The organism is Enterobacter sp. Li2LvB3 (genome assembly GCF_056156645.1).
Genome location: NZ_JBSICG010000004.1, coordinates 1 through 114695, shown reverse-complemented (window position 1 = coordinate 114695; position 114695 = coordinate 1). Strand labels below are relative to the sequence as shown.

At 53.6% G+C, this 114695-nt stretch carries 108 protein-coding genes, 5 tRNA genes and 1 other RNA gene (1 of these 114 running past the window's edge); 58 read left to right on the top strand and 56 right to left on the bottom strand.

The features are described from left to right. The 3 genes from ACS603_RS04840 to ACS603_RS04830 all read right to left on the bottom strand — a co-directional run. Nucleotides 1-822 carry the 5' portion of a bifunctional transcriptional activator/DNA repair enzyme AdaA gene (locus tag ACS603_RS04840; protein WP_474943850.1) on the bottom strand. The gene continues 237 nt to the left of window position 1, outside the view, so 822 of the gene's 1059 nt are visible here — the first part of the coding sequence; its start codon is at nt 820-822; its stop codon lies beyond the left edge, outside the window. Beyond that, a complete protein-coding gene (locus tag ACS603_RS04835; protein ID WP_474943849.1) occupies nt 806-1144 on the bottom strand; it encodes an isocitrate lyase/phosphoenolpyruvate mutase family protein in 339 nt (112 codons plus the stop codon). The genes ACS603_RS04840 and ACS603_RS04835 overlap by 17 nt, the downstream gene beginning before the upstream one ends. A 146-nt stretch (nt 1145-1290) precedes the next feature. After that, on the bottom strand, nt 1291-2154 hold the full coding sequence (locus ACS603_RS04830) for a YicC/YloC family endoribonuclease (protein ID WP_182063163.1): 864 nt from the start codon (nt 2152-2154) through the stop codon (nt 1291-1293). Nucleotides 2155-2279: 125 nt separating this feature from the next. Between ACS603_RS04830 and rph the strand changes: the two genes are divergently transcribed. Continuing rightward, nucleotides 2280-2996: a ribonuclease PH gene (gene rph, locus ACS603_RS04825; protein WP_014068346.1), complete on the top strand. Its 717-nt coding sequence runs from the start codon at nt 2280-2282 to the stop codon at nt 2994-2996. 72 nt (nt 2997-3068) lie between these two features. Beyond that, nucleotides 3069-3710: an orotate phosphoribosyltransferase gene (gene pyrE, locus ACS603_RS04820; RefSeq protein WP_182063164.1), complete on the top strand. Its 642-nt coding sequence runs from the start codon at nt 3069-3071 to the stop codon at nt 3708-3710. A gap of 40 nt (nt 3711-3750) precedes the next feature. Here pyrE and slmA read toward each other — a convergent pair whose 3' ends face one another. From slmA to coaBC, 3 genes are all read right to left on the bottom strand, one after another. Further along, the gene (gene slmA / locus ACS603_RS04815) at nt 3751-4347 is read right to left on the bottom strand and encodes a nucleoid occlusion factor SlmA (protein WP_166718145.1); all 597 of its coding nucleotides are present in this window, start codon (nt 4345-4347) and stop codon (nt 3751-3753) included. Between the two features lie 120 nt (nt 4348-4467). Continuing rightward, a complete protein-coding gene (gene dut / locus ACS603_RS04810) occupies nt 4468-4926 on the bottom strand; it encodes a dUTP diphosphatase (RefSeq protein ID WP_014068349.1) in 459 nt (152 codons plus the stop codon). Beyond that, on the bottom strand, nt 4904-6115 hold the full coding sequence (coaBC, locus tag ACS603_RS04805) for a bifunctional phosphopantothenoylcysteine decarboxylase/phosphopantothenate--cysteine ligase CoaBC (protein WP_474943895.1): 1212 nt from the start codon (nt 6113-6115) through the stop codon (nt 4904-4906). Before coaBC ends, dut begins: the two co-directional genes overlap by 23 nt. Before the next feature lie 175 nt (nt 6116-6290). On the opposite strand from coaBC, the gene radC reads away from it, so the two are divergent. From radC to mutM, 4 genes are all read left to right on the top strand, one after another. Next, a complete protein-coding gene (gene radC, locus ACS603_RS04800; protein ID WP_182063166.1) occupies nt 6291-6956 on the top strand; it encodes a RadC family protein in 666 nt (221 codons plus the stop codon). 216 nt (nt 6957-7172) lie between these two features. Beyond that, nucleotides 7173-7409 (top strand): 50S ribosomal protein L28, encoded by a 237-nt coding sequence (gene rpmB / locus ACS603_RS04795; RefSeq protein ID WP_002436699.1) that lies wholly within the window; start codon nt 7173-7175, stop codon nt 7407-7409. Nucleotides 7410-7431: 22 nt separating this feature from the next. Then, on the top strand, nt 7432-7599 hold the full coding sequence (gene rpmG, locus ACS603_RS04790; protein WP_003024094.1) for a 50S ribosomal protein L33: 168 nt from the start codon (nt 7432-7434) through the stop codon (nt 7597-7599). A gap of 72 nt (nt 7600-7671) precedes the next feature. Continuing rightward, a complete protein-coding gene (gene mutM / locus ACS603_RS04785) occupies nt 7672-8481 on the top strand; it encodes a bifunctional DNA-formamidopyrimidine glycosylase/DNA-(apurinic or apyrimidinic site) lyase (protein ID WP_166718143.1) in 810 nt (269 codons plus the stop codon). Nucleotides 8482-8529: 48 nt separating this feature from the next. Here the strand turns inward: mutM and coaD are convergent, their stop codons facing one another. The 4 genes from coaD to ACS603_RS04765 all read right to left on the bottom strand — a co-directional run bounded on the left by coaD (nt 8530) and on the right by ACS603_RS04765 (nt 12108). Beyond that, nucleotides 8530-9009: a pantetheine-phosphate adenylyltransferase gene (gene coaD / locus ACS603_RS04780; RefSeq protein ID WP_474943848.1), complete on the bottom strand. Its 480-nt coding sequence runs from the start codon at nt 9007-9009 to the stop codon at nt 8530-8532. A gap of 3 nt (nt 9010-9012) precedes the next feature. Beyond that, nucleotides 9013-9783, bottom strand: coding sequence for a glycosyltransferase family 2 protein (locus tag ACS603_RS04775; protein ID WP_474943847.1), 771 nt, complete (start codon nt 9781-9783; stop codon nt 9013-9015). Then, entirely contained in the window at nt 9783-11057 is a 1275-nt protein-coding gene (gene waaA / locus ACS603_RS04770) for a lipid IV(A) 3-deoxy-D-manno-octulosonic acid transferase (RefSeq protein ID WP_474943846.1), read from the bottom strand. Before waaA ends, ACS603_RS04775 begins: the two co-directional genes overlap by 1 nt. 67 nt (nt 11058-11124) lie before the next feature. Continuing rightward, on the bottom strand, nt 11125-12108 hold the full coding sequence (locus ACS603_RS04765; RefSeq protein ID WP_446491872.1) for a glycosyltransferase: 984 nt from the start codon (nt 12106-12108) through the stop codon (nt 11125-11127). Between the two features lie 157 nt (nt 12109-12265). Here ACS603_RS04765 and ACS603_RS04760 point away from each other — a divergent pair, with 157 nt between their 5' ends. Continuing rightward, nucleotides 12266-13369: a glycosyltransferase family 4 protein gene (locus tag ACS603_RS04760; protein ID WP_182063171.1), complete on the top strand. Its 1104-nt coding sequence runs from the start codon at nt 12266-12268 to the stop codon at nt 13367-13369. Here ACS603_RS04760 and ACS603_RS04755 read toward each other — a convergent pair. The 5 genes from ACS603_RS04755 to rfaD are packed head-to-tail and all read right to left on the bottom strand — an operon-like array spanning nt 13348 to nt 18528. Beyond that, entirely contained in the window at nt 13348-14457 is a 1110-nt protein-coding gene (locus ACS603_RS04755; protein WP_474943845.1) for a glycosyltransferase family 4 protein, read from the bottom strand. The genes ACS603_RS04760 and ACS603_RS04755 overlap by 22 nt on opposite strands. Beyond that, entirely contained in the window at nt 14454-15557 is a 1104-nt protein-coding gene (rfaQ, locus tag ACS603_RS04750) for a putative lipopolysaccharide heptosyltransferase III (protein WP_474943844.1), read from the bottom strand. Before rfaQ ends, ACS603_RS04755 begins: the two co-directional genes overlap by 4 nt. Next, nucleotides 15550-16536, bottom strand: coding sequence for a lipopolysaccharide heptosyltransferase RfaC (gene rfaC / locus ACS603_RS04745; RefSeq protein ID WP_474943843.1), 987 nt, complete (start codon nt 16534-16536; stop codon nt 15550-15552). Before rfaC ends, rfaQ begins: the two co-directional genes overlap by 8 nt. A 3-nt stretch (nt 16537-16539) precedes the next feature. After that, a complete protein-coding gene (gene rfaF / locus ACS603_RS04740; RefSeq protein ID WP_182063175.1) occupies nt 16540-17586 on the bottom strand; it encodes an ADP-heptose--LPS heptosyltransferase RfaF in 1047 nt (348 codons plus the stop codon). Nucleotides 17587-17595: 9 nt separating this feature from the next. Then, nucleotides 17596-18528: an ADP-glyceromanno-heptose 6-epimerase gene (rfaD, locus tag ACS603_RS04735; protein ID WP_182063176.1), complete on the bottom strand. Its 933-nt coding sequence runs from the start codon at nt 18526-18528 to the stop codon at nt 17596-17598. A 215-nt stretch (nt 18529-18743) separates the two neighbouring features. On the opposite strand from rfaD, the gene kbl reads away from it, so the two are divergent. The 6 genes from kbl (at nt 18744) to ACS603_RS04705 (ending at nt 25908) form a co-directional block, all read left to right on the top strand. Then, nucleotides 18744-19940, top strand: coding sequence for a glycine C-acetyltransferase (gene kbl / locus ACS603_RS04730; protein WP_446491876.1), 1197 nt, complete (start codon nt 18744-18746; stop codon nt 19938-19940). A gap of 9 nt (nt 19941-19949) precedes the next feature. Then, complete coding sequence (gene tdh, locus ACS603_RS04725) at nt 19950-20975, top strand: L-threonine 3-dehydrogenase (RefSeq protein ID WP_474943842.1); 1026 nt, start codon at nt 19950-19952, stop codon at nt 20973-20975. A gap of 175 nt (nt 20976-21150) precedes the next feature. Beyond that, nucleotides 21151-22731, top strand: a complete 1581-nt coding sequence (locus tag ACS603_RS04720) for a phosphoethanolamine transferase (protein WP_474943841.1) — start codon at nt 21151-21153, stop codon at nt 22729-22731. A 69-nt stretch (nt 22732-22800) separates the two neighbouring features. After that, a complete protein-coding gene (locus ACS603_RS04715) occupies nt 22801-24060 on the top strand; it encodes an O-antigen ligase family protein (RefSeq protein ID WP_474943840.1) in 1260 nt (419 codons plus the stop codon). Nucleotides 24061-24131: 71 nt separating this feature from the next. Continuing rightward, a complete protein-coding gene (locus ACS603_RS04710) occupies nt 24132-24989 on the top strand; it encodes a glycosyltransferase (RefSeq protein ID WP_474943839.1) in 858 nt (285 codons plus the stop codon). Between the two features lie 7 nt (nt 24990-24996). Then, on the top strand, nt 24997-25908 hold the full coding sequence (locus ACS603_RS04705; RefSeq protein WP_315687499.1) for a capsular polysaccharide synthesis protein: 912 nt from the start codon (nt 24997-24999) through the stop codon (nt 25906-25908). Nucleotides 25909-25945: 37 nt separating this feature from the next. On the opposite strand, the gene ACS603_RS04700 is transcribed toward ACS603_RS04705, so the two are convergent. From ACS603_RS04700 to gpmM, 3 genes are read right to left on the bottom strand one after another with little or no spacing between them, the layout of a single operon-like run. Then, the gene (locus ACS603_RS04700; protein WP_446491880.1) at nt 25946-26881 is read right to left on the bottom strand and encodes a divergent polysaccharide deacetylase family protein; all 936 of its coding nucleotides are present in this window, start codon (nt 26879-26881) and stop codon (nt 25946-25948) included. A 3-nt stretch (nt 26882-26884) separates the two neighbouring features. After that, nucleotides 26885-28144, bottom strand: a complete 1260-nt coding sequence (envC, locus tag ACS603_RS04695) for a murein hydrolase activator EnvC (protein ID WP_315688730.1) — start codon at nt 28142-28144, stop codon at nt 26885-26887. A 33-nt stretch (nt 28145-28177) separates the two neighbouring features. After that, nucleotides 28178-29722, bottom strand: coding sequence for a 2,3-bisphosphoglycerate-independent phosphoglycerate mutase (gene gpmM, locus ACS603_RS04690; protein WP_182063183.1), 1545 nt, complete (start codon nt 29720-29722; stop codon nt 28178-28180). Between the two features lie 249 nt (nt 29723-29971). Between gpmM and ACS603_RS04685 the strand changes: the two genes are divergently transcribed. The 5 genes from ACS603_RS04685 (at nt 29972) to cysE (ending at nt 33082) form a co-directional block, all read left to right on the top strand. Further along, nucleotides 29972-30403: a rhodanese-like domain-containing protein gene (locus tag ACS603_RS04685; protein ID WP_182063184.1), complete on the top strand. Its 432-nt coding sequence runs from the start codon at nt 29972-29974 to the stop codon at nt 30401-30403. A gap of 11 nt (nt 30404-30414) precedes the next feature. Beyond that, nucleotides 30415-30666: a glutaredoxin 3 gene (gene grxC, locus ACS603_RS04680; RefSeq protein WP_129324327.1), complete on the top strand. Its 252-nt coding sequence runs from the start codon at nt 30415-30417 to the stop codon at nt 30664-30666. 32 nt (nt 30667-30698) lie between these two features. Next, nucleotides 30699-31166, top strand: a complete 468-nt coding sequence (gene secB / locus ACS603_RS04675) for a protein-export chaperone SecB (RefSeq protein WP_014068374.1) — start codon at nt 30699-30701, stop codon at nt 31164-31166. Continuing rightward, nucleotides 31166-32185 carry an NAD(P)H-dependent glycerol-3-phosphate dehydrogenase gene (gene gpsA, locus ACS603_RS04670; RefSeq protein WP_182063185.1) on the top strand — a complete coding sequence of 340 codons (1020 nt, stop codon included), beginning with the start codon at nt 31166-31168 and terminating at the stop codon, nt 32183-32185. Before secB ends, gpsA begins: the two co-directional genes overlap by 1 nt. A gap of 75 nt (nt 32186-32260) precedes the next feature. Then, nucleotides 32261-33082 (top strand): serine O-acetyltransferase, encoded by an 822-nt coding sequence (cysE, locus tag ACS603_RS04665; protein WP_008502718.1) that lies wholly within the window; start codon nt 32261-32263, stop codon nt 33080-33082. Here cysE and trmL read toward each other — a convergent pair. The 8 genes from trmL to ACS603_RS04625 all read right to left on the bottom strand — a co-directional run bounded on the left by trmL (nt 33079) and on the right by ACS603_RS04625 (nt 41643). Further along, the gene (trmL, locus tag ACS603_RS04660; RefSeq protein ID WP_006808633.1) at nt 33079-33552 is read right to left on the bottom strand and encodes a tRNA (uridine(34)/cytosine(34)/5-carboxymethylaminomethyluridine(34)-2'-O)-methyltransferase TrmL; all 474 of its coding nucleotides are present in this window, start codon (nt 33550-33552) and stop codon (nt 33079-33081) included. The two genes, cysE and trmL, sit on opposite strands and share 4 nt — an antisense overlap. Before the next feature lie 38 nt (nt 33553-33590). Continuing rightward, nucleotides 33591-34778, bottom strand: coding sequence for an FMN-dependent L-lactate dehydrogenase LldD (lldD, locus tag ACS603_RS04655; RefSeq protein WP_474943838.1), 1188 nt, complete (start codon nt 34776-34778; stop codon nt 33591-33593). Then, entirely contained in the window at nt 34775-35548 is a 774-nt protein-coding gene (lldR, locus tag ACS603_RS04650; protein WP_182063188.1) for a transcriptional regulator LldR, read from the bottom strand. The genes lldD and lldR overlap by 4 nt, the downstream gene beginning before the upstream one ends. Further along, nucleotides 35545-37200, bottom strand: coding sequence for an L-lactate permease (gene lldP, locus ACS603_RS04645; protein WP_182063189.1), 1656 nt, complete (start codon nt 37198-37200; stop codon nt 35545-35547). The genes lldR and lldP overlap by 4 nt, the downstream gene beginning before the upstream one ends. Before the next feature lie 269 nt (nt 37201-37469). After that, nucleotides 37470-37832, bottom strand: a complete 363-nt coding sequence (locus tag ACS603_RS04640; RefSeq protein WP_182063190.1) for a YibL family ribosome-associated protein — start codon at nt 37830-37832, stop codon at nt 37470-37472. Nucleotides 37833-37890: 58 nt separating this feature from the next. Further along, a complete protein-coding gene (mtlR, locus tag ACS603_RS04635; RefSeq protein ID WP_182063191.1) occupies nt 37891-38481 on the bottom strand; it encodes a mannitol operon repressor MtlR in 591 nt (196 codons plus the stop codon). Beyond that, nucleotides 38478-39626, bottom strand: a complete 1149-nt coding sequence (gene mtlD / locus ACS603_RS04630; RefSeq protein WP_315687506.1) for a mannitol-1-phosphate 5-dehydrogenase — start codon at nt 39624-39626, stop codon at nt 38478-38480. Before mtlD ends, mtlR begins: the two co-directional genes overlap by 4 nt. Nucleotides 39627-39735: 109 nt before the next feature. Further along, nucleotides 39736-41643 carry a PTS mannitol transporter subunit IICBA gene (locus ACS603_RS04625; RefSeq protein WP_182063193.1) on the bottom strand — a complete coding sequence of 636 codons (1908 nt, stop codon included), beginning with the start codon at nt 41641-41643 and terminating at the stop codon, nt 39736-39738. Nucleotides 41644-42301: 658 nt separating this feature from the next. Here ACS603_RS04625 and ACS603_RS04620 point away from each other — a divergent pair. The 7 genes from ACS603_RS04620 (at nt 42302) to aldB (ending at nt 50779) form a co-directional block, all read left to right on the top strand. After that, nucleotides 42302-42658 carry a DUF3302 domain-containing protein gene (locus ACS603_RS04620; RefSeq protein WP_182063194.1) on the top strand — a complete coding sequence of 119 codons (357 nt, stop codon included), beginning with the start codon at nt 42302-42304 and terminating at the stop codon, nt 42656-42658. Nucleotides 42659-42660: 2 nt separating this feature from the next. After that, the gene (locus ACS603_RS04615; protein WP_395675766.1) at nt 42661-43797 is read left to right on the top strand and encodes an HlyD family secretion protein; all 1137 of its coding nucleotides are present in this window, start codon (nt 42661-42663) and stop codon (nt 43795-43797) included. A 90-nt stretch (nt 43798-43887) separates the two neighbouring features. Further along, entirely contained in the window at nt 43888-44496 is a 609-nt protein-coding gene (locus ACS603_RS04610; protein ID WP_182063195.1) for a glutathione S-transferase, read from the top strand. Between the two features lie 103 nt (nt 44497-44599). Continuing rightward, nucleotides 44600-45985: an L-seryl-tRNA(Sec) selenium transferase gene (selA, locus tag ACS603_RS04605; RefSeq protein ID WP_474943837.1), complete on the top strand. Its 1386-nt coding sequence runs from the start codon at nt 44600-44602 to the stop codon at nt 45983-45985. Further along, complete coding sequence (gene selB, locus ACS603_RS04600) at nt 45982-47853, top strand: selenocysteine-specific translation elongation factor (protein ID WP_474943836.1); 1872 nt, start codon at nt 45982-45984, stop codon at nt 47851-47853. The genes selA and selB overlap by 4 nt, the downstream gene beginning before the upstream one ends. Before the next feature lie 150 nt (nt 47854-48003). Continuing rightward, nucleotides 48004-49155, top strand: a complete 1152-nt coding sequence (yiaY, locus tag ACS603_RS04595) for an L-threonine dehydrogenase (protein WP_182063198.1) — start codon at nt 48004-48006, stop codon at nt 49153-49155. An 85-nt stretch (nt 49156-49240) separates the two neighbouring features. Then, on the top strand, nt 49241-50779 hold the full coding sequence (aldB, locus tag ACS603_RS04590; protein ID WP_182063199.1) for an aldehyde dehydrogenase AldB: 1539 nt from the start codon (nt 49241-49243) through the stop codon (nt 50777-50779). Here the strand turns inward: aldB and ACS603_RS04585 are convergent. Then, nucleotides 50776-51741 (bottom strand): LysR family transcriptional regulator, encoded by a 966-nt coding sequence (locus ACS603_RS04585; RefSeq protein ID WP_182063200.1) that lies wholly within the window; start codon nt 51739-51741, stop codon nt 50776-50778. The two genes, aldB and ACS603_RS04585, sit on opposite strands and share 4 nt — an antisense overlap. 117 nt (nt 51742-51858) lie before the next feature. Between ACS603_RS04585 and ACS603_RS04580 the strand changes: the two genes are divergently transcribed. The 3 genes from ACS603_RS04580 (at nt 51859) to ACS603_RS04570 (ending at nt 53541) form a co-directional block, all read left to right on the top strand. Further along, on the top strand, nt 51859-52599 hold the full coding sequence (locus ACS603_RS04580) for a MipA/OmpV family protein (RefSeq protein ID WP_474943835.1): 741 nt from the start codon (nt 51859-51861) through the stop codon (nt 52597-52599). A gap of 337 nt (nt 52600-52936) precedes the next feature. Then, a complete protein-coding gene (locus ACS603_RS04575) occupies nt 52937-53122 on the top strand; it encodes a type II toxin-antitoxin system HicA family toxin (protein ID WP_014068393.1) in 186 nt (61 codons plus the stop codon). A gap of 14 nt (nt 53123-53136) precedes the next feature. Next, complete coding sequence (locus tag ACS603_RS04570) at nt 53137-53541, top strand: type II toxin-antitoxin system HicB family antitoxin (RefSeq protein ID WP_315687514.1); 405 nt, start codon at nt 53137-53139, stop codon at nt 53539-53541. Between the two features lie 7 nt (nt 53542-53548). On the opposite strand, the gene ACS603_RS04565 is transcribed toward ACS603_RS04570, so the two are convergent. The 3 genes from ACS603_RS04565 to ACS603_RS04555 all read right to left on the bottom strand — a co-directional run bounded on the left by ACS603_RS04565 (nt 53549) and on the right by ACS603_RS04555 (nt 58190). Then, nucleotides 53549-54625 carry a type I restriction endonuclease gene (locus ACS603_RS04565; RefSeq protein ID WP_474943834.1) on the bottom strand — a complete coding sequence of 359 codons (1077 nt, stop codon included), beginning with the start codon at nt 54623-54625 and terminating at the stop codon, nt 53549-53551. A 204-nt stretch (nt 54626-54829) separates the two neighbouring features. Then, complete coding sequence (locus ACS603_RS04560) at nt 54830-56779, bottom strand: glycoside hydrolase family 127 protein (RefSeq protein ID WP_474943833.1); 1950 nt, start codon at nt 56777-56779, stop codon at nt 54830-54832. Between the two features lie 10 nt (nt 56780-56789). Beyond that, nucleotides 56790-58190 carry an MFS transporter gene (locus tag ACS603_RS04555; protein ID WP_182063203.1) on the bottom strand — a complete coding sequence of 467 codons (1401 nt, stop codon included), beginning with the start codon at nt 58188-58190 and terminating at the stop codon, nt 56790-56792. A gap of 224 nt (nt 58191-58414) precedes the next feature. Between ACS603_RS04555 and ACS603_RS04550 the strand changes: the two genes are divergently transcribed. After that, on the top strand, nt 58415-59239 hold the full coding sequence (locus ACS603_RS04550) for an AraC family transcriptional regulator (protein ID WP_182063204.1): 825 nt from the start codon (nt 58415-58417) through the stop codon (nt 59237-59239). On the opposite strand, the gene araD is transcribed toward ACS603_RS04550, so the two are convergent. From araD to yiaK, 8 genes are read right to left on the bottom strand one after another with little or no spacing between them, the layout of a single operon-like run. Next, a complete protein-coding gene (gene araD, locus ACS603_RS04545) occupies nt 59240-59935 on the bottom strand; it encodes an L-ribulose-5-phosphate 4-epimerase (protein WP_182063205.1) in 696 nt (231 codons plus the stop codon). Beyond that, on the bottom strand, nt 59929-60789 hold the full coding sequence (locus ACS603_RS04540; RefSeq protein WP_474943832.1) for an L-ribulose-5-phosphate 3-epimerase: 861 nt from the start codon (nt 60787-60789) through the stop codon (nt 59929-59931). The genes araD and ACS603_RS04540 overlap by 7 nt, the downstream gene beginning before the upstream one ends. A 2-nt stretch (nt 60790-60791) precedes the next feature. After that, the gene (ulaD, locus tag ACS603_RS04535; protein ID WP_474943831.1) at nt 60792-61445 is read right to left on the bottom strand and encodes a 3-keto-L-gulonate-6-phosphate decarboxylase UlaD; all 654 of its coding nucleotides are present in this window, start codon (nt 61443-61445) and stop codon (nt 60792-60794) included. Continuing rightward, entirely contained in the window at nt 61442-62947 is a 1506-nt protein-coding gene (locus ACS603_RS04530) for an FGGY-family carbohydrate kinase (protein WP_474943830.1), read from the bottom strand. Before ACS603_RS04530 ends, ulaD begins: the two co-directional genes overlap by 4 nt. A 55-nt stretch (nt 62948-63002) precedes the next feature. After that, nucleotides 63003-64322 carry an MFS transporter gene (locus ACS603_RS04525; RefSeq protein WP_182063209.1) on the bottom strand — a complete coding sequence of 440 codons (1320 nt, stop codon included), beginning with the start codon at nt 64320-64322 and terminating at the stop codon, nt 63003-63005. A gap of 49 nt (nt 64323-64371) precedes the next feature. Next, entirely contained in the window at nt 64372-65298 is a 927-nt protein-coding gene (locus tag ACS603_RS04520) for a DUF4862 family protein (RefSeq protein ID WP_474943829.1), read from the bottom strand. 26 nt (nt 65299-65324) lie between these two features. Further along, nucleotides 65325-65792 carry a YhcH/YjgK/YiaL family protein gene (locus ACS603_RS04515; protein ID WP_182063503.1) on the bottom strand — a complete coding sequence of 156 codons (468 nt, stop codon included), beginning with the start codon at nt 65790-65792 and terminating at the stop codon, nt 65325-65327. An 11-nt stretch (nt 65793-65803) separates the two neighbouring features. Continuing rightward, a complete protein-coding gene (gene yiaK, locus ACS603_RS04510; RefSeq protein WP_474943828.1) occupies nt 65804-66802 on the bottom strand; it encodes a 3-dehydro-L-gulonate 2-dehydrogenase in 999 nt (332 codons plus the stop codon). A 225-nt stretch (nt 66803-67027) separates the two neighbouring features. Here yiaK and yiaJ point away from each other — a divergent pair, with 225 nt between their 5' ends. Then, a complete protein-coding gene (yiaJ, locus tag ACS603_RS04505) occupies nt 67028-67843 on the top strand; it encodes an IclR family transcriptional regulator YiaJ (RefSeq protein ID WP_182063212.1) in 816 nt (271 codons plus the stop codon). A gap of 128 nt (nt 67844-67971) precedes the next feature. Then, nucleotides 67972-68442, top strand: coding sequence for a 4Fe-4S binding protein (locus ACS603_RS04500; RefSeq protein ID WP_474943827.1), 471 nt, complete (start codon nt 67972-67974; stop codon nt 68440-68442). 4 nt (nt 68443-68446) lie between these two features. On the opposite strand, the gene avtA is transcribed toward ACS603_RS04500, so the two are convergent. Both avtA and ACS603_RS04490 read right to left on the bottom strand, forming a co-directional pair. After that, nucleotides 68447-69703: a valine--pyruvate transaminase gene (gene avtA / locus ACS603_RS04495; RefSeq protein WP_474943826.1), complete on the bottom strand. Its 1257-nt coding sequence runs from the start codon at nt 69701-69703 to the stop codon at nt 68447-68449. A 177-nt stretch (nt 69704-69880) separates the two neighbouring features. Then, the gene (locus ACS603_RS04490) at nt 69881-71911 is read right to left on the bottom strand and encodes an alpha-amylase (protein ID WP_474943825.1); all 2031 of its coding nucleotides are present in this window, start codon (nt 71909-71911) and stop codon (nt 69881-69883) included. A gap of 314 nt (nt 71912-72225) precedes the next feature. Between ACS603_RS04490 and ACS603_RS04485 the strand changes: the two genes are divergently transcribed. Further along, on the top strand, nt 72226-73053 hold the full coding sequence (locus ACS603_RS04485; RefSeq protein WP_182063216.1) for a protein bax: 828 nt from the start codon (nt 72226-72228) through the stop codon (nt 73051-73053). Between the two features lie 51 nt (nt 73054-73104). Here the strand turns inward: ACS603_RS04485 and xylR are convergent, their stop codons facing one another. The 4 genes from xylR to xylF form a co-directional block, all read right to left on the bottom strand. Next, the gene (gene xylR / locus ACS603_RS04480; protein ID WP_182063217.1) at nt 73105-74283 is read right to left on the bottom strand and encodes a D-xylose utilization transcriptional activator XylR; all 1179 of its coding nucleotides are present in this window, start codon (nt 74281-74283) and stop codon (nt 73105-73107) included. 33 nt (nt 74284-74316) lie between these two features. Continuing rightward, nucleotides 74317-75498: a xylose ABC transporter permease XylH gene (gene xylH, locus ACS603_RS04475; protein ID WP_474943824.1), complete on the bottom strand. Its 1182-nt coding sequence runs from the start codon at nt 75496-75498 to the stop codon at nt 74317-74319. Beyond that, nucleotides 75476-77017: a xylose ABC transporter ATP-binding protein gene (locus tag ACS603_RS04470; RefSeq protein WP_182063219.1), complete on the bottom strand. Its 1542-nt coding sequence runs from the start codon at nt 77015-77017 to the stop codon at nt 75476-75478. Before ACS603_RS04470 ends, xylH begins: the two co-directional genes overlap by 23 nt. A gap of 72 nt (nt 77018-77089) precedes the next feature. Then, the gene (gene xylF, locus ACS603_RS04465; RefSeq protein ID WP_014068414.1) at nt 77090-78082 is read right to left on the bottom strand and encodes a D-xylose ABC transporter substrate-binding protein; all 993 of its coding nucleotides are present in this window, start codon (nt 78080-78082) and stop codon (nt 77090-77092) included. 372 nt (nt 78083-78454) lie between these two features. Between xylF and xylA the strand changes: the two genes are divergently transcribed. The 4 genes from xylA to ACS603_RS04445 all read left to right on the top strand — a co-directional run bounded on the left by xylA (nt 78455) and on the right by ACS603_RS04445 (nt 82868). Continuing rightward, entirely contained in the window at nt 78455-79777 is a 1323-nt protein-coding gene (gene xylA, locus ACS603_RS04460) for a xylose isomerase (RefSeq protein WP_182063504.1), read from the top strand. A gap of 73 nt (nt 79778-79850) precedes the next feature. Continuing rightward, complete coding sequence (xylB, locus tag ACS603_RS04455) at nt 79851-81305, top strand: xylulokinase (protein WP_474943894.1); 1455 nt, start codon at nt 79851-79853, stop codon at nt 81303-81305. Between the two features lie 103 nt (nt 81306-81408). Next, complete coding sequence (locus ACS603_RS04450; RefSeq protein ID WP_182063220.1) at nt 81409-81948, top strand: isochorismatase family protein; 540 nt, start codon at nt 81409-81411, stop codon at nt 81946-81948. Continuing rightward, on the top strand, nt 81948-82868 hold the full coding sequence (locus ACS603_RS04445) for a GlxA family transcriptional regulator (RefSeq protein WP_315687531.1): 921 nt from the start codon (nt 81948-81950) through the stop codon (nt 82866-82868). Before ACS603_RS04450 ends, ACS603_RS04445 begins: the two co-directional genes overlap by 1 nt. Here the strand turns inward: ACS603_RS04445 and ACS603_RS04440 are convergent. Next, complete coding sequence (locus ACS603_RS04440; protein ID WP_182063222.1) at nt 82861-83856, bottom strand: acyltransferase; 996 nt, start codon at nt 83854-83856, stop codon at nt 82861-82863. The genes ACS603_RS04445 and ACS603_RS04440 overlap by 8 nt on opposite strands. A 184-nt stretch (nt 83857-84040) precedes the next feature. Here ACS603_RS04440 and ACS603_RS04435 point away from each other — a divergent pair, with 184 nt between their 5' ends. The 3 genes from ACS603_RS04435 to glyS all read left to right on the top strand — a co-directional run bounded on the left by ACS603_RS04435 (nt 84041) and on the right by glyS (nt 87497). After that, nucleotides 84041-84346 (top strand): YsaB family lipoprotein, encoded by a 306-nt coding sequence (locus tag ACS603_RS04435; RefSeq protein ID WP_182063223.1) that lies wholly within the window; start codon nt 84041-84043, stop codon nt 84344-84346. 160 nt (nt 84347-84506) lie between these two features. Beyond that, nucleotides 84507-85418 carry a glycine--tRNA ligase subunit alpha gene (gene glyQ, locus ACS603_RS04430; RefSeq protein WP_003860141.1) on the top strand — a complete coding sequence of 304 codons (912 nt, stop codon included), beginning with the start codon at nt 84507-84509 and terminating at the stop codon, nt 85416-85418. Between the two features lie 9 nt (nt 85419-85427). Then, the gene (gene glyS, locus ACS603_RS04425) at nt 85428-87497 is read left to right on the top strand and encodes a glycine--tRNA ligase subunit beta (protein ID WP_474943823.1); all 2070 of its coding nucleotides are present in this window, start codon (nt 85428-85430) and stop codon (nt 87495-87497) included. 77 nt (nt 87498-87574) lie between these two features. Here glyS and ACS603_RS04420 read toward each other — a convergent pair whose 3' ends face one another. After that, nucleotides 87575-88012 carry a hypothetical protein gene (locus tag ACS603_RS04420; protein WP_182063225.1) on the bottom strand — a complete coding sequence of 146 codons (438 nt, stop codon included), beginning with the start codon at nt 88010-88012 and terminating at the stop codon, nt 87575-87577. A gap of 811 nt (nt 88013-88823) precedes the next feature. On the opposite strand from ACS603_RS04420, the gene ACS603_RS04415 reads away from it, so the two are divergent. Next, nucleotides 88824-90443, top strand: coding sequence for an ABC-F family ATP-binding cassette domain-containing protein (locus ACS603_RS04415; protein WP_474943822.1), 1620 nt, complete (start codon nt 88824-88826; stop codon nt 90441-90443). Between the two features lie 42 nt (nt 90444-90485). Here the strand turns inward: ACS603_RS04415 and ACS603_RS04410 are convergent, their stop codons facing one another. Continuing rightward, nucleotides 90486-90773 carry an HTH-type transcriptional regulator gene (locus tag ACS603_RS04410; protein WP_182063227.1) on the bottom strand — a complete coding sequence of 96 codons (288 nt, stop codon included), beginning with the start codon at nt 90771-90773 and terminating at the stop codon, nt 90486-90488. 330 nt (nt 90774-91103) lie between these two features. On the opposite strand from ACS603_RS04410, the gene ACS603_RS04405 reads away from it, so the two are divergent. Beyond that, the gene (locus ACS603_RS04405; RefSeq protein WP_474943821.1) at nt 91104-91814 is read left to right on the top strand and encodes a DUF3053 domain-containing protein; all 711 of its coding nucleotides are present in this window, start codon (nt 91104-91106) and stop codon (nt 91812-91814) included. 246 nt (nt 91815-92060) lie between these two features. Continuing rightward, on the top strand, nt 92061-92273 hold the full coding sequence (cspE, locus tag ACS603_RS04400) for a transcription antiterminator/RNA stability regulator CspE (RefSeq protein ID WP_003860775.1): 213 nt from the start codon (nt 92061-92063) through the stop codon (nt 92271-92273). Nucleotides 92274-92331: 58 nt separating this feature from the next. Here cspE and ghrB read toward each other — a convergent pair whose 3' ends face one another. From ghrB to ACS603_RS04370, 6 genes are all read right to left on the bottom strand, one after another. Continuing rightward, entirely contained in the window at nt 92332-93306 is a 975-nt protein-coding gene (ghrB, locus tag ACS603_RS04395) for a glyoxylate/hydroxypyruvate reductase GhrB (RefSeq protein ID WP_315687539.1), read from the bottom strand. A gap of 26 nt (nt 93307-93332) precedes the next feature. Then, entirely contained in the window at nt 93333-94613 is a 1281-nt protein-coding gene (locus tag ACS603_RS04390) for an MFS transporter (RefSeq protein ID WP_182063230.1), read from the bottom strand. A 105-nt stretch (nt 94614-94718) separates the two neighbouring features. Next, nucleotides 94719-95657: a sugar kinase gene (locus ACS603_RS04385; protein WP_474943820.1), complete on the bottom strand. Its 939-nt coding sequence runs from the start codon at nt 95655-95657 to the stop codon at nt 94719-94721. A gap of 3 nt (nt 95658-95660) precedes the next feature. Next, nucleotides 95661-96410 carry a sugar phosphate isomerase/epimerase family protein gene (locus ACS603_RS04380; RefSeq protein WP_474943819.1) on the bottom strand — a complete coding sequence of 250 codons (750 nt, stop codon included), beginning with the start codon at nt 96408-96410 and terminating at the stop codon, nt 95661-95663. A 106-nt stretch (nt 96411-96516) separates the two neighbouring features. Then, nucleotides 96517-97533 carry a LacI family DNA-binding transcriptional regulator gene (locus ACS603_RS04375; protein WP_182063233.1) on the bottom strand — a complete coding sequence of 339 codons (1017 nt, stop codon included), beginning with the start codon at nt 97531-97533 and terminating at the stop codon, nt 96517-96519. A 141-nt stretch (nt 97534-97674) separates the two neighbouring features. Beyond that, nucleotides 97675-98337 carry an OmpA family lipoprotein gene (locus ACS603_RS04370; RefSeq protein WP_182063234.1) on the bottom strand — a complete coding sequence of 221 codons (663 nt, stop codon included), beginning with the start codon at nt 98335-98337 and terminating at the stop codon, nt 97675-97677. Between the two features lie 212 nt (nt 98338-98549). Here ACS603_RS04370 and ACS603_RS04365 point away from each other — a divergent pair, with 212 nt between their 5' ends. Further along, the gene (locus ACS603_RS04365; RefSeq protein ID WP_315688734.1) at nt 98550-100829 is read left to right on the top strand and encodes a molybdopterin guanine dinucleotide-containing S/N-oxide reductase; all 2280 of its coding nucleotides are present in this window, start codon (nt 98550-98552) and stop codon (nt 100827-100829) included. On the opposite strand, the gene ACS603_RS04360 is transcribed toward ACS603_RS04365, so the two are convergent. Both ACS603_RS04360 and tag read right to left on the bottom strand, forming a co-directional pair. After that, the gene (locus ACS603_RS04360) at nt 100792-101238 is read right to left on the bottom strand and encodes an N-acetyltransferase (protein WP_182063236.1); all 447 of its coding nucleotides are present in this window, start codon (nt 101236-101238) and stop codon (nt 100792-100794) included. The two genes, ACS603_RS04365 and ACS603_RS04360, sit on opposite strands and share 38 nt — an antisense overlap. Next, nucleotides 101216-101797 carry a DNA-3-methyladenine glycosylase I gene (gene tag, locus ACS603_RS04355; RefSeq protein ID WP_182063237.1) on the bottom strand — a complete coding sequence of 194 codons (582 nt, stop codon included), beginning with the start codon at nt 101795-101797 and terminating at the stop codon, nt 101216-101218. Before tag ends, ACS603_RS04360 begins: the two co-directional genes overlap by 23 nt. Before the next feature lie 160 nt (nt 101798-101957). On the opposite strand from tag, the gene ACS603_RS04350 reads away from it, so the two are divergent. The 10 genes from ACS603_RS04350 (at nt 101958) to dppF (ending at nt 112730) form a co-directional block, all read left to right on the top strand. After that, nucleotides 101958-102662, top strand: a complete 705-nt coding sequence (locus ACS603_RS04350; RefSeq protein WP_182063238.1) for an autotransporter domain-containing protein — start codon at nt 101958-101960, stop codon at nt 102660-102662. A 238-nt stretch (nt 102663-102900) separates the two neighbouring features. Further along, on the top strand, nt 102901-104103 hold the full coding sequence (locus tag ACS603_RS04345; protein WP_182063239.1) for an L-lactate MFS transporter: 1203 nt from the start codon (nt 102901-102903) through the stop codon (nt 104101-104103). A gap of 261 nt (nt 104104-104364) precedes the next feature. Continuing rightward, nucleotides 104365-106056: a kdo(2)-lipid A phosphoethanolamine 7''-transferase gene (gene eptB / locus ACS603_RS04340; protein ID WP_182063240.1), complete on the top strand. Its 1692-nt coding sequence runs from the start codon at nt 104365-104367 to the stop codon at nt 106054-106056. Nucleotides 106057-106147: 91 nt separating this feature from the next. Beyond that, a tRNA-Pro gene (locus tag ACS603_RS04335) sits at nt 106148-106224 on the top strand. Nucleotides 106225-106256: 32 nt separating this feature from the next. Then, nucleotides 106257-106389: non-coding RNA, RtT sRNA (locus tag ACS603_RS04330), on the top strand. A 620-nt stretch (nt 106390-107009) separates the two neighbouring features. Next, entirely contained in the window at nt 107010-108617 is a 1608-nt protein-coding gene (gene dppA, locus ACS603_RS04325; protein ID WP_182063241.1) for a dipeptide ABC transporter periplasmic-binding protein DppA, read from the top strand. A gap of 177 nt (nt 108618-108794) precedes the next feature. After that, the gene (gene dppB, locus ACS603_RS04320; protein WP_014068443.1) at nt 108795-109814 is read left to right on the top strand and encodes a dipeptide ABC transporter permease DppB; all 1020 of its coding nucleotides are present in this window, start codon (nt 108795-108797) and stop codon (nt 109812-109814) included. Nucleotides 109815-109823: 9 nt separating this feature from the next. Next, nucleotides 109824-110726, top strand: a complete 903-nt coding sequence (gene dppC, locus ACS603_RS04315; protein WP_315687542.1) for a dipeptide ABC transporter permease DppC — start codon at nt 109824-109826, stop codon at nt 110724-110726. A 10-nt stretch (nt 110727-110736) separates the two neighbouring features. Continuing rightward, complete coding sequence (dppD, locus tag ACS603_RS04310; protein ID WP_182063244.1) at nt 110737-111720, top strand: dipeptide ABC transporter ATP-binding protein; 984 nt, start codon at nt 110737-110739, stop codon at nt 111718-111720. Beyond that, the gene (gene dppF, locus ACS603_RS04305) at nt 111717-112730 is read left to right on the top strand and encodes a dipeptide ABC transporter ATP-binding subunit DppF (protein ID WP_182063245.1); all 1014 of its coding nucleotides are present in this window, start codon (nt 111717-111719) and stop codon (nt 112728-112730) included. The genes dppD and dppF overlap by 4 nt, the downstream gene beginning before the upstream one ends. A 54-nt stretch (nt 112731-112784) precedes the next feature. Here dppF and coaA read toward each other — a convergent pair whose 3' ends face one another. Beyond that, entirely contained in the window at nt 112785-113735 is a 951-nt protein-coding gene (gene coaA, locus ACS603_RS04300; RefSeq protein WP_220458428.1) for a type I pantothenate kinase, read from the bottom strand. Between the two features lie 319 nt (nt 113736-114054). Between coaA and ACS603_RS04295 the strand changes: the two genes are divergently transcribed. The 5 genes from ACS603_RS04295 to ACS603_RS04275 form a co-directional block, all read left to right on the top strand. Beyond that, a tRNA-Thr gene (locus ACS603_RS04295) sits at nt 114055-114130 on the top strand. Between the two features lie 8 nt (nt 114131-114138). After that, nucleotides 114139-114223, top strand: a tRNA-Tyr gene (locus ACS603_RS04290). 117 nt (nt 114224-114340) lie between these two features. Next, a tRNA-Gly gene (locus ACS603_RS04285) sits at nt 114341-114415 on the top strand. A 6-nt stretch (nt 114416-114421) separates the two neighbouring features. Further along, a tRNA-Thr gene (locus ACS603_RS04280) sits at nt 114422-114497 on the top strand. Nucleotides 114498-114614: 117 nt separating this feature from the next. Further along, nucleotides 114615-114695, top strand: an 81-nt coding sequence (locus tag ACS603_RS04275; protein ID WP_003842260.1) for an elongation factor Tu, incomplete at its 3' end; no start/stop codon positions are given.

Sequence of the window (114695 nt, the reverse complement as noted above, 5' to 3'; positions counted from 1 at the left end):
TCCCTGCCAGACGCTTCGCTGGAACTCGCTGCCGGGTGTATCAAGTGCCACATCGAATGATTGTCGCAGGCCGGCAAAGTATTCCCCAATTTCTTTCTCAGCCTGGCGGGTATGGGCGTTTTCCCCTGCGATGATGTTCGCCCTGAACAGATGTTGCAGATCCCTGAATTCGGTTTCCAGCGCCCGACGGTCGACAAATTCCAGCAGACAAACCCCGCGCTCAGTGGCGCAAACAAACATTGGGCCTAATGGGGTGGTAAAGCGATGAATGAGGATTATCTCTTTGCGTGTACCGGGCGAAGAGCCCGTCAGTTTTTTGCAGGTGTAGCCAAATCCGCTCAGGGATCCGTAACCATTGTCGAACGCGACGTCGGTCGTTGAGCGGCCGGTTTTTAGCTCCTGTAGTGCCACGTTAACCCGCTGCATCCGCTGAAAGGCCTGAAACGTTATCCCGTGGTTTAGCAGGAACCAGCGCCGTACTCGCTCCGGGCTGATGCCGTTCTGACGCAGTTCAGTATCGCTGACGCGTTCTTTGGGTTGTTCGCGCAGAAGCCTTCGCGCGTGTTCAATGAAATCAGGCGCAGAACTGGCGTTCTCTGTTGGGCGACACACCTTGCACGGGCGGAACCCGGCATCCAGAGCGGATTTAAAGTCAGTATAAAATTCAACGTTCTCTCGTTTGGGTTTTCGCGCACGGCATACCGAAATGCAAAACACGCCGGTGGTTTTAACGCCCACGAAAAAAACGCCGGTAAATTCTTCTGCGCGGTTGAGCAACGCCTGGTACCAGATATCGCACTGGGTGTTATCGGTTATTTTCATGGCCAAAAATGTCCGAGAAAGAGTGGGTTGCCTGAATCTTACAGAGTAAATCTGTGAGCCGCGCTTGCAGGGTAGCATGGATAAAATTACCCATCGAAATGCGCTTTACACCCAGCGTGGCCAGAGTATTGAAATCTGGCAGGGCAGGCATACACATCACGTTTAAGGGTACAGTTATTTTGCTGGCAAGGGCGGCAATAGCGGCGCTGGACGTACCCAGTGCGTGATATCCCGACTGTTCGGCGGCGAGAGCACTGCTGGCATCCCAGACGCTGGCGATAAGCAATGGCTGGGGCTGATGGTGAAGCGCGTTGAAGTCCATGATTTTCTCCTGTTGTGATGTGCAGTATGAATGTGCCGCGTCAGGCACAACTCTCACAACCGAAAATCGGACGAGCATTTTTTCGTGGGCGCAAAATGAAAAAAGCCACTGTTTCCAGTGGCCTTTTCTCACGGTACTGCGGGAGATTATTCGATGTTCTGGATCTGCTCGCGCATCTGCTCAATAAGCACTTTCAGCTCAATGGCAGAATTAGTCACGTCGGAATTGATGGATTTAGACGCCAGGGTGTTCGACTCGCGGTTAAACTCCTGCATCATAAAATCGAGGCGACGACCTACGGCTTCTTTTTTCTTCAGAATGTTGTAGGTTTCTTTCACGTGCGCTTCCAGACGGTCCAGCTCTTCTGCAACGTCCACACGCTGCGCCATCAGCACCAGCTCTTGTTCCAGACGGTTGTTTTCTAACTGAACTTCGGCTTCTTCCAGCTTCGCTACCAGGCGTTCGCGCTGCCATTGCAGCACTTCTGGCATATGGGCACGGACTTTGGTGACTTCGGTGCTGACACCTTCAAGGCGTTGCTCAATCAGGGCTTTCAGCGCCTGGCCTTCGGTTTCACGGGCAACGATAAAGTCATCCAGAGTGCCATCGAGGGCGGCAAGGATTTCCGCAGCGATAGCATCCAGATCCTGTTCACCGGCGGCCATGACGCCAGGCCAGCGCAGAATATCAACCGGATTGATTTCGCCTTCATCGCTTTGCATTTTGACCCAGTTCGCCGCATTGACGAGCTGTTTGGCCAGTTTTTCGTTGAGGATCAGTTCACCCTGTGCGCTGGCATCAGGCTCAAAACGCAGGTTACATTCTACTTTACCGCGCGTCAGGCGAGAGCGGATACGCTCACGCACAACAGGCTCAAGGCTGCGGAACTGCTCCGGCATACGGAAATAAGTTTCCAGGTAGCGCTGGTTTACCGAGCGCATTTCCCAGGTCGCACTGCCCCAGCTGCCCTTGATTTCACGCCGGGCGTAGGCGGTCATACTGCGGATCATAGACATTCCCGTTTTTAAAGGAGAGATGGGGGGATTATAGCTTTCAGGACTTTGTCAGGATAGGAATAAGCGCGTTTAATCCGTATAATGCGCAGCCACATTCGTTTCAAGCCGGAGAATTCATCATGCGTCCAGCAGGTCGTAGCGCCAATCAGGTACGCCCCGTCACCCTGACCCGTAACTATACAAAACACGCTGAAGGCTCCGTGCTGGTTGAATTTGGTGATACCAAAGTTCTGTGCACCGCGTCCATCGAAGAAGGTGTACCGCGTTTCCTGAAAGGTCAGGGCCAGGGCTGGATCACCGCCGAATACGGCATGTTGCCGCGTTCGACCCATACCCGTAACGCGCGCGAAGCGGCGAAGGGCAAGCAGGGCGGTCGTACCATGGAAATTCAGCGTCTGATCGCACGTGCGCTGCGCGCCGCTGTTGATCTGAAAACGCTGGGCGAGTTCACCATCACCCTGGACTGCGATGTTATCCAGGCCGACGGCGGTACGCGTACGGCATCCATCACCGGCGCCTGTGTTGCTCTGGCTGATGCCCTGAATAATCTGGTTGCTGCGGGCAAACTGAAAACCAACCCACTGAAAGGGATGGTTGCCGCAGTGTCTGTGGGTATCGTGAATGGCGAAGCGCTCTGCGACCTGGAATATGTTGAAGATTCCGCCGCAGAAACCGATATGAACGTGGTAATGACCGAAGATGGTCGAATTATTGAAGTGCAGGGCACGGCAGAAGGCGAGCCGTTCACTCACGAAGAGCTTCTTACCTTGCTGGCTTTGGCCCGAGGGGGAATTGAATCCATTGTAACGACGCAGAAGGCGGCGTTAGAAAATTGATTTTAAAGGAGACTGATGAGTCGCCTTTTTTTTGTCCGTAGAAAAGCAAAAAGTCATTTGAGGAGTAAGCCCATGAAACCGTATCAGCGCCAGTTTATTGAGTTTGCGCTTAACAAGCAGGTACTTAAGTTTGGCGAATTTACGCTGAAATCCGGGCGTAAAAGCCCCTATTTCTTCAATGCCGGGCTGTTTAATACCGGGCGTGATCTGGCCCTGTTAGGCCGTTTCTACGCAGAAGCGCTGGTGGATTCAGGGATTGATTTCGACCTGCTGTTTGGCCCGGCTTACAAAGGCATTCCGATTGCGACGACTACCGCTGTTGCGCTTGCGGAACACCACGACCGCGATGTGCCGTACTGTTTTAACCGTAAAGAGGCCAAAACCCACGGTGAAGGCGGTAACCTGGTAGGCAGTACGTTGCAAGGCCGCGTGATGCTGGTGGACGATGTGATCACTGCCGGTACGGCGATCCGCGAATCAATGGAAATCATCCAGGCTAACGGCGCAACGCTTGCGGGCGTGCTGATCTCTCTGGATCGTCAGGAGCGTGGACGCGGCGAAATTTCGGCGATTCAGGAAGTGGAGCGTGATTACGGCTGCAAAGTGACGTCAATCATCACCCTGAAAGACCTGATTGCGTATCTGGAAGAGAAACCAGAGATGGCGGACCACCTGGCATCGGTGCGTGCGTACCGGGAAGCGTTCGGCGTATAAATATATAGCCCGGTGGCGCAACGCTCACCGGGCCTGGATCCTACTGTAATTGTGCTGCCACTAACGGCCAGCGGGCGTCAAAATCGTCCGTTGGACAGTATTTGAATTCGCTACGCACAAAGCGGGAGAGCATACCCTCGCAAAACGCCAGGATCTGGCTTGCCAGCAGTGTTTCGTCAGTCACATACCCTTCGCCTTCACGCATTTTCTTCTCACGCAGTACCTGGCGCAGCTGCGCTTCGATGCGTTCAAAGAGCTGGTTAATGCGACCCTGGAGTCTGTCCTGTTCAAACATCAGCGCGTGGCCGGTCAGAATGCGGGTTAAGCCTGGGTTACGTTCACCAAAACCCAGAATCAACAGCACGATCAGACGCAGGCGTGCGGTGGTGTCTTTCTCATCTTTCAGAATCAGGTTGATGCGTGTGATCAGGCTGTCTTCGATAAACTCGATCAGGCTGTCAAACATCCGGGTTTTGCTGGGAAAATGACGGTATAGCGCTGCTTCTGACACGCCAACAGAGGCGGCCAGTTTTGCAGTGGTGATGCGTTGACTGCCATCGCTGGATTCAAGCATCAGAGCCAGAGATTGAAGTATTTCTTCGCGACGATTCCTTTTCGCAGTTTGTTTTTCTGCCATGTTACAAAATACCCCTGAAAATAATCACTTGCCAGGCTGGCATCCACGCAGCGACCGCAAACTGGCGTTTGCGGTTTTTTATTGCATTATGGCGCTGTGGGACGCGTATTTATTGGGCGATTATTTCCGCCCGGAATGGCCGAAGCCGCCTTCGCCGCGGTCGGTGGCGTCAAAGTCTTCCACCAGGTTAAATTCTGCCTGCACCACCGGTACAAATACCATCTGCGCGATGCGTTCGCCCGGTTCAATGGTGAAGCTGTCCTGACCGCGGTTCCAGACGGAAACCATCAGTTGACCCTGATAGTCAGAGTCGATCAGACCGACCAGGTTACCCAGCACGATACCGTGCTTATGACCCAGGCCAGAGCGAGGCAGGATCACTGCTGCCAGCGACGGGTCAGCAATGTGAATCGCCAGCCCGGTCGGGAGCAGGGTGGTTGCACCCGGCGCCAGCTCTACGGCGTCATCGAGACAGGCACGCAGGTCAAGACCGGCAGAGCCGGAGGTGGCATAGGTTGGCAGCGGGAATTGCTGACCAACACGCGGGTCCAGAATCTTAACGTCGATTTTTTTCATCATAACGGGTAACGATCTCGTCCAGTAATTGTTGGCCCAGGAGTTCCTTGCGCTCAAGCGGTAAGACTTTATCTCCATCCTGCCAGAAAAGGTGCAGTGCGTTGCTGTCGCTGTTAAATCCTTGAGTGGCCAGCGATACGTCGTTCGCGCAAATCAAATCGAGGTTTTTGCGGGTACGTTTTTGCCGGGCATATTCTTCCACATTATTCGTTTCTGCGGCAAACCCAACAACGTAAGGGCGAGGATTTTTCAGCGCGGCAACCCCGGCAACGATATCCGGGTTTTTCACCATTTTTATCGTTAATTCATCGCCTTGCTTTTTAATCTTCGCATCAGAAATGGTCTCTGCGCGGTAATCAGCCACCGCCGCACAGCCGATAAAAATCTGCTGGTTGTGCGCGTGAGCTTGCACGACAGCTTCCATTTCCAGCGCCGTTGTTACATCAATACGCTGTACAAAAGGTGGCGTCGGCAGTGACACCGGGCCACTCACCAGCGTGACGTTTGCCCCTCGTTTTGCCGCGGCCTGAGCAATGGCAAAGCCCATCTTACCGGAGCTGTGATTGGTGATATAGCGCACCGGGTCCAGTGGCTCGCGCGTTGGGCCCGCGGTAATCATGATGTTGAGATGTTGCAGATCGTTGACAGGCGCAAAATGGGCTGCGGCCATATCCACAATCGTCAACGGGTCGAGCATTCGCCCAGGGCCGATATCGCCACAGGCCTGGCTGCCGCTGTCTGGCCCCCAAATCAGCAAACCACGCGCGGCCAGGGTCTCCAGATTATGCTGGGTGGCGGCATTACGGTACATCTGCTGGTTCATAGCGGGAACCACTGCAACAGACGCAGGCGTTGCCAGGCAAATTGTCGATACCAGGTCGTTTGCCATGCCTGCTGCAACGCGCGCAATTAAGTCGGCTGTTGCAGGGGCAAGAATAACCAGGTCTGCCCATTTGCCCAGCTCAATATGGCCCATAGCGGCTTCGGCAGCCAGGTCCAGCAGGCTGTCTGATACCGGGTATCCTGAAACGGCCTGAAGGCTCAGGGGAGTGATAAAGGCTTTACCGCCTTCAGTTATCGCGACCCGCACATCGGCCCCGCGCTCGCGCAAGCGGCGTACCAGCTCCGGCGCTTTATAGGCAGCAATACCGCCGCTCACGCCAAGAACGATTTTTTTACCGGCCAGGCTCATCATGATTCTTTCCTGTTGGGTTTCACCAGAGAGCAGGCATTTTATCACAATCCCAAAAGTGGGGTGCTTTTGTCCTTCGGTCACTTTGCGAGGCGATACGCAAGAATGAAAACTGTGCGTCGAACGCGGGACTGGCCTGTGGCAGCATTGACGGCAACCACAAGGAGACAGGGATATGGAACGTATTTCACCCATGCTACCGCGTGAAAAAATGCTGAATTACGGCATCACGTCGCTAACGGATGATGAACTGCTGGCGCTGTTTTTACGCACCGGCACACCTGGGAAAACGGTTTTTACTCTGGCGCGAGAGCTGCTGCAACATTTTGGTTCGCTGCACGGCTTGCTCACGGCTGAGCTTGCAGAGTTTAAGAATGTTGAAGGTATTGGCGTGGCGAAATATGCCCAACTGAAAGGCATTGCAGAGCTTGCCCGGCGTTTTTACAGTGTGCGGATGCTGGAAGAAGATTCGCTCTTAACCCCTGACATGACGAGAGAATTCCTGCAAAGCCAGCTGACGGATGCCGAGCGCGAGATCTTTATGGCGATCTTCCTCGACAATAAAAATCGGGTGCTGAAGCACTGCCATCTGTTTTCGGGAACGCTGAACCACGTTGAGGTTCATCCGCGAGAAATTGTGCGGGAAGCGATAAAAGTGAATGCAGCCGCCGTGATCCTCGCGCATAATCACCCCTCAGGCTGTGCGCAACCGAGCAGAGCCGACAAAGAGATCACCGCGCGCATTATCAAATGCTGTCAATTCATGGACATTCGTGTGCTGGACCATCTGATAATTGGTCGCGGAGAGTACGTTTCTTTTGCAGAACATGGTTGGATTTAGACCATTTCACGCGATCCATCGGGATCTTTGTCTGTTCGGGACTTGAGCACATCGCCGAGTCAGCGTATACTACGCCACCTTTGAGAATCTCGGGTTTGGCAATTGGGCCTGGCAATCGAGAGTTCGCTTAGAACTGCGATGACCGGGCTGTAAAGCCTGACGAGGCGCCGATACCCCATACGAAGCTCGAGCTAATTTGATTTTTGGAGAATAGACATGTCCCGAGTCTGCCAAGTTACTGGCAAGCGTCCGGTGACCGGTAACAACCGTTCCCACGCACTGAACGCGACTAAACGCCGTTTCCTGCCGAACCTGCACTCTCACCGTTTCTGGGTTGAGAGCGAGAAGCGTTTTGTCACCCTGCGTGTATCTGCTAAAGGTATGCGTGTTATTGATAAGAAAGGCATCGATACAGTTCTGTCTGAACTGCGTGCCCGTGGCGAAAAGTACTAAGTACTTAACGAGGAACTAAATCATGGCTAAAGGTATTCGCGAGAAAATCAAGCTGGTTTCTTCTGCTGGTACAGGTCACTTCTACACCACCACGAAGAACAAACGTACTAAGCCGGAAAAACTGGAACTGAAAAAATTCGATCCAGTTGTACGCCAGCACGTACTGTACAAAGAAGCTAAAATTAAATAATTTTAGTCTCCTTGTATTGAAAAACCCCGCTCCTGCGGGGTTTTTTGCATTCTGACTCTCAACGGAGGAACCATGCCTGAATTACCTGAGGTAGAGACCAGCCGCCGCGGTATTGAACCCCATCTGGTTGGCGCGACTATTCTTCATGCTGTCGTTCGCAATGGCCGTCTGCGCTGGCCGGTTTCCGATGAGATCCATGCCCTGAGTGATAAACCGATTCTGAGCGTGCAGCGCCGCGCCAAGTATCTGCTGCTGGAGCTGCCGGATGGCTGGATAATCATCCATCTGGGGATGTCCGGGAGCCTGCGGATCCTCAGTGAAGAGTTACCTGCCGAAAAACACGACCATGTTGATCTGGTGATGAGCAATGGCAAAGTACTGCGCTACACCGACCCGCGCCGCTTTGGGGCGTGGTTGTGGACCAAAGAGCTTGAAGGGCATAGCGTGCTGGCGCATCTGGGGCCTGAGCCGCTCTCTGACGCCTTTAACGCAGACTACCTGAAAGAGAAGTGTGCGAAGAAGAAAACCCCGATCAAACCCTGGCTGATGGATAACAAGCTGGTGGTGGGCGTGGGTAATATTTACGCCAGTGAATCCCTGTTTGCCGCGGGCATTCATCCCGACCGTCTGGCGTCGTCGCTGTCGGCTCAGGAGTGCGAACTGCTGGTCAGAGTGATTAAAGCGGTACTGCTACGCTCTATTGAGCAGGGTGGAACGACACTGAAGGACTTTCTGCAAAGCGACGGTAAGCCGGGCTATTTTGCGCAGGAGTTGCAGGTATATGGGCGTAAGGGTGAGCCGTGCAGAGTGTGCGGGACACCGATTATTGCCACGAAACACGCTCAGCGCGCCACGTTCTACTGCCGTCAGTGCCAGAAGTAATACAGTTTTAGGCCGGGCAAGCGCAACGCCGCCTGGCAATCAAAAGGGTTACTTCAGCTTCTCCATCAGCGCCTGATGGACATTCACCGGCAGGAAGTGGGTCACATCGCCGTGATGACGGGCGACCTCTTTCACCAGCGTGGAAGAGATAAACGACCACTCTTTTGACGGCATCAGGAATACGCTCTCCAGATCCGGCATCAGATGGCGGTTCATGTGTGCCAGCTGCATCTCATATTCGAAGTCAGCCACCGCGCGTAACCCACGGATCAGGATATTGGCCTGCTGGGTACGGGCGAAGTTAGCCATCAGGTCACTGAACCCCACCACTTCAACGTTCGACAGGTGTGAAATCGCATCGGTGGCGAGCTGTACGCGATCGGGCAGATCGAACATCGGCTTCTTACTGGGGCTGGCAGCAATCGCCAGAATCACCTTGTCGAACATGCTCGCTGCACGGGTGATGATATCAAGATGGCCGTTGGTGATCGGATCGAAGGTACCCGGATAAATCGCTTTTGTGCTCATGGCTCACGTTTTCTCTGAGTAGCCGCGGCTAAGCGCCCACAGCTCGGTGTATTTGTTAAATGTATACTGAGCATTCACGACCGCCAGTAACCAGCCCTGTTTTCCGTCCAGCACCCCGCCACGCAGCAGCAAGGTTTTCAGAAATGCTCCGATCGTATGGGTGAAAATACCGGTCAGCGTTGCCTTCTTGCCACGTTGATGGCGTTCCTGTGCCCATGCGGTAGCGTAGTTGAGCTGTTTACGCTGGAAGCTGGCGAAATCGCGGCAGGTCAGGTGCAGTAAATCACCGTTTAAGGCAACTACCGGAGCGTTATCGCAGGCCAGGGATTCATGCACCAGGTTATCGTTGTACTGGTAACGCTCGCGCTCATACAAACGCATCACACGGTCAGGGTACCAGCCGCTGTGGCGCATAAACCGGCCGAGAAAGTAGTTACGACGCGCGATGCTGTACACAGCACCTGACTGAGGCGCGGCGAGCACGCCCTGAATCGCCTGCTGGAGCTCTGGCGTAATGCGCTCGTCGGTGTCGATCATCAGCACATAATCGCCGGTCGCGTAAGATTGCGCGCGTTGACGCTGCACGCCATAACCCTGCCAGTCCGTATTGGTGTACACCTTCACGCCTGCTGCACGGGCTATCTCTGCCGTGTTGTCCTCACTGCCTGAATCGAGGAGGACAATTTCGTCAGCCCAGGCCACAGAGTCCAGGCAATCGGGAAGCAGGTCGGCGGCGTTTTTGGCGATCATGACGACCGACAGACGCTGAGACATTAATGGCTCCGCTGAGGCAGATAAGGTTGAAGAAGTTGCAGCAGACGGGTCAGTGCGCCCTGGTTCTGATGCAGCACCTCGACGGCATGGCGGCCATACCACAGACGGTAATCTTCGTCAGTCAGAAGAGTCGCTACCTCTTTGACCACCGAGTCCGCATCGGTCACGGTAATTAAGCCATCGGCTTGCTGCAATTTAGCGCAGATATCTTTGAAATTAAATGTGTGTGGGCCCATCAGCACTGGAATCGCGTGCGCCGCAGGCTCCAGCGGGTTATGACCGCCGCGCTCGACCAGGCTACCGCCCACAAAGGCGAGGTCGGCAATTCCGTACAGCAGCATCAGTTCGCCCATCGTATCGCCAATCACCACCTGGGTGCTACTGGACGGGATCTCGCCGCTGCTACGCAGGGTGAAACTGAAACCGCCTTTCTGCACCATCTCGCGGGCGTCTTTGAAACGTTCCGGGTGACGAGGGACCAGAATCAGCAGTAAGTCCGGGAATTTTTCCAGCAGCTTACGGTGCGCTTGCAGGATAATCTCTTCTTCGCCGTCGTGGGTACTGGTGGCAATCCAGACCTGGCGGCGCGGGGCCCACTGGCGACGCAATGTGACTGCGCGTGCGGCGAGCTCGGGCGTGACCGAAATATCGAATTTCAGGCTGCCGGTCACCGCCAGCTGGTTGCGCTTGAGGCCAAGAGAGACAAAGCGTGCAGCGTCTTCTTCGTTCTGCGCGGCAATCAGCGTGATTTTGCCAAGCAGGCGACGCATAAATTTACCCAGCTTGCCGTAGCCTTTTGCCGAGCGCTCAGAGAGGCGCGCGTTGGCGATAACCAGCGGGATTTTTCGGGCATGAAGAGCGGAAATCATATTCGGCCACAGTTCGGTTTCCATCACGATCACAAGCTTTGGGCGAACGGTATTCAGGAAACGATTCATGGCGCAGGGCAGATCGTAAGGCAGATAGACGTGATGCACGCCTTTGCCAAATGCGGACATAACGCGCTCTGAGCCGGTCGGGGTCATGGTGGTGACGGTTATCGGCAAAGAGGGGTAACGGTGGCGCAGGGCGCGTACCAGCGGAATAGCCGCCAGCGTTTCGCCAACAGAAACGGAATGCAGCAAAATACCGTCCGGGGCGACTTTATTGCGGCAATAGCCATAGCGTTCAGCCCAGCGTTTTCGGTACGCAGGCGCTTTACGGCTACGAAGCAACAGTCGCAGCCACACCAGTGGCTGAATGATGTAGAGCAGAGCGGTATACAACAATTCCAAGCGATTATCCGTTTTTTTTAGTTTCGGCGGGCAAATTCTAAGCATTTAAGCCAGGTAAAGCTATCTCTTATGCCAGATACCGCTTTAAACGGAAATAACGGCGGCCCAGGCGCCAGTGCTGGCGAAGCCCACGGGCGTTTTTCCAGATAAGTGCCCAGATCCCGCGATCGAACAGCTCCTGGATAATTTCACGTTTTTTGGCCGTATCGCCAATGTTGTTAATCGCGTGCAGGATCCCCAGACCCTCTTTCGCGATTTGCCACTGGCAGGCCGGCACGCGGCGCACGGCATCCGGGTAGCGCTGGTTGATAACGTCCAGCATCTCAAGGATTTTCATATAGTGGCGCGCGTTACGCATCCGCGAGTCATCCGTGCCCGGCGTGTGTGATACCGATGCGGAATGTATGAGATAGTCGTAGAAGGTTTCGTCTGTGTACTGAACGCGTTTGGCGGTCAGCAGCACTTCGGTCGTCCACGGGATATCCTGGTGGCGCAGTCCATGCTCGAACGTGAACCCCTGCGCTTTAATAAACGCGTGGCGATAAATATTAAGCCAGGTCACATGCAGGAATTTACGCGATGCCAGCGCGCGCTGAAGCCAGGTTGGGCCGTCCAGCACGTCGGTGGATTGCAGTTTGTCGGACGGGAAGATTTTTTTCGCAGGTCTGCCGTCATCGTAAATATAGGTGCCGTTACAGGTGGCGACGTCGAGATCGTTTTTCTTCGCCATCTCCAGCAGGCGTGGGTACATGCCCGGGTAAATCACATCGTCGATGTCCGGGAACGCGACATACTCGCCTGTGGCCTCAGCCAGACCGGTGTTACGAGCGGCAGAGACGCCCTGGTTGGTCTGTTCGATGACCTTGTAATACGGGAATTCACTGGCGTATTGCGCAATGATGGCCGCAGAGTTATCGCTTGACCCATCGTCCACAACGACAAGTTCCAGACTGTCCAGATGTTGAGCTTTGATGCTGTCGAAAAATGCACTCAGGAATTTTTCACCGTTATAGACGGCGACCACAAGGCTCAATAAAGGTGTGTCGGACATGCTTTCTCCGTTGTGTTCAGGGCAGGCCACCCATGTTGGTGGTACCATTCGTGCTGTATTATATCTGGTGGATACTAAAAACATATGCCTGTAGGGACAAAGATCCCGTCAGGCGGCAAATTAGCGTCACGCTGGCGAGATTCATAACAGGAAATGTATGCATATTGTTCACACTGAAGCAGACGGTGGTAAAGGCGGGCAGCCTTTGCGCATTATTAACGAATCGTTAGGCATGATTCAGCGTGGCCATCAGGTGACCATTCTTTGCCCGGAAACCGCGCCGCTGCACGCGATGGCGAAAAGCGCCGGGCTAACGGTTGTCACCATGCCGTTAAAGCGTAAGAACCTTAAAAATCTGCAATTGTTACGTCGCTGGCTGAGTGACAACCGTAAATCGATTGATGTCATCAATAGCCATAACTCAGCTGATACCTGGCTGGTGGCACTGGCAAACCTGACGCTGTCGAACCCTGTGCCGCTGGTGCGCACGCGCCATGCCTCTGGTGTGCCGCGTAATAACTGGACGACCCGCTGGCTGTTCCGTAAAGCCTGTGCCCATATCGTCACAACCGGTGAAGCGCTGCGTCATCAGGTGGCGAATATTGGCGTACCCATGTCCCAGAGCACATCCGTGCCGAGCGGTGTGGATACGCAGCGTTTTCACCCGGCGGATAAACACGACGCCCGCGTGCACTGTGGATTGTCGCAGGAGGATTTCTGGCTGGGGGTGGTGTCGCATCTGCGTCCGAACAAAGGCCACAGTGTGCTGCTGCGCGCCCTGGCGCAAATCGATAACCCACACATCAAGCTGGCGATTGTCGGGGAAGGGCCGCACAAGGCAACGCTGGAGCAGGAAATCGTCGGCCTGGAATTGCAACAGCGCGTAGTGATGGCGGGGCATCAAAGCGACCCTGAGCGCTGGTTCCCGGCGTTTGATATTGCGCTGAGTCCTTCACACGATATGGAAGGTGTTCCTCAGGGCGTTCTGCAATCGCTGGCGTCTCGTATTGCCACTATCGCGACCGATGCCGGCGGGACGGCGGATGCAGTGATTGATGGTCAGACGGGGATTCTGGTCGCCCAGCGTGATGAAAAAGCGCTGCACGATGCCATCGAGAAACTGTATAACGATGCAGCTCTTCGCGAGAAGCTGGCGCAGCAGGGTTATGATTACCTGAGCACCCACTTTACCCGCGAATGTATGCTGGACGCGATGGAGAAAGTCTTCTCTGAAGCGGCTCAGCGCAGCAGGTCGCGATAAAGCGCCTGGAGCTCTTTTGCCATTCTGTCCAGGGTGTAGGGTTCAGCGGTTGCGCGAGCAGCTGCTGAATAATCAACGCCCTGACCACGGCCTTGCAGCCAGTGGGCGATAGCCTGCTGATAGCCTTCACTGTCGAGCGCGTCGCGCACCCAGCCGTTTTGACCTTCAGTTATCCATTCTGCCGCGCCGCAGCCGTGGCTGGTGAGCAGCGGCAGACCGCAGGCCAGCGCTTCCACGCAGACATTCGGGAACGGATCGTAGAGCGTAGGCAGGATCAGCGCGTCCGCCGTGCCGTAAACTTCCCGCACATCTGCAACCGGCCCCAGGAAATGCACGCGTGACGCCACGCCGAGCGTCTGTGCCAGCTTTTCAAATTTGCGCGCGTGTTTATCGCGACCGGCAACCAGCAACCAGACGTCAGAATGCGGGACAATGGCACGTAACGCGGTGGCCACGCCTTTACGGCTAAAACCAGACCCGACATACGCCAGCACTGGCGCATCTTCGGGGATGCCGAGCGCATCACGCTGCGACAACGCGCGGACATCCGGGCTGAAATGCGCCGTATCCACACCGTTGTAGATCACGGTCAGTTTGTCATCCGACAAAGCAAAACGGCGGGCGATGTCATCACGCACCATCTTTGAGTTGCAGATAACGGTGCGCAGTTGCGGATGGGTAAACATCTGCGCTTCAGCCTGCAAAATATAGTGGTGATAACGGCTGAATGACTGCGCCCAGCGTGCCAGCGGCGATAAAATGCGACCATACTGCTCAAGCCATGTGGCGTGTACGCCATCGCCTGCGCGGAAAATGGTTGCCCCCGGAATTCGCTCATGGCTTTGCACAATATCGAACTGAGCAAAATGCGAGGCTGCTTCCACCGCAAACCCGGACTCGCGGGCAATACGGTTACGGAACGGCGGGTTTACCGTCAGTGTTTTCCAGCCTGAAGCATCTTCCCACTGGCGGGCAATCAGCGTGACATCCAGGGTTGTGTCCTGAGCCAACACGTTCAGCGCGCGGGAAACAAAACGCTCCGCGCCGCCGTTGGGGTTGTAGGTCTGTCGGACGATCGCCAGCTTCATGCAGGATATTCCAGCAGCAGGGTATCAATAGCGCTCAGCACCTGTTGCGGGGTAATGGCGGTGATGCAGTCGGAAACGCCACCGTCACCGCAGCCCGCCTTGCCGCAAGGCTGGCAGGTAAATCCGGCGGTGATCACGCGATAATTCACACCCCACGGTGCCCACTTGATTGCCCCGGTTGGGCCAAAGATAGCCACGGTCGGGGTCCCTACGGCACTGGCGAGGTGCATTGGCATGGAGTCAACGCCGAAGTAAATACGCGCGTGCTTCATCAGGGCACCCAGCTCTTTCAGGTTCAACTGACCGCTTAAATCAAACACCGGCTGGGTAAGCGCAGCACGCAGCTCATCCATATACGCGGTTTCTTCTTTTGACGGCGCGGCAGAGAGGATAATCGGCAGGCCACGAGCCGCCAGGTTATCGATTGTTGCCGCCAGCTTTTTGATATCCCAGGCTTTAAACATCCAGCGCGACGTCGGGTGCACCAGAATGTAGGATTTACTCTGTAGACCAAATCCGGCCAGTTTCTCAGCTATGGAGGTTTCCGCCGCGTCACCCGGTACAAACAGGGTATGTTTGTCTTCATCAGACTGCGGGTGAATACCGATCCGGCGCAGGGCGTCCAGATTCACTTCCACCATGTGGCGGCTGTTGTCCTGAATCGCCGGGTAGAGCGTGGTGAAGGATTTCACCCAGCGCCGACGTGCCAGCCCACCGCGTTTATCCGGCTTAAAGCCGACAGAGACACGCGGCTTCAGCCGACGCGCCAGACGCGCGCCGTGCCAGTGTTCGGTAAGGTTAATCAGCACATCGTACTGACGTCCTTTCAGCGTATTGACCAGAGCACGATACAGACGGTACTGCTCGAACCAGCCCTTTTTGCGCCAGTTGCGACCAATGGTATGCACCTGATCGATATGCGGATGGCTGGTCAGCATCGCCTGCGTGTCGTCGTAGACCAGCGCGTCGACTTCAACATTCGGCCAGTTCTTTTTCAGCACGGTAAAGACCGGCGAGGTAAGCAGTACGTCACCGTGGTGACGCAGCTTAATGATCAGCACGCGCTTTGGTGGGCGCTCCGCTGAGAAAAAATCAGACATAGGCTCTCTCTGCTGCCAGCAAAGGCTCTAATTGCTCAAATACCGCAGCGGCGCTGAGGTCGCTCAGCTGCGATGAATGTTCCGGACGGCAGATATATTGATTTTTTCCGTAGCCGCCGATAAGACCCGGGTCCGTTGGGCCGTAAAGCGTAATATTAGGTCTATCCAGTGCGGCCGTCAGGTGGCTCAGGCCAGTATCTACCGATACCACTGCCGTCGCGCCCGCCAGCTCTTGTGCCACGCCATCGAGCTTCATGCGTGGCAAGACGTCCACGTAATCAAACCCTTCTGCCAGGCGTTTGGCGCGCGCCTCTTCATGCGGGGCACCCCACGGCAGTTTGATGCGCAAACCTGCGCTACCCAGTAAACCGATCAGCTCACGCCAGTGGGTTTCCGGCCAGTGTTTGTCATCCCGGGTGGTGGCATGGAGGAAAATCAGATAAGGCGCGCTAAGTTGCTGTGAATTATGGAGGAAATGCTGCGAAATGGCGTAATCGCCCTGCATTTCAGGTTTGGCATAACCCAGGCTTTTGGCGAACAGTTCACGGGTACGTTCCACCGCGTGCTGCTGTTTCGCAATATGATGGCGACGGTTATAGAACAGGCTTGCCAGCGGTTCGCGGGCGCTTTGCCAGTCCATGCCGTGCTTTACGCCGTGCGCCAGTCGCGTCACCAGCGCGGCGCTTTTGACCAGCCCTTGCGCGTCGATGATGGCATCGTAATGCTGAGCCTGCACCGCATCGCGAAACGCTTTGCGCTCGGCTTTAATCGGTGCGGAGAACCACGCCTTACGCCAGCGGCGGATAGCCACCGGGATCACACGGTCGACCGCTTCATGCCAGGTGGGGATCTGCGCGAAACCTTCTTCCACCACCCAGTCAAAACGAATGCCGGGAATGGCTTGCATCGCGTCCGTAAGGGACGGCAGCGTATGCAGTACATCGCCCATCGAAGAGGTTTTAACGATCAATACCCGCATTCGTTATCCTTCTTCGCTCAACAGCAGTTCGTTAAGCTCTTCGAGCACGCGCTCTGGCGTAATGTCGATCAGGCTCTGATGATAGCCTTGTGCCGCATCGCCTTTACGCACTTTGTGGTAGCCGGTGATCAGGCGAATAACACGCGCCTTGTGTGACAGCGGCGGGGTGAAGTCCGGGCTGCTTGGGCCATAAAGGGCAACCAGCGGGCGGTTAAGCGCAGCAGCAACGTGCATCAGGCCAGAATCGTTGGTGACCACGGCTTTACAGGCGGCAATCAGAATAACCGCTTGCTCCAGCTGGGTTTCCCCGGCCAGGTTACGGCACCAGGCCTGCTGTTCTGTGCTCAGTGTGGCAAGGATTTCATTGCCCGCTTCGTGATCTTTCGCCGAGCCGAACAGGACAATCTGGTTGCCTTCGTCGATAAGCTGTTTTGCCAGTTCGGCGTAGTGATAGTGCGGCCAGCGTTTTGCCGGGCCGAACTCTGCGCCAGGGCAGAAACCGATCATTGGGCGTTCGTCCGAAATACCAAACGCGTTGCAGGTCTGGGATTTTTCGCCATCGTTAACCTGCAACTGCGGCCACAACAGCGGCTGCGGCAGGTCTTTCGCACTGCGCATCACGCCTTTGTCGTAGGCCAGCGCAACATAGCGCTCCACCATCAGTGGCCAGGCCGCTTTATCCAGCACTCGGGCGTCGTTCAGCAGGCCGTAACGCATTTCACCGCGCCAGCCGGTGCGATGAGGCACGCCAGCAAAGAAGGGTACTAAGGCGGATTTAAACGAGTTGGGCAGCACGTAAGCGCGATCGTAGCGCTTTTCGCGCAGGCTGTGGCCGAGCTTGCGGCGTTCACCGATTTCCAGCGCCCCGTGGCCCAGCGGCATCGGGATAGCGTCGTTTACTTCAGGCATCCGCGATAACAGCGGACGGCACCATGCAGGTGCCATCACGTCGATTATCGCCTGGGGATAGCGCGCCTTGAGCGTGCGATAGAGACTTTGCGACATCATCATGTCGCCCACCCATGACGGGCCGATCACCAGTATCTTCATGCTTACTTCTTACGCGTCGCGGTTCAGCCAGGCCATATATTCCGTTACGCCTTCGGCAACGGTCTTGAACGGCTTGTCGTAGCCCGCGGCACGCAGGTTGGTCATGTCAGCCTGAGTGAATGCCTGGTAGCGGCCTTTCAGCTTTTCCGGGAACGGAATGTATTCAATGCTGCCTTTTTTGTGATACGCCAGGGTTGCGTCCGCAACGGCCTGGAAGGATTCTGCACGGCCCGTACCCAGGTTGAAGATACCGGACACGCCGTTTTCCCAGAACCACAGGTTCACCGCGGCAACGTCGCCAACATAAACGAAGTCACGCTTGAAGCTATCGCTGCCTTCGAACAGTTTCGGACTTTCGCCATTATTCAGTTGGGTGTTCAGGTGGAACGCAACGCTCGCCATGCTGCCTTTGTGGCCTTCACGCGGCCCGTACACGTTGAAGTAGCGGAAGCCCACGATCTGGGAATTTGCTTCAGGCAGAACCTGACGCACGTATTCGTCGAACAGGAACTTAGAGTAGCCATATACGTTCAGCGGCTGCTCATATTCACGGGATTCGATGAAGTTTGACGTACGGCCGCCGTAGGTTGCCGCAGAAGAGGCATACAGGAACGGAATTTCACGCTCCAGGCAGTAGTGCAGAATCTCTTTGGAGTACTGATAGTTGTTGTCCATCATGTACTTGCCGTCCCACTCGGTGGTGGAAGAGCACGCACCCTCGTGGAAGATAGCTTCGATTTCGCCGAACTCTTCACCTGCCATAATCTGGATAAGGAAGTCTTCTTTATCCATATAGTCAGCAATGTTCAGATCCACCAGGTTTACAAATTTGGTGCCGTCTTTCAGGTTGTCCACCACCAGGATGTCGGTGATGCCTTTGTCATTGAGAGCCTTAACAATATTGCTGCCGATAAAGCCCGCGCCGCCGGTAACGATAATCATAACTGTAACCTTTGAAGTGTGGAGCCCGGGGACAATCCCGGACGCTAATGTTTCTATCATATCATTAGTATGGCGACCCTACAGCCATTCACCGACATCGCGCATGGGTACGCGTGATTTATGCTACAAAAACGAGAAGAGATAATGTGTCATCTCGTCATGAAGTATAGGTTTGGGTAATATGTGCCGAAATTTGCCGAGTCTGGAGAATTGCAATGCGTGGTGATTTTTACAAACAGTTAAACAGCGACCTGGACACCGCACGCGCGGAAGGGTTGTTCAAAGAAGAACGCATCATCACTTCTGCACAGCAGGCGGACATCACCGTCGCCGATGGCAGCCATGTGATCAATTTTTGTGCGAACAACTATTTAGGTCTTGCGAATCACCCTGAGCTGATTGCCGCTGCGAAAAACGGCATGGACACCCATGGTTTCGGTATGGCCTCCGTACGCTTTATCTGCGGTACGCAGGACAGCCACAAGCAGCTTGAGAAAAAGCTGGCGAGCTTCCTCGGAATGGAAGACGCGATCCTGTACTCCTCTTGCTTTGATGCTAACGGCGGCCTGTTTGAAACGCTGCTGGGCGCAGAAGATGCGATTATTTCCGATGCGCTGAACCACGCCTCCATCATCGATGGCGTGCGTCTGTGTAAAGCGAAGCGTTTCCGCTATGCCAACAACGATATGGCTGAACTGGAAGTACGCCTGAAGGAGGCGCGTGAAGCGGGCGCTCGCCATGTGCTGATCGCCACCGACGGCGTGTTCTCAATGGACGGCGTGATCGCCAACCTTAAGGGCGTGTGTGACCTGGCGGATAAATACGATGCGCTGGTGATGGTCGATGACTCTCATGCGGTGGGCTTTGTGGGCGAAAATGGTCGTGGGTCGCACGAATACTGCGACGTGATGGGCCGTGTGGACATCATCACCGGCACGCTCGGTAAAGCACTGGGCGGCGCGTCCGGCGGCTATACCGCAGCGCGTAAAGAAGTGGTCGAGTGGCTGCGTCAGCGTTCCCGTCCGTACCTGTTCTCCAACTCCCTGGCACCAGCCATTGTTTCAGCCTCCATCAAAGTGCTGGAGATGGTGGAATCAGGCGCGGAACTGCGTGACCGTCTGTGGTCCAATGCGCGTCTGTTCCGTGAAAAAATGAGTGCCGCAGGCTTTACCCTGGCCGGTGCTGACCACGCGATCATCCCGGTAATGCTGGGCGATGCGGTTGTGGCGCAGAACTTTGCCCGTGAACTGCAAAAAGAAGGGATTTACGTTACCGGGTTCTTCTTCCCGGTGGTGCCAAAAGGTCAGGCGCGTATTCGCACCCAGATGTCTGCGGCGCATTCGCCTGAACAAATTGAACGTGCGGTTGAAGCCTTTACCCGCATCGGCAAACAACTGGGCGTGATTGCCTGAGGACGTGAGATGAAAGCGTTATCCAAACTGAAAGCAGAAGAAGGGATTTGGATGACCGACGTGCCGGAGCCGGAAGTCGGTCATAACGATCTGCTGATCAAAATCCGTAAAACCGCCATCTGCGGTACTGACGTCCATATTTACAACTGGGACCAGTGGTCGCAGAAAACCATTCCGGTACCTATGGTGGTTGGCCACGAATATGTCGGCGAAGTGGTTGGCATTGGTCAGGAAGTGAAAGGCTTCAAAATTGGCGATCGCGTGTCTGGCGAAGGTCACATCACCTGCGGCCATTGCCGTAACTGCCGCGGTGGTCGTACGCACCTGTGCCGCAATACCGTGGGTGTGGGTGTCAACCGTCCTGGCTGTTTTGCGGAATATCTGGTGATCCCGGCATTCAACGCGTTCAAAATCCCGGACAACATTTCCGACGATCTGGCCTCCATCTTCGACCCGTTCGGTAATGCGGTGCATACGGCGCTGTCGTTCGATCTGGTGGGTGAAGACGTGCTGGTGTCTGGTGCTGGTCCGATCGGCATTATGGCTGCGGCAGTGGCGAAACACGTCGGCGCGCGTAACGTTGTTATCACTGACGTGAATGAATATCGTCTGTCGCTGGCACGCAAAATGGGCGTTACCCGTGCTGTGGATGTCTCTAAAGAGAGCCTGAACGACGTGATGGCTGAGCTGGGCATGACCGAAGGCTTCGACGTGGGCCTGGAGATGTCTGGCGCACCACCGGCGTTCCGTACCATGCTGGATACCATGAACCACGGTGGCCGTATCGCCATGCTGGGTATTCCGCCGTCAGACATGTCTATCGACTGGAACAAGGTGATCTTCAAGGGTTTGTTCATCAAAGGCATCTATGGCCGTGAGATGTTCGAAACCTGGTACAAGATGGCTGCACTGATCCAGTCTGGTCTGGATCTGTCGCCAATCATTACTCATCGCTTCTCTATCGATGAGTTCCAGCAGGGCTTTGACGCAATGCGTTCAGGCCAGTCCGGGAAAGTTATCCTGAACTGGGATTAAGCTGCTCTCTGGCACCCGTTTTACGGGTGCCTGTACACGTTTTAGCGGTTTGACTTTCCAGGGGTTACTTGTTAACTTCTGGCGAATTTTTCTCCACAGAGTCTTCTCCGCGCGTTCATTCTTGCAGTCATAATGATTACGTCAGGAAAGATTTTGCCAGGCTAATCAGGTCATTATGTCCACATTGTTTTCGCAAAAGTTGGTTGATACCCCTTCACGGCTTGCCGCTTTTTTAACTGTAGTTGTTTCCCTGCTAATAGTTATTGGCGTTAATATTGTAAATGCTAAATATAATGCGGTGATTAACCGAACGCTGGTTTTTGTACTGATATTGCTGACGTTAAAGTGCATAAATAACAAATTTATTAAAAACGTACTGGCGGTAGTTTTATTAATTCCAGTCGCGGCTGATCTTACCCTTCAGTTATATGCGTGGAATAACTTCAATTCAGCATTTAGCTATGGGTTTGCGCTCAGCGTATTAAATACCACGCCGGGTGAAGCCAGTTCGATGCTCGGGCTGTACTGGCGTGAATGCATTATCTTTGTGGCGTTTTCCGCGCTGTTTATCTATACCGCCAACACTGGCGGATGGCCTGTTGCACCACGTTTTCGTCGCTGGCCGGTTATTGCGCTGGCATTAACGCTCGCAGCCTTTATCGGCCAGGCCTGGCAGCATCAGCTCAGAAGAAGTAATGTCGAAAGCATGGCGCAGCGCGTTGTGCAGGCCACGCCAGTCAGTACCGCAAAAGTGTTTATGCAGGCGATAGAAGATAACGCGGTGGTCGCTAATATCGGCAATAACATTCCCGATTATAAACTCACGCTGTCGGACACCGGGATTGAAAACTATGTGCTGATCATTGGTGAGTCAGAGCGCACGGCAAACATGGGTATCTATGGTTATCAACGGGATACCACGCCAGAGCTGGAGAAACAAAAATCGCAGCTTTTGCTGTTCCGCAATGCTGTAACTCCCGCACCTGTCACCATTATGGCCGTGCCATTAGCAATGACAGCCGATACCGTGGGCAAGCGCGATCCGCATAAATACAGTGATAATGTCATTAATATCGCCAATAAAGCGGGGTATGACACCTACTGGTTTAGCCGTCAGGGCAAGGGCGGGGCGCATAATAATGTCATTACCGGCATCGCCATGAACACCAGGCAGCATCAGTGGGTAGAAGGGGGCTATGATGAAGACCTGCTTCCGTTACTGAATGATGCGCTGAAAAAACCGGGCAAAAAAATCATCGTTTTGCACCTGTACGGTAGCCACGAGCCAGCCTGTCGACGTTTCCCGGCAAGCCAGGCCGTTCTGAGTGGCGGCAGCGAAGCCGATGATTGTTACGATAACTCGGTGCGTTACACCGATACTCTGATGGGAAATGTATTCCGTACTCTGGAAAACTCGCGTTCATCGGTGATGTATTTTTCCGATCACGGTCTGATTCGTGATCCGCAGCGTTCGGTGGTTTACTCTCACGGCAACGTTAACCCTCCCAGAGAGGCCCTGCAGATCCCGATGTTTATCTGGTACGGGCAACAGGTTGATTCTAAAAATAAACTCATCGGCGACTATAATAAGCCCTGGTCCGCTGATGATGTAAACACGCTCGCGGAGTTGTGGTTAGGCATTCATCGTCAGGGAGAGCCTGAGCAGTCGGTGCAGTCCTGGCTTGCCAGTTACGATAAGAATGTGACGGTGCTGGATACGACAGGTAAGTCGTATGAATGGCGCAATATTCGTTAACACAGGTACGTTCAACAAACGTAACGGGATGTGCTAGCCTGTTTTTTACTTTCAGTAAGTGGAATGATGATGAGTAACTTAACATTAGATAAGACCCAATATTATTTATTACAGCTATTATTCGGGCTATGTGCTGTTGCGTTTGGGTGCGTTATTGTTTCACCCAATTTTTCGATAAAGGTATTTAGTGTTGCCGGCATTGTTGCTCTGGTTGCATTTTTACTGGATATCAAAAACTTTAAAAAACATGATGCATTTTGGCTGTGCCTTGTGCTGCTGGTTATTGGTATTTGCGATCTCGTCTGGTATCGCATGTTTAAGGTAGAGAGTAGTCCTGCGATTAACTCTTACCGCGCGTATCTGGAAGTGGGTAAAATTTGCTTATTTGGTGCATTCTCGCTGTTCGTCTTCGCAAACAGAAGCCAGCTCAAAATCGGTAGCAATAAAGTTCATGTGTTGCTGGCGGTTCTGCTTCAGGTCATGATTATTGTTTATGCAAGCTATCAGCACTTTTTCCTTGATAGCCAAAGGGTAACGCTTGCACTGAAGGGTGGAACCAATGCGACGGGTGCGGCGTATACCATCGCATTTATCTCCTTCTATACCATCATTGTGATGCAGCACAGCGCTTCCCGCTGGAAAGGATTGGGTATCCTTGGGCACTTCTTTATTACCTTCCTGATTCTGGTTTCTACAGAAACGCGTGCCGCTATTCTGGCGTATCCTGTTATCTTCTTCGGTCTGCTGGTGGTGAAGTTCTACAAAGAAAAGCATATCCCGTGGAAAGGCGTCGGTGTGCTTCTGGTCGCGTTGCTTGCGGGTATGTTTATGATGAAACACAGCCTGATCCAGCGTTATAACGATTTAAACCACGACATTGTGGCCTATGATAAAGACAACAGCACCACGTCCGTTGGGGCGCGTTTCGCTATGTGGAAAACCGGGTTAATTGCGGCAGAAGATAACTATTTTTGGCAATCCACTGATGTGCGTAATGCCAAAATTACTGAAGTAGTGAAAAAAGATCCTAGCCTGGCAGGTGCGTTAGAACATATGCGTGGTCATTTGCATAATGAAGTGGTTGAGACGCTTTCTTTAAAAGGACCTTCAGGTTTAATACTTTATATTCTGTTTGTAATATCTCTTGCGTGGTATGCATTGCGGAAGCTGAAAAGCGTTATTCTTTGTGCCTTCCTGGTGTCATTAATTATGTTCGGTTTAAGCGGTGTAATGTTCTATTCTAAAACCACGCCGGTTGCCTGGATGCTGACACTTATAATGTCGGTTGTTTTCCTTGAGCAAAACAAGCATCGGGATATCATAAAGTAATCGTTTTGATTCTCCACCGGGAAAAAGGTATTCTCCCGGTGGAAAAATGTCATTTAACAGACGAGCACGCTATGAACGAACTGATTTCAGTAATCATCACCACCTACAACAGAGAGGATTTGCTGGAACGTGCCATTCGCTCAGTAATTGCTCAGACTTACCCTGCTGTAGAATTGATTATTGTTGATGACTGTTCGAACGAAAAAACGGCGCAACTCATTGAACGTATACGATCAGAGTGTGACGCGCGTTTTGTGCATTTCACTTATGAACGTAACGAGAAGAACAGCGGCTCTAACTTCAGCCGCAACCGGGGTTACGTACTCTCGCACGGTGTGTTTGTCACCGGTCTGGATGACGACGACTATTTCCTCCCTGAGCGTTTATCAAAGCTGGTTTCGCGCTACGATGAAAACTATGCCTTTGTTACGGATACCCCTGCCCGGCTGGATAAAACTCACCGCACCTACCCAGATACCAACGATAAAAGAATAATTGGGTTACAGGATATCCTCTGTGAAAACGTGGTGGGTAATCAGGTACTGACAACGAAAGAGAAACTGTCAGGCGTGGGGGGATTTTCCCCTGAGATTAAACAACAGCAGGATCGCGATGTCTGGATTAAATTAATCCTGAAATATGGTCCCGGTATTAAATACAGTTTTAGCACCGCCATGGTGGATGCTGAGCACGGCAGTAACCGAATTACATCGCAAATTAAAAAATACAATGCTTACCGGAAGCTCTATTTTAAATACCGTGAGCACATGTCCGAAGAAACCAAAAGCAATAACCTGTTCCAGCTGATGTCGTTCCGTGGGTTTAAATCTTCGCGCATGAACTGCTTATTACGCGGGCGTAAAAAAGATGCCAAGCTGAGAATGAAACTGCTGCGCCGTACGTTAAAAGAGATGTTCCAGGGTAGATAAGGGCGAAATGATGAATCTCAATCTAATCAATAAACTCATCAAAAAAACACGGCGCTGGCAGAAGAAAACCGGTTTATCTCTTTTCCAGCGTGCGGCTGCGCATTTTGAGCAGAAGAAAAAAGAGACGCTGTTTGGCGTTATTGATGCGCTGAAAATTCAGCCAGAATCCGCGAGCAACACTGAACCCAGCCAGTCGCGCATTATCTGGATCTGCTGGTTTCAGGGGCTGGAAAGCGCGCCAGAGCTGGTTAAGCGTTGTATCGAATCCGTACAACGTAATACGCCTGACGCTCAGGTTGTTATCCTGACGGATGACAATATCCCTGATTACCTCTCATTACCGGAACACATTAAAACCAAGTATCAGGCCGGGCTTATCAGCAAAGCACAATATTCCGATATTGTTCGCTGCTCATTGCTGTATCAGTACGGCGGGATCTGGATGGATGCCACCGTCTTTATGACGAAAGCCGTGCCCGAGTCTTTCTATGAAAATAGCTTCTCTTCGCTGCGTTTTGACTCACGCGAAAATGCGACAAGCCAGGGATTCTGGACGGCCTATTTTCTTGCCTCGCAAAAGGGCAATACGCTGGTGAAACTGGTTCGGGATATCCTTTATCGTTACTGGCAACATCACGATACCCTGATCGAATATTTCCTGATTGATTACAGCTTCTTGTATGCCCGCGAACGTTATCCTCAGTTTCACGAGGTAATGAATGCGCAGCCGGTGACGGGAAATAATCGCTTTTTGATTCGCCAGTTTATCTCTGCTGCACCTGATGCAGCGGCGATTGATACCCTGAACCGCGATCCCGTGGGGATCTATAAACTCTCCCACAAGGAACAGTATCGTACTGCGGATAACGGGAAGCCGACGCTGTACAGCCAGATCCTCGACGATACCTTCCGTCTGTAATGACAAAAAAGCCACCCTCACAGGTGGCTTTTTGTTATCAGGATTTCTTACCCCATCCCTGCCACTGCTGCTGAACGTATTTCACCAGCGTGCTTTCACTAATGCTATCGCCAATCACTGTGAAGAAGCGGGTCGCGTAGACCGGCGCTGGCGGCTGTTTTGGTTTGCAGCTCTTCACGCCGCGGAACGGATTACGCGGCGCAGATGGCTTAGCGGGTTGTGAAAGATTTGGTGTCGACGTATCTGACTGCGGTTCATTCAGCAGGTCGCTCGGGCGCACCAGCGTGATATCGGAAGGCAAAGTCGGCAGCATCTGTTGCAGGACGCGCACGGTAGACGGATGCGGGTGACCAATGGCAATTGCCGATCCGTTGCGACGCGCCAGCTGCACCGCACGATTGAACTGTACGCGAATATCCGCTTCGTTTTGGGTGTCATCCAGGAACACCTTGCGCTTAATGACTTTCACCCCAGTGCCCTGGGCTGCACGCATGGCCTGGCTGTTGCCGATGGTCATGCTGTCCAGGAAGTAGAGATTGTAGCGCTCCAGCGCCTGCATCACTTTCAGCATGCCGTACAGGTTGGATGTCATCGCGCTGCCCATATGGTTGTTCAGGCCCACGGCAAACGGCACTTTGTTGTAAGCGTCGCGGATGATGCGATCGATCTCATCGCTGCTCATGTCCGGACGTAGGGTGTCTTTTTCCAGCGGTTGTTTGCTGAGCGGTGCCATCGGCAAATGGATCAGAACCTGATGCCCGCTATTGTGGGCTTTGGTTGCCATTTCGCGGGCGTGTGGCGCATTGGGCAGCACGGCGACGGAAATGGCCGACGGCATCGCCAGTACCTGGTTTTCGGTTTGCGGACGATAACCGAAGTCATCAATGACGATGGCAAGTTTGCCTGCGTATACCGGTGCTGCCAGCGCCAGTGCGCTGGCGACGGAGAGAACAATTCGACGAAATTGAAGCAAAACTTATCTTCCCAACCACGGCTGTGGATTGACCGCCTGACCCTGGCGACGAATTTCGAAATAGAGTGACGGGCGGCCCTGACCGCCACTGCTGCCCACAAGGGCGATGGGTTGACCCGCGCGCACCTGAGTGCCGACGCTGACCAGTGCGCTCTGGTTGTAGCCGTAAAGGCTCATATCGCCTTTGCCGTGTTCGACCACCACCACAAGCCCGTAACCCTGTAACCAGTCGGCAAGGATCACGCGGCCATCGGCAATCGCTTTTACTTCGCTACCTTCAGACGCACCGATAACTATCCCTTTCCAACGTAGCTCACCCTGCAACTGTTCGCCATAGCGATGCAGAATAGAGCCGCGAACAGGCCAGTAAGCCTGACCGCGAGGCGCACCCAGACCGCCAGTACGCGACATCAGCGAGCGTTCGCTCTCCGTGGGTTTGTAGGTTGTCCCTTTGCGTGACGCTTCTTGTTGCTTGTCGCGAACGGCCTGCGCGTCGCGTGCTTCTTTCTCGGCGCGCGCTTTGGCGGCCGCTTCTGCACGGGCAATGCTGTTACGCAGTTTTGATTCGTTGGCGCGCATTTCGCTTAGCTGGCTCTGGCCTTCCTGAATGGACGACTCAAGACCAGAAAGGGTTTTTTGACGCTCATTACGCGCCTGCTCGAGCTTTGCCTGCTGCGCCTGCTGATCGTAGAGCAGCGTTTGCTGCTGACTCTGTTTCTCTTCCAGCTCGGCTTTTTGTGAGGTGACTTCTTCGCGGGTCTGTTTCAGCTGGGCGATAGTTTCCTGGCGCGCCTGGTTCAGGTAACCGAAGTAGGCCTGCAGACGCTGGCCGCGCTGGGTTTCTTCCCCGCTTAAAATCAGCTGAATGCCGGTATGCTCCCCCTGACGGAAGGCGGCATCAAGCTGAGCCGCGAGATTGCGCTCCTGGCTGGCGCGCTGGCGCTCCAGTTTGGCAATCGAGGCATTCATTTCGTCGATCTGTTTATTCAGCTGCGCGAGGGTGTTTTGTGTTTCACGTAGCTTGCGTGCGGCAGCGGAGATGGCTTCTTCCTGCTGCTTCAGTTGGGCAAGGAGTGATGAACGCTGCTGTTGCTGCTGGCGTACCGCACGCTCTTTGGCGGCGATATCGGCCTGAATAGATTTAAGCTGGTCGCGATCGTCCGCATGTGCGGATGCTGCGCACAGCAATACGCCAGCGCTGAGTGCGCTGGCGCAAAATAGGGCCCTGACTGATAACCGAAGCGGTTTCACGACCCATGTGATTGAAAAAATCGCCTTTCCCCTCATGGGGAGCGATTATTCCACGATGAACAGCGGCTTGCCAGTCATCTCTTTAGGGATTTCCATACCCATCAGCGTCAACATGGTTGGCGCGATGTCGGAAAGCTTGCCGCCTTCCACCGCTTTCAGTGGTTTATCACCGACATAGATCAGCGGAACAGGCAGGTTGGTGTGGGCAGTGTGAGCCTGGCCGGTAGATGGATCGCGCATCTGTTCTGCGTTACCGTGGTCGGCGGTGATCAGCATCTGGCCACCCACGGATTCAATCGCTTTTGTAACCTGCTCAACGCAGTGATCCAGTGCTTCAACGGCTTTGATTGCGGCTTCCATCACGCCGGTATGGCCGACCATGTCGCCATTCGGATAGTTACAGATGATGGTGTCGTACTTACCGCTTTCGATAGCCGCAACCAGTTTTTCAGTCAGCTCGGCAGAGCTCATTTCTGGTTGCAGGTCGTAGGTAGCAACTTTCGGCGAGTTGATCAGGATACGGTCTTCGCCTTTGAACGGCTCTTCAACACCACCGTTAAAGAAGAAGGTCACGTGTGCGTATTTCTCTGTCTCAGAGATACGCAGCTGCGTTTTATCGTTTTTCGCCATCCACTCACCGAGGGTGTTTGCCAGTGAGGCCGGTGGGTAAGCGCAGGGTGCTTTGATGTCTGCGGCGTATTCGGTCAGCTGGATGAAATCAAGTTTCACCACCTTCTTACGGGCGAAGCCGTCGAAATCGCTGTTCACGAATGCACGGGTGATTTCACGCGCACGGTCAGCACGGAAGTTCATGAAAATCAACGCATCGCCGTCTTCCATCGCTGCATCGGCCTGGCCTTCAGCGCGGATAACCGTCGCTTTCACGAATTCGTCGTTTTCATCGCGGGCGTAAGCTGCTTCCAGACCTTCTACGGCAGTCGCAAACTGGAACTCGCCTTTTGCCTGGGTCATCAGGTCATAAGCTTGTTCAACGCGATCCCAACGGTTGTCGCGGTCCATTGCGTAGTAACGACCGATGATGGAGGCCACACGGCCTTTACCCAGTGCGGCAAATTTGTCTTCGAAGGCTTTCAGGGAACCTTCAGCGCTGCGTGGTGGCGTATCGCGGCCATCAAGGAAAGCGTGCAGATAGATTTTCTCAGCACCGCGTTCTGCTGCCAGCTCAACCATAGCCATGATGTGATCTTCATGGCTATGAACGCCGCCCGCAGAGAGCAGCCCCATGATGTGTACAGCCTTGCCTGCGGCAACGGCTTTATCAACCGCGCCAGACAGCGTTGGGTTAGAGAAGAAAGTACGTTCCTTAATTTCAACGTCCAGACGGGTCAGGTCCTGATACACGATACGACCCGCGCCCAGGTTAACGTGACCGACTTCGGAGTTGCCCATCTGGCGATCCGGCAGACCCACTTCCAGGCCAGATGCATCAATCAGGGTATGGGGACGTTTTGCCCACAGTGCATCCATGACTGGGGTTTTGGCGTTGAAAATGGCGTTATCCTGCTGATCTTCACGGTAGCCATAACCATCCAGAATCACCAGTACCATAGGTTTTTTAGAAACCGACATTGCGACAACCTCATGCTCAAGAGACAAAAAATTTGCGTAATTTTACTACAGCTGAATCGATCAAATAGCCGCAGAAGATCAAAGAATGCGTAGGGGCAAGGCGCTTCCCAGGTCATTTTAAGGCTTTTTTTTCGTGGCATCCCGCAGAAAATGGATTAGCTTATTGTCGCTGGCTGTATTTGCCACAACGCACAGGTATACTCCTGTCCTGGTTTTTTTAATCACTTTTGACGGGAGTTGTTACCCCCCATGCAAGAAATTATGCAATTTGTTAGCCGCCACCCGGTACTGAGCATCGCGTGGATTGGTCTACTGGCCGCAGTGCTGTTCACTACCTTTAAGGGCCTGACGTCCAAAATTCGGGTTATTACCCGTGGTGAAGCGACGCGTCTTATCAATAAAGAAGATGCCGTCGTCGTCGACCTGCGCCAGCGCGATGATTTCCGTAAAGGCCACATTGCAGGTTCTGTTAACCTGCTGCCTGCTGAAATTAAAGCGAACAACGTTGGCGAGCTGGATAAGCATAAAGCCCAGCCTATTATCGTTGTAGACGGTACCGGGATGCAGGCGCAGGAATCTGCGAGCGCACTGCACAAAGCCGGTTTTGAAAACGTATCTGTGCTGAAAGAAGGCATTTCCGGCTGGAGCGGGGAAAACCTTCCTCTGGTTCGCGGTAAATAAGGAGCCCAGTCATGGCCAATATCGAGATCTACACCAAAGCAACCTGCCCGTTCTGCCACCGTGCGAAAGCGCTGCTGAACAGCAAAGGCGTCACCTTCCAGGAACTGCCTATTGATGGTGACGCGACAAAACGCGAAGAGATGATTCAACGTAGTGGCCGTACGACGGTTCCGCAGATTTTTATTGATGCGCAGCACATTGGCGGCTGTGATGACTTGTATGCGCTCGACGCACGTGGTGGACTCGATTCCCTGCTGCGCTAAGAGACTTTAGGACAATTAAAAAGGGTTTTTCCATGTCAGAACAAAACAACACCGAAATGACTTTCCAGATCCAGCGCATCTACACCAAGGATGTCTCTTTCGAAGCGCCAAATGCGCCACACGTTTTCCAGAAAGATTGGCAGCCAGAGGTTAAACTTGATCTTGATACCGCATCCACCCAACTGGCGGATGATGTGTATGAAGTTGTGCTGCGCGTAACCGTAACCGCTTCTCTGGGCGAAGAAACTGCATTCCTGTGCGAAGTACAGCAGGGTGGTATCTTCTCCGTCGGCGGTATTGAAGGTAACCAGATGGCGCATTGCCTGGGTGCATACTGCCCGAACATCCTGTTCCCGTATGCTCGTGAATGCATCACCAGCCTGGTTTCTCGCGGTACATTCCCGCAACTGAACCTTGCGCCAGTTAACTTTGATGCGCTGTTCATGAATTATCTGCAACAGCAGGCTGGCGAAGGTGCTGAACAACATCAGGATGCCTGATGAGCACTGTTAATGCGTCAATGACTGTGATCGGTGCCGGCTCTTACGGCACCGCTCTTGCTATCACGCTGGCAAGAAATGGTCACGATGTGGTTCTGTGGGGCCACGATCCAAAACATATCGCGACGTTGCAACACGACCGCTGCAATGTGGCGTTCCTCCCGGACGTTCCGTTTCCTGATTCCCTGCGCCTCGAAAGCGATCTCGCGACCGCACTCACGGCCAGCCGCAATATTCTGATTGTGGTGCCAAGTCATGTCTTTGGCGAAGTGCTGCGTCAGATTAAGCCGCTGATGCGCGCAGATGCACGCATTGTGTGGGCGACGAAGGGGCTGGAAGCTGAAACCGGACGCCTGCTCCAGGATGTTGCCCGCGAAGCGCTGGGCGATGACATTCCTCTGGCTGTGATTTCCGGGCCGACGTTCGCGAAAGAGCTGGCCGCAGGTCTGCCAACGGCAATCTCTCTGGCCTCGACCGATGCGACCTTCTCTGATGATCTTCAGCATTTGCTGCACTGCGGCAAGAGCTTCCGTGTCTACAGCAACCCCGATTTTATCGGCGTGCAGCTGGGTGGTGCGGTGAAGAACGTGATTGCTATCGGCGCAGGTATGTCAGACGGCATTGGTTTCGGCGCGAATGCGCGCACGGCGCTTATCACCCGCGGGTTAACCGAAATGTCCCGTCTTGGCGCGGCGCTGGGCGCTGATCCTGCCACCTTTATGGGAATGGCGGGCCTGGGTGATCTGGTACTGACCTGTACCGACAACCAGTCGCGTAACCGCCGCTTTGGCATGATGCTTGGACAGGGCAGCGATGTGAAAGGCGCGCAGGAGAAGATTGGCCAGGTAGTTGAAGGCTATCGCAATACCAAAGAAGTCCGCGAGCTGGCACACCGTTTTGGTGTCGAAATGCCAATAACCGAGGAAATTTATCAGGTATTGTATTGCGGAAAAAATGCGCGCGAGGCAGCATTGACCTTATTAGGTCGTGCGCGCAAGGACGAGCGTAGCAGCAACTAATCGCAGGGAACTGTCGTCACTCAACGATCGGCCAGCAAAGACTGGCCGATCGTACTATTACGTCTGGAGTATGCAATGCCGTGTGAAGAACTGGATATCGTCTGGAATAATATTAAAGCCGAAGCCCGGGCTTTGGCCGACTGCGAGCCTATGCTGGCCAGCTTCTACCACGCGACGCTACTCAAGCACGAAAACCTCGGCAGCGCCCTGAGCTATATGCTCGCCAACAAACTGGCCTCCTCAATTATGCCTGCCATCGCCATTCGCGAAGTGGTGGAAGAGGCCTACGCCGCAGACCCGGAAATGATCGCCTCTGCCGCCTGTGATATCCAGGCTGTGCGCACGCGTGACCCGGCTGTTGATAAATACTCCACGCCACTGCTGTACCTGAAAGGCTTCCATGCGCTTCAGGCTTACCGCATTGGTCACTGGCTGTGGAACGAAGGCCGCCGTGCGCTGGCCATCTTCCTGCAAAACCAGGTGTCGGTCACCTTCCAGGTGGACATCCACCCGGCCGCGAAAATTGGCCGTGGGATCATGCTTGACCATGCCACGGGCATTGTCGTGGGTGAAACAGCGGTCATTGAAGATGATGTGTCGATTCTGCAATCGGTCACGTTGGGTGGTACGGGCAAAACCAGCGGTGATCGCCACCCGAAAATTCGCGAAGGGGTGATGATTGGCGCGGGTGCGAAGATCCTCGGTAATATCGAAGTCGGGCGTGGGGCGAAGATTGGTGCGGGTTCGGTTGTGTTGCAGCCCGTTCCGCCGCACACCACCGCAGCTGGCGTACCGGCGCGTATCGTCGGCAAGCCAGACAGCGATAAACCGTCGATGGATATGGATCAGCACTTCAACGGTATTCACCATACATTTGAGTATGGTGACGGCATTTAACTTCTGAGAATGGCGCCAGGGTAACCCAGCTGGCGCCAGGCTTCATACACCACCACCGACACCGCATTAGACAGGTTCATGCTGCGGCTGTCCGGCATCATTGGAATACGGATTTTTTGTTCAGCGGGCAGGGCGTCCAGAATGGTTGCGGGCAGGCCACGGGTTTCCGGGCCAAACATCAGATAATCCCCGTCCTGATAGCTCACTGCACTGTGTGCAGGCGTTCCTTTGGTGGTCAGGGCAAACATGCGCTGCGGCTTTTCTGCCTCCAGAAACGCGGCATAGTCGTGATGGCGAACCACGGCAGTAAATTCATGATAATCCAGCCCTGCACGGCGCAGGCGTTTGTCGTCCCACGTGAAGCCCATTGGCTCAATGATATGCAGGCGAAAACCGGTGTTAGCGCACAGGCGGATGATGTTGCCGGTATTGGGTGGGATTTCTGGTTCGAATAAAACGATATTAAGCATGTTGCCCCCTTGAATAGCGGGGGCAGAATAGCACAGAACTAGGCCGCATTCCCCTGCGACAGCGGTGCCAGTGCCGCAGGCAGTTTACTCAGTTCCTGCACCAGCGAATCCTGGCTGATTTCGCTAATCGATTTCGCACCAGTCAGCGTCATTGCCACTTTCATCTCTTTCTCGACCAGGTTCAGCAGATTCGCCACGCCCGCCTGACCGTGGGTGGCCAGTGCATACAGGTAGGCACGACCCAGCAGCACGCTGTCTGCACCCAGTGCAATCATGCGTACCACGTCCAGCCCGCTGCGAATGCCGCTGTCGGCCAGAATAGCGATATCGCCTTTTACTGCATCGGCAATGGCAGGCAGTGCGCGGGCAGAAGAGAGCACCCCGTCGAGCTGGCGCCCACCGTGGTTAGACACCACAATGCCGTCAGCACCAAAACGCACGGCGTCGCGCGCATCTTCCGGATCGAGAATGCCTTTGATCACCATCGGGCCGTCCCAGAATTCACGGATCCACTCCAGATCTTTCCAGGAAATTGACGGATCGAAGTTGTTCGCCAGCCAGCCGATGTAATCTTCCAGACCGGTGGGTTTACCGAGATAAGTCGAGATATTGCCCAGATCATGCGGACGACCGTTCAGACCAACGTCCCACGCCCACTGCGGGTGAGTGACAGCCTGCCAGTAGCGACGCAGGGCGGCATTCGGGCCACTCATCCCGGAATGCGCATCGCGGTAGCGCGCCCCCGGCGTTGGCATATCGACGGTAAAGACCAGCGTCGAACAGCCTGCGGCTTTGGCGCGCTCCAGCGCATTACGCATAAACCCGCGATCGCGCAGAACGTACAGCTGGAACCACATCGGGCGCTGAAGGGTTGGAGCGACTTCTTCAATCGGGCAGACAGACACGGTGGAGAGCGTAAACGGGATGCCTTTGGCATCTGCCGCTGCGGCCGCCTGTACTTCGCCGCGACGGGCGTACATGCCACACAGGCCGACAGGGGCGAGCGCAACAGGCATTGAGAGCGTTTCATTAAACAGCTTCGTCTCAAGGCTCAGGTCAGACATATTTTTCAGCACGCGCTGGCGCAGAGCCACTTCTGACAGATCTGCTACGTTACGACGCAGTGTGTGCTCTGCATACGCTCCGCCGTCGATATAGTGGAACAGGAATGGCGGTAAAATGCGTTGTGCCGCGGCGCGATAGTCACTGGCTGCTGAAATAATCATGCTTTGTTCTCCCTGGAAATATCGTTGTCGCCAGGCAGACGGGTAATGCGCGCCTGTCGGGCCTGATCTTCATCGAATTGTTTAATGGTGGTGTGCACAAAGCCCAGATGCGCCATCATCGCTTTGCGCGCGGCATCGGCATCACCGGCCAGAATGGCGTTAAGCACCGCCTCGTGCTGCTCGGTCAGTTGAGCAAACACTGGCGGTACCAGATACATGCGCTGGCGGCTCTGCTTGACGGAGGATTGCAGCAGGTCGAAGAAACCGCGCATGGTCTGGAGCAGCACCACGTTATGTGAAGCCTCGGCAATCGCCAGATGAAAACGGACATCAGCCTGCGAAGCGATATCGGGGTCGCTGCTTTGGGTTGCCTCAAAACAGGCCCGCAGTTTCTCTTTATCGGCTTCTGTGGCCCGCATTGCCGCATGCCAGGCGGTGCTGGTTTCGATGGCGTGTCGGGCTTCGAGGATGTCAAAGCTGTAGTCAGGGTCGTTTGCCATCAGCGTTTTGAGGGGCTGAACAATGTTTTGCTCAGACCAGTCATCGTGCTGCCAGCGTACAAAGGTGCCGCCGCCACGACGGCTCAGTAGCACGCCGTCATTAACCAGCGTCGCCAGCGCTTCGCGCAGTGAATTACGCGATACCCCAAGCTGGGCGGCAAGCTGGCGCTCGGCGGGCAATTTCATGCCCGCTTCAAGCTGTTGTTCTTCAATCAGCGCCCGCACGCGAGAAGCAATCTCGTCGGACAGGCGTCTGGGCATCACTATCATGGAATCATCCAGGTTAAGACATAAGCCTGAAGGGTGGTTATCACACCGACCATGCAGGTAAATATCAGGCTGTGTTTGACGGTAAAGCGGAACAGATCCGACTCTTTACCCACCAGGCCCACCGCAGCACAGGCAATAGCGATGGATTGCGGGGAGATCATCTTTCCGGTGACGCCGCCCGTTGTATTCGCTGCAACCAGCAGTACGTCCGAGACGCCGATTTGCTGCGCGGCAGTTGCCTGAAGCGCGGCGAAGAGGGCGTTAGACGACGTATCTGAACCTGTCAGGAATACCCCCAGCCAGCCAAGGAACGGCGAGAAGAAGGTGAAGGCGTGGCTGGTATGCGCCAGAGCCAGCGCCAGCGTAGATGACAGGCCGGAATAGTTCGAGATGAACGCGAATGCCAGCACCATACCAATGGAGTAAATCGGCAGCGCCAGCTCTTTAATGGTGGTTGCAAAGGTCTGTATAGCTGCGGATGGCTTCATGCGCAGCCACACAACAGAAAGGATAGCTGCAAACAGGATCGCCGTGCCGGTCGCAGAGAACCAGTCGAACTTGTATACCGCAGCATAGGGCGTTGCGGCGTGAACAACTGGCGGCATCCGGGCGACCATTTTGTCGAGGAACGGTACGGAGATGTTAATCACCATGTCGTACAGCGCACCGCCCGGGGCAAACAACGCTTTAAACGGCGGCACGCTCCATAGCGTGACGGTTGCGGTCAGGAACAGGAACGGCGACCACGCGCGGATCACCTGGCCCGCGGTATATCCGGTGCGCGCCAGTGTTTGATCAACCTGCGAGGCACCCATATCCGCAAAGCGGAAGATGCGTACTGGCTGCCAGCGTTTGAGGAACAGCGTCAGACAAACCAGCGAAACCAGGGAAGAGATAATGTCCGGCAGTTCCGGGCCGAGGAGGTTTGAGCTGAGGAACTGAGCAATGGCGAATGAACCACCCGCCACCATTACCGCAGGCCAGGTTTCTTTCACACCACGCCAGCCGTCCATAATCGCCATGATCCAGAACAGCACGATGATGGTCAGGAACGGCAGCTGGCGGCCAACCATCTGGCCGATTTCGAAGCTGTCCAGCCCGGTGACTTGCCCGGCAACCAGAATCGGGATACCCATCGCGCCAAACGCCACCGGCGCAGTGTTAACGATCAGGCACAGGCCCGCGGCATAAAGTGGATTAAAACCAAGACCAACCAGCAGTGCCGCCGTGATCGCAACAGGTGCGCCAAAACCGGCTGCCCCTTCAAGGAATGCGCCGAAGGAGAAACCGACAATCAGCATCTGCAAGCGCTGGTCCGGGGTGATCGAGAGAATCGACGACCGGATGATGTCAAACTGCCCGGTTTTCACCGAGATTTTATAGACAAAGACTGCGGCAATAATGATCCACGCTATTGGCCACAGGCCGTAGAAGAAACCGTAGACGACGGAGGCCAGCGCGCGATCGACCGGCATTTTGTAGAAAAGCAGCGCCACCATCAGGGCGATGGCAACGGTATACGTCGCGGCGAGGTAACCCTTCAGCTTGAGCTTAATCAGCGCAAAGAAGAAGAACAGAATCGGTAGCGATGCGATCAGGCTTGAAAGCCAGATATTCCCGGCCGGATCGTAGTTTTGTTGCCAGAGGCTCATGCAGGTCTCCTGAGGACCACACAGCTAGCAATGCGGGTGAGTCTCCGCTCATCTCTGCGTCACAAACTGTGTAAAAGTGGTCCTGCCAATAGTGTGATGTAGGGTGAATGACAATGAATGGTTAATCAGATGTTATCGATGAGCAATGGTTTTGTGAGTAAAGATTATGGAATTGTGAACCAGGGAAGGGATGTTTGATTAATTGGTTGGGCCAATTATGGCTGGAAAGGGAAGTAGGCCGGGTAAGCGCAGCGCCACCCGGCACGAAATCAGAACGCGGTCTTACAAAAACCCGTCATCTCTTTCAGGCCCATTTCGCGGCCGAGTTCCGTCATCGGGTGTACGACGACCAGGCCACGCACGCTTTTCTTCAGCTTGCCCATATCGGCCTGTTCTTTTTTGGTGATCGCGCGACGGTGCGGCATGTCCATCAGCTTTTGCGCTTCTTTGCTCAGCTTCTGGCCTTTGACTTCACGCAGACGTTCGATTTCGGTTTCCAGCGTGGCGATCTCTTTTTCCAGCTCAGCGTATTTCTCAGCGGCATCAACCAAAGAGAGATCGGCCTGCTGGTGGCGGATCAGATCCAGACGATCGCTAAGGCGTTTAATTTCGTTCTTTTCGACTTCTTTCATCACAAATGACTCTAAAAACGGGGGATTTACAGGGAAGGATACACCAATGTGCGCAGGCTTACTTCTGAAACGCTTTTTTTAAGCTGATTCGGGAAATCAGCTCAGTCAGGGAAAGCACCATTGTAGAACGGACAACCTGTTGATAACGAAGCTTTTGCATAGCATACAGCTCAGGATCACTGTTATCAAAATGAGGTGCGGGAGGCAACGCGGTGACGCAGTGCAACTCACCGAAGGGTCCCAGAATTTCATCATCGGTGAAGGTGTACTCGTTACCGTCATGATTGAGCTCTTCACGAAGCGCCATCAACAGCTCAGCGTCTTCATACTCTGGCCTGCTGAGCACGCCAAGGCCGTAAATCAGCTTCAGGCGCACGGATAAATCGCCCAGCGGTCCGTCTCCGTCCAGTAACGGTTCTACAGCATATTTTACCGCGTAGTCGTCTTTGCGAAACACCTGAAGCACCAGGATATTCACCGCCTCGGTCAATAGCTCGACGGCGGCAATCAGGAAGCTTCGTACGGTTTTGCCAGCATTCAGACGCTCAAGCACACGATTTTCAAAGGCCTGGGTTTGTTCCATTATTGCCTGCATATCTGACAATCTGTTATCTGGGCGCAGGATAACCTGCGCCGCATTCTGCATCATTTGGTTGCGTTATAAGCGTTAATCGCCTCCACAACCACGTTGCTGTTGGCATCCAGGCCAGAAACCTGCGCCAGCGCAGCTTGCGGGCCTTCATCGCCAATCAATTTCGCCAGCTCAAGCGCCTGTGGATCTTGCTCGCTGCGGTAATGCATGGCAGCGGCAATCCCTTTCACCAGGTTGGCGTGCGGCAGACCGTATTCCAGCGTGCCCAGCAGTGGCTTAATCAGACGGTCGCCCGCGCTCAGTTTGCGCAGTGGCTGACGGCCAACGCGCTCAACGTCATCTTTCAAATACGGATTTTCAAAACGACCGAGGATTTTCTGGATGTATGCTGCATGTTTTTCAGCATCAAAACCGTAGCGTTTGATCAGCACCGCGCCGCTCTCTTCCATTGCACCTTTTACCACAGCGCGGATTTTCTCATCGAGAATCGCGTCACGGATGGTCTGATGACCGGCCAATTTTCCGAGGTACGCGGTTATAGCATGACCGGTGTTCAGCGTGAAGAGTTTACGTTCGACAAATGCCATCAGGTTATCAGTTAATTCCATCCCCGGGATGGTTGGCAGCGCGCCTTTAAACTGTGTTTTATCGACAATCCATTCGCTGAAAGTTTCAACGGTCACTTCCAGCGGGTCGTTGGTGGCGGATTCAGACGGCGGAACGATACGGTCGACGGCGGAATCGACAAAGCCGACGTGTGCTTCAACCCAGGCTTTATCTTCGTCGGCGACGGCAGCCAGGACGTGACCTTTCAGCTGCGTGGTGCCACGCACCATGTTTTCACAGGCGATGATGTTCAGTGGGGTATCAATGCCCTGAGCTTTACGTTTCGCCAGGCCTTTTGCCACCGCAGGGGCGATACGCTCAAGCACAACCGGGCCGACCGCAGTCGTCACCAGGTCAACGCTTGCGATCAGATCAACCACGTCATCACCGATGCTGCTTACCGCATTCACGCCAGAAACGGTTTCGACTTGCTCGTTTTCTCCCACCACGTGAACCTGATAGCTATGACGGGCATTCAGGGCGTCTAGTACCACCTGGTTCACATCGGCGAATGTCAGCGTAATGCCCGCGTCGGCCAGCAATTTGCCGATAAAGCCACGACCAATATTACCTGCGCCAAAATGTAATGCTTTCATAGTGTTAACCTTCATTAATGTTTTTACCCGAGAGGGCTGGGGTGAGGAACCGCATAACTTTCCCCTCACCCTAGCCCTCTCCCCAGTGGGGAGAGGGAAGAGAACGATATTACTTATTCAGCAGCGCCAGTACTTCTTCCACGCTGGTGGTGCTGGCCAGACGCTCGATGACCGATTCGTCATCCAGGGCGTTGGTCAGGCTGGTAATCACCTGAATGTGCTCGTTGTTGCGAGCGGCGATACCAATCACCAGACGGGCAATGTCGTCTTCTTCTTCACCGAAGCGAACACCCTGTGGATACTGACAGAACACAACACCGGTTTTCAGCACGCGGTCTTTCGCTTCAACCGTACCGTGCGGAACCGCGATGGATTCACCCAGGTAGGTTGGGGTCAGTTTTTCACGTTCCAGCATTGCGTCAACATACTCAGGCTGAACGTAACCGCCTTTCACCAGTTGCTCACCCGCAAAGCGAATCGCTTCTTCTTTGTGGGTCGCAGTACGACCCAGGAAGATGTTTTCCGCACCCAGTTTGAACAGGTGGCTGTCGTTCGCATCGAAACTGTCTTTCAGGCTATCGCGAACTTTCACTTCGTTGTCTTCGTGGCGTTGCGCCGCAACCAGACGCTCAGTCAGGTTGGTGTACAGGCCGCTGTCGAGGAAGTTGGTCAGCGAAATGTGCTGCGCCTGTGGAACCTGACGCATAGCACGTTCGGTCAGATCGCGGTGCGTGATAACCAGGTCAACATCCGGTGGCAGGCTGTTAATCGCGCTGTTGGTCACAGAGATATTGCTCAGACCTGCATCCTGTACTTTCTTACGCAGCACGCCTGCACCCATTGCGCTGGAGCCCATACCGGCGTCGCAGGCAACGATGATTTTACGTACGTGGCTCAGGTCGTTAGACACATCACCTGCGGCCAGCGGAGTAGCGCCTTTGGATTCCGCTTTCATGTCGTGCATACGACGAGTTGCTGCTTCGATATCGTCGTCTTCTTTCACTTTACTGGTTTTCAGCAGGATAGAAGAGACAACGAAGGAGACCGCCATTGCCGCACAGATAGCAGCGATGTTAGCGAAGTAAGCACCTTTTGGCGTCATCGCCAGCACGGCAAGGATAGAGCCCGGAGAGGCAGGAGAAACCAGACCACCGCCCAGCACGCTCAGAGTGAACACGCCAGTCATACCGCCGAGAATAACGGCCAGGATCAGACGTGGGTTCATCAGCACGTACGGGAAGTAAATTTCGTGGATACCACCCAGGAAGTGAATGATAGCTGCACCGCCCGCAGACTGTTTTGCGCTGCCGCGACCAAAGAAGATGTATGCCAGCAGAACACCCATACCCGGGCCTGGGTTCGCTTCAATCAGGAAGAAGATGGACTTGCCAAGTTCATGAGACTGCTGAATACCCAGCGGTGAGAAGATACCGTGGTTGATGGCGTTGTTAAGGAACAGGATTTTCGCTGGTTCTACAAAGATAGACGCCAGCGGCAGCATGTCGTGCGCAACCATGAAGTTAACGCCTGCTGCCAGAATTTTGGACAGCACTTCAACAGCCGGGCCAATGCCGAGGAACGCCAGAATCGCCAGGATCATACCGATGATGCCAGCAGAGAAGTTGTTCACCAGCATTTCAAAGCCGGAACGAATCTTACCGTCTACCCAGTTATCAAAGTGCTTAATTGCCCAGCCGCCCAGAGGACCGGCAATCATCGCACCCAGGAACATCGGCATATCCGCACCGACAATCACACCCATTGTGGTAATGGCACCAACCACACCACCACGGTCACCGCCCACCAGACGACCACCGGTAAAACCGATGAGCAGCGGCAGCAGGTAAGTAATCATTGGGCCAACAAGTTTCGCCAGCGTTTCGTTAGGCAACCACCCTGTCGGAATGAACAATGCAGTGATGATACCCCACGCGATAAACGCGCCGATGTTTGGCATCACCATGTTGCTGAGGAAACGACCAAAGCTTTGTACTTTGATCTTGAAATCGGATGACATAAAACACCCCTTCTTATGTTTACGCTTAGGCTTGCGGCCCGAGGTTTATCGTTAATGTACGGCGGTAGAGGTAGCCGGGCCCTGTTCATGCTGTGAAATCTGGCACTGAATCGTTCAACTGTCCAGACGGTGAAATTTTGTGTGATCTGAGTCACGTAAATGTAGGGGGTGTGGTATTTAATGAGGTGATCTGCATCACAAAAGTGATGTGCAAAAAAAAGTCAATGCGGGTAAATGGCGTAAAAACCACAGTATTTTGTGATGCGTATCACATTTAGTGGTCACCTGTTTGTTTCTATAACGTGACTGAATTCACAAAAAATTTTCATGCAGATTTCTCTGGATGTGATCAACGACAAACTCTGTTTTGCAGTTCACAGCCAGGATGTAATCAAACAGCATCAAAAGCAAAAACTACACATGTGTGAGTGTGTTATGGCGAAAAGTGAAAACCTGGAGTACTCTCATATGTAAGGTTAAGTCTATTATTATTCAGGATATATTTTGACACGCTTATAAACTTGCATGGAGATGTAATAAAAAACCATACTCTGCGGCTCTGAAAAATAAGTGCACGTTATTGCGCTTAAATTGAATTAATTTGCGTGCTTATTATTTAATTTATTTAATGAGTTTTCGTTGTCTGAGTGAGGGAAATATGTTTCTCAACTACTTTGCGCTGGGCGTATTAATTTTCGTGTTCCTGGTTCTGTTTTACGGGATCATCGCCATTCATGATATTCCTTATAATATGGCTAAAAAACGCAACCACCCCCATGCTGATGCAATCCATACAGCCGGGTGGATAAGCCTGTTTACTCTCCATGCCATTTGGCCGTTTTTGTGGATTTGGGCAACGCTGTACCAGGAGGAGCGTGGCTGGGGTATGCAGAATCATATCACAAAGCCTGATGAGGTCCCCGGCATGGATGCTCTGTCCAAACGTGTGGCCGAACTAGAACAAAAACTGGCTGCTGCTCAAGCGCCAGCAGATAAGAATACGTCGGAGCACTGATCATGGATCTGTTGATTATTTTAACCTATGTGGCTTTTGCCTGGGCTATCTTTAAAATATTCCGTATTCCTGTAAACCAGTGGACGCTCGCCACCGCGACATTAGGTGGGGTGTTTATTGTTGCGGGACTCATCTTATTAATGAACTATAACCACCCGTATACTTTTACGGCGCAAAAAGCGGTTATTTCGATTCCGATTACACCGCAGGTTACGGGTGTGGTTAGCGAAGTCACAAATAAAAATAACCAGCTTATTAAAAAAGGCGAAGTGTTATTTAAACTGGATCCGGGCCGCTACCAGGCGCGCGTCGACAGACTGCAAGCTGACCTGGTGACCGCCACGCACAATATCGACAACCTGAAAGCGCAGCTTTCGGAAGCAGTAGCCAATACCACGCGTGTGTCTGCTGAGCGTGACCGCCTGTATAAAGATTATCAGCGTTACCTGAAAGGCAGCCAGGCGAAGGTTAACCCATTCTCTGAAAGCGATATCGATAACGCACGCCAGAACTATCTGGCACAGGATGCGCTGGTAAAAGGCTCAGTGGCTGAACAGACGCAGATCCAAAGCCAGTTAGACAGCATGGTTAACGGTGAACAATCGCAGGTGGCGTCCCTGCGTGCGCAACTGGCTGAGGCCAAATACAACCTCGATCAGACTGTCGTCCGTGCGCCAAGTAATGGATATATCACGCAGGTGCTGATTCGCCCTGGGACATACGCAGCCGCGCTGCCACTGCGTCCGGTGATGGTGTTTATTCCTGAACAGAAACGCCAGATTGTTGCTCAGTTCCGTCAGAACTCCTTACTGCGTCTGAAACCGGGTGATGAAGCTGAAGTGGTATTCAATGCACTGCCAGGACAGGTGTTCTCCGGTAAACTCACAAGCATCCTGCCAGTGGTGCCGGGTGGTTCTTATCAGGCCCAGGGAGCGTTGCAATCGCTGACGGTCGTTCCGGGTACGGACGGCGTACTGGGTACGATTGAGCTTGACCCGAATGCTGATGTCGATGCATTACCAGACGGTATTTATGCTCAGGTTGCGGTCTATTCCGACCACTTCTCGCACGTTTCCGTAATGCGTAAAGTGCTGCTGCGTATGACCAGCTGGATGCACTACCTCTACCTCGATCATTAATCCTTCCGGGGCAGGAATGCGATACGCATACCTGCCTTTTTTCATTGCTTGATCCATACTGACCTCTTTGTGGGCATTCAGGATCAGGCAATGAAACTTATCGGCAGCTATACCAGTCCCTTCGTGCGTAAAATCTCAGTTCTCCTGCTGGAGAAAGGGATTGAATTTGAATTCGTCAATGAACAGCCCTACAACGCGGAAAATGGCGTTGCCCGGTTCAACCCGCTAGGGAAAGTCCCGGCGCTGGTAACCGATGATGGCGAATGCTGGTTTGATTCCCCTATTATTGCGCAATACATCGAACTGCTGGGTGTCGCACCAGCCATGCTCCCGGCCGATGCTAAAGCGGCACTGGCGGTGAAACAGATTGAAGCCCTGGCTGATGGTATTATGGACGCGGCACTGGCTTCCGTGCGCGAACAGGCAAGACCCGCCGCACAGCAATCGGAAGCGGAACTGGTGCGTCAGCGTGAAAAAATCAGCCGTAGCCTGGATATGTGCGAGCAGTTAATCCGGGATGGCATCATCCAGAGTGATAGCCTGAACCTGGCGACAATAGCCATTGCCTGCGCCATCGGTTATCTCAATTTTCGCCGGGTTTCTCCGGGCTGGTGTGTGGAGCGCCCGTTGCTGGTTAAGCTTGCCGAAACACTGTTCCAGCGCGAGAGTTTTGCCCAGACTGAACCGCCTAAGGCTTGATTCGGGTTATAACACTTCGGTTCAGGAGGTTGTACAATCCCTCTTCACATCGACTCCCTCTCCCGTCGGGAGGGGGGATGATAATCCATTGCCAGGCGCTTTCATGACTACTCAACGCTCTCTCTACAGCCACATCCCCGCAACCGATCGTCTGCTTCGTGATCCCCACTTCCTGGTCGTACTGGAAATGTTCGGCCATCGCGCAACGGTCGATATGCTGCGCACGTTACAGGAAGAGGCCCGGGAACACATTCTGGCCGAAAATGCGTTGCCAGACTGGGCTGCACACTGGGGGCAGGAAGTTGAACAGCGGCTGGCAGCGAATACACAAAACACGTTGCGACCGGTCATTAATCTGACGGGGACGGTTTTGCATACCAATCTGGGACGCGCCCAGCAGGCTGAAGAGGCCGTCAGTGCGGTGGCGCAGGCCATGCGCTCGCCCGTCACGCTGGAGTATGATCTCGACGGCGCCGGGCGTGGGCATCGGGACAGAGCGCTCGCGGACTTACTTTGCCAGCTCACCGGCGCGGAAGATGCCTGTATTGTGAATAACAACGCGGCGGCAGTGCTACTGATGCTGGCGGCGATAGCAAACGGTAAAGAGGTGGTCGTATCGCGCGGTGAACTGGTCGAGATTGGCGGTGCGTTCCGCATCCCGGATGTGATGCGTCAGGCCGGGTGTACATTGCATGAAGTGGGCACCACCAACCGTACCCACGCGAAGGACTATCGCGCGGCAGTGAATGAAAACACAGCGTTGCTGATGAAAGTGCATACCAGCAACTACCATATCGAAGGCTTTACCCACACAGTTGAAGAAGCCGAACTTGCGGAGATTGGGCGCGAGCTAAACGTGCCGGTGGTGGCGGATCTCGGCAGCGGTTCGCTGGTGGATTTGAGCCAGTACGGCCTGCCAAAAGAGCCTATGCCGCAGGAGATGATCGCCGCGGGCGTCAGCCTGGTGAGTTTTTCCGGCGACAAATTGCTGGGCGGGCCGCAGGCGGGGATTATTGTTGGTCAGCGCGAACTGATTTCCCTTCTACAGCAACATCCGCTGAAGCGGGCGCTGCGCGCGGATAAAATGACGCTCTCAGCGCTGGAAGCAACGCTGCGGCTCTACCTCCACCCGGAGAAGCTGGCCGAACGCCTGCCGACCCTGCGGATGCTGACGCGAGATGCTGCTTCGATTCGTGCTCAGGGAGAGCTGCTGCTGGCACACGTTGCGCAGCATTACACCGATTTTGACGTGCGTGTAGAATCCTGTCAGTCCCAGATTGGCAGTGGTTCGCTACCGGTAGACAGGTTGCCCAGCGCAGCGCTCACGTTCACCCCACGCGACGGGAGAGGCAGCCAGCTTGAGGCGCTTTCTGCACGGTTACGCGCCTTACCTGTGCCGATAATTGGACGTATTTATGATGGCCGAATGTGGCTGGATCTACGCTGTCTTGAAGATGAAGAGCGGTTTCTGGAGATGATGTCGAAATGATTATTGCCACCGCCGGTCACGTTGACCACGGCAAAACCACCTTATTGCAGGCCATTACGGGCGTAAATGCCGATCGTCTGCCTGAAGAGAAAAAACGTGGGATGACCATCGATTTGGGTTATGCCTACTGGCCGCAGCCCGATGGCCGAGTGCTGGGCTTTATTGATGTGCCTGGCCATGAAAAGTTTCTTTCCAACATGCTGGCGGGCGTGGGTGGTATTGACCATGCGCTGCTGGTGGTGGCGTGCGATGACGGCGTGATGGCACAAACGCGCGAACACCTGGCGATCCTGCAATTGACCGGAAACCCGCAACTGACGGTTGCGCTGACGAAAGCCGACCGCGTTGATGATGCACGCGTCGATGCTGTGCGCGAAGAAGTGCAGGCCACCCTGCGTGAATACGGTTTTGCCGATGCCTCGCTATTTGTGACGATCGCCACCCAGGGGCGCGGGATTGATGCTCTGCGTGACCACCTGCAACACCTCGCATCCCGCGAGCAGGCCAGCCATCACCGTTTTCGTCTGGCGCTCGACCGCGCATTCACCGTGAAAGGCGCGGGTCTGGTGGTGACGGGGACTGCGCTGAGCGGTGAAGTCAGCGTGGGCGATACCTTATGGCTGACAGGCGTTAACAAGCCAATGCGTGTGCGTGCTCTTCACGCGCAAAATCAACCGGTTGAACATGCTCATGCCGGGCAACGCATCGCACTGAATATCGCGGGTGATGCCGAAAAAGAACAGCTGAAACGTGGTGACTGGCTGCTCTCTGATGCGCCGCCAGCACCGTCGGAACGCGTCATTGTCGCGCTTCAGACGCACTCACCGCTGACTCAGTGGCAACCGCTGCATATCCACCATGCGGCCAGCCACGTGACCGGGCGCGTATCACTACTGGAAAACGACCTGGCTGAACTGGTGTTTGATACTCCGTTGTGGCTGGCGGATAACGACAGGCTGGTGCTGCGGGACATTTCTGCTAAAACCACGCTTGCCGGGGCGCGCGTGGTAACACTGAATCCGCCACGCCGTGGGAAACGTAAGCCAGAATATCTGCAATGGATTGCGACACTGGCGCAAGCAAAAGGGGATGCTGACGCGCTGGCCGTGCATCTTGACCGTGGCGCCGTAAATCTGGCAGATTTTGCCTGGACTCGCCAGCTTAGCGGCGAGGGGCTGCGTCAGCTGACGCAAGAGCCGGGCTTTATTCAGGCCGGAAACAGCTTGTTAAATGCGCCGATTGCGGCGCGCTGGCAACGTAAGGTGCTGAGCACGCTCGCCACGTATCATGAACAGCATCAGGACGAACCCGGCCCGGGCCGCGAGCGTTTACGGCGCATGGCGTTGCCAATGGAAGACGACGCGCTGGTGCTGTTACTGATTGAAAAAATGCGTGAAAGCGGAGTGATCAACAGCCATCACGGCTGGCTGCATCTGCCGGATCATAAAGCGGGCTTTACGGCCGAACAGCAGGCGGCGTGGCAGAAAGTTGCCCCACTGTTTGCAGATGAACCCTGGTGGGTGCGCGATTTAGCCCATCACACTAATACCGATGAAACACTGATGCGCCAGGTATTGCGCCATGCGGCTCAGCAGGGGCTGATTGTGGCGATCGTGAAAGATCGTTATTACCGTAACGATCGCATTGTGGCGTTCGCGAATCTGATCCGCGAACTGGATCAGGAGCGAGGTTCAACCTGTGCGGCTGATTTCCGCGATCGGCTGAACGTGGGGCGCAAGCTGGCCATTCAGATCCTGGAATATTTCAACCGCATTGGTTTTACCCGTCGTCGTGGTAACGATCATTTATTACGTGATTCATTATTATTTCCTGAAACAAAACCAGGAATTAATACAGAAATAGAATAGATCGAAATGGATATATATATTAATTAACACATTCGCAGGTTTAAATTTATTAAACCTGCGAATGTGCACGCAAAACAGGTTATTGATCATGTTTTTCAAATAATCTTTTCCGTATGCTGCCGATACTTTTTATCTCTTCGAGGAAATATCATGGCTGCATCCGTATTTTATATTCCTTCTGTGAATATTATTGGTTCTGAATCATTGGGTAGCGCAATGGATACCATGCGCGACTACGGCTGGCGTCGTGCGTTGATTGTGACTGATGCCATGCTCAGCAAACTGGGTATGGCGGCGGATATTCAGAACGCGCTGAAAGAACGAAATATTGCCAGCGTAATTTATGACGGGACACACCCTAATCCCACCACGGGAAATGTGGCCGCTGGTCTTAAAATATTAAAGGAAAATAACTGCGACTGCGTTATTTCTCTCGGTGGTGGCTCGCCGCACGACTGCGCAAAAGGTATTGCGCTGGTGGCCGCTAATGGCGGCGATATTCGCGATTATGAAGGCGTGGATCGTTCTGCAAAACCGCAATTGCCGATGGTGGCCATTAATACCACGGCGGGTACGGCCTCTGAAATGACGCGTTTTTGTATTATTACCGATGAGGCACGCCATATTAAAATGGCGATTGTCGATAAACACGTTACCCCGGTGCTTTCTGTTAACGACTCATCGCTGATGGCGGGAATGCCGGCCTCACTGACGGCGGCGACAGGTATGGATGCCCTGACCCACGCGATTGAAGCTTATGTTTCCGTTGCCGCAACCCCCATCACAGATGCCTGCGCGTTGAAAGCGATCACCATGATCGCCGAAAACCTTGTTCATGCCGTTGAAGATGGCGGCAATACGGCGGCGCGTGAGGCGATGGCCTACGCGCAGTTCCTTGCTGGAATGGCCTTTAACAATGCCTCGCTGGGTTATGTACATGCGATGGCGCATCAGCTTGGCGGCTTCTACGATCTGCCGCACGGCGTCTGCAATGCGGTGTTACTGCCACACGTTCAGGTCTTTAACTCGCAGGTTGCGGCTGCCCGCCTGCGGGACTGCGCCAACGCAATGGGCGTGGATGTCAGCAAAATGACCGACAACCAGGGCGCGCAGGCCTGCATTGTTGAAATTCGCGCCCTGGCGCGTCAGGTGAAGATCCCGGCGGGTCTGCGTGAGCTAAACGTCAAAGAGGAGGATATTCCGGTGCTGGCAACTAATGCCCTGAAAGATGCCTGTGGGGTAACGAACCCTGTTCAGGCAACCCACGAAGAGATCATGGCGATTTACCGCGCCGCGATGTGACCCCTGTCGTAAACCCAACACGGGCTGGCGAGAAAATCGCCAGCCAGAACTACCCTTGTTGTACACCAACAGCAAGGAGACGGTCATGACAAACAATCCTCCCTCATCGCGTATTCAGCCTGGCGAGTATGGTTTCCCCCTCAAGTTAAAGCCCCGTTATGACAACTTTATTGGCGGCGACTGGGTTGCGCCCGCCGACGGTGAGTACTATACGAATCTGACCCCAGTTACTGGCCAGCCGTTGTGTGAAATTGCCAGTTCCGGGAAAAGAGATATCGATCTGGCGCTGGATGCGGCACACAAGGTGAAAGACAAATGGGGGCATACCTCTGTGCAGGACAGAGCCGCCATTTTGTTCAAAATAGCCGATCGAATGGAACAAAACCTGGAGCTGCTGGCAACGGCGGAAACCTGGGACAACGGTAAACCTATTCGTGAAACCATGGCGGCGGACGTCCCGCTGGCCATTGACCATTTCCGCTATTTTGCGTCCTGTATCCGTGCGCAGGAGGGGGGAATAAGCGAGGTGGATAGCGAAACGGTCGCTTACCATTTCCACGAGCCGCTGGGGGTGGTCGGGCAAATTATTCCGTGGAACTTCCCGCTGCTGATGGCCAGCTGGAAGATGGCTCCGGCACTGGCGGCAGGCAACTGCGTTGTGCTCAAACCTGCGCGCTTAACCCCGCTGTCGGTGCTGCTGCTGATGGAAGTGATTGGTGATCTGTTGCCACCGGGGGTGATCAACGTGGTGAATGGCGCCGGGGGTGAAATTGGTGAATATCTGGCGACGTCAAAACGTATCGCCAAAGTAGCCTTTACCGGGTCGACGGAAGTGGGTCAACAAATCATGCAATACGCGACCCAGAACATTATCCCGGTAACGCTGGAGCTGGGCGGTAAGTCCCCGAATATTTTCTTTGCCGATGTGATGGATGAAGAAGATGCCTTCTTTGACAAAGCGCTGGAAGGCTTTGCGCTGTTTGCCTTCAACCAGGGGGAAGTGTGCACCTGCCCGAGCCGGGCGCTGGTTCAGGAATCCATTTACGAACGCTTTATGGAGCGAGCGATCCGCCGTGTGGAGTCTATTCGCAGCGGTAACCCGCTGGATAGTGCCACCCAGATGGGCGCGCAGGTGTCGCATGGGCAGCTGGAAACCATCCTCAACTATATTGATATCGGTAAGAAAGAGGGAGCGGATGTCCTCACCGGTGGACGACGTAAGGTGCTGGGTGGTGACCTCAATGAAGGCTATTACCTTGAGCCCACCATTCTGTTCGGCAAGAACAACATGCGTGTCTTCCAGGAAGAGATTTTTGGCCCTGTGCTGGCGGTGACGACCTTCAAAACAATGGAGGAGGCGCTGGAAATCGCCAACGACACGCAATATGGCTTAGGGGCGGGCGTCTGGAGCCGTAACGGCAATCTGGCCTATAAGATGGGGCGTGGCATTCAGGCTGGCCGCGTATGGACAAACTGTTATCACGCCTATCCGGCACATGCGGCGTTTGGCGGGTACAAACAATCGGGGATTGGCCGCGAAACGCACAAGATGATGCTGGAACATTACCAGCAAACGAAATGCTTGCTGGTCAGCTACTCTGATAAACCGCTCGGGCTGTTTTAATCACCCAGCTCAGGTCGCCCAGTGGCGGCCTGAGCAATTTGTTGGCGAAGGCAGTTCAGTACGGCGTCCAGGACGTATTGCACGCGCCAGGGCTGGTACTCGCGTTTGCGGAATATGGCGGTGAGATCGAGCCACCACTCCTCCTGATGCGAAAAGCAGGGGACTAACATGCCATGAGTGAGCTCTTTTCTCAGGCTCTCTTTCGGGGCAAAAACAATGCCGAGATTATTTCTCGCAAGTTCCAGCGCAGTCTGGGTATTATCACAAATATAATTCCCGGTGACTTTATAGTCGCGCGCACCTTCACTGCCGTGAGCCCTGAAACGCCAGATGTTAGCATCGTCAACCAGCATCGAGTCTATTAATATACATGAGTGATTGATTAAATCATCGGGGCCGTTGATAGGGTGGAGTTTTAAATATTCTTTAGAAGCAAATGCCGTAACGGAATATTTTGTTAATATGCTTGCGACTAAACTTTCATCTTTCGGTTGGGCATAGGTGATTAAAATATCGCAATCGTCAGGGAACGAGACTCCCTCGGAAAATTCGTTGCTATCAAGGTTATAGGTTTTTAGCGAAATACGAATGTCGCCGGGATCTTCAATCTTGTGAATAACATAGCGAGCCAGATAGGTGACGATGCCCGTTGGGGCGTAGATCGTTACCTTCCCCCGTTTTTCATGCTTATAATCAGCAATAAAATTAATGAGTTGGCTATTTTTATCCAGCGAAGCATTAACGTAGGGTAACAACGCCTCTCCGAACTGTGTGAGTGACAGCTGGCGGGTGGTGCGCTCAAAAACTTTGAGTCCAACGCGGGTTTCAAAATCAGATAAATATTTACTCACATTGGCCTGTGCCATACCCAATAAGGCGGCAGCATCACCAATGCTGTGCGTTGCGGCGATGACAGAAATAATTTTCAACTCACGCGGCTTCAATTGCAGGTTACTCATCATGCGCACCCATCTATATGATTCTATATATAATATTATATAAACGGCAGCGTTGCATTGGCAAATTTGTAACCATTATTATTCGCCTCGCTTGTTTGGCGTTTAAATGGATTGCATGGAATGACTATTAATAAAAATTTACTCATCGCTGCCACGTTATTTGCATCATCATCCGCGATGGCCGGTGATTTTTCACTAGGGGCGGGGGCTGTATTTAATGAATCGCCTTACAAAGGGTATAACGAAAATACCACCGCAGTACCGTTAATTAGCTACGAAGGCGACCGGTTCTATGTGCGTCAGACCACGGGAGGATGGATCGTGTGGAAAGATGGTAAAAATGAACTGAGCCTGACGGCAACCTGGATGCCGCTGCATTTCGACCCGGATGATAACGACGACCATCAGATGAAACACCTTGATGAGCGTAAAGCATCGGCATTTCTGGGCGGTGCATACTATCGCCACGAAAGCTGGGGTAGCCTGAAATTCGCCGTTTCTGGTGATGCGATGGATGAAAGCGGTGGCGTGATGGGCGAAGTGTCCTATTTCCGCCCGATTCGTATGGAGCGCCTGACGCTGACGCCGTCAGTGGGCGTTTTCTATAGCGATGAAAGTTACAACGATTACTACTACGGCGTGTCCGGCAACGAATCCCGTCGCACCGTGCTGGATGAATACAAGGCTGGTGACAGCTGGACACCGTACGTTGGCCTTGCCGCAAAATACCAACTGACCCAAAGCCTGTTCCTGAATGCCAGCGCGGTGTACACCGTATTACCTGACGATGTGAAGAACAGCCCGATGATCGACCGTGATGACAGTTTCGCGCTGATGACGGGCGTGACCTGGCGTTTCTGATGGCTTAACACTGTCCCCACGGAAGGTGGCAGCCTCTCTGATTGCCTGGTGCTGTTGCGTTTATCTGGTTTGTCAGCCCTATGTTTTGCCGGGTGGCGGCTCCGCCTTACCCGGCCTACGATACGGCTTCAGGCCCGCGCAAGCGCAGCGCCGCCGGGCTTTTTATTGCGATATTCCCCGCATCTTTCTTAGTAACATCGCGTATTGCACTTTCTTTTCTCATCGTATCTTCCTGTTCTGACAATAGATTGCTGCACTCTGACCATCCCCGCGCTAATGTTATCTCACTCGGTAAGTTTCGTGTGTATAATGTGTATAATCATCGAAGGATCAGGATGTGAAAAGTGCGGACGTCATTACCATTCTGGTCGGTCATGGCTGGAAATGCATAAGAACGAAAGGAAGCCATCATCAGTTCCGCCATCCGGTATATAAGGGGCTGGTAACCGTTCCTCATCCTAAAAAAGACATTAAACCTGGAACTCTCGCGCAAATCTGGCGGCAGGCGGGAATCAAACATTGATATCAGGAGTAGTTATGTTTTATCCGGCTTATATTCATTCTGACCTCAACGGAAGCGCCAGTGGCTTTTTTCCTGATGTGCCAGGCTGTTTTTTTGCAGGGGATTCTCTGGATGATGCTTTTCAGGACGCTCGTGCAGCGTTGACTGCTCACTTTGAAACGCTGTTTGAAAGCGAAGAAGAGCTACCTTTGCCTGGGAATGTTGAAGCGCATCTTGAAGCAACTCCAGCTGATTTTATCGGTGGGCAGTGGCTGCTGGTGGACATCAATATGAAGCAGTTTGACGGCAGGGCTGAGCGTATTAATATCACCATGCCCCGTCGTTTGTTGGTGAAGATCGATTCCTTTGTCAGTGAACATCCCCAGTTCAGCAACCGGAGTGCATTCCTGGCAGAGGCAGCACGTCGAGTGCTGCCTTGAGTGAATATTAATTATAAAGTTCTGCCGTGGCTTTCAATATATCGGCAAAGGAGTAGATATCATCAATGGAAGCAATTGGATGACGCGTTTCATTTTTCTCTAAATCAAAAAGGCCAATATATTTCTGAGAGCGATTGAAATGTAATCGACATAACGGCTTACGATTATTGTCATCTACGAGAATGCCAAAGTAACTTTTGGTATCTCTGTGAGTAATTCGTGGTGCGTCTAATACCGCTCTGGTGATTGCTTTTACTATATGATAACCCTCAAGCTCCTCCAGAGTGGTTACCACGTCGCTATCATCCTTCTGGTTCTCTTCTTCAGTCTGTTGATGCTCTACTGGGGCTTCAACAACGGATGGTGTTATTCCTGTGATAGCTGATTTAAGTCTTTCATTGACCTGGTCATTTACATATTGGGTTGCCGCTTTCTTCGTAAGGTTTAAAAAAGAATCTCTGACTTTTTGGGTTAAGATTCCATCATAAACTCTTGAAGCAAAGAATTTTACAAAATCATCTTCAGGGTTATTGAGCTGTGAGTGTAAGATTTTCTTTATCTGACTCACATACTTTAATTCACCAGCAGCATTGATTATTGACTCGAGATCGAAGGATGATTTTGTCAGTTTTTTTAATTCAGGTATTACATTATCATCAATATCAAGAAGATCAATTTCTAAAAATGGTTTTTCATCCATTTTATTCGGTGCGTCAAGGTCCGTGAAAAATTTATAATTTTGGCCATTGGTTAAAATAGATATTCTTGCGTTTGTAACATGGAAATATCTAAAAAGCTGAGATGCGTGATTTACATTTAATGGCTCGCCAATCTTTTTACATTCAATTAATATTTGCACATCATTATCTTTCATAATGGCGTAGTCGATTTTTTCCCCTTTTTTAGTTCCGACATCACAGACGAACTCAGGAGTGACCTCGGACGGGTCAAAAACATCATATCCTAAAACATTGTGGATGAAAGGCATCACAAAGGCAGTTTTTGTTGCTTCTTCTGTATTAATTACTTCAATCTGTTGTTTTATTTTGTTTGATAATGAATTTAATCTTTCAGTGAATTCCATGGTATATCCTTATTTTTTGCTGTATGTATTAATGGAATAGCACTAAATCGTATCCCATTCAATGGGATACAGGCATAGTTGATATGTAAAAAACGATTCCGCGGTTTAGATCACAATTGTTATTTTATACGGTATATAAAAAAGAACCCGGCAATGCCGAGTTCATTGAATGTATTATATATTGGCGTCGATTATGATTTCTGCCTACGCCTCATCCACCCAAATTCGCATTTCCCCTTCACCGCGGTTCGCCCAGCTAAACCATGGAATAAAGGTTAATGTCTGAGGCTGACGCTGCACCGGTGAACGGTCGTATTGCCACAACGCATCTGAATCTGCTGCATGGCAACCGATGCCCTCTGCCTGAATCAGCATCTTATGAGCGAATATCCCTTTCCCTTCAAAGACCCGGAATGTGCTCTCCTCTGGCAGGGAGAGGTTATGCAGATTCGTACCGTTGTCGGCCTCTTCCAGACAATAAACCAACGGCCCGCGTTGCAGGGCGACTTTACCCGCCTGCTGGCGTACCTGTGGATTACCGTACAGACGGCGAACCGGCATGGGTAGTGTCAGCTTGAGGGTATCTCCCTCCTGCCAGCTGCGGGTGAGGTAAAGATAACCCCGTGCCACTTCCCCTTTAATGACTTCGCCATTCAGGGCAACGTCCGGGGTCGCGCACCAGTCCGGCAGGCGCAGAGCCAGCGTGTGAGTCACCGGCACCGGAGAGGTAATGTCGATTTTTACCTGCTCATGCCACGGATAGTTACCGCTGATACGCAGCTGTAACGTGCGATCGCCAACCGGGATAGCAACGTCGTTCCCCACATACAGGTTGATAAACAGCGCATCCTCACGAACGGTATAGATGTAATGACCGAGCGAAGTCAGCACACGAGCGATGTTTGGTGGGCAACACGCGCAGCCAAACCAGCGCTGGCGAACCGGCTTCACGTGATCGTAGATATGGTTGAACGACAACGTCCTGGGATGCACCTCAAGTGGATTCACATAGAAGAAATGCTTCCCGTCCAGCGCCATACCGCCTAATACCGTGTTGTATAACGCCCGCTCCATTACGTCGGCGTACTGGCTGTCTGCTTCCATCTCCAGCATCCGGCGGGCAAACATCATCAGGCCAATCGAGGCACAGCTTTCGGCATACACTGTGTCATTGGGCAGATCGTAATCACTGCTGAAGGCTTCGCCACTGCTCTGCGAGCCGATCCCACCGGTAATGTAGAGCTGACGCTGGGCCATATTTTTCCACAACCGCAAACAATCCTGGCGCTTGCCTTCGTCATGACTCAGGCGCGCCAGATGTGCCATACCTGCCATCAGATAGACAAAACGCACCGCATGACCAATTGCCGTTTGTTGCTCCGCAAGTGGCTGATGCGCCTGACTATAGGCTTTGTCTTTCACCATCCATGCCGGGCCATAGGTGTTCCAGTGTGACGTTTTGCCGCGCTTCTCGTATTCGATATCGTAAAAATGCGGCTGCGCCCCGCGTTCTTCAATGAAGTATTTCACCAGCGCCAGGTAGCGCGGCTCCTGCGTTACGTCGTACAACCGCATCAGCGCCAGTTCAATTTCCGGGTGACCAGGATAACCGTGCAGCTGGTTAACGCCTGGACCAAATACACTATCGATGTGATCGGCAAGCTTGCAGACCACCTCCAGCAAACGGCGTTTCCCCGTCCCCTGAAAATACGCCACGCCAGCTTCAATCATATGTCCGGCGCAGTAAAGCTCGTGGCACTCAGCCAGATTCGACCAGCGCGCTTCGGGGGCTTTCACTGTGAAATAGGTGTTGAGATAGCCATCTTCGCATTGTGCCGCCGCAACCAGCTCAATCACCTCATCGGCGGTTTTTTCCAGCTCTGCATCGGGCTTCTGGCACAGTGACCACGCCACGGCTTCAAGCCATTTCGCCACGTCGCTGTCCTGAAATACCATGCCGTAGAATTCGCCTTTCTCCAGACCCGCCGCAATGCGGAAGTTGGTGATGGCGTGGCTTGGCTCGGCTTCTGCCACGCGATCGTTGAGCGCATCCCACTGGTAGGGAATGACCACATCGCGCACCAGCTGCTGATACTGGCCAAGAAAGGGATCGTTAATTTTAAGCGTGTGCAGGTCGGCTTCCATTATGGACATCTCGTTCTCCTCAGGACTGTACGTGACGCTGGCGCAAATCGGTGGAAATGCGCGACATCATTGGATTGTTGAGTCTGCACCAGCGGATAGAGACAGCCAGCAGCAGATGGAAAAGGGCAGGGAGCAACGTCTCCATGGCGGTGATGCCCTGCAGGGACGCCGGTGTCTGATTACCGGCACCAGGCTGGTAGGCCACGGCGATAAACACCAGGCTGATGATCCCGGCGCTGGAGGCCCACGCCAGCTTGATGAAAAACAGGTTGAAGGCGAAGTTCATGCCAGATGAGCGCACGCCGGTTTTCCATTCGCCGTAGTCATCGGCGAAGGCCATCAGCGAAAAGTGCAGCGGCAGCGTAAAGCCCAGAATGACGCCGTTGCTCAGGATCACAATCAGCCACAGCGTCTGGTCATTCGGCCCGCCGGGCAGGAACCACATTCCCGCCGCGAGTACGGCCAGCACCAGGTTGGTGTAATAGTAGAGTTTGACCGTATCAATACGGCGGGACAGCGGGTTAACGATCACCGCCCCGAGAATGGCTGCAAAGGTCACCATGGTGAAAAACAGTGAGGTGTAGGCGGTGCTGCCCTGGAGCACGTAGGTGATGAAATACATATATCCGCCGCCGCGAATATTGAACACGTTAATCAGCAGGAAGGACATCACCAGCATCAGCAGCAACTGGTCGTTATTACGCAGGCCAGCCAGATGCTCACGGAGGGTGAATTTGCCCATCAGTGCCAGCGGTACTCGCTCACGCACCCAGAAGAAGCAGCACAGGAACATCACCACGGCGATGGCACACAGCACGCCCACTCCAAGCTGATAACCCTTTGCGGCATTGCCCTGGCCTAATGCAGATACCAGCCACGGCAGGCCGACGGACACTAAAAACCCGGCAACGCCGCACAACACAAAGCGCCAGGACTGGCAGGAGATCACCTCGTTGTGGCGCGTTGTCATGGTGTTAATCAGCGCGCAGTAAGGCACGTTGATGGCGGTATAACCCACAGACAGGAGCAAGTATGTTCCGAATGCCCAGGCGATTTTCACCCCCATGCTGGCTTCCGGGACGGTGAAGGTCAGTACGCCGATGATCCCAATCGGTAACGCCACCCACAGCTGCCAGGGGCGAAAGCGTCCCCACCGGCTTTGCGTACGGTCAGCAATCACGCCCATCACTGGGTCGGAGATGGCGTCAAACACGCGAAGTGCAATAAACAGCGTGCCGACGAGAGCAGGCGTCAGACCAAAGATATCGGTATAGAAAAAGGTGAGAAAGTTCATGATAAGACAGGTAATTACTGTGCCGCCCGCGTCACCCAGGCCATAGCCTATTTTTTCGCGAACTGACAGGCGGTCATCCATTACCTGTTGTGCAACGTCAGATTGTGTAATCGGTGTGGAAGTCATGAGGTAACTCCTCGGTAATCGATTTTTATCGTATTTGTGCAAGGTACCCCATTCATTCTGCACTGAACGGAAAGACCAACAAGGGAAGGGAAAAGTATAAAAAGATGACGATTCCGACCTGATGCCAAAAATGTGAGTTGGATCGGGCGGAGAAGTTAATATTTATTAATAATCAATAAATAAACTCAATTTTCACGACGATAAAAGCGGGATAGTGAATACCGATGCTTGAATTATCCATAGCGCTTCCGATTAAAGTACAAAATGGCGGGTTATTCATTTCCCGGGGTGTGGGTCGCCATCCGGCGAGAAAATTGACGTCGTGGGAGATTATTTTTGTCGAAAAAGGGACGTTAACGATCCTCGAGGAAAATACCCTTTTTGAGGTGAAGGCCGGAGAGAGCTTATTGCTTTGGCCGAATCGGCGACACGTTGGCGTGGAGGATTTCCCGGCAGACCTCAAATTCTACTGGCTGCACTTTGAAGTGGAAAATGTTGAAGTGGAAAACGCCGCGCAGAACGCTCCGCCTCTGGCAATAGAACAACATTGCAGCGTAAGGGATGCGCAATATGTCATTTCACTGTTCCGCCAGTTTCTGAGCGAGCAGGAAAAATTACAGCGCAGCATTGCGCTGGAACTCTTGTTGCTCCTGATTTTACAGCAGGTTTCGCTCTCTTCCGGATATGAAGACAAAATGGATGAGGCCGGCGCTTCGATGGCCTGGAAGGCGAAACAGCTCATTCGCACACAATTTCATTTACCCCTCTCCACTTCGCAACTTGCCAGGGAATTGCACTGTAATGCCGACTATCTGGGGCGGGTGTTTCGTCGCACCTTCCATTTAACCCTGACAGAGGCGATTCATCGCCAGCGTGTCAGGGCGGCAGAAAAACTGTTACTGAACGACTCCGCATCACTCACCGAAGTGGCAACCCGCTGCGGGTTTAATGACGTGGGCTATTTCCGGCAGATATTCACTAAGCACACGGGCTTAACACCCGCCGTCTGGAAACGGCGGTATTGTAAGGAACATATTAATTCCGGGTAATTACTGCCCGTAATACGCATTAGCCCCGTGCTTGCGCAGGTAGTGTTTGTCCAGCAGATCTTGCTGCATCACCGGTAGCTGGGGGGCCAGCTGGCGCGAGAACAGACCCATATAGGCGCACTCTTCCAGGACCACGGCGTTATGTACGGCATCGGCGGCATCTTTGCCCCAGGCAAACGGGCCGTGGGAATGCACCAGCACCGCCGGGATCTGCATCGGGCTAAGGTCACGCTCCTCGAAGGTTTTGATGATCACTTCACCGGTCTGATACTCATATTCCCCGGCAATTTCTGCTGTGGTCATCAGACGCGTGCAGGGGATTGCCCCGTAGAAGTAGTCTGCGTGAGTGGTTCCCCAGGCTGGTAGATCTTGCCCCGCCTGTGACCAGATGGTTGCGTGGCGGGAATGGGTATGCACGATGCCGCCAATCTCAGGATAACGGCGGTACAACGCAAGATGCGTTGGCGTGTCTGACGAGGGTTTTTTGCTCCCTTCGACAACCGCGCCGGTGGCGATATCTACCACCACCATATCCTTTGCGGTCATCACGTCATACTCCACGCCGGAAGGTTTGATCACCATCAGGCCGCTTTCACGATCGACTGCGCTAACGTTGCCCCAGGTAAATGTCACCAGCTGGTGGGCGGGAAGCGCCAGGTTTGCCGCCAGCACTTCGGCTTTGAGTTGTTCTAACATGCCATGCCTCCTTCCTGCATACGGGCTTCAATCCAGCGACGTGCCTGGATAATTTCAAGTACGGGCTCTTTTGCTTTTTCGGTCCACATTTCAATGAGAAATGCCCCGCGATAATTCAGCTGATTCAGCGTGTTAAACACGCCAACAAAGTCAACGCACCCTTCGCCAAACGGCACATCGCGGAACTGGCCCGGGCTTTGTTCGGTGACGGGTTGGGTATCTTTCAGGTGGATTGCGGCAATACGGTCAATGCCCAGCGTCAGCTCGGCGGTCACATCGTTACCCCATGCGCTCAGGTTGCCGACATCCGGGTAAACGCTAAACCACGGCGAGGCGAGCATGTCGTCCCACTTTTTCCACTTGCTGATGGAGTTCATAAAGGCGGTGTCCATGATCTCCACTGCCAGCATCACCTGAGCGGCAGCGGCTTGTTCGACTGCCCAGGCTAGCCCTTCGGCGAAGCGTTGTTGCGTGCCCTCGTCATGCTCTTCGTAATAAACGTCATAACCTGCAAGCTGAATGGTGCGGATACCCAGATCACGCGCCAGCCTGATGGCTTTGGTCATGATCTCGCGAGCGCGTTCACGCGCGGTTTCATCGCGGCTGCCAAACGGGAAGCGGCGGTGGGCGGACAAACACATCGACGGGATCGATACACCTGTTTCCAGCATGGCTTCTACCAGAGACGCGCGCTGCGTGGTGCTCCACTCCAGGCGGGATAAGCGTTCATCGGTTTCATCGACCGACATTTCAACAAAATCGAACCCGCAGCTTTTTGCCAGAACCAGGCGCTCTGGCCAGGAGAGCGTTTTTGGCAGCGCTTTTTCATAAATACCTAACGGATGCTGACGCATGGTTACTCTCCCCAGATGTCGCGGATTTGCGAATGGAATGCCTGTGCCACCTGCGGTGGATTTTCTGCACCTGCCAGCGCGCGCCCGGCGATAAAGGCTTTAACGTTAATTTGCTTAAACAGCGGCAGGTCGGCAGGGGTGATCCCGCCGGTGACAGAAAGCTGCAAACCGATATCGGACAGCGCTTTCATTCTGGCGAGGTCTACTTTACCCCACTGCTGACCGCTGGCCTGGGCATCGCGTCCGCGGTGGTAGATGGCTTGTTGTACGCCTGTGCGATACCACGCGCGGGCATCGTCCAGTGTCCAGTGACCAAACAGCTCCATCTGGATTTCACCGCCGCAGCGTTGTGCAACCTCATGGCCTTTTTCAACGGTTGCCAGCGGCGCGGCGCAGATGATGGTCATCCAGTTGGCGCCAGCGCCAAACGCCTGTTGTGCCAGCGTTTCTCCGGCATCGGCCACTTTCCAGTCGGCCACGATGATTTTGTCCGGGCACTGCTCGCGAAGTGCGCGCACGGCCTGTAACCCCTCGGTCAGGCACAGAATGGTGCCCGCTTCGACGATATCGACATGATCCGCAAGCAAAGCGACATCGCGCTGCGCAGCCTGAAGTGAGGTATGGTCGAGCGCCAGTTGCAATAATGGACGGCTCATAGGTCGAACTCCTTAACACGGGCGTGATAGCCCTGTAGTGCGGTAATCAGTAACTGGTATCGGTGGTATTTGCGCTGGTAGGCAGCATGGGCGCACATGTCGGGTTCAATAATCCGGATGTCATGGCGCAGGGCACGCTGCGCAGCGTGAAAATCGCTATAGATGCCCGTACCGACGAGTGCTGCCAGCGCGGCGCCGGAACACCCCGTCTCTTCAACCTGCGGCAGCTCTATCGCCAGGCCGCTGACATCTGCCAGCATTTGCATCCACACATCCGAATGGGTTGGGCCACCCGTGACACGCAGTGACGTCACCTGCGTAAAGCGTTCGAGCATCCGGTTCAGATGGGTCATGTGGCTAAAGACCACGCCTTCGTAAACCGCCTGCAACAGATGGGCGCGGGTGTGCAGCGCCTGTATTCCGTAAAAACCACTGGTCATCTCCAGACCGGCGTTGCTGCCATAGAGAAAAGGCAGGAAAAACACATCGCTTTCCGCTTTCGGTAAGCTGGCGACGGCGTGGTTAATCTCACTGAACGACACGTCACCCCATTGTGCGGTCAGCCATTCCAGGTTGCCGGATGAGGTAGGACTGGCTTCGTGCACGATGTACTGCTGCGGATGAACGTAGCGGCCATACACATAAGGAAAAGGTTCGTTATCGCGAATGCCGTTGGCGATCCCGCTGGTCACGGCCCAGGTTCCCATCACCGCGTTAAGGGTGTATTCGTCATGTAATCCGGCGCAGATCGCGGTGGAAACCACATCAAATAGCCCGCCAACGACGGGAGTACCCGCCGCCAGACCGGTAAGCGAGGCTGCCTGAGCGGTGATTTCCCCGCAAATTTCTGCTGACCCGACAATGGGCGGAAGCGCGCCATCAATTTCGCTAATCCCGAGCCAGCGAGTCAGCTGCGGGTCGTACTGGCCGGTGTTCATGTTGTAGAGGTTGGATTCTGAGATGTTGCTCTCTTCGCAGCCTTTTACCCCCGTCAGGCACCAGCGCAGGTAGTCGTGCGCCATCATCACGCAGCCAATCTGCTGATAACGCTGCGGTTCGTTCTCTTTGACCCAGCGCAGGAGCGATGCCGGATGCCCTGTCCACAGCGTCTGGCGCGTGTGCGGGTAGAGTTTTTCGGGGATGCCGTCCTGCTGCCAGTGCTGCACAATCTCCAGTGCCCGACGGTCAGAGGAGAGCATGGCGTTGCCCAGCGGTTGATCCTGTTTATCAAGAAGAAACAGCCCTTTGCCCTGAGCAGAAATACCGATACCTTTGATCTGCTCGCCGTTGACATGGGCGTTTTTCAGCAGCAGTGCGACGGTTGTGTGGCAGTGTTGCCAGAGCTGGTGCATATCCCGTTCGGCATAGCCAGGGCGCGGGCTGAGGGTGGAAACCGAGCGGCGCTCAATACACACTTCTTTACCCTGGCTGTTGTATAAACCGGCTTTCAGATAAGTACCGCCACAATCGATACCCAGCCAGAAGGGCTCTTTTTCACTCATCTTTGATTCTCTCGTCTTGCGCCCTCTCCCGGTGGGAGAGGGCTGGGTGAGGGCATCAGGCCGCACGTTTATGCGGATTCACCGTGGGATTCGTTTCCGATCCGGCATCGCATTTCGCCGGTAACAGCAGGGCCAGCAACGATGCCAGCGCCAGAGATACCGCCAGGCAGTAAACCCCTGCGTCTTTGCTGTACAGCGTGATAAGCACGCCTACCGCATAAGGGCCGCAGAAACCACCGAGGTTGCCCAGGGCGTTAATGACACCGCGCGCACCGCCTGCCATTTCGGCACTGAACAGACGCGCCGGAATGGTCCAGAACACGCCAGCAGCGGATTGCAGGAAGAAGCCGCAGCCGACCAGAGCGGAGTAGGCCAGCCAGGTGTTCTCTTTTAGCGCCACAGAAAGGAACATGCAGAGCGCGAAGCCAATCAGCGGCAGGGAGACAAACAGTTTGCGTTTGCCGGTACGGTCAGAGAGTGAAGAGAACAGGAACATGCCCGCAATAGCACCGATGTAAGGCAGAACGGCGAGCATCCCCACCTGGCCGATGCTGGTGTGTGTCAGCTCTTTCAGGATGGTGGGCAGCCAGAGGGTGTAACCGTAAATCCCGGTCTGGTAGAAGAAGTTCAGGGCGATTAACTGCCACATGGTTTTGTCGGAAAGCACGGCGCTCAGTGAGGCGTTTTTCACCTCTTTACCGGCGATCGCTTGTTGCTCTGCCGCCAGGGTTTGTACCAGGTAGTTTTTTTCAGCCTCGGAAATCCAGCGTGCTTCCTGCGGACGGTCGTAGACGGTGAGCGCCCACAGCACCAGAACCACAATCGACAGCAGGCCTTCAATGATGAACAGCCAGCGCCAGTCGAGTGCGGTGATTATCCAGCCCGACAGCGGCGCGGTGATAATCCCGGCGATGGGTACAAACATGATAACAATGGCGTTTGCCCGACCACGTTCGGCATCCGGGAACCAGTTACTGATCATCGTGAGCACGACAGGCAGCATCCCGCCCTCAGCCACGCCGAGTAAGAAGCGTAGCGCCAGCAACTGATACTGGTTCGTGACCAGACCCGTCAGTACCGAGAGCACCGCCCAGGCGACCAGCGACCAGCCGATGAATTTCTTACCGCTGCCGTGAACGGCAATTTTGCCGCCAGGCACCTGGAGGAATAGATAGCCAAGGAAGAAGATGCCACCCGCCAGGCCTGCCATGGTGGCAGAAATACCCAGCTCCTCGTCCATGCCGCCTGGCATCGCAAATGCAATATTCACACGGTCCATATATGAAATAATGCAGGCGATAAGAATGGGAGGGATAATTCTTAGCCAGCGCTGGTGTGGAATATCCGCATGTAGAGCATTAGAAGAAGTGTTCATATTTAATGTCTCAGTTAATGTAACCGATATAGGGATGTTATTTTTATTGTTATTGCGTTGCTTTATTCATAGCGCTAATGCCGTCACGCAAAATGGCGATGCGATGGCTGACGTTAGCATTAGCATTTATTTCCAGTAATTTAATACCGGAGAATTTCAATGTTGCGGTGCTCGCCGCAGTAAACAGTGTTTTTGCGTGTTCAGTCGTCATTAAACTTTCGGCGCAGAACGAAGAAAACGGCGCATGGAGATCCTGCCAGTCACCGTATTCACCGGTTGCTGTTGTGCCGGAGAACATCAGTGCCCCGAGCTTACCGGCCTTGAGTGCCGCCTGAACATGCTCAACAGGTCGCGTGGTATTTCGTCCTTCAATGGCCGAACGCGCCCAGTTAATGCACACGCTGATATCGGTGTCTTTCACGACGTCCAGCACCTGCTCCAGGGGCAAAAATCCCTTACGTGGCGCGCTGCCGTTCATGGCATCGCAGTGTTCCAGAACCAGATCGCATGACCAGTCCCATCCGGCGATTTCGCGGATGGAACGGGCGAAGGCGTCAGTGGCCTGCTCAACCGAGGCGTTGCCTGCCTGTGGGGCGGCCTGCATTTCCAGCGCGATCACTTTACCCGGGAAACGCGTATTGGCGGCATCAATCTTTTGGCGCAAATGACGGTAAAAATTGATGCTGGCTTTTCGCTGATCTTCGTCTGCGGAGGCCAGGCCAAAGGCACCGTTTGTGCCACGCCGGCGCATGGTTTCCATCACTGCTGTGACCACGATTTGCCAGTCGCCAGGCGTATGACGGAACAACCATTCATCGCCATAAGGATGAAGGTCTTCAAGACAGGGTTGTTCCAGCCCGCGAATGTACGGCGTGTCGGAAAGTTCCCGCCAGAAGGTGTGTTCTTCTTGTTCCCCTTTCTGGTGAAACGAGGGTGCGCAGGGGTACGCACCAATAATAAAACCGGTGTTGGTCATTTCGCGTTCCTGTATTTATCAGAAAATTACGGTAATTCGCTGATCGCCACTTTCACTACAATTTTACGAATTGCAGTTTCCTTGTTTTTAATACAGGCAGGACGATGAACATCCTGCGGGAAAAATATAGCGTAATTGCCTGGGGTCATTTCAATAAACGATTCGTTTTCACTGCCGTGATAAAAAATAATATCCCGTTGTTCCAGCAACGATTCACTTATTTCGTTATTACCCGTATCAATAGCGATACCTATTTTTTCTTCACCCCAGGCGAGAAACTGGATATCCAGGTAACGGCGATGCACTTCAGGACGGTTTTGGTGTTGTTCCTTCGTTTTAAGGTCGAGCACCTGGGCGAAGATGTTCCGTCCGTCAATTTCCACGACGCCAGGCTCCAGGGCGGTGAAGTCTGTGTTACGCAGAAAATCGAGTGCTTTTTCAATTGCCTGCGGCAGGCGGCACGGGTTTGGCTGTGAAATATGTCCGAATATCATGGCGTCACTCCTTACAGCGACTGGATCTTCGCCCAAACGCTGTCATCAACGGTGATACCGTTACGACGGTTCTCTTCCAGCAGGCGCGTGAATTCATGCCCTGGCAGGCGAACAGCAACGTTTTCGTCTGAGCGCTCGGCACTGGTGATGAAATCCATAATGCGCTGAAGTTTGGCATCGCGGGTTGGGCCGTCGATCAGTTTATCGACCTCAATGGCGATAAAGATCTGTGACACGCCGTACTCGTCGCTGTTGTCCTGAGTGACTTCCGCCACAGAGGAGCCGTTAGAGAGCAGGGTCGCAATCATATCCAGCACGATAGACAGGCCAGAACCTTTCCAGTAGCCCATTGGCAGAATGCGGCGGTTTTTCTCAATCACGCCCGGTTCTTTGGTCAGGTTGCCTTCGTCGTCAAACCCTCCGTCAACCGGCAGTGTGCGCCCGGCCAGGCGGTTCACTTCCAGCATCCCGTAAGAGAACATCGACATCGACATATCCACCATGGTGATGGGGCTGGACGGGATTGCGACGATCAATGGGTTTGTCCCGATGCAGCACTCTTTCGATCCCCACGCAGGCATCACGGCGATGGAGTTAGTCCAGCAAATGCCAATATAGCCTTTCTCCGCAGCCTGCCAGCCGTAGCTGCCGCCGCGCATCCAGTGGTTAGCGTTACGCAATGCCACCAGGCCAATACCGTGGTCGGAGGCCAGCTCTGTGGCGCGATCCATCATCTTTTTCGCCGTCAGGTTGCCAATAGAACGCTGGGCGTCCCACTGTTCGATCGCACCCAGCGTGGTCACGCGTTTTGGCAGCGCATCAGGAATGATGTCGCCTGCATCAAGCTGCTGGATAAAACGTGGGAAGCGATTCACACCATGTGAATAGACGCCTGATTCTGTGGTGCGGGCAAACATCTCCGCACATGCCTCTGCGGTATCGGCTTTAATGCCGCGATTGAGCAGAACGCGATTAAATGCCGCTTTCAACTCTTCGAATGTCACTTTCATCCCTGTTCTCCTGTTCTTTTTAGGGGGCGCTGTGAGTGCTTTTTTATCTCTAAATTTCACTATGCGAAATCTGATTTCAAATATAGCGATCAATTTTTGCCAGATCAACGACATTCATGATTTTCAAAATCGATTAAAATCAATTGGTTGTGTTTTTTCTGTTGAGATCGTGAACTGAGCCACACTTTGCGCTACCATCAGGGCGCGATAAAAAGGAGCCATTTGATGAGCATGAAAGAGAGCGAAATGACGCAAGAAAAAGAGAGGCCAGCAGGTAGCCAGAGCTTGTTTCGCGGCCTGATGCTAATTGAGATCCTCAGTAACTACCCGAACGGGTGTCCGCTGGCGCATTTATCAGAACTTGCGGGGCTGAATAAGAGCACCGTGCATCGGCTGTTACAGGGTTTACAGTCGTGCGGCTATGTCACACCAGCCCCGGCCGCGGGCAGCTATCGCCTGACTACCAAATTTATTGCCGTCGGACAAAAGGCGCTGTCGTCGCTGAACATCATCCACGTGGCGGCGCCACATCTTGAGACGCTGAACATTGCCACGGGTGAGACGGTGAACTTCTCCAGCCGGGAAGATGACCATGCCATTCTGATTTACAAGCTGGAACCGACGACAGGGATGTTGCGTACGCGCGCCTATATTGGCCAGCATATGCCGCTCTACTGTTCTGCAATGGGTAAGATCTACATGGCGTTTGGCCACCAGGATTATGTGGCGAGCTACTGGGACAGCCATCAGGAGCAGATCCAGCCCCTGACGCGAAACACCATTACTGAACTCAGCGCCATGTACGATGAGCTGGCAAACATTCGCGAACACAGCCTGGCGATGGATAAAGAAGAGAATGAACTGGGCGTGTCGTGTATTGCCGTGCCGGTCTTTGATATTCATGGCCGCGTGCCGTATGCCATCTCCATATCGCTTTCTACCTCGCGTATGAAGCAAGTGGGCGAGAAGAACCTGTTAAAACCCCTGCGTGAAACCGCAGAGGCGATTTCACGCGAGCTGGGTTTTACCGTGCGCAGCTAAATGTCTGGCAAAAAGCCAGATCGGGTGGCAAATGCCACAAATCTGGCTCCTTTCCCCTGTTTGATCAAAGCGCTGTCGCGCACCTCTCTGGCAATCTGCGGTTTTAAGCGCGCAGGCGGAATGAAGAGATGAACCGGTTTATTGTTGCTGATTCGGCAAAGTGCATTGGCTGTCGTACCTGCGAAGTGGCCTGCGTGGTTTCGCATCAGGACACGCAGGATTGCGCAGCTGTTACTGCCGTGGCGTTTTCTTCGCGTATCCGGGTGATAAAAGGCGGGGCATTTACTACTGCGGTAGCGTGTCATCAGTGCGAAGACGCGCCCTGTGCGAATGTGTGCCCAACTCAGGCAATTCGTTCTGAGGCGGGAGTCTGGCGGGTGGAGCAGTCTCGCTGCATTGGCTGCAAGAGCTGTATGGTGGCCTGCCCGTTTGGGGCGATGCAGGTTACTGTGGTCGCGGAGCACGCCCAGGCGCTGAAATGCGATTTGTGCGCGCATCGCGCGGACGGGCCAGCCTGCGTTGCTGCTTGCCCGACTCACACGCTGAGCTGTGTTGATCCCGCCAGATTACGCGCCGAACGTTTGCGTTATCTGGCATAGGGCGTTACTGGCCGCCTTCGCGCCAGGCGATTTCAATCTCTTCTGCGAGAATTTTCACGCCAGCTTCAATTTTGTCCGGATCGGGAACGTAGTTCATACGCATACACTGGTGCGTGTGCGGCCACGGCTTATCCAGACCCGGGAAGAAGTAGTCCCCTGGCACCATCAGGACGCCGCGTTTTTTCAGGCGCTGATAAAGCAGCTCCGTCGAAATTGGCAGATCCTTAAACCACAGCCAGAGGAATATTGCCCCTTCCGGTTTATGGATCAGGCAGCGTTCTTCCGGTAAATAGCGGCGAAGGATGGCAATCGTGTCCTGAACGCGCTGGTAATAGAACGGTTTAATCACGTCGTTTGACAGGCGCAGCAGGTCGTTGCGTTTGATCATTTCGCACATCATCGCCGGGCCGATACCACCAGGTGAAAGGCTAATAATGCCGTTCATATTGGTGATGGCGGTGATGATTTTTTCGTTGGCAACGATGATACCGCAGCGGCTACCCGGCAGGCCGAGCTTGGAAAGGCTCATGCACAGCACAATGTTCGGGTTCCACAGCGGGCGCGCCTCGCTGAAGATGATGCCAGGGAAAGGCACGCCGTAGGCATTATCAATGACCAGCGGGATGCCGTGTTGATTCGCCAGCGCATCGAGCTTCATCAGTTCGTCATCGGTAATCACGTTGCCCGTTGGGTTGGTAGGGCGCGACACGCAGATCATGCCCGTCTCTTCACCAATGTGCAGGTGTTCAAAATCGACGTGATACTTGAACTGGCCTTCCGGCAGCAGCTCGATATTCGGACGTGCAGAAACAAACAGGTCTTCTTCGAGGCCGGAATCGGCGTAGCCGATGTATTCCGGGGCCAGCGGGAACAGCACTTTTTTGGTGGTGCCGTCGGCGCGACGTCCTGCAAAGAGGTTAAACAAGTAGAAAAATGCACTCTGACTGCCGTTTGTCAGTGCAATATTCTGTGGCTCGATATCCCAACCCAGCTCTTCACGCAGCATATCGGCAAGGAGGGTGAGCAGCTCTGTTTTACCCTGAGGGCCATCGTAATTGCAAAGCGCATCAGTCGCTTTACCGTTTTCCAGCATGTTGGCAAGCAGCATCTGGAAATACTCATTCATCTCCGGGATTTGAGCCGGGTTTCCGCCGCCGAGCATGATTGCGCCCGGTGTGCGCAGCCCGTCGTTGAGATCCTCCATCAGGCGTGTAATGCCTGAATGGCGGGTAAATTTGTCGCCGAAAAGTGAAAACGTCATAGCAGGTGTTCTGTCGGGCTTATTATGAAAGTGGGTAACCATAACGCTAGCACCGGGCGGGTGCAAATCGAGTGAAACGACAGGGTTTATTGTTTTATCCGGTGTGGGCGTATTTATGTGGTGGATTGTTCTGCTGGTTTAACCCCCACCCTTTCGGGAGAGGGTTAAGGTGAGGAGTTACTGATTTCCTGCCCACACTACCATGGCTTTATCGCCATTATGCTCACGTACAAAACCGTACCCTTCTTTTAGCGAAAGCGTAGTTTGCTTGCCTTCGCCAATGGCCGGGTGGCGGGCGCGGAACTGCCCCAGGATCTGCCAGTGAGCAACGGTTAACGCCTCTTTGCCCGTGACATCCTGCCAGTTCATATCCGAACGTGTTCCCTGAAGTGGATCAGATCCTGTCGGGCCAAATGGGCGTTCGGATTCATCCCCGTAGTAGATTTGTATGCTTCCTGGTGCCAGCAGGAGCAGCTCTGCGGCACGCTGCCCTCCTTCACGGAACAGACGGGTATCGTGTGAAGAGAGGTAGCTCAGAACGTTGAATCCCTGGAGCTTTTCGGCCATTTGCTGCCAGGTTAAGTCGATATCGGCCAGGCAATCCACCGCTTTCGCCGCCTGTTCCTGGTAGTCGAAGTTGATCATTGCATCGAAACCGTGGCGGTAATAGTCGCTCTGCATAACCCCGTGCCCCCAGGATTCACCGGTCATCCAGAACGGGGCATCATCGAGCTTTTTGGTGGGGTTTTCTGCTTTCCACGCCTTTAACGCTGCGCTTGTCTGGTCTTTCAGCTGCTGCCATGCGGCAAGTTCGACATGTTTAGCCGTGTCGACACGAAAACCGTCGATGCCGTAATCACGTACCCACTGGCTGAGCCAGTGAGTCAGGTAATCCCGTGGCGTATAGCCGGCAATCTCTTTGGCGTGCGTATCTGGCTTGTGTTGATAAAAGTTTGGCAGGCCGGAAGGGACGGTTGATTCTGTTTTCAGGTCAGGTAAAAACGCCAGCGACATGGTTAAGTCGTCATAACCCGGACTGTCGTAATCACCGATATCGGTGCGTATCCATTTTTTACCCCACCATTTTTCCCACGCGGCTTTGTCACTGAAATTAATGTAGTCGTTAAAACTATGCCAGCTCTGGCCGGCGCCCGGTTTCCAGTCGGTCCAGTGTTCGCCCAGGGTCTTTTTCAGCTCGTCGCCTTGCAGGTACAACGCGCCAAACTGGAATTCCTGCATATCGGCGAGCGTGGCATAACCCGTGTGGTTCATCACGATATCGAACAGGATGCGGATACCGCGTTTGTGGGCTTCATCAATCAGATGACGTAAGTCGTCTTCCGAGCCCATATTGGCATCAAGCTTTGTCCAGTCCTGCGTGTAGTAGCCGTGGTATGCGTAGTGAGGGAAATCGCCTTTCGTACCGCCGCCCACCCAGCCGTGGATCTGTTCCAGCGGGGAGCTTATCCAGAGCGCGTTAACACCCAGTTGCTGTAAGTAATCGAGTTTACTGGCGAGGCCTTTAAGGTCACCGCCGTGGAACGTGCCAATCTCCTGCATTCCGTCTTTATGGCGACCGTAGCTGTTGTCATTCGTCGGATCGCCATTAACGTAGCGATCGGTCAGTACGAAGTAGACGGCAGCATTTTGCCAGCTAAAAGGGGCAGGTTTGTCGGTTTCGGCACGCTCCAGCAGCAACAAACCGTTGCTGTTCGCTGCGGGCTGAAGTGTGATTTTTCCCTGCTGCACGGTCGCGGTTTGCTTGCTGTAGAAATCGCGCACCACTGAGCCTTCAGGGAAGGTACTGCTCACGTCGAGGGTTAGCGGTTTTCCGTCCCATTTTGGACACTGACGGATTACGTTTGCCACCGGCTGTTCCGTCACGCTTTGAATCGCAAGCATCAGGGTTGGCGTGCCAGAACGGGTATCGACACGCATCTGGTAATCGCCATCACGGAACAGACGCCACTGCGGCGGGGTACCTTCGCAGGGTTTAAGCGACAACATCTCGTTGAGTTTTATGGCATCTGTTGGCTGCCAGCACGCGTTGTCAAAACTCAACGTCAAAGGACGGGTACCCTTCGCAAGCTTTGCATGGCTGGTGAATATTCCGGTGCCTTCGGCGCTGAACGCGCCAAAACCCGGTGATGTCCAGTCCGCGTGTGCCAGTGCGGGTAACATCAGAAAAGCTAATGCAGTGCGTTTCATTCCATTTTCCTGTCGCGGCATTTTTGACCAGTGTGCCACCAGGTAAAGTCGAGAAACTCATCCCTTTGCGCTTTCTGAGAGGGTGATGCGAAAGGATGAGTGATCCCGCGCAAAATTAAGCAGTTATCTGCGATAACGCACACAATTTTTCAGGAATGATGTTTTAGTGAGCAACTTTTAGGTGACATAGTTTCGGAATTGGACTATTTCTTTAGGTGCTCTGGAAGTCTATTTTTGTTATGATTTGAGATTCCGCTCTCAAATTTGTGAAAAAAATAAGGTGTTGGAATGTCTAAATCCGACCAGGAGACCTAATGATATCGACTCCCATTCGACGATTTGGGGCTACGATACTCATGTTACTCACCGTGTCATTTTCAGGTGAGGTGCTTGCGAAAACGCACACGGATACATCGAGTCATAAAGCCCACGTCATAAAGACGACGAGTAAAAGTAAGGTTAGCAGTAAACAAGAGTATTCTCGCAATAGTGCAAAGAGTAGTTCACTTCCTGATTTGCGAAAATACCCTTCCGGAACACCAAGGAAAAAAGCGTTTCTCCGGACGGTAATGCCTTATATTACAAGTCAAAATTCCGCGATTACTGCGGATCGTAACTGGCTGACATCAAAGCAGTACGATAGCCGCTGGTCGCCATCTGAACGCACGCGTCTGAAAGATATCGCGCAACGCTACAAGATAAGCTGGAACGGCAACACGCGTCGTGTGCCGTGGAATGCGTTGTTAGAGCGTGTGGATATCATCCCAGGCAGCATGGTAGCGACAATGGCCGCAGCCGAAAGTGGCTGGGGTACGTCGAAACTGGCGCGTAGCAACAATAATCTCTTCGGTATGAAGTGTGTCAAAGGCCGTTGTAACAATGCGCCAGGCACGGTGAAAGGGTATTCGCAGTTTGAGTCTGTGAAAGACTCTGTGAACGCCTATGTGGTGAACCTGAACACGCACCCGGCATACTCCTCATTCCGTAAGTCACGCGCTCAGCTGCGTAAAGCGGATCAGGAAGTGACGGCAAGCACGATGATCCACAAGCTGAAAGGTTATTCCACCCAGGGACAGAGCTATAACAACTATCTGTTCGCGATGTACCAGGATAACCAGCGCTTAATTGCCGCACATATGTAATCCCCAAAAAAACGCCTTCCACTGGAAGGCGTTTTTCTTTTCTGCATCAGACTATATCAGCACTTCACTGTGACGCTCACGATACTCCTTCGGCGTGGTGTCGTATTCTTTCTTGAATACCGAGTAGAAGTATTGCAGCGACGGGTAACCACACATCTGCGATATCTCGTTGATAGATAGCGAGGTAGAGACCAGCAGGCTACGTGCTTTCTCCAGTTTCTCGGCGTGGATGACGGCATGAATGGTTTCGCCAACCTCTTCCTTGAAGCGTTTCTCCAGGTTGGAGCGCGAGATGCCAACTGAATCCAGCACCTGATCGACCTTAATACCTTTGCAGGCATGGTTGCGAATGTAGTGCATGGCCTGGATCACGGCCGGGTCGTTCAGGGAACGGTAATCGGTTGAACGGCGTTCCACTACACGAACGGGAGGAACCAGCAAACGCTGGAGTGGCAAGGCTTCGTTATCCAGCAACCGGTGGAGTAATTTCGCCGCCTGATATCCCATCTGGCGCGTTCCTTGCGCAACTGACGACAGCGCCACGCGTGACAGATAACGGGTAAGCTCTTCGTTATCGATACCGATGACGCACAGTTTTTCGGGAACAGGAATGTGTAAATGCTCGCAGACCTGTAGCACATGGCGGGCACGCGCATCGGTTACCGCGATAATGCCGGTTTGCGGAGGCAATGTTTGCAGCCAGTCTGCAAGGCGGTTTTGCGCGTGTTGCCAGTTTTCTGGCGCGGTTTCCAGCCCCTGATACACCACTCCGCGATACTTCTCCTGTGCAACCAGTTGGCAGAAGGCGTATTCACGTTCCATTGCCCAGCGTTTACCGCTTGAGGCGGGCAGGCCATAAAATGCAAAGCGGTGAACGCCTTTCTCTTTTAAATGCAAAAAGGCACTTTCGACCAGCGCATGATTATCGGTCGCGATGTAGTTAACCGGCGGGTAATGTTCGGGTGAATGGTAAGAGCCGCCGACGCCCACAATCGGGACGTCGACGTCGGTAAGCAACTGTTCGATGACGGGATCGTCATAATCTGCGATCACGCCATCGCCAAGCCAGTCTTTGATATTTTCGATGCGAGCCCGGAAATCCTCTTCGATGAAGATATCCCACTCCGATTGCGACGCCTGCAAATATTCACCTACACCTTCAACCACCTGACGGTCGTAGGCTTTGTTGGCATTGAATAACAACGTAATGCGGTGACGCTTCTCAAACATGGCTTACTTCCCAAATAAGTAACAATGCTGTTATCAGGCCCGTCGCTTGGTTGCAGAGTCCATCCAGACTGCCAACAACAGAATGGCCCCCTTGACGATATACTGCCAAAAGGTCGGGACGTCCATCATGCTCATTCCGTTATCCAGCGAAGCCATAATAAATGCGCCCATCACCGCACCCGCCACGCTGCCGACACCCCCGGCGAGACTGGTGCCACCAATGACGCAGGCCGCGATGGCATCCAGTTCGGCGATGTTCCCTGCAGATGGCGAACCGGCACCCAGACGTGAACTGAGAATCAGCCCGGCGATCGCGACCATCAGGCCGTTGATAGCAAAGACGGCGAGCTTAGTACGTTCTACATTAATGCCAGACAGTCGTGCCGCCTCCAGGTTGCCGCCAATCGCATAAATACGGCGACCAAATGCGGTGCGTGTGGCCATAAACATGCCCGCCAGCAGCAGAAGGGCTAACAGCAACACCGGGGTCGGTACGCCGCGATAGTCGTTCAGAAGCCAGATTGCGCCCAGCACGATCACCGCCGTCAGCGCCTGACGCCCGACAACCGATGTCGATGGGGCAGAGGTCAGCCCCAGCGCCTGACGACGCATACGCCCGCGCCACTGCCAGGCAACGAACGCCATTAACCCTACCACACCGAGCGTGAAGCCTAAGCCACCAGAGAGATAGCTCTGCCCAATTTGTGACATAGATGCGCTGGTAGGCGACACCGTTGTGCCGTTGGTAATACCAATCAAGATGCCCCGGAAGGCCAACATGCCGGCAAGCGTGACAATAAACGAGGGCACTTTGCGATAGGCAACCCACCATCCATTCCATGCGCCGAGCACCAGGCCCATGATCAGCGTGACGGCAACAGTGAGCGGCAGCGGCCAGCCGAACCAGACGTCGAAAATGGCGGCCACACCGCCAAGCAGGCCCATCATTGAGCCAACGGAGAGGTCTATCTCGGCGGAGATAATCACAAATACCATGCCCACGGCCAGGATGCCTGTGATGGCCGTCTGGCGCAGCAGGTTGGAGACGTTACGTGCGCTCAGGTATGAGCCATCGGTCATCCAGGTAAAAAACAGCATGATGACGATAATCGCGGCAATCATGACAAAGACTTGCAGGTTAAGTACCTTAAGTCCCGCGAACGCGCCAGGCGTCGGTGCAGCGACTTTAAGATCAGACGGATTGCTTTTCGACATGGCGTTCGCTCCTTAATGCGGCTTCCATCACCTGTTCTTGCGTCAGGCCTTGGTTAATCAGGTTGGCTTTTAATTTCCCTTCATGCATGACCAGCACGCGGTCGCTCAGACCAAGCACTTCAGGGAGCTCAGAGGAGATGACAATGACGGCAATCCCTTGCTGCACAAGCTGATTAATCAGTTTGTAGATTTCGTATTTTGCACCGATGTCGATCCCGCGCGTCGGCTCATCCAGAATTAATATGCGGGGATTGAGCAGCAGGCAGCGCGCCAGTATCGCTTTTTGTTGATTACCCCCACTCAGACGACCAATGGCCAGTTCCGGGGAGGAGGTTTTTACTTTAAGCCGGGCGAGCGACTGGAGAATGCACTGCTGCTCGGCGGCATCGTCCAGGCTGCTGAGTGCGCCAGAAAACTGGTTGAGGGCGGCAAGTGTGATGTTTTTACCCACGGCCATTACCGGAACGATGCCGTCTTTTTTACGGTCTTCCGGCACCATGGCGATGCCCTGAGCAATGGCCTGCTGGCAGTTTTCGATATGGATTGGCTGGCCATCTATATAAATGCTGCCTTCCCAGCGCCCTGGCCAGACGCCGAACAGACATTGTACGGCTTCGGTGCGTCCGGCGCCGACCAGCCCGGCGATGCCGAGGATCTCACCACGATGAAGTGAGAAGGAGACATTGTTAACCCGCTTAATGTGGCGATTAACAGGGTGCCATGCGGTCAGGTTTTCAACGCGTAAAACTTCATCCCCAATCGTGTGGGGTTCGTTCGGATACAGCGCAGTAAGCTCGCGCCCGACCATCATGGTAATGATGTCGTCTTCGCTCATGCCTGCCGCTTCGCGCGTGCCGATGTGCTGACCATCGCGGATCACGCAGATGGTGTCAGAAATGGCTTTCACTTCATTGAGTTTGTGCGAAATGTAGATACAGGCAATGCCGTGGTGTTGCAGGTCGCGGATGATGTTGAGCAGAACAGCCGTTTCCTGTTCGGTGAGCGATGCTGTGGGTTCATCGAGAATTAACAGCCGTACCTGCTTGTTCAGCGCTTTGGCAATTTCAACCAGCTGCTGTTGACCCAGCCCTAAATCCCCCACGCGCGTATTGGGTGAAATCGCGAGGCTCACCTGCGCCAGCAGCTTTTCACAACGCAGCGTCATGGTGTCGTAATCCAGCACGCCGTGACGTGAAATCTCAGCGCCCAGGAAGATATTTTCCAGCACGGTGAGATGCTTAACTAGTGCCAGCTCCTGATGAATGATAGCGATGCCTTTGCGTTCGGTATCGCGGATGTGTGTGGCCTGAATCACCTCTCCGGCAAAGACAATTTCGCCGTCATAGCTGCCGTGAGGATAGATCCCGCACAACACTTTCATCAGTGTTGATTTACCCGAACCATTTTCACCGCACAGTGAAACGACCTCACCGGCGTTGAGCCGCAGGCTGACGTTATCGACAGCTTTCACCGTACCGAAAGCTTTAGTGATACTTTTCATTTCTAGTAAATAAGGCATAACTGCTCCACATGACCCGAAGTCAGAACAGCACAAGTCGATGCGCCCCTGCAGGGCAGGGGCAGCGCTGGATTACAGTTCACTCTTTTTGTGGAAACCGTCTTTAATCACGGTGGCGTCAATGTTCTCTTTATTGACTTCAATTGGGGTGAGCAGGCGGGACGGAACATCTTTCAGGCCGTTGTTCAGGCTAGTGTCTGCTTTGGGTTGTTGGTTATTACCTAGCTCAACGGCAATTTCAGCCGCCGTGTTGGCGAGTTCGGTGATGGGTTTGTAGACGGTCATGGTTTGCGTGCCGGCGATAATACGTTTAACGCCCGCGAGATCGGCATCCTGACCTGAAATCGCGACTTTACCGGCAAGGCCCTGTGCACTGAGCGCCTGAATGGCACCGCCAGCTGTTGCATCATTGGACGCAACAACAGCGTCAATTTTGTTGTTATTGGCGGTTAAGGCGTTTTCCATAATTTTCAGCGCATTTTCTGGAAGCCAGCCATCTGCCCATTGATCGCCCACCACTTTAATCTTGCCATCATCAATATATGGCTTAAGCACTTTCATTTGTCCTTCACGGAACAGTTTTGCGTTGTTATCGACCGGCGAGCCGCCCATCAGGAAATAATTCCCCTGAGGCACTTTATCAACCAGACTTTTTGCCTGTAGTTCACCGACTTTTTCATTATCGAATGAAATATAAAAATCAATATCCGCATTATTAATCATGCGATCATAGGCTAAAACTTTTATACCTTCTTGTTTTGCTTCTTTAACCACGTTACTTAACACCTGGCCGTTATAGGGGATAATGACCAGAACATCTACACCACGGTTGATCATATTTTCGATCTGCGACATTTGTGTTTCTTCATTGCCGTTGGCCGACTGAACAAACACCTGGGCGCCAAGCGATTCCGCTTTTTTCACAAAAATATCGCGATCTTTTTGCCAGCGTTCAAGGCGCAAATCGTCAATAGCCATGCCGATTTTTACCTCTTTTGCATGACCAGCAAAGCTTGCAAGCAGGAGAGTAGTGCAGAGAGTAAGGGACAGGTTCTTTATCTTCATGATTATATGGCCTTTTTGTAGGTGATGTGCTGCTGAGATAAAAGAAACATTCACTGCTGTAGACGCAGCAAATTTTTAACGTGGAATGGCTGGCTGGCAATTACAGATTTTTATCTTCTCGTTATGATATTTGGTTTATTTCTAAATTTATGACCGCGATCTGATTTTAAAAGGCGTAACTTATTAATTACACGCAAATATGGAATAAGCGCCGAAAAAATAGTTTGCTTGCGCATTATTTTGCGAGCCAGCGCACAGTTGTGTATTCTCTCAATAGCAGTGTGAAATAACGTAATTGAGCAAGTGCGAATGTCTATTCACTATTACTCCAGTATCGACTACTCGCCGCATCCCTTGATTATGGAGCTCAATATGCAAGCTTATTTCGACCAACTCGATCGCGTTCGTTACGAAGGCCCGAAAACGTCCAATCCTTTAGCATTTCGTCACTACAACCCGGATGAGCTGGTGCTGGGTAAGCGCATGGAAGACCATTTGCGCTTTGCCGCCTGTTACTGGCACACCTTCTGCTGGAATGGCGCCGATATGTTCGGCGTGGGTTCCTTCGACCGCCCGTGGCAGCAACCCGGCGAGGCCATTGAGCTGGCGAAGCGTAAAGCGGATGTCGCGTTTGAATTCTTCCACAAGCTGAATGTGCCGTATTACTGCTTCCACGATGTGGATGTGTCACCGGAAGGTGCATCGCTGAAAGAGTATCTGAACAACTTTGCGCAAATGGTTGACGTGCTGGCGGCAAAACAGCAGCAAAGTGGCGTGAAACTGCTGTGGGGCACTGCAAACTGTTTCACTAACCCGCGTTATGGTGCCGGTGCGGCAACAAACCCAGATCCAGAAGTGTTCAGCTGGGCCGCCACCCAGGTGGTGACAGCAATGAACGCTACCCATCAGCTTGGTGGCGAAAACTATGTTCTCTGGGGTGGCCGCGAGGGATATGAAACCCTGCTGAACACCGATTTGCGCCAGGAACGTGAGCAGATTGGTCGCTTTATGCAGATGGTTGTCGAGCATAAACACAAAATCGGTTTCCATGGCACGCTGCTGATTGAGCCGAAACCGCAAGAGCCAACCAAACATCAGTACGATTATGACGTTGCCACCGTATACGGCTTCCTGAAGCAGTTTGGTCTGGAAAAAGAGATCAAAGTGAATATCGAAGCAAACCACGCCACGCTGGCGGGCCACTCTTTCCATCACGAAATCGCCTCTGCCATTGCGCTCGGCATCTTTGGTTCTGTTGATGCGAACCGTGGCGATGCACAGCTGGGCTGGGATACCGACCAGTTCCCGAACAGCGTGGAAGAAAATGCGCTGGTGATGTACGAAATCATCAAAGCGGGCGGCTTCACTACGGGTGGCCTGAACTTCGATGCCAAAGTGCGCCGTCAGAGTACTGACAAATATGACCTGTTCTACGGCCACATTGGCGCGATGGACACCATGGCGCTGGCGCTGAAAATCGCGGCACGTATGATTGAAGACGGTGAGCTGGATAAACGCGTGGCGAAGCGTTATAGCGGCTGGAACAGTGAGCTGGGCCAGCAAATTTTGAAAGGCCAGTTATCGCTTGCCGACATCGCGAAGTACGCTGAACAGCATCATCTGGCGCCGCAGCATCAAAGCGGACATCAGGAATTGCTGGAAAACCTGGTGAATCACTACCTGTTCGATAAGTAACAGCGAGCTGAAGACGTTCATGGGCCCGGTAAGCGTAACGCCACCGGGCATTTCTGTTAAAGGAGTCACCGCAATGTATATCGGGATCGATCTTGGCACATCGGGTGTGAAAGCCATCCTGCTCAGCGAGCAGGGCGAGGTGTTAGCAACACAGACTGAAAAGCTTCAGGTTTCACGCCCGCATCCGCTGTGGTCGGAACAGGACCCGGAGCAATGGTGGCAGGCGACGGATCGTGCAATGAAGGCACTGGGTGAGCAACACAGCTTACGTGATGTAAAAGCAGTCGGTATTGCCGGGCAAATGCATGGCGCAACTCTGCTTGATAGTGAGCACCGCGTGTTACGCCCGGCAATCCTCTGGAACGATGGCCGCTGCGGTGAAGAGTGCGCCATTCTTGAAGGCCGAGTACCCACATCCCGAGAGATAATGGGCAACCTGATGATGCCAGGCTTTACCGCACCAAAACTGCTCTGGGTGCAACGCCATGAGCCAGAGGTTTTCCGTCAGGTCGCCAAAGTGCTGCTGCCGAAAGATTACCTGCGTTTTCGCATGACGGGTGATTTCGCCAGTGATATGTCCGACGCGGCGGGCACCATGTGGCTTGATGTGGCTAAACGCGACTGGAGCGAGGCAATGCTCGATGCCTGTCATCTGACCCGCGATCATTTGCCGGCGCTTTTCGAAGGCAGTGAGATCACGGGGACATTACAGCCCGGCGTAGCCAAAAGCTGGAACATGCCGGCCGTGCCGGTAGTTGCCGGTGGTGGCGATAATGCAGCTGGCGCTGTGGGTGTCGGGATGGTTGACGCGGGGCAGGCTATGCTCTCGCTGGGGACATCCGGCGTCTATTTTGCAGTTAGCGATGGTTATCGCAGCAACCCTGAAAATGCCGTGCACAGTTTCTGCCATGCCCTTCCGGGTAAGTGGCATCTGATGTCGGTGATGTTGAGTGCGGCATCCTGCCTTGACTGGGCGGCAAAACTGACCGGAATGGCAGATGTTCCGACGTTGATTGCGGCTGCGCAACAGGCGGATGAAAATGCGGGTACCGTCTGGTTTTTACCTTATCTTTCCGGCGAGCGTACGCCGCATAACAACCCTGAAGCCAAAGGCGTCTTTTTTGGGCTGACACATCAGCACGGCCCGGCAGAGCTGGCGCGTGCGGTGCTCGAAGGGGTAGGTTATGCACTGGCCGACGGGATGGATGTCGTACACGACTGCGGACTAAAACCCGGCAGTATCACCCTGATTGGCGGAGGCGCCCGGAGCAGCTACTGGCGACAGATGCTGTCTGATATCAGCGGGTTGCAGCTGGACTACCGGACCGGTGGCGATGTGGGCCCTGCGTTGGGGGCGGCGCGTCTGGCGCAGATTGCCCTGAACCCGAATACTCCGCTTGCACAGCTGTTACCGCAGCTTGCACTTGAACAGGCGCATGTGCCTGATGCTAAACGCCATTTACAGTACGCTGAAAGGCGCGATGTCTTCCGCAAAATCTACCAGCAACTGCTGCCGTTAATGTCATAAGAACGGTTGTCTGAAACAGGCATGAGGATGTCCTTTTTTGGTCTGTTCGTGCTCCCATTTCCTCGCCAGTATAAGGATACACCCACTGGCGAGGAGAACTATCATGTCACGTATTGCTTTACTCAATATCGATACCCAACAGTCTTTCCATCATCGGGATTACTGGCAGGAGAAGGATATTCCCGCTTTTCAGCAGGCGATGCTTGGGCTGATTGAAGGCTGCGAATCGCGCAATATTCCCGTTGTTGATATCTTTCATGTAGACGAGGAGGGCCCCTTCTCACTGCAAAGTGGCTCTGTCAAACCGATGGCTTTTTTACGTCATCATCCTGCTGTTGTATTCCAAAAACACGTCCACAATGCATTTACCGATACCGGCCTTGACCATTGGTTGCGAGAGCGCGATATCAACCAGTTGATCATCTGCGGCATTCGTACCGAGCAGTGCTGCGAAACAACCGCCCGGGTGGCCTCCGATCTGGGCTATGCTGTGACCTTTGTTAGCGAGGCAACGCTCACGTTTCCGATGACGCATAAGGGGATCACCCTCAGCGCAGACGAACTACGCCATCGCACCGAGACGGTGCTGGCCGGGCGATTTGCCGATATTAAAACTGTTGCGCAGGCGCTGGAGTCACTTTAATGAGCATCGACGTCTGGTTCGTCATGCTGCCAGGGGTGTTGTCATTAGACATGACCGGCCCGGCAGAAACCTTCGTGCTGGCAGGCGATGTATTTCGCCTGCATTACATCGGCCCGGAGCCAGAAGTACCAACGTCGATTGGCCTGACGATGGGGGGCATCCAGCCATTACCGGATACCCTGCCTGCGGGGAGTTTGCTGGTGCTGCCCGGCGTCAGTGACTCCCGCTATCAGTTTTCAACGCCGCAAGCGAAGCGTATTCAGAACTGGTTGATGCGCCTGCAACCGCAAATTCACCATCAGGACATCACTGTCATGTGCGTCTGTTCAGGGGCTCTGCTGGCGGCGAAATCCGGTTTGCTGAATGGCAGGCAGTGCACAACGCATCACGATGTTATCGAGCGTTTGCGCAGTGCCGCACCTACGGCGACGATCAAAGAGAATCGCATATTCGTTCAGGATGAGAGTATCTGGACCAGTGCCGGGATCACGTCGGGTATCGATCTGGCGCTGCATATGATCAATCGTCTTTGCGGGCCGGAAAAGGCACTGGCGGTGGCGCGTGAGATGGTGGTCTGGTTCCGTCGCTCTGGCGACGACCCGCAGTTATCCCCCTGGTTACGCTATCGCAACCATCTTCACCCGGCCATCCATCGTGCGCAGGATGCGCTCACCGCAGAACCGCAAAAAGCGTGGAGCCTGCCGGACATCGCTACCCTGGCGCACGTCAGCCCGCGTCATTTGACCCGACTTTTTCAGGTGCATTTAGGCATAAGTGTTCGGGATTACCTGGAACAATTGCGTCTTGCTGTGGCTGAGCAGTGGTTGTTGCAGGGGCGTGGCGTGGAGCACGCGTCCCTGGCGGCAGGGTTTTCCTCCCCGCGCCAGTATCATCGCGCCAGACAGCGTATCGTTAACTGACGAAGCGGCGAGTATCTATCTTCTGTAGCAGCATCGACAGCAACAAACTCACGCCCAGTGTGGCGGCAAAAATCCAGACAATATCCAGCAACGGCCAGCTTTTCAGCTCAACTCCTCGGGTTCGCAGGGCGTGGATCACCAGTGCGTGAAACCCGTAAATCCCCAGAGAATGCCGCGAGATAAAGCCAAGCCAGGGAAGAGGACGAGCGTTCAGCGTATTTTTGACCAGCGTCAGCAGGGATACGGCACAGATAAAGACCATCGGCCCGCAGTACAGGTACCACGTATCAGCGAAGTTACCGCGCCATTGCAGTTCGTACAGCGTCCCGCGGGAAATAATTACCACGCCGATGATAAAAACGGCGGCGCATAACCCATTAAGCCCGCGCTTTTGCGTGTCCATCATGCCAATGGCGCGCCCCAACATGCCGTAGAGAATGTAGTAGAACGTATCGCCGCTGATATAGAGGTTAACTGGCAACCATTCAAATCCCCCTATTTTTTGCGACACCGTATTGGGGTTGGCCACTACGCCAATCACCACCATCAGCGCCAGTAGCATTTTTCCGCTCACATTTTTTACCTGAATCAGCGGAGAAACCAGATAGATAACGATAATCGCGAAGAAGAACCACAGATGGTAGAACACCGGTTTTTGCAGCAGATACTTGAATGAAAGCCCGGCGTTAATAGGGGTAAAGAGCGTGATATAGAGCAGCGCAATGGCGCTGTAAAACAGCAGGCATGATGCGATGCGCATGAAATGCTTTGGCTGCGCGCTTCGTTCGCCAAAAAAGAGAAAGCCGGAAATCATAAAGAACAGCGGCACGCTGACGCGGGACGCGGAGTTCAGAATATTGGCGATATCCCAGTTAACGTGGCTGATACTGTGGGCGTTAGTGACATACCAGGTGGTGGTATGGATCATCACCACCATCAGGCAGGCTATTCCTCGCAGGTTATCAATCCAGTTAATTTTTGACTGCATCAGTTCCTCTGTTTTCCTGTTAAAAAGAGTGTGACTGCCAATATGTGAAAGCCTCTCGTTGGAAAATTCTGAGTTTTATTATGCGGGCTTGTGTGCAAGCCGCGAGATTCGCAGAATGCCAAACCTTAATCTATAAAAGCTTTGATACTAAAAATAACAGCCACAGAGCGGGCCGGTAATAAAAATGATGATGAAGCGCGTTGTGTCACTCTTTCTGCTGCTTATGCTGGCAGGATGCAGTTCTTCGCAAGATGCCCCTGTGCAAAAAGCGCAGCAGGGTAAAATGAGCCCTGAACGCTCTCTGAATATGGAGCACCTGTGCAAGGATCAGGCTGCCCGCCGCTATAACACGGGCATGGATAAAATCGATGTCACTCGCTTTGAACGGTTTCAGGGCAGTTTCGAGATGCGGGGACATACCTCTCGTAAAGAGGGCTTTGTCTGCTCTTTTGACGCAGACGGCCAGTTTTTACACCTCTCCATGCGCTAACCTGTGCGCATAATCAGCCGCCAGACCGGGCAAGTCTTCTGGCTGAAAGGCTTATTTCCCAATTTTCCCTAAACAAACCCGTTTCGTACTGTATATCTTGCAGTCAGCGGGTATACTGATCCCTTCCATTAAAAACCACACGTATCCAGCACGACATACTATGCAAAAGTTTGATACCAAGACCTTCCAGGGCCTGATCCTGACCTTACAGGATTACTGGGCTCGTCAGGGCTGTACCATTGTTCAACCTTTGGACATGGAAGTAGGCGCAGGCACTTCACACCCGATGACCAGCTTACGCGCGTTGGGGCCAGAACCAATGGCGACGGCATATGTGCAGCCATCCCGCCGCCCTACCGATGGCCGTTACGGCGAAAACCCGAACCGTTTACAGCACTACTATCAGTTCCAGGTTGTGATTAAGCCATCACCGGATAACATTCAGGAGCTGTACCTCGGGTCACTGAAAGAGCTGGGTATGGATCCAACCATCCACGACATTCGTTTCGTGGAAGATAACTGGGAAAACCCAACGCTGGGTGCCTGGGGTCTGGGCTGGGAAGTGTGGCTGAACGGTATGGAAGTGACACAGTTCACTTACTTCCAGCAGGTTGGTGGTCTGGAATGTAAACCGATTACTGGTGAAATCACCTACGGTCTGGAACGTCTGGCTATGTACATTCAGGGCGTAGACAGCGTTTACGACCTGGTCTGGAGCGACGGCCCACTGGGTAAAACGACCTACGGTGACGTGTTCCATCAGAACGAAGTGGAGCAATCCACCTACAACTTCGAATACGCAGATGTGGACTTCCTGTTCACCTGCTTCGAGCAGTACGAGAAAGAAGCCCAGCAACTGCTGGCGCTGGAGACTCCGCTGCCGCTGCCTGCTTACGAGCGTATTCTGAAGGCCGCCCACAGCTTCAACCTGCTGGACGCCCGCAAGGCTATCTCCGTGACTGAACGTCAGCGCTACATTCTGCGAATTCGTACCCTGACCAAAGCCGTTGCAGAAGCTTACTATGCGTCCCGTGAAGCCCTTGGCTTCCCGATGTGCAACCGAAACAAATAAGAGGCGGCCATGTCTGAGAAAACTTTCCTGGTGGAAATCGGCACCGAAGAGCTGCCACCAAAAGCCCTGCGCAGCCTGGCTGAATCTTTTGCTGCGAACGTGACCGCCGAGCTGGATAACGCTGGCCTGGCGCACGGTAAAATTGAATGGTTTGCTGCACCGCGCCGCCTGGCGCTGAAAGTGGCAAATCTGGCGGCGTCTCAGCCCGATCGTGAAGTGGAAAAACGTGGCCCGGCGATTGCTCAGGCGTTCGACGCTGAAGGTAAACCAAGCAAGGCGGCAGAAGGCTGGGCGCGTGGTTGCGGTATCACCGTTGACCAGGCTGAACGCCTGACCACTGACAAAGGCGAGTGGCTGCTGTATCGCGCCCATGTAAAAGGCGAAAGTGCAGAAGCACTGCTGCCAGACATGATTGCGACTTCCCTGGCTAAACTGCCGATTCCAAAACTGATGCGCTGGGGCGCGTCTGACGTGCACTTCGTGCGTCCGGTTCACACCGTAACTCTGCTGCTGGGCGATACCGTTGTTCCCGCTACCATTCTGGGTGTGGCATCCGATCGCGTGATCCGCGGCCACCGCTTTATGGGCGAGCCGGAGTTCACCATCGATAACGCCGATCAGTATCCTCAGATCCTGCTGGAGCGCGGTAAAGTCATTGCTGACTACGAACTGCGTAAAGCGAAGATCAAAGCTGATGCTGAAGAAGCAGCACGCAAGATTGGCGGTAACGCTGATCTGAGCGAAAGCCTGCTGGAAGAAGTCACCTCTCTGGTTGAGTGGCCAGTTGTGCTGACGGCGAAATTCGAAGAGAAGTTCCTGGCTGTTCCGGCGGAAGCGCTGGTGTACACCATGAAAGGTGACCAGAAGTACTTCCCGGTCTACGCCAACGACGGCAAACTGCTGCCAAACTTCATCTTCGTTGCGAATATCGAATCTAAAGATCCGATCCAGATTATTTCCGGTAACGAGAAAGTGGTGCGTCCACGTCTGGCGGATGCGGAGTTCTTCTTTAATACCGACCGCAAAAAACGCCTGGAAGACCACCTGCCGCGCCTGCAGACCGTACTGTTCCAGCAACAGCTGGGCACGCTGCGTGACAAAACCGACCGTATTGCAGAGCTGTCCGGCTGGATCGCTCGTGAAATCGGTGCTGACGTGAACCACGCGACCCGCGCGGGCCTGCTGTCTAAATGCGACCTGATGACCAACATGGTGTTCGAATTTACCGACACCCAGGGCGTGATGGGGATGCACTATGCGCGTCACGATGGCGAAGCAGAAGATGTGGCCGTTGCCCTGAACGAGCAGTATCAGCCGCGCTTTGCGGGTGATGACCTGCCGTCTAACCCGGTGGCCTGCGCGGTAGCGATTGCCGACAAAATGGACACCCTGGCGGGTATCTTCGGCATCGGTCAGCATCCGAAAGGTGATAAAGACCCGTTTGCGCTGCGCCGTGCCGCACTGGGTGTGCTGCGTATCATTGTTGAGAAGAACCTGAACCTTGATCTGCAAACCCTGACCGAAGAAGCCGTTCGTCTGTACGGTGACAAGCTGACCAACGCGAAAGTGGTGGATGACGTTATCGACTTTATGCTCGGCCGTTTCCGCGCCTGGTATCAGGACGAAGGCTATACCGTCGACACCATTCAGGCGGTACTGGCACGTCGTCCGACCCGTCCGGCGGACTTCGATGCGCGTATGAAGGCGGTATCTCACTTCCGTACTCTGGAAGCGGCATCTGCGCTGGCTGCGGCTAACAAACGTGTATCCAACATCCTGGCGAAATCCGACGAAACGCTGAACGATCGTGTGAACGCCGCGACGCTGAAAGAGCCGGAAGAGATCGCCCTGGCGATGCAGGTTGTAGTGCTGCGTGACAAGCTGGAGCCGTTCTTCGCAGAAGGTCGTTATCAGGAAGCGCTGGTCGAACTGGCTGAACTGCGTGAAGTGATTGACGCCTTCTTCGAGAAAGTGATGGTGAACGTAGAAGATAAAGATCTGCGTATTAACCGTCTCTCTATGCTCGAAAAACTGCGTGAGCTGTTCCTGCGCGTGGCGGATATTTCGCTGCTCCAGTAACGTGCTGTTGCCCGGTAGTCGGGCATGGAAATGCTAAAAACCCGCTTCGGCGGGTTTTTTTATGGCGCAAAGTTGTGTTAGCCGATTGCGATCATGCCTTCACTGGTTTTCAGCCAGCGTGGCGCTTTCAGTGTATCGGCAAAATAGCCGATCAGTTCGCACAGCAAATCCTCCAGCACGATTATTGTCTGTCGCGGCAGGGAACCGTTCATCAGCAATTGCGTGATCTCCTGGCAGTAACGTCCCAGTTGGTCACACTCAGGTTCGAAAGCCGGAAGGCGTGACGGAAGTTCTTCCACGGTCAGGCTTGCTTTTAAGTATTCCGGGACGGGTTCCAGAAGCGTGGGTTGCAGCAGATTCAGGCAGGCGGACAGTCGGCCGTACAGCGCCATTTTTTGTGCGGGTTCCTCGCAATCAATCAGGACATCGGTGAAGCGTTCGCAGTTATCTGCCAGTTCGGTGAAGGCGGTGGAGTGGTTGAAGGGAAGAGTGATTAAAGAGTCAGTCATAGCCATAATAATAACCTCAGTGAGTGGTATATCTTCCGCCACCGGAGGTTCCAGGCTCGCTGGTGGCGGAACCGGACAAGGTTGGAACGACTGGCCTCACTGACACCAGCGCGCTTTGCAGCGCCCCTGTCCGGCCCGCCATTGGGATGAAGCAGGCCGTACGACACAGAGCCTGTGTCGCCAGTGAAGTGAGTCAGGGTTCCAATCCCGGCACCTGATTTTGCAGGTGCGAAGAGAACTTACTGCTCATCAAAACAAGCGGCAACAGATTTGAGCTATGTCGCTGAGGATATTACCATTTCTGGAAAGAGGCTCGCAAAATTACCGCCTGTTCCACCCTTACCCTCTCCCAAAGGTCTGAGGGTTCCCAGGTAGTTTTTGTCGTTATTCAGCGATGACATTACGCTATTGAAATAAAAGGCTTACAGCGGCGCCATGGTCCCGAAAGCCGAAAGGAATAAGCTGAGGGTACCGCGAAGCGGTGATTTTCTTGCCGGGAGCCCGGGTCGCCAGGGTGGTGGCGGTGAGCCACCCTGGCACGTTCACCGGTAATGTGGTGACAGAGTAGCAAGGAACATAAAGTGAACGGAATGACCACCTGAGCTGTATGTTCCCCCTCATCCCAAAGGGGGATGGAGTCTATCTTGCCCAAAAATTAACCTTGAAACGGTCAACAAATTACCGTTATCCTTATCCCCGTTAACTTCCTCCCTCTGGAGCGCATCCCGAAAATGAACAAACACGACTGATGAATTTCGATCCTTGCTAAACGCGACCGCGTCGGCAGGGGATGTTTTGATTTCATTCAGGAGTGCTTATGGCTCATTTTGCGCAGTCCCCTTCTTTTATTTTGCATCAGGTCACCTGTCAGTTTGCGACGGGCGATACGCTTTTTGGTCCGCTGGATCTCTCTCTTGAGCCGTCGCTGTGCGCACTGGTTGGCCGTAACGGCAGTGGTAAAACGCGCCTGCTGCGTCTGCTGGCCGGGTTTGATGAACCCGCGAGCGGGCATATCGAGCGTTTCGGCACGCACGCCTATGTGGCGCAACAACATGATATTTCCCCACAGACTCTGCTTGCTGAATTGCTCGGGTATGACGACATTTTTGCAGCCCGCAAGCGTATCGAAAGCGGTGATTACCAGCCAGACTGTCTGGAAACACTCGACGGATACTGGGATTTAACGGAACGGCTGAGCGGGGCGTTTAGCCATGCGAAACTCCCGCCATTTGATCCTGATAAACCTGCCACAGAGCTTAGCGGTGGCGAACGTATTCGCGCTCTGTTGTGCGCAGCATTTACTGCCGGTGCAGATTATCTTCTGCTGGATGAACCCACCAACCATCTCGACAAGCAAGGCCGTGAGTGGTTTTACGAACAGCTTTCCCGTTATCAGGGGGGCGTGCTGGTGGCCTCTCATGACCGTGAACTCCTGGCGCAGGTTCCGCGTATTCTGGAACTGAGCGCGTCTGGTTTGCGTAGTTACGGCGGGAATTATGCTGATTACCAGCGTCAACGTGATGCCGAGCAGCAATCAGCCCGCGCAGCGTTTGAACATGCCACAACAGAACGTAAGCGTACACGTACGCGGATGAAAAAACAGCATGACGACAGCCAGCGGCGTTCGGCAAAGACGCTGCGCACTGTCGATAGTCTTAATATCGCCTCGTTCGAGCGGATCAAATATAAAATGGCGGCGAAAGAGCGTATTGGATCGTGGCGAAAACAGCATAACGATCAAAATGATGCGCTGAATATTGCTGTCCACAAAGCGCGTGAACGGGTGGAAGACGATAACCCGGTGATGTTCACCCTGCCGGGAAGCCAGATTGCCGAAGGGAAACAGGTGCTGGTACTCGAGGATCTGGTGCTGGCGTATGTGGATATCCCGCCGACAAACTGGCGGATGGATGGCCCGATGCGCGTGGCGCTGAGTGGACCAAACGGCTGTGGGAAATCGACACTCCTAAAGACCATACTTGGGGAAACATCACCGCACGCGGGCAGTTGCCGAGTGTCAGTAACCTGCGCTTATCTCGACCAACACCTGTCGCAGCTGGATCTTACGCTGTCGGTGATGGCGCATCTCAACCTGAGCAATACACCTCTGGAAGAAGGAGGGCTACGTACCCGTTTAGCCCAGCTTCAGCTCGGCGCAGATAAGGTCATGCTTCCGCTGGCGGAACTGAGCGGCGGCGAACGTCTAAAAGCCGCGCTGGCCTGTGTGCTCTGGCGAGAAGAGGCCACACAGCTTCTGCTACTTGATGAGCCGACCAACCATCTGGATTTGGCCTCCGTTCAGGCGATTGAAGCGGCGCTGGCGGCTTTCCCCGGCGCGTTGCTGGTGGTATCGCACGATGAAGCATTCCTGAACGGACTGACCCTGACGCATGAAATGGTGTGGCAGAAAGAGGGATGGCGCTGTGAGAGGCTTTAAAACACAAGCCCCCGCAAGGGCGGGGGCTGTCACAATCTGGTATTACGCTATCTGTTTGCTGAGTGCAGTGTTTGCCTGAATCAGGCGCATCAGCTTTATTTCGGTGGCTGTGGGTCTTTCACGTTTTGATTCCCACTCCAGCACCATCGCTACGCTGACACCCATTGCTCTGGCGAATTCATCAGTTTTCAGCCCTGTCCCTTTGCGCAATTGCTCATATTCTGTAAAGGGATTGGATTTTTGTTGCAGGGTAATCGTCTGCGGTACATCTTTAAAAACAATTTGTTCCAGGCTGCTCAGCAGCTCAAACTCAGGATCTTTATATTCCATTGAGAACTCCTCTTAAATCACACAGCGGGATCGTGAACATCAGAGAGCCAATTAAGAATAGTCCCTAAAACAGACGCATGATCACCAGGGTTGTGATTAATCGTGCGGTAGTCGGGGCTTTACGCGTTTCAGCAGAAGGCTTACCCGCGCTAATTGACTGATTATTCATAAACAGCGCGACAGCGTATTTTTTTGTAAATCGTCAGCAAGAAAACGGCAATAGTCGTTTTGTATGAAAAGAGTATCTTGCAAGGCTGACCTGGACTATCCTTGTCAGCGTCGGGCACGCGTGTGCCGGTGTGCGCTTTTTTGGGTGAAAGGAGTAATGAAATGGCGACAGGAAAGTCCTGCTCTCGCTGGTTTGCGCCTGTTGCGGCGTTATTGATGGTAGTTAGCCTGAGTGGGTGTTTCGATAAAGAAGGCGATCAGCGCAAAGCGTTTATCGATTTTCTACAGAATACGGTGATGCGCAGTGGCGAACGTTTACCAACGCTGACTGCGGATCAGAAAAAACAGTTTGGTCCCTTCGTGTCCGATTACGCCATTCTTTATGGTTATTCACAGCAGGTGAGCCAGGCAATGGACTCAGGTCTTCGTCCTGTGCTGGATAGCGTTAACGCGATCCGTGTACCACAGGATTATGTGACCCAGCGTGAACCACTGCGCCAGTCTAATGGTGCTCTGGGTGTGCTGAGCCAGCAATTGCAGAATGCAAAAATGCAGGCCGATGCTTCCCATTCTTCGCTGAAGCAAGGCGACGATCTTAAACCTGTCTTTGACAAGGTTTACGAGAAAGTGGTGACCAAACCCGCTGACGCTATGCAACCGCTGATCCCGGCTGCGCAGATTTTCACTCAGCAACTGGTACAGGTTGGGGATTACATCTCCCAGCAGGGAACCCAGGTGAGCTTTGTCTCTAACGGTATCCAGTTCCCGACCTCTCAGCAGGCCAGCCAGTATAACTCGCTGATTGGGCCGCTGGCGTCCCAGCACCAGGCCTTTAGTCAGGCGTGGAGCACGGCAGTCACAGCCACTGAATAAGACAAAAAAACCCCGCGAGAAACGGGGTTTTTTTATCGGCGATGAAAATATTGCTTGTCATTCATGTACCACATAGGTATAACAGTGACGTCGGTTTGTTACACAGACCTAAAGCAGTTTAGTAAAGCAGTCCAGATTGTTATCCATAGATACCCTTCGTAGTGACCCTTCCTTCATCGCTTAAAAATCTGTAACGCAACCTATCGCGCCGGAAGGCACAATATATTTGTTAATAAGGTAATTTCTATGTCTGCTAAAATGACTGGTCTGGTAAAATGGTTCAACGCTGATAAAGGTTTCGGTTTCATCACTCCTGATGATGGCTCTAAAGACGTGTTCGTACACTTCTCTGCTATCCAGAACGATGGCTACAAATCTCTGGACGAAGGTCAGAAAGTTTCCTTCACCATCGAAAGCGGCGCTAAAGGCCCAGCAGCTGGTAACGTTGTAAGCCTGTAAGCTTCCAACCCAGTAGCAAAGAATTTAAAAACCCGCCTTCTGGCGGGTTTTTTCGTTTCTACTGCTGTACCTGCGGGTTAACGCAGTTTTTCTCAACCCTTCCGCCCAGTGCGGCGATAAGGTTGTCCACTGCGGTGGCCGCCATGTTGTAGCGGGTTTCGTGAGTTGCCGATCCAATGTGGGGCAGGGCGACGACGTTTGGCAATGTCAGTAGTGGTGAACTGACCGGCAGTGGCTCTTGCTCAAACACATCAAGACCCGCAGCATGGATCTCACCGTTTTGCAGTGCTTCAATCAGCGCCTTTTCGTCCACCACCGGGCCGCGACCCGCGTTGATGAAGATGGCTGATTTCTTCATTTTCGCGAACTCAGCTTTGCCTATCAGATGATGTGTTTCTTCCGACAGCGGCAGGATCAGGCAGACGTAATCGGCTTCCTGAAGCAAGGTTTCCAGTTCGCAGTAGCGCGCGTTAAAGCGCTCTTCAGCTTCCGTGTGATGACGACGCGCGTTGTACAGCACCGGCATGTTAAAGCCGAAATGCGCACGTTGCGCCAGCGCCAGGCCAATGCGACCCATGCCGACAATCCCCAGCGTTTTGCCGTGAACATCCACACCGAACCAGTCCGGGCCAATGCTCTTTGTCCATTCGCCCGCTTTCACGCGTTCGGCCACTTCCACCACCCGGCGGGCGGTGCTGAGCACCAGCGCCATCAGCGTGTCGGCCACGGTTTCTGTCAGGGCATACGGGGTATGCATCAGCACAATTTTGCGGGTGTTCAGGGCCTCGACGTCGAAGTTGTCATACCCCACGGAAATCGTAGAGGTAGCACGAAGCTTCGGCATTTTCTCCAGCAATGCGACATCCACTTTTTCGCTTGAACCCAGCAGCCCTTCTGCGCGGGCAAACGCATCAGCGTGCTGCGCGACGGTGTCCGGGCTTAGGTTCTTCACCTGAGTCACGGTGAAGTGTTCTTCCAGGCGCTTTTGCAGATCTTCAGGCAGTGCTTTATACAAAATGACGGACGGCTTCATGCTAATCTCCGTTGATTTTAAAGGGGTCAGGCGTGACGCGCGCCGACGGGAAGCTGTTGATTATTAGCAGGCTTAACAATTAAAGTAAGCCACACTGAGGCAAAAAGTGCTACCCCCATAAATATGTACGAGGTTGACGGGCTGCCGGTTGCGCCGTTCAGATAGCCCACAAACCAGGAGCCGCAGAACGAGCCCAGAGCACCCATGCTGTTGATGAGCGCCATCGCGCCGCCTGCCACATTACGCGGCAGCATCTCCGGGATGATGGCGAAGAACGGGCCATACGGGGCATACATCGCTGCACCGGCAATCACCAGCAGGGTGTAAGATGCCCAGAAGTGGTTGGTACCCACGGCCCAGGAGCCGATAAAGGCAAAGGCAGCAATCAGCAGCAGCGGCCAGACAAACAGTTTACGGTTTTGCAGTTTGTCCGAGGCCCAGGAGGCGATAACCATGGCAATGGTTGCCGCCAGATAAGGCACGGATGACAGCCAGCCCACTTCCACCATGCCGAGGTTTTCGCCGCCGCTGCGGATAATCGATGGCAGCCACAGCACAAAGCCGTACACGCCAATGCTCCAGGTAAAATACTGCGCGCACAGCAAAATGACGTTGCGGGAACGGAAGGCTTCGCCGTAGTTACGTACCGCTTTCAGGCCTTGTTGCTCTTTATCCAGCTGCGCCTGCAAAGCCGCTTTTTCATCCTCAGAGAGCCATTTCGCCTGCGAAGGTTTATCTTTTACCAGCATCCACCAGCAAAATGCCCAGATGACCGCTGGAACCCCTTCGATGATAAACATCTCGCGCCAGCCGAATGACTGGATCAGATAGCCAGATACCACCGACATCCAGAGTACCGTGACCGGGTTACCGAGGATCAAAAAGGTGTTGGCGCGGGAACGCTCAGATTTAGTGAACCAGTTGCTGATATAGATAAGCATTGCTGGCATCACTGCTGCCTCGACCACGCCAAGAATAAAGCGAATGGCGGCCAGGGCAGGAATGTTGTTCACCACGCCGGTCAGTGAAGCGCAGCCGCCCCAGAGGATCAGGCAGATAAAGATAAGCTTACGAACACTGCGACGTTCGGCGTAGATAGCGCCAGGGATCTGGAAGAAGAAATAGCCGAGGAAGAAAAGGGCACCTAACAGGGAAGAGATACCTTTGGTGATCCCCAGGTCCTCAGTGATGCCCGCGGCGGATGCGAAACTGAAGTTGGCACGATCAAGATACGCCAGGCTGTACGTGATAAACACGATTGGCATGATGTACCACCAGCGTTTTACTGCATTGGTCGAACTGTTCATAGGCTTGCCTCTGTTGTTGAGGTTTGTACCGCCGTTGTATGTAGGGTACACGGTGGTTTGTTTGTTGAGTGCGTTTTTCCCCTCACCCTAAGCGAGGGGGAATGTTTATTCGTTAAGCTGCGCGCGTGTCGGTAGCCCTTCGCTGTCGCCCTGCACCTGAATTGCCAGTGCTCCAATTTTATTGCCTCGCGACACCGCCTGATGCAGCGTTTTTCCTTCCAGCAGGGCGCTAATCACCCCCACGGCAAACCCGTCGCCAGCCCCAACGGTGTCGACAACGTTGTCGACTTTTACCGCGGCAACCGCACCTTGTTCACCTTCGGCAGTTTTAAACCAGGCTCCGTCGGCACCGGTTTTCAGCACCACGGCTTTTACCCCTTTGTTCAGATAAAAATCGGCGATCCCTTCCGGCGTTTTTTGTCCGGTGAGGATGATCCCCTCTTTCACACCCGGCAGCACCCAGTCAGCCTGGAAAGCCAGGTGGTTAAGCTTTTCAACCATTTCGGCTTCACTTTTCCACAGCACCGGGCGCAGGTTAGGATCAAAGGAGATCGTTTTCCCTTGCGCTTTCATGGCCGCAGCCGCGTGATCCAGAAGCTCATAAGAGCTGGCGGAGAGCGCTGCCGCCACGCCGCTCAGGTGCAGATGGCGTGCGGAGGCGAAATAGTGCGCGTGATAGTCGTTTACCGACAGATGACTTGCCGCCGAGCCTTTGCGGAAATACTCCACAATGGGATCGGTTCCATTTTCGACTTTAGATTTCAGCTGAAAGCCGGTAGCGAAGCGTGCATCGAGGGTGACACCCGCGGCATCAATCCCCTCTTTTTTCAGCGTATCCAGAACGAAATTGCCAAAACTGTCATCACCCACGCGGCTTACCCAGCCGACGTTCAATCCCAGGCGCGCCAGGCCGGTCGCGACGTTCAGCTCTGCCCCTGCCACGCGTTTGAAAAAGTGCTCTACTGCGCTGAGCTCGCCCGTTTGCGTGGCAACGAACATTGCCATGGCCTCGCCGATGGTGATTACATCCAGCGTCTTGTGCATGATTTACTCCTCGCGCAGCAGATTAACGTAATGACGGGTGACGGCAGCCAGGTCAGGCCCTTCCAGCGGGAACTCGATCCCGCGCGGCGCGTCAGATGGCAGCTGATTAAGCAATTCCAGCCAGCGAGCATCGGCATGATCCGGCGCAATGGCGCGGAACTGCTGATGATGTGGAACGGCGGCTTTGACATGGATATAGCTCACGGCAGGTGCCAGATGGCGGGCGGCTTCTTCCGGCGAATCGCCCACCCACAGCCAGTTGCCCATATCAAATGTCAGCGTCACGGGCAACGACAGCACCCGGCAGGCCGCCTTAAAGCGCTGCATTGGCGCGAGCTGGCCGCAGTCGGTCTGATCGTTTTCGACCACCAGCGCCATGCCACTTTCGTTCAGTAATGTACGCAGCTCCTCAAGCGGCTGCTTATCGCGGAAATGACCTAGTGAAACTTTCAGCCACAAGGCATTGAGCGTGGTGGCTTCGGCGAGATACCGCGAAAGGTCGGGGTTGAGGATCCCGCCAGGCGTGAACAGGGGCGCTGGCGCGGAGTAACAGGCCAGTAAACCCAGCAGCTCAATGGACTCGCCCAATGCGGGCAGCGCCAGTAATTCTTCGCTGCTGAAAAGCTCACGGCGGATCTCAACGCCGTCGGCACCTGCAGCGGCAATCACCGGAAGCATCGCCCGTTGGCCACCCGCCTGTCGTACCTGATCCGCGCCATATGCGGCGGTGACCACCATTATTTTCCTGCCCATTGCCTGACTCCGTTACAACTCACATCGATAGTATTACGCTAGATGGAACCGGTTCCAAAGAAAAGGGCAGGATGTTGAATTTATGATCGGCATCACGAAGGGGAAATTAACGGGCGGTAGAGCCCCTAATAATCAGCTCGCCAGAGAAGACCTGCTCGTGAATGGCATCGCTAATGCCTTCAATACGGCGGACAACCTGCTCAACCGCGGCATAACCGATTTGCCACGTGGGCTGTTTGAGTGTGGTAATGCCCACGCCAGCCAGCTCAGCCCACTCCAGCTCATCGAACCCCAGCAGGCCAATATCGCTGCCCCAGTGCAGGCCGATACGTTTGAGCGAGCGGGCAACCTGTAGCGTTAGCGCGCCGTTGGCGGAAATCACGGCTTTTCGCATCCCGCGATGGCGGGTGTGGAACTGGCGCAGGATGTTGTCGATCTGTTCGGCTTCGTGCAACGGTGTTTCGGCATTCTCGGCAATCACGCCGGGATAGCGTGCCAGGGTCGCGCGGAATGCCGCCAGCCGATCGCGGCGGGTGTTGACTGTGCCCAGCGGTTCGCTCAGAAACAGAATGGCCTCGAAGCCCTGTTCAACCAGATGCTCGGTAGCTGTGGTGGCTGCCTGAGTGTTATCCAGGCCGACGACATCACAGGCGAATTCCGGGATTTTTCTGTCGATAAGTACCATTGGCAGGGAGGATTGTTGCAGGCGATTGAGGCCTTCTTCACGCATTCCCACGGCATTCACCACAATTCCCTCCACCTGGTAACTGCGCAGCAGATCGAGGTAATGCAGCTCCTGGTCGACTTCGTTATTGGTGTTACACACCAGCGGGGTAAACCCTTTTTCACGGCAGGCCGCTTCAATACCGCTTAACACATTCACGGAGTAGGGGTTGGTGATGTCGGCGATGATAAGCCCGATAAGACGAGTACGGCCATGCTTCAGGCCGCGAGCCATCAGGCTTGGGCGATAATCCAGATCGGCAATGGCTTGCTCAATACGGGCCAGCAGGGCATCAGACAGCAGATGTTTCTCGCCGTTGAGATAGCGTGAAATACTGGTTTTACCGGTTTTGGCGGCTTTTGCTACGTCGCTGATGGTGGCCCGTGCTGATTTGCTCATTGCTGATTTCCCTGAATTGAGTGAGAACACCTTAGCGGGAAAATCTGACGAATCAAGTGATTTGCCCGGTGGCGCTGCGCTTACCGGGCCTACATGTCGAACGTAGGCTGGGTAAGGCGAAGCCGCCACCCGGCGCAATGATTACTGCACAGGACTCAGGGTGATCTCTACGCGACGGTTCTGCGCTTTGCCTTCAGTGGTGCTGTTGCTGGCGATAGGATTGGCAGGGCCCATACCTTTGCTGCTGATACGGTTAGCTTCAACGCCCTGGGTAATCAGCGAGCTGGAAACGGCATCGGCACGCTGCTGTGACAAGCGGGTGTTGAGATCCAGGCTACCCGTGTTGTCGGTGAAGCCGAACACGTTAACCGCTGTCTTGTTGTACTCTTTCAGTACCATCGCTACGCCGGTCAGGGTGTTTGCACCTGCTGGTTTTAACGTGGAGCTGTTGGAGTCAAAGGTCACGTTGTTTGGCATGTTCAGGATGATGTTATCGCCATTACGCGTCACGCTCACGCCGGTTCCCTTCATTTTTTCGCGCAGTTTTGATTCCTGCACATCCATGTAATAACCCGCGCCGCCACCCAGCGCTGCACCGGCCGCTGCGCCAATCAGCGCACCTTTGCCGCGATCTTTCTTGGATGAGGAGAGTGCGCCAATGCCCGCACCTACCAGCGAACCGAGACCTGCGCCGATGCCCGCTTTTCCTGCTTCGCTTTCACCGGTATAAGGGTTTGTTGTGCAGCCTGAAACAGCCATTGCGCCGCTCACCAGAGCAGCAATTACGAGTACGCGTTTTTTCATCTTATTTCCTTAATCCTTTTTATTCTTTGCCACGACGAGCGTGGCGGTTGATTATGACGTCCAGATACGGAGAAAATTCCGGGTATTACTCTGAAATTTGTGTCAAACCATAAACAGCCTCAATAAGAAGGCCGTAAAACCTGCACGCAACCAGGAGCGCACGCTTGAGCACCTCAACAAAAACGATTCTGACCGCCGCCCACTGGGGCCCGATGCTGGTCGAAACCGATGGCGAAAACGTCTTGTCATCCCGCGGGGCACTGCCTTCGCAACATCCGAACTCGCTTCAGACGGTCGTTCGCGATCAGGTACACAGTAAAACCCGCGTGCGCTGGCCGATGGTTCGCAAAGGGTTTTTGATGTCACCGGATAAACCGCAAGGTATCCGTGGGCAGGATGAGTTTGTGCGTGTGAGCTGGGATGACGCGCTTGCACTGATTCATGCGCAGCATAAACGTATCCGTGAGAGCTATGGTCCATCGTCCATTTTTGCAGGCTCTTATGGCTGGCGTTCGAACGGGGTACTGCACAAAGCCGCTACACTTCTCCAGCGTTATATGAGCCTGGCCGGGGGCTATACCGGGCATCTGGGCGATTATTCGACCGGTGCGGCGCAGGCCATCATGCCGTACGTGGTGGGCGGGAATGAAGTTTACCAGCAGCAGACCAGCTGGCCGCTGGTGCTGGAGCACACCGATGTGGTGGTGCTGTGGAGCGCTAACCCGCTCAATACACTCAAGATTGCGTGGAATGCCACTGACGAGCAGGGCATTCCCTACTTTGATGCGCTGCGTAAAAGCGGTAAGCGCATTATTTGCATCGATCCGATGCGCTCTGAAACCATGGATTTCCTGGGCGACAGTGCCGAATGGATTGCCCCGCACATGGGAACCGATGTGGCGATGATGCTGGGTATTGCGCACACACTGGTGGAAAACGGCTGGCAGGATGAGGCGTTTCTGGCGCGTTGTACCACCGGTTACGACAAATTCGCAGACTACCTGACGGGCAAAACCGACGGGATCGCCAAAACGGCTGAATGGGCGGCAGATATCTGCGGTGTAAATTCAGAAAAAATCCGCGAGCTTGCGGTGTTGTTCCACGAAAATACTACCATGCTGATGTCCGGCTGGGGGATGCAGCGCCAGCAATACGGTGAGCAAAAACACTGGATGCTGGTGACACTCGCCGCAATGCTTGGCCAGATTGGTACGCCGGGTGGCGGTTTTGGGCTCTCTTATCACTTTGCGAACGGCGGAAACCCCACGCGTAAAGCTGCTGTGCTGGCGTCCATGCAGGGTACCGTTCACAACGGCACAGATGCCGTGGATAAAATCCCGGTGGCGCGCATTGTCGAGGCGCTGGAAAACCCTGGCGGGTTTTATCAGCACAACGGCATGGACCGGCACTTCCCGGATATTCGCTTTGTCTGGTGGGCGGGTGGTGCGAACTTTACCCATCATCAGGATACCAACCGTCTTATCCGCGCCTGGCAGAAACCGGAACTGGTGGTGATTTCAGAATGCTTCTGGACTGCTGCCGCCAGGCACGCAGATATCGTTCTGCCTGCCACGACCTCGTTTGAACGTAACGACCTCACCATGACCGGCGATTACAGCAATCAGCATATGGTGCCGATGATGCGTGTTGTGGCGCCGCGTGATGAAGCGCGCGACGACCTGGATGTCTTTGCCGACCTGAGTGAACTCTGGGAAGAGGGGGGGCGCGAGCGATTCACTGAGGGTAAAACCGATCTGGAATGGCTGGAAACGTTCTACCAGATAGCCAGTCAACGTGGTGCTGCGCAGGGTGTCACATTGCCACCGTTTGCCCGTTTCTGGGAAGCAAATGACATTTTCGAAATGCCGGAGAGCGAGCAGAACGCGCAATTTGTCCGTTTTGCCGATTTCCGTCGTGATCCGCAAAATCATCCGCTTAAGACCGAAAGCGGGAAAATTGAAATCTACAGCCAGCGGATCGCCAGCTTTAATTACGCCGACTGCCCGCCGCATCCTGCATGGCTTGAGCCAGACGAATGGCACGGAAATGCGCAGCCGCAGCAGCTTCAGATACTGTCTGCTCACCCGGCACACCGCTTACACAGCCAGCTTAACTATACCTCGCTGCGTGAACAGTATGCTGTAGCAGGACGCGAGCCGATCACCTTGCATAAAGATGATGCGCAGGCCCGCGGGATTGCGGATGGCGATGTGGTGCGTGTCTGGAATCAGCGCGGGCAAGTGCTGGCGGGTGCCGTGGTAAGTGACGGGATCAGACCTGGTGTTATCTGTATTCACCAGGGAGCCTGGCCAGACCTTGATCTGACCGAAGGCGGTATCTGTAAAAACGGGGCCGTCAACGTGCTGACCAAAGATCTCCCCAGCTCAAAGCTGGGGAATGGGTGCGCCGGAAACACTGCGCTGGCATGGGTCGAGAAATATCAGGGGCCCGAACTTACACTAACGGCGTTTGATCCGCCTGCCAGCTCATGATCCACGTCGGGTGTTGAGTGTCATCCTGCCAGGCGCTGTCTTCAATGCGAAAGCCCTGGGAATGGTAGAAATTCACCGCCCGGACGTTTTTTTGATACACCTCCAGGCTTAGATGCGGGTAGCGCTGCTGAACATAGTTCAGCAGCGCGCGCCCGATGCCTTTCCCGATGAACGCCGGGGCGACAAACAGCGCGCCGACAAACTGCGTCTGCATCACGCTAATGAATCCGCACGGGTGCCCGTTTTCTTCCCAGACCCAGGTTTCTGCCGACGGGAGATAGACGTCACGCACCAGAATTTCATTCTCTTTCCAGTAACCCGGATCGATAAACGGATGTGCCTCGGTGGTGCTTTCAAGCCATAAGCTCAGTAACGGATCTGCATTCTCACTTTGCCATTTGCGGATCATCAACGCCCCCAGGGTGACAGATGCAGCCTGTAATATGGTCGTTCACCAGCCCACAGGCCTGCATAAAGGAATAACAGATAGTGGTGCCCACAAATTTAAACCCTCTTTTCTTCAGTGCCTTAGACAGTGCATCTGAAGCGGCGGTTGAAGTGGGGATCTCCGCAAGCGTTGCGGCCAGCGTCACTTTTGGGGTGTTATCCACAAATGACCAGACAAAATCTGAGAACGGCTCGCCGTTTTGCGCCATGGCCAGGTAGGCCCGCGCGTTACCGATGATGGCCTGTATTTTGCCGCGATGACGGATAATTCCGGCGTCCAGAACCAGCCTTTCTACATCCTCGTCGGTCATGGCGGCGACCTTTACGGGATCAAACTGATGGAAGGCTGCGCGGTAGTTCTCACGTTTCTTCAGAACGGTTATCCAGGATAGACCGGCTTGCTGGCCTTCCAGACAGATCATCTCAAAGAGTTTTTTTCCGTCTTTTTCCGGCACACCCCATTCCTGATCGTGATAGTCGATATAGAGCTGATCCTGGCTTACCCAGCCGCAACGTTGCATAGGTTATCTCCCTTATTGATACTGAAATCGCAAAAATTTCAATCTTTCAGGCTTGACGTGTCTGCTAAAGAGACAATAGTTAATACAGGGCTTCGCCCTAATACCTCTTCTTAAACAATGATAAATATCGCCGAATTCGGCTCTTTCTGGAGTCGCTTTGATGATGATAAAAAAAATCAGTGGCTGCCGTGCTTTTTTTGGCCTGGCAGGTGTCTCAGCCTGTTTATTTTCCTGTAACACCGCGTTTGCCTGGCAACAGGAATATATCGTTTCAGATACACAAAGCAATACGGCGGAACGCTATACATGGGACGCCGATCACCAACCACGTTACGACGATATTCTCGCTGAGCGTATTAAGACGTCGCAGAATGTGCCTGGGCTCGCCCTGACTCTGCCATCTGACTCGACGTCCGAACCCCCTGGTTCTATGAGCCTGGGATGGAATTTCCCTGTCACCAACCATATCACCACCGGGCCTGTTGTGGCATGGCGTTACGATGGTTCGGCACCCAACATGTACAACGAGTTTGGTGATAGCGCCACAACGCAATCACTGACCGACCCACTCTGGCACGCAAGCGTCAGCTCGCTGGGCTGGCGAGTGGATACGCAATATGGCGATCTGCGCCCCTGGGCACAGATTAGCTATAACCAGCAGTTTGGTGAGAATCAGTGGAAATCGCAGTTTGGCATGTCTCAGTCACCTGCCCCCTTGCAGTACGGGAGTTGGGTAGATCTTACCGTTGGCACCGACGTGCTGCTTAACCCACATATGGCGGCGTATGCCTCTTTATCCCAGGCGGATAACACCCCAACCGGTGAAGACTTTTTGTATACCCTGGGTGTGAGTGCAAAATTTTAGGGTTGTTATTTTTTTCAACGATGCGATAACATCTTTAGCACAATAACGGTCGGGGTTGCAGCGATAGTATGCACTAACACGCTTTCGCTCCAGACCCCGGCAAGGTCATTCATTCCTGATTCCAGGCATTTCATTCCGTCTCTCCTGCATTTCATGCCGTTTTCCCCCAGGTGTTTTAAGGTTTTGTTTATCGTTGTCCTAAGCGTTTTCCCTTAATTTCTCTTGCAGGACAACTGCCATGAACACATCAACATACAACCGCACTCGCTGGCTGACCTTATTTGGCACCATCGTGACTCAGTTTGCGCTGGGTTCGGTCTATACCTGGAGCCTGTTTAACAGTGCACTTTCCGATAAGCTCGGCGCGCCGGTGAGCCAGGTGGCGTTTTCCTTTGGCTTATTGAGCCTCGGCCTGGCGCTTTCCTCCTCGGTGGCGGGCAAGTTGCAGGAACGTTTTGGTGTTAAGCGTGTCACCATGACCTCCGGCATTCTGTTAGGCGTAGGCTTTTTCCTGACGGCACACTCCAGCAACCTGATGATGCTGTGGTTGAGCGCCGGGGTGTTGGTGGGGCTGGCAGACGGTGCGGGTTATCTGCTGACGCTGTCAAACTGTGTGAAATGGTTCCCGGAACGCAAGGGGTTAATTTCTGCCTTTGCTATCGGCTCTTATGGCCTGGGCAGCCTCGGCTTCAAGTTTATCGATTCGCATCTGCTGGCCTCTGTGGGTCTTGAGAAAACCTTCATGATTTGGGGCGTCATCGTGCTGGTGATGATTCTGTTCGGGGCTACGCTGATGAAAGATGCGCCTCAGCAGGAAGTGAAATCCGTCAATGGGGTGATGGAAAATGACTTCACCCTGGTGCAATCCATGCGTAAACCACAGTACTGGATGCTGGCCGTCATGTTCCTGACGGCCTGTATGAGCGGTCTGTATGTGATTGGCGTGGCGAAAGATATTGCTCAGGGGATGGTGAAACTCGATGCGCTCACCGCCGCTAACGCGGTAACTGTTATCTCTATCGCTAACCTGTCCGGCCGTCTGGTGCTGGGTATTCTGTCCGATAAAATTGCCCGTATCCGCGTGATCACCATTGGTCAGGTGGTATCGCTGGTGGGAATGGCGGCGCTGCTCTTTGCGCCACTGAATGAAGCCACGTTCTTTGCAGCGATTGCCTGTGTTGCGTTCAACTTTGGCGGCACCATCACCGTATTCCCGTCACTGGTGAGTGAATTCTTTGGCCTGAATAACCTGGCGAAAAACTACGGTGTGATTTACTTAGGGTTTGGTATCGGCAGCATTTGCGGTTCGCTGATTGCCTCACTGTTTGGCGGCTTCTATGTGACCTTCTGTGTCATTTTCGCATTACTGATTATTTCGCTGGCGCTGTCGACAACGATTCGTCAGCCGCAACGCGAAGTATTTACCGAAGCACATGCGTAATGCATAAGAAAAAAGGCCGGTGTTCCGGCCTTTTTATTGCCTGTAAAACCGCGACTTAGACGAAAATGTCTACATTCGTATTTGATTTTTTGTAAATAACTGTTCCGATCACATTCTCTGCTGCCACTTTTTCCTTTCCCTGTGGTCTACTGACCACGCTTGTAGGCGTTTCTGATAACGATTCCCTGAGCGAATATTTAATCTGTTCACATTTAGTTCAAAGGCGGACGGCTTTACTGTCCCTTTTTCCGGGTAGGTTGCATGAAATACATTAAATCGATGGCGCAACAAAAGCTGAGCTTTTTGCTGGCGTTGTACATCGGCCTGTTTATGAATGGCGCAGTGTTTTTCCGTCGGTTTGACGGTTACGCGCAGGATTTTACCGCCTGGAAAGGAATTGCAGCGGTTGTTGAACTGGTCGCTGCTGTACTGGCTACGTTTTGTTTGCTGCGCGTGCTCTCACTGTTTGGGCGGCGTGTGTGGCGAGTTCTGGCATCGTTTGTTGTGTTGTGTTCGGCGGGTGCCAGCTATTACATGACCTTTATGAACGTGGTGATTGGCTACGGCATTATTGCCTCTGTCATGACCACGGACATCGACCTGTCGAAAGAAGTGGTTGGCCTGCACTTTGTGCTCTGGTTGCTGGCGGTTAGTGCATTGCCGTTGCTGCTTATCTGGAGCAACCGCTGCCGCTACACCTTAATACACCAAATTCGCACACCGGGGCAGCGTATCCGTAGCGTCGCGCTGGTGCTGCTGGCGGGGCTGATGGTCTGGGGACCGATTCGCCTGCTGGAAGTGAAACAGAAGTATGACGAGCGTACCTCTGGCGTGGATATGCCAAGCTACGGCGGCGTTGTCGCGAACTCTTATCTGCCTTCTAACTGGATCTCTGCGCTGGGGCTGTATGCCTGGGCTCAGGTGGATGAATCCTCCGATAACAAATCGTTGATGAACCCGGCGAAGAAGTTCTCCTATGTAGCGCCGAAAGATATCGATGACACCTATGTCGTCTTTATTATCGGTGAAACGACCCGCTGGGATCATATGGGTCTCCTCGGCTATGACCGCGATACCACGCCGAAACTGGCTCAGGAGAAAAACCTGGTTGCGTATCGTGGCTACTCTTGCGATACGGCGACAAAGCTTTCCCTGCGTTGCATGTTCGTGCGTGAGGGTGGGGCAAGTGATAACCCGCAGCGTACGCTCAAGGAACAGAACGTTTTCTCGGTGCTTCGCCAGCTTGGGTTTACGTCCGATCTTTATGCGATGCAAAGCGAGATGTGGTTCTACAGCAACACGATGGCGCAGAACATTGCCTACCGTGAGCAGATTGGCGCAGAGCCGCGTAACCGTGGCAAGAATGTCGATGACATGCTGCTGATCGACGAGATGAAAAACTCGCTGAACGGTAATCCTGATGGCAAGCACATGATTATTCTGCATACCAAAGGCTCGCACTTTAACTACACCCAGCGTTATCCGCGTAGCTTTGCGAAGTGGACGCCAGAGTGTGTCGGAGTGGATAAAGACTGTACCAAAGAGCAGTTGATTAACTCCTTCGATAACTCGGTGACCTACGTTGACCACTTTATTGATACCGTGATTGACCAGGTGCGTGATAAGAAAGCGATTGTGTTCTATGCCTCTGACCATGGTGAGTCGATCAATGAGTTCGAGCACCTGCACGGTACGCCGCGCAAGATGGCGCCACCGGAGCAGTTCCGCGTGCCAATGATGGTGTGGATGTCGGATAAGTATCTGGAAGACCCGGAAAAAGCGAAGATGTTTGCGCACCTGAAAACAGAGGCGGAAATGAAAGTGCCGCGTCGTCACGTTGAGCTGTACGACACCATTTTGGGCTGCCTGGGCTATACCTCACCCGACGGTGGCATTAACGAAAATAACAACTGGTGTAAACTCCCCGATAACACCACAAAAGCCGCGCAATAGCTCGTCTGGCGAGTTTATCGCCAGTTGAATGGCTTTTTTAATTTAGGGGATTGACGGGGGCGCACCTCAGCAGTAAGATGCGCTCCGCATTCGGCGAGTAGCGCAGCTTGGTAGCGCAACTGGTTTGGGACCAGTGGGTCGGAGGTTCGAATCCTCTCTCGCCGACCACATTCGAAACCCTGCTCTTAGAGCAGGGTTTTTTGCTTCTGAAGTTTATGAGGATGAGAATCTCCGGGGCAGGAGGTTCGACCCTCGCGAAGCGAGAGAACGTTGCTTTAGCAACGGCCCGAAGGGCGAGCCACGCAGTGGCGAGTCATCCTCTCTCGGCGACCACATTCTGAAAAGGGCTAACCGCAAGGTTAGCCCTTTTTGCATTAGCGGGTTATTCATCCCGATTGTCTAAAACGCCCCTTATCCTTGCTTCAACCTGCCTGTTAACGATTTTGTGACATAATCCATTGTATTTTTTTATATATAGATTGATCTTTTTTCGCGTTGCTTATGGATAACCTCAGCATTTTTCGCTGTGCGTTTTAACGTTCGCGGTATTTAGTGCTCAGATAATCACCATTCTGCAAGAAAATTTACCCAATCTGAATAAAAGTTAATCACTGCATGTTGCAGAATATGAAGATATTTGTGCTGCAACATAGCGAGTAGCATAAATTTCCCTGCTGAAAACTGGCGCCTAAAGTTTTTTTAATCTTTGTTTGCGGTTTCGCACACTCAGCGTAAATCCCCGTCACCTGTATTGACGTTTTCACATTCTGTTGACAGATTGTAGGGCACGAGGGGCATTTCAGGGAGGATCTGCGCTGCAACTCAAAGGCTCTTCTGAAAGGATTCTCCATCCCTTTAACGCCTTCGGGCATCACCGACCGGACCGGGTAAAAAATAAATAAAGGTCAGGCGGCGTAACACAACAAAGCAAAACATCACATTGGAGCAGAATAATGAGTATTTCCTTGAAGAAGTCAGGGATGCTGAAGCTTGGTCTGAGCCTGGTGGCTCTGACCGTCGCAGCAAGCGTACAGGCAAAAACCCTGGTTTATTGTTCTGAAGGCTCGCCGGAAGGCTTTAACCCACAGCTCTTTACCTCTGGTACAACGTACGACGCAAGCTCTGTACCTATCTATAACCGTCTGGTTGAATTCAAAACCGGGACTACGGAAGTGATTCCGGGTCTGGCCGAGAAGTGGGAAGTCAGCGAAGACGGCAAAACCTATACCTTCCATTTACGCCAGGGCGTGAAGTGGCAGGACAGCAAAGAATTCAAACCAACGCGCGACTTTAACGCCGATGACGTTGTGTTCTCCTTCGACCGTCAGAAAAACGCTCAGAACCCGTACCACAAAGTGTCTGGCGGCAGCTATGAATACTTCGAAGGGATGGGTCTGCCGGACCTGATCTCTGAAGTGAAAAAAGTTGACGACAAAACTGTACAGTTCGTGCTGACTCGCCCGGAAGCACCATTCCTGGCTGACCTGGCAATGGACTTCGCATCTATTCTGTCTAAAGAATATGCGGACAACATGCTGAAAGCGGGTACCCCGGAAAAAGTGGACCTGGATCCAATCGGTACTGGCCCATTCCAGCTGCTGCAATACCAGAAAGATTCTCGCATTCTGTATAAAGCGTTCCCTGGATACTGGGGTACTAAACCTCAGATCGACCGCCTGGTGTTCTCCATCACACCTGACGCCTCTGTGCGTTATGCAAAACTGCAGAAAAACGAGTGCCAGGTTATGCCATACCCGAACCCGGCTGATATCGCACGTATGAAGCAGGACAAAAACATCAATCTGCTGGAGCAGGCTGGCCTGAACGTGGGCTATCTCTCCTTCAACACCGAGAAGAAACCGTTTGATGATGTGAAAGTCCGTCAGGCGCTGACTTACGCGGTGAACAAAGAAGCGATCATCAAAGCGGTTTATCAGGGTGCAGGCGTTGCCGCTAAGAACCTGATCCCACCAACAATGTGGGGCTACAATGACGACGTTAAAGACTACACCTACGATCCTGAGAAAGCGAAAGCGCTGCTGAAAGAAGCAGGCCATGAAAAAGGCTTCACCGTTGAGCTGTGGGCGATGCCAGTACAGCGTCCTTACAACCCGAACGCACGCCGTATGGCTGAAATGGTTCAGGCTGACTGGGCTAAGATCGGCGTTCAGGCCAAGATTGTGACCTACGAGTGGGGCGAGTATCTGAAACGCGCCAAAGCAGGCGAGCATCAGGCTGTGATGATGGGCTGGACCGGCGACAATGGGGATCCAGACAACTTCTTCGCAACCCTGTTCAGCTGTGCTGCTGCGAAAGACGGTTCCAACTACTCTCGCTGGTGCTACAAGCCGTTTGAAGATCTGATTCAGCCGGCACGTGCGACCGACGATCACAACAAGCGTATTGAACTGTACAAGCAAGCTCAGGTTGTCATGCACGATCAGGCTCCGGCGCTGATTGTTGCTCACTCCACCGTGTACGAGCCAGTGCGTAAAGAAGTTAAAGGCTACGTGGTTGATCCACTGGGCAAACACCACTTCGAAAACGTATCTGTTGAATAATTAAAAGCAACGCCAGGCGGCGCTGCGCTTGCACTGGCCTACGGTATGTAGGCCGGGTAAGCGTAGCGCCACCCGGCAGCAGTGCTTTATTCCCTCTCTGAAAGGGGAGGGAATAAGATTTGTGAGCAATACAGACGTCACGCTGTTTGTCGTGCGTCATCAGAGAGAATCCGGGTTATGTTGCAGTTCATCCTCCGACGTCTGGGACTTGTTATCCCCACGTTTATCGGTATCACCCTTCTCACTTTTGCCTTCGTTCATATGATCCCCGGCGACCCGGTAATGATTATGGCGGGCGAGCGTGGTATTTCCCCTGAGCGCCATGCACAGTTGCTGGCTGAGCTTGGTCTGAACAAGCCGCTGTGGCAGCAATACCTCAACTATATCTGGGGTGTGTTGCACGGTGACTTAGGTATTTCCCTGAAAAGCCGTCTTCCGGTGTGGGACGAGTTCGTGCCGCGTTTTAAAGCGACGCTGGAACTTGGTGTCTGCGCCATGATTTTTGCCACCGCGGTGGGTATTCCGGTCGGTGTACTGGCTGCCGTTAAGCGTGGTTCTATTTTCGATCATACTGCTGTTGGTCTGGCGCTGACCGGCTACTCCATGCCTATCTTCTGGTGGGGCATGATGCTGATTATGCTGGTGTCGGTGCAGTGGAACCTGACGCCGGTTTCCGGGCGCGTCAGCGATATGGTTTTCCTTGATGACTCCAATCCGTTGACCGGCTTTATGCTGATCGACACGGCCATCTGGGGTGAGCCGGGTAACTTTATCGATGCAGTGGCCCACATGATCCTGCCTGCAATGGTGCTGGGCACTATTCCTCTGGCAGTTATCGTGCGTATGACCCGCTCATCCATGCTGGAAGTGCTGGGCGAGGACTACATCCGTACTGCCCGCGCGAAAGGCCTGACCCGGATGCGCGTCATCATCGTTCACGCGCTGCGTAACGCCATGCTGCCGGTTGTTACCGTTATCGGTTTGCAGGTGGGGACGTTGCTGGCAGGGGCGATCCTGACCGAGACTATCTTCTCCTGGCCGGGGCTTGGACGTTGGCTGATTGATGCGCTACAACGCCGTGACTATCCGGTGGTGCAGGGCGGTGTGCTGCTGGTTGCGACGATGATTATCCTCGTCAACCTGCTGGTCGATTTGCTGTACGGCGTGGTGAACCCGCGTATTCGTCATAAGAAGTAAGGGGCCATCATGTCACAGGTTTCTGAAAACAAAGTTGTCACTGCACCGGTTCCAATGACCCCGTTGCAGGAGTTTTGGCACTACTTCAAGCGCAATAAAGGCGCTGTCGTCGGGCTGGTCTATGTCACCATCATGATCCTGATTGCGGTGTTTGCGAACGTGCTTGCACCGTTTAACCCTGCGGATCAGTTCCGCGATACGCTGCTTGCTCCTCCAGCCTGGCAGGATGGCGGTACCTTGACGCACCTGTTGGGCACTGACGATGTAGGCCGTGATGTGCTGTCGCGTCTGATGTACGGCGCGCGCCTGTCGCTGCTGGTCGGTTGTCTGGTGGTGGTGCTGTCACTGGTCATGGGTGTTGTGCTCGGCCTGGTTGCCGGTTACTTCGGCGGCATCGTCGATAACATCATCATGCGTATTGTCGACATCATGCTGGCACTGCCGAGCCTGCTTCTGGCACTGGTTCTGGTTGCGATATTCGGCCCGTCGATAGGTAACGCAGCGCTTGCGCTGACCTTCGTGGCACTGCCTCACTACGTGCGATTAACGCGTGCGGCGGTGCTGGTGGAAGTGCATCGCGACTACGTTACCGCTTCTCGTGTGGCGGGTGCCGGCGCAATGCGTCAGATGTTCGTTAACATTTTCCCGAACTGCCTTGCGCCGCTGATCGTTCAGGCGTCGCTCGGTTTCTCTAACGCCATTCTCGATATGGCCGCTCTTGGCTTCCTTGGCATGGGTGCGCAGCCGCCTACACCGGAGTGGGGCACTATGCTCTCCGACGTGTTGCAGTTCGCACAAAGCGCCTGGTGGGTCGTCACCTTCCCGGGTCTGGCGATTCTGCTGACGGTGCTGGCATTTAACCTGATGGGTGATGGTCTGCGTGATGCACTTGATCCCAAACTGAAGCAGTAAGAGGCACGAGATGGCGTTATTAAATGTAGATAAATTATCGGTGCACTTCGGCGATGAAGGCACACCGTTTCGCGCCGTGGACCGCATCAGCTACAGCGTAAATCAGGGCGAAGTGGTCGGCATCGTTGGGGAGTCAGGTTCCGGTAAATCGGTCAGCTCGCTGGCGATTATGGGGCTGATTGACTATCCGGGCCGCGTGATGGCCGAAAGTCTGGAGTTTAATGGTCAGGATCTGAAGCGCATTTCCGAAAAGCAGCGCCGCCAGCTGGTAGGTGCAGAAGTGGCGATGATCTTCCAGGACCCGATGACCAGCCTTAACCCATGCTACACCGTGGGTTTCCAGATTATGGAAGCGATTAAGGTGCATCAGGGTGGTAACAAGAAAACCCGTCGTCAGCGGGCAATCGACCTGTTAACCCAGGTGGGTATCCCCGATCCGGGTTCACGTCTGGATGTTTATCCGCACCAGCTTTCCGGCGGTATGAGCCAGCGTGTCATGATTGCGATGGCCATTGCCTGTCGACCAAAACTGCTGATTGCCGATGAACCGACAACGGCGCTGGACGTGACCATCCAGGCGCAAATCATCGAACTGCTGCTGGAGTTACAGCAGAAAGAGAACATGGCGCTGGTACTGATCACTCACGACCTGGCGCTGGTGGCTGAAGCTGCACACAAAATTATTGTGATGTATGCCGGGCAGGTTGTGGAAACGGGCGCAGCGAACGACATCTTCCGCGCGCCGCGTCATCCGTATACTCAGGCACTGCTGCGTGCGCTTCCGGAGTTTGCACAGGACAAAGCGCGTCTGGCGTCATTGCCGGGTGTCGTTCCGGGTAAATATGACCGTCCGCAGGGCTGCTTGTTGAATCCACGTTGCCCGTATGCGACGGACAAATGCCGTGCAGAAGAGCCAGAACTGAACCGGCTTGCTGACGGTCGCCAGTCGAAATGCCATTACCCACTCGATGATGCCGGGAGGCCAACACTATGAGTACGCAACAGGCCGCCACGCAACAACTGCTGTTGCAGGCCATCGACCTGAAAAAACACTACCCGGTGAAGAAGGGGCTGTTCGCGCCTGAGCGCCTGGTAAAAGCGCTTGATGGCGTATCGTTCACTCTGGAGCGTGGTAAAACGCTGGCGGTGGTGGGTGAGTCCGGCTGCGGGAAATCTACGCTGGGCCGTCTGCTGACGATGATCGAAACACCTACGGGCGGTGAGCTTTACTATCAGGGCCAGGATCTGCTCAAGCACGATCCGCAGGCGCAAAAGCTGCGTCGTCAAAAAATCCAGATTGTGTTCCAGAACCCCTACGGTTCACTGAACCCGCGTAAGAAAGTGGGGCAGATCCTGGAAGAGCCGCTGCAGATTAATACCAGCCTGAGCAAAGAACAGCGCCGTGAAAAAGCGCTGGCGATGATGGCGAAAGTCGGGCTTAAAACCGAGCACTATGACCGTTACCCGCATATGTTCTCTGGCGGTCAGCGTCAGCGTATTGCTATCGCCCGTGGTCTGATGCTTGATCCGGATGTGGTGATTGCCGATGAACCAGTGTCGGCCCTTGACGTTTCCGTTCGTGCCCAGGTGCTTAACCTGATGATGGACTTGCAGCAGGAACTGGGGCTGTCGTACGTGTTTATTTCGCACGACCTGTCCGTTGTTGAGCATATTGCGGATGAAGTGATGGTGATGTACCTGGGGCGGTGTGTCGAGAAGGGGACGAAAGATCAGATCTTTAATAATCCTCGTCATCCGTATACTCAGGCACTGTTGTCTGCCACTCCGCGTCTGAACCCGGACGACCGCCGCGAGCGTATTAAGCTGACCGGTGAGCTGCCAAGCCCGCTGAACCCGCCTCCGGGATGTGCGTTCAACGCCCGTTGCCGCCGTCGCTTCGGCCCTTGCACCCAGTTGCAGCCACAGCTGAAAGACTACGGTGGTCAACTGGTGGCGTGCTTTGCCGTCGACCAGGATGAAAACGGCGAAAAGCCGCACGCGTAATGCAAAAACAAAAAACCGGCGCTTATCGCCGGTTTTTTTATGTCTGCTTAATGCTTATTTCCGCAGGCGGATTTGGTCGACCGCGTGCTTCTCGCTCTTGGTGAGGATAAGGCTCGCGCGCTCGCGGGTTGGCAGAATATTCTCTTTCAGGTTCACGTAGTTGATCTCATTCCACAGCCCCGTAGCCACATTGATGGCCTCTTCTTCAGAGAGTTGCGCGTAGTTATGGAAGTAGGAGTCAGGATCGGTGAATGCCCCTTCGCGGAATTTCAGGAAGCGGTTGATATACCAGCTTTGCAGCAAATCTTCCGGCGCGTCGACATAAATAGAGAAATCGACAAAGTCGGAGACAAACACGTGGTGGGGATCGTGCGGATAGTCCATGCCGCTTTGCAGCACGTTTAATCCTTCCAGAATCAGGATATCCGGCTGAACCACCGTTTTGTCGCCATCCGGGATGCGGTCATAAATCAGGTGCGAGTAAACCGGTGCGGTCACATTGGGTGCGCCTGATTTCAGATCGGAGACGAATTTAACCAGCCGGTGCATATCATAAGAAAGAGGGAAGCCCTTCTTCTTCATCAGACCGCGTTCTTTTAACACTTCATTCGGGTGCAAAAAGCCGTCTGTGGTGATCAGTTCTACGCTGCGATGCTCCGGCCAGCGGCTCAGCAGTGCCTGCAATACGCGCGCGGTGGTACTTTTACCAACGGCAACGCTACCCGCAATACTGATGATATAAGGAATACGCTGCCCATTGGTCCCAAGAAACTGCTCCAGTACTGCCTGGCGTCGTAAGTTGGAACTGATATAGAAGTTAAGCAAGCGAGATAATGGTAAATAGATTTCTGCCACCTCTTCCAGCGACAGGTCTTCATTTATCCCTTTTAACCGCGCTATCTCACCTTCCGTCAACGTCATAGGGACGGAATCGCGCAGGGCAGCCCACTGGCTGCGGTTAAAGTGAAGATAAGGCGTCATTAACGTTTGCTCTTTTTTGCTCATAAGCATGTTTCAGTGAACCAGCGACAAAACAGCCGGGTCGTGGTTCTTCACATAGTTAATTTTGGACAATGGGCAGGAGGTTAACACCAGATGACAGGAATAATAAGAAAAAATATAGGGAAGCGCTGCTTTACGCGGGAGCCATCACGGTACGCTATATACGGTGTAAATCATGTATTCATGCTGGATTTTTAACCGCGAGTGGGTGAATTTACAGCGTTTAGACCTTCTTTCGAATAAAATGTGAGCGAAAGAACGTTTTATGCAATTTTTTAGTTGCATGACTGCTCATGTCTCCATAGAATGCGCGCTACTTGATGCCGACTTAGCTCAGTAGGTAGAGCAACTGACTTGTAATCAGTAGGTCACCAGTTCGATTCCGGTAGTCGGCACCATCAAGTCCGGTGGGGTTCCCGAGCGGCCAAAGGGAGCAGACTGTAAATCTGCCGTCACAGACTTCGAAGGTTCGAATCCTTCCCCCACCACCACTTTCTGGCAGCGTAAATGCCGCCGGAGCTGGTTAGAAAAATTAATCAGCTCAAACATGAAAAGAGAGAAATCTCTTTTTTTGTTACAGAAAGAACTGGGTAGCCGAGTTTCAGGATGCGGGCATCGTATAATGGCTATTACCTCAGCCTTCCAAGCTGATGATGCGGGTTCGATTCCCGCTGCCCGCTCCAATACGTGCTGATATGGCTCAGTTGGTAGAGCGCACCCTTGGTAAGGGTGAGGTCCCCAGTTCGACTCTGGGTATCAGCACCACTTCACTTCTCCTCCCGTTTCTCTCTGTTTCAATTTAAATGTATTCAACAGTTCAGGCATTTCGCCTGGTTGATGTGGTGATATCACCGATTTATCCGTGTCTTAGAGGGACAATCGATGTCTAAAGAAAAGTTTGAACGTACAAAACCGCACGTTAACGTCGGTACTATCGGCCACGTTGACCATGGTAAAACAACG

Coding starts and splice junctions, on each gene's coding strand:
- cspE (WP_003860775.1), top strand. CDS start 92,061: ATGTCTGCTAAAATGACTGGTCTGGTAAAATGGTTCAACGCTGATAAA.
- coaD (WP_474943848.1), bottom strand. CDS start 9,009: ATGAGCACAAAAGCGATTTATCCGGGTACCTTCGATCCGATCACCAAC.
- ACS603_RS04560 (WP_474943833.1), bottom strand. CDS start 56,779: ATGTCCATAATGGAAGCCGACCTGCACACGCTTAAAATTAACGATCCC.
- dppD (WP_182063244.1), top strand. CDS start 110,737: ATGGCGTTATTAAATGTAGATAAATTATCGGTGCACTTCGGCGATGAA.
- ACS603_RS04685 (WP_182063184.1), top strand. CDS start 29,972: ATGCAAGAAATTATGCAATTTGTTAGCCGCCACCCGGTACTGAGCATC.
- araD (WP_182063205.1), bottom strand. CDS start 59,935: ATGTTAGAACAACTCAAAGCCGAAGTGCTGGCGGCAAACCTGGCGCTT.
- ACS603_RS04620 (WP_182063194.1), top strand. CDS start 42,302: ATGTTTCTCAACTACTTTGCGCTGGGCGTATTAATTTTCGTGTTCCTG.
- ACS603_RS04705 (WP_315687499.1), top strand. CDS start 24,997: ATGATGAATCTCAATCTAATCAATAAACTCATCAAAAAAACACGGCGC.
- glyS (WP_474943823.1), top strand. CDS start 85,428: ATGTCTGAGAAAACTTTCCTGGTGGAAATCGGCACCGAAGAGCTGCCA.
- ACS603_RS04345 (WP_182063239.1), top strand. CDS start 102,901: ATGAACACATCAACATACAACCGCACTCGCTGGCTGACCTTATTTGGC.
- avtA (WP_474943826.1), bottom strand. CDS start 69,703: ATGACGTTTTCACTTTTCGGCGACAAATTTACCCGCCATTCAGGCATT.
- yiaJ (WP_182063212.1), top strand. CDS start 67,028: ATGAGCATGAAAGAGAGCGAAATGACGCAAGAAAAAGAGAGGCCAGCA.
- xylA (WP_182063504.1), top strand. CDS start 78,455: ATGCAAGCTTATTTCGACCAACTCGATCGCGTTCGTTACGAAGGCCCG.
- ACS603_RS04565 (WP_474943834.1), bottom strand. CDS start 54,625: ATGGAATTCACTGAAAGATTAAATTCATTATCAAACAAAATAAAACAA.
- rfaD (WP_182063176.1), bottom strand. CDS start 18,528: ATGATTATCGTTACCGGCGGCGCGGGCTTTATCGGCAGCAATATTGTT.
- yiaY (WP_182063198.1), top strand. CDS start 48,004: ATGGCTGCATCCGTATTTTATATTCCTTCTGTGAATATTATTGGTTCT.
- ACS603_RS04375 (WP_182063233.1), bottom strand. CDS start 97,533: ATGAGCAAATCAGCACGGGCCACCATCAGCGACGTAGCAAAAGCCGCC.
- slmA (WP_166718145.1), bottom strand. CDS start 4,347: ATGGCAGAAAAACAAACTGCGAAAAGGAATCGTCGCGAAGAAATACTT.
- ulaD (WP_474943831.1), bottom strand. CDS start 61,445: ATGAGCCGTCCATTATTGCAACTGGCGCTCGACCATACCTCACTTCAG.
- tag (WP_182063237.1), bottom strand. CDS start 101,797: ATGCAACGTTGCGGCTGGGTAAGCCAGGATCAGCTCTATATCGACTAT.
- trmL (WP_006808633.1), bottom strand. CDS start 33,552: ATGCTTAATATCGTTTTATTCGAACCAGAAATCCCACCCAATACCGGC.
- dut (WP_014068349.1), bottom strand. CDS start 4,926: ATGATGAAAAAAATCGACGTTAAGATTCTGGACCCGCGTGTTGGTCAG.
- dppA (WP_182063241.1), top strand. CDS start 107,010: ATGAGTATTTCCTTGAAGAAGTCAGGGATGCTGAAGCTTGGTCTGAGC.
- ACS603_RS04485 (WP_182063216.1), top strand. CDS start 72,226: ATGATATCGACTCCCATTCGACGATTTGGGGCTACGATACTCATGTTA.
- xylF (WP_014068414.1), bottom strand. CDS start 78,082: ATGAAGATAAAGAACCTGTCCCTTACTCTCTGCACTACTCTCCTGCTT.
- ACS603_RS04585 (WP_182063200.1), bottom strand. CDS start 51,741: ATGATGAGTAACCTGCAATTGAAGCCGCGTGAGTTGAAAATTATTTCT.
- ACS603_RS04835 (WP_474943849.1), bottom strand. CDS start 1,144: ATGGACTTCAACGCGCTTCACCATCAGCCCCAGCCATTGCTTATCGCC.
- rpmG (WP_003024094.1), top strand. CDS start 7,432: ATGGCTAAAGGTATTCGCGAGAAAATCAAGCTGGTTTCTTCTGCTGGT.
- ACS603_RS04365 (WP_315688734.1), top strand. CDS start 98,550: ATGCTGGTCGAAACCGATGGCGAAAACGTCTTGTCATCCCGCGGGGCA.
- coaBC (WP_474943895.1), bottom strand. CDS start 6,115: ATGAGCCTGGCCGGTAAAAAAATCGTTCTTGGCGTGAGCGGCGGTATT.
- ACS603_RS04755 (WP_474943845.1), bottom strand. CDS start 14,457: ATGAAGCTGGCGATCGTCCGACAGACCTACAACCCCAACGGCGGCGCG.
- xylR (WP_182063217.1), bottom strand. CDS start 74,283: ATGTTTGAGAAGCGTCACCGCATTACGTTGTTATTCAATGCCAACAAA.
- ACS603_RS04470 (WP_182063219.1), bottom strand. CDS start 77,017: ATGCCTTATTTACTAGAAATGAAAAGTATCACTAAAGCTTTCGGTACG.
- ACS603_RS04710 (WP_474943839.1), top strand. CDS start 24,132: ATGAACGAACTGATTTCAGTAATCATCACCACCTACAACAGAGAGGAT.
- ACS603_RS04380 (WP_474943819.1), bottom strand. CDS start 96,410: ATGGGCAGGAAAATAATGGTGGTCACCGCCGCATATGGCGCGGATCAG.
- ACS603_RS04450 (WP_182063220.1), top strand. CDS start 81,409: ATGTCACGTATTGCTTTACTCAATATCGATACCCAACAGTCTTTCCAT.
- secB (WP_014068374.1), top strand. CDS start 30,699: ATGTCAGAACAAAACAACACCGAAATGACTTTCCAGATCCAGCGCATC.
- ACS603_RS04610 (WP_182063195.1), top strand. CDS start 43,888: ATGAAACTTATCGGCAGCTATACCAGTCCCTTCGTGCGTAAAATCTCA.
- ACS603_RS04370 (WP_182063234.1), bottom strand. CDS start 98,337: ATGAAAAAACGCGTACTCGTAATTGCTGCTCTGGTGAGCGGCGCAATG.
- ACS603_RS04555 (WP_182063203.1), bottom strand. CDS start 58,190: ATGACTTCCACACCGATTACACAATCTGACGTTGCACAACAGGTAATG.
- ACS603_RS04765 (WP_446491872.1), bottom strand. CDS start 12,108: ATGTCCGACACACCTTTATTGAGCCTTGTGGTCGCCGTCTATAACGGT.
- ACS603_RS04515 (WP_182063503.1), bottom strand. CDS start 65,792: ATGATATTCGGACATATTTCACAGCCAAACCCGTGCCGCCTGCCGCAG.
- eptB (WP_182063240.1), top strand. CDS start 104,365: ATGAAATACATTAAATCGATGGCGCAACAAAAGCTGAGCTTTTTGCTG.
- ACS603_RS04580 (WP_474943835.1), top strand. CDS start 51,859: ATGACTATTAATAAAAATTTACTCATCGCTGCCACGTTATTTGCATCA.
- selA (WP_474943837.1), top strand. CDS start 44,600: ATGACTACTCAACGCTCTCTCTACAGCCACATCCCCGCAACCGATCGT.
- ACS603_RS04390 (WP_182063230.1), bottom strand. CDS start 94,613: ATGAACAGTTCGACCAATGCAGTAAAACGCTGGTGGTACATCATGCCA.
- ACS603_RS04360 (WP_182063236.1), bottom strand. CDS start 101,238: ATGATCCGCAAATGGCAAAGTGAGAATGCAGATCCGTTACTGAGCTTA.
- lldP (WP_182063189.1), bottom strand. CDS start 37,200: ATGAGCCTCTGGCAACAAAACTACGATCCGGCCGGGAATATCTGGCTT.
- radC (WP_182063166.1), top strand. CDS start 6,291: ATGGAACGTATTTCACCCATGCTACCGCGTGAAAAAATGCTGAATTAC.
- dppC (WP_315687542.1), top strand. CDS start 109,824: ATGTCACAGGTTTCTGAAAACAAAGTTGTCACTGCACCGGTTCCAATG.
- grxC (WP_129324327.1), top strand. CDS start 30,415: ATGGCCAATATCGAGATCTACACCAAAGCAACCTGCCCGTTCTGCCAC.
- rph (WP_014068346.1), top strand. CDS start 2,280: ATGCGTCCAGCAGGTCGTAGCGCCAATCAGGTACGCCCCGTCACCCTG.
- ACS603_RS04570 (WP_315687514.1), top strand. CDS start 53,137: ATGTTTTATCCGGCTTATATTCATTCTGACCTCAACGGAAGCGCCAGT.
- lldR (WP_182063188.1), bottom strand. CDS start 35,548: ATGATAGTGATGCCCAGACGCCTGTCCGACGAGATTGCTTCTCGCGTG.
- rfaQ (WP_474943844.1), bottom strand. CDS start 15,557: ATGTCTGATTTTTTCTCAGCGGAGCGCCCACCAAAGCGCGTGCTGATC.
- aldB (WP_182063199.1), top strand. CDS start 49,241: ATGACAAACAATCCTCCCTCATCGCGTATTCAGCCTGGCGAGTATGGT.
- ACS603_RS04720 (WP_474943841.1), top strand. CDS start 21,151: ATGTCCACATTGTTTTCGCAAAAGTTGGTTGATACCCCTTCACGGCTT.
- gpmM (WP_182063183.1), bottom strand. CDS start 29,722: ATGTCGGTTTCTAAAAAACCTATGGTACTGGTGATTCTGGATGGTTAT.
- ACS603_RS04550 (WP_182063204.1), top strand. CDS start 58,415: ATGCTTGAATTATCCATAGCGCTTCCGATTAAAGTACAAAATGGCGGG.
- ACS603_RS04435 (WP_182063223.1), top strand. CDS start 84,041: ATGATGATGAAGCGCGTTGTGTCACTCTTTCTGCTGCTTATGCTGGCA.
- dppF (WP_182063245.1), top strand. CDS start 111,717: ATGAGTACGCAACAGGCCGCCACGCAACAACTGCTGTTGCAGGCCATC.
- mtlD (WP_315687506.1), bottom strand. CDS start 39,626: ATGAAAGCATTACATTTTGGCGCAGGTAATATTGGTCGTGGCTTTATC.
- ACS603_RS04715 (WP_474943840.1), top strand. CDS start 22,801: ATGAGTAACTTAACATTAGATAAGACCCAATATTATTTATTACAGCTA.
- gpsA (WP_182063185.1), top strand. CDS start 31,166: ATGAGCACTGTTAATGCGTCAATGACTGTGATCGGTGCCGGCTCTTAC.
- ACS603_RS04530 (WP_474943830.1), bottom strand. CDS start 62,947: ATGAGTGAAAAAGAGCCCTTCTGGCTGGGTATCGATTGTGGCGGTACT.
- ACS603_RS04540 (WP_474943832.1), bottom strand. CDS start 60,789: ATGCGTCAGCATCCGTTAGGTATTTATGAAAAAGCGCTGCCAAAAACG.
- kbl (WP_446491876.1), top strand. CDS start 18,744: ATGCGTGGTGATTTTTACAAACAGTTAAACAGCGACCTGGACACCGCA.
- yiaK (WP_474943828.1), bottom strand. CDS start 66,802: ATGAAAGTGACATTCGAAGAGTTGAAAGCGGCATTTAATCGCGTTCTG.
- ACS603_RS04500 (WP_474943827.1), top strand. CDS start 67,972: ATGAACCGGTTTATTGTTGCTGATTCGGCAAAGTGCATTGGCTGTCGT.
- ACS603_RS04520 (WP_474943829.1), bottom strand. CDS start 65,298: ATGACCAACACCGGTTTTATTATTGGTGCGTACCCCTGCGCACCCTCG.
- ACS603_RS04440 (WP_182063222.1), bottom strand. CDS start 83,856: ATGCAGTCAAAAATTAACTGGATTGATAACCTGCGAGGAATAGCCTGC.
- glyQ (WP_003860141.1), top strand. CDS start 84,507: ATGCAAAAGTTTGATACCAAGACCTTCCAGGGCCTGATCCTGACCTTA.
- mutM (WP_166718143.1), top strand. CDS start 7,672: ATGCCTGAATTACCTGAGGTAGAGACCAGCCGCCGCGGTATTGAACCC.
- ACS603_RS04525 (WP_182063209.1), bottom strand. CDS start 64,322: ATGAACACTTCTTCTAATGCTCTACATGCGGATATTCCACACCAGCGC.
- cysE (WP_008502718.1), top strand. CDS start 32,261: ATGCCGTGTGAAGAACTGGATATCGTCTGGAATAATATTAAAGCCGAA.
- rfaF (WP_182063175.1), bottom strand. CDS start 17,586: ATGAAGATACTGGTGATCGGCCCGTCATGGGTGGGCGACATGATGATG.
- ACS603_RS04640 (WP_182063190.1), bottom strand. CDS start 37,832: ATGAAAGAAGTCGAAAAGAACGAAATTAAACGCCTTAGCGATCGTCTG.
- ACS603_RS04760 (WP_182063171.1), top strand. CDS start 12,266: ATGCATATTGTTCACACTGAAGCAGACGGTGGTAAAGGCGGGCAGCCT.
- pyrE (WP_182063164.1), top strand. CDS start 3,069: ATGAAACCGTATCAGCGCCAGTTTATTGAGTTTGCGCTTAACAAGCAG.
- coaA (WP_220458428.1), bottom strand. CDS start 113,735: ATGAGCAAAAAAGAGCAAACGTTAATGACGCCTTATCTTCACTTTAAC.
- ACS603_RS04410 (WP_182063227.1), bottom strand. CDS start 90,773: ATGGAATATAAAGATCCTGAGTTTGAGCTGCTGAGCAGCCTGGAACAA.
- tdh (WP_474943842.1), top strand. CDS start 19,950: ATGAAAGCGTTATCCAAACTGAAAGCAGAAGAAGGGATTTGGATGACC.
- ACS603_RS04830 (WP_182063163.1), bottom strand. CDS start 2,154: ATGATCCGCAGTATGACCGCCTACGCCCGGCGTGAAATCAAGGGCAGC.
- dppB (WP_014068443.1), top strand. CDS start 108,795: ATGTTGCAGTTCATCCTCCGACGTCTGGGACTTGTTATCCCCACGTTT.
- ACS603_RS04445 (WP_315687531.1), top strand. CDS start 81,948: ATGAGCATCGACGTCTGGTTCGTCATGCTGCCAGGGGTGTTGTCATTA.
- ACS603_RS04415 (WP_474943822.1), top strand. CDS start 88,824: ATGGCTCATTTTGCGCAGTCCCCTTCTTTTATTTTGCATCAGGTCACC.
- ACS603_RS04350 (WP_182063238.1), top strand. CDS start 101,958: ATGATGATAAAAAAAATCAGTGGCTGCCGTGCTTTTTTTGGCCTGGCA.
- ACS603_RS04420 (WP_182063225.1), bottom strand. CDS start 88,012: ATGGCTATGACTGACTCTTTAATCACTCTTCCCTTCAACCACTCCACC.
- ACS603_RS04385 (WP_474943820.1), bottom strand. CDS start 95,657: ATGCACAAGACGCTGGATGTAATCACCATCGGCGAGGCCATGGCAATG.
- ACS603_RS04615 (WP_395675766.1), top strand. CDS start 42,661: ATGGATCTGTTGATTATTTTAACCTATGTGGCTTTTGCCTGGGCTATC.
- ghrB (WP_315687539.1), bottom strand. CDS start 93,306: ATGAAGCCGTCCGTCATTTTGTATAAAGCACTGCCTGAAGATCTGCAA.
- lldD (WP_474943838.1), bottom strand. CDS start 34,778: ATGATTATTTCAGCAGCCAGTGACTATCGCGCCGCGGCACAACGCATT.
- ACS603_RS04625 (WP_182063193.1), bottom strand. CDS start 41,643: ATGTCATCCGATTTCAAGATCAAAGTACAAAGCTTTGGTCGTTTCCTC.
- rpmB (WP_002436699.1), top strand. CDS start 7,173: ATGTCCCGAGTCTGCCAAGTTACTGGCAAGCGTCCGGTGACCGGTAAC.
- mtlR (WP_182063191.1), bottom strand. CDS start 38,481: ATGATGCAGAATGCGGCGCAGGTTATCCTGCGCCCAGATAACAGATTG.
- ACS603_RS04405 (WP_474943821.1), top strand. CDS start 91,104: ATGGCGACAGGAAAGTCCTGCTCTCGCTGGTTTGCGCCTGTTGCGGCG.
- xylH (WP_474943824.1), bottom strand. CDS start 75,498: ATGTCGAAAAGCAATCCGTCTGATCTTAAAGTCGCTGCACCGACGCCT.
- xylB (WP_474943894.1), top strand. CDS start 79,851: ATGTATATCGGGATCGATCTTGGCACATCGGGTGTGAAAGCCATCCTG.
- ACS603_RS04490 (WP_474943825.1), bottom strand. CDS start 71,911: ATGAAACGCACTGCATTAGCTTTTCTGATGTTACCCGCACTGGCACAC.
- selB (WP_474943836.1), top strand. CDS start 45,982: ATGATTATTGCCACCGCCGGTCACGTTGACCACGGCAAAACCACCTTA.
- ACS603_RS04775 (WP_474943847.1), bottom strand. CDS start 9,783: ATGTCTCAGCGTCTGTCGGTCGTCATGATCGCCAAAAACGCCGCCGAC.
- rfaC (WP_474943843.1), bottom strand. CDS start 16,536: ATGCGGGTATTGATCGTTAAAACCTCTTCGATGGGCGATGTACTGCAT.